The sequence below is a fragment of the Ruegeria atlantica genome (assembly GCF_013032505.1).
In the GTDB taxonomy this organism is placed as follows: Bacteria; Pseudomonadota; Alphaproteobacteria; order Rhodobacterales; family Rhodobacteraceae; genus Ruegeria; species Ruegeria atlantica_F.
This window is the reverse complement of sequence record NZ_WQCG01000006.1, coordinates 57672-169137: the sequence shown is the minus strand read 5'-3', so window position 1 is coordinate 169137 and position 111466 is coordinate 57672. Positions and strand designations below refer to the sequence as shown.

At 57.5% G+C, this 111466-nt stretch carries 117 protein-coding genes (2 of these 117 only partly in view); 67 read left to right on the top strand and 50 right to left on the bottom strand.

The window, feature by feature from the left end:
- On the bottom strand, window positions 1–747 hold the 5' portion of the coding sequence (locus GOW92_RS19590; RefSeq protein WP_170563666.1) for a TIGR00730 family Rossman fold protein. Its footprint begins 96 nt before the window's first position; the window shows 747 of its 843 coding nt (coding positions 1–747); it begins with the start codon at window positions 745–747; its stop codon lies beyond the left edge, outside the window.
- 79 nt (window positions 748–826) lie between these two features.
- Between GOW92_RS19590 and GOW92_RS19585 the strand changes: the two genes are divergently transcribed.
- The 3 genes from GOW92_RS19585 to dapD all read left to right on the top strand — a co-directional run bounded on the left by GOW92_RS19585 (window position 827) and on the right by dapD (window position 3325).
- The gene (locus tag GOW92_RS19585) at window positions 827–1744 is read left to right on the top strand and encodes a threonine/serine dehydratase (protein WP_170563663.1); all 918 of its coding nucleotides are present in this window, start codon (window positions 827–829) and stop codon (window positions 1742–1744) included.
- A 44-nt stretch (window positions 1745–1788) separates the two neighbouring features.
- The gene (locus GOW92_RS19580) at window positions 1789–2388 is read left to right on the top strand and encodes a GntR family transcriptional regulator (protein ID WP_170563660.1); all 600 of its coding nucleotides are present in this window, start codon (window positions 1789–1791) and stop codon (window positions 2386–2388) included.
- Between the two features lie 109 nt (window positions 2389–2497).
- Window positions 2498–3325: a 2,3,4,5-tetrahydropyridine-2,6-dicarboxylate N-succinyltransferase gene (gene dapD, locus GOW92_RS19575; RefSeq protein ID WP_170563657.1), complete on the top strand. Its 828-nt coding sequence runs from the start codon at window positions 2498–2500 to the stop codon at window positions 3323–3325.
- Window positions 3326–3381: 56 nt separating this feature from the next.
- On the opposite strand, the gene GOW92_RS19570 is transcribed toward dapD, so the two are convergent.
- A complete protein-coding gene (locus GOW92_RS19570) occupies window positions 3382–3717 on the bottom strand; it encodes a cupin domain-containing protein (protein WP_170417346.1) in 336 nt (111 codons plus the stop codon).
- Window positions 3718–3834: 117 nt separating this feature from the next.
- On the opposite strand from GOW92_RS19570, the gene GOW92_RS19565 reads away from it, so the two are divergent.
- Complete coding sequence (locus GOW92_RS19565) at window positions 3835–4179, top strand: hypothetical protein (protein WP_058272663.1); 345 nt, start codon at window positions 3835–3837, stop codon at window positions 4177–4179.
- Here GOW92_RS19565 and GOW92_RS19560 read toward each other — a convergent pair.
- Window positions 4176–5234: a transporter substrate-binding domain-containing protein gene (locus GOW92_RS19560; RefSeq protein WP_170563654.1), complete on the bottom strand. Its 1059-nt coding sequence runs from the start codon at window positions 5232–5234 to the stop codon at window positions 4176–4178. The two genes, GOW92_RS19565 and GOW92_RS19560, sit on opposite strands and share 4 nt — an antisense overlap.
- A gap of 209 nt (window positions 5235–5443) precedes the next feature.
- Between GOW92_RS19560 and dapE the strand changes: the two genes are divergently transcribed.
- From dapE to rnr, 3 genes are read left to right on the top strand one after another with little or no spacing between them, the layout of a single operon-like run.
- Window positions 5444–6583, top strand: a complete 1140-nt coding sequence (dapE, locus tag GOW92_RS19555; RefSeq protein ID WP_170563651.1) for a succinyl-diaminopimelate desuccinylase — start codon at window positions 5444–5446, stop codon at window positions 6581–6583.
- Between the two features lie 3 nt (window positions 6584–6586).
- Window positions 6587–7162 (top strand): TIGR04282 family arsenosugar biosynthesis glycosyltransferase, encoded by a 576-nt coding sequence (locus tag GOW92_RS19550; protein WP_170563648.1) that lies wholly within the window; start codon window positions 6587–6589, stop codon window positions 7160–7162.
- A gap of 46 nt (window positions 7163–7208) precedes the next feature.
- Window positions 7209–9470, top strand: a complete 2262-nt coding sequence (rnr, locus tag GOW92_RS19545) for a ribonuclease R (RefSeq protein ID WP_170563644.1) — start codon at window positions 7209–7211, stop codon at window positions 9468–9470.
- Here the strand turns inward: rnr and GOW92_RS19540 are convergent.
- Together GOW92_RS19540 and GOW92_RS19535 are read right to left on the bottom strand one after the other, a co-directional pair.
- Window positions 9461–9847: a DUF1801 domain-containing protein gene (locus GOW92_RS19540; RefSeq protein WP_170563641.1), complete on the bottom strand. Its 387-nt coding sequence runs from the start codon at window positions 9845–9847 to the stop codon at window positions 9461–9463. The genes rnr and GOW92_RS19540 overlap by 10 nt on opposite strands.
- Window positions 9834–10541, bottom strand: a complete 708-nt coding sequence (locus GOW92_RS19535; RefSeq protein ID WP_170563638.1) for a glutathione S-transferase family protein — start codon at window positions 10539–10541, stop codon at window positions 9834–9836. Before GOW92_RS19535 ends, GOW92_RS19540 begins: the two co-directional genes overlap by 14 nt.
- 83 nt (window positions 10542–10624) lie before the next feature.
- Between GOW92_RS19535 and GOW92_RS19530 the strand changes: the two genes are divergently transcribed.
- Complete coding sequence (locus GOW92_RS19530; protein WP_170563635.1) at window positions 10625–11338, top strand: helix-turn-helix transcriptional regulator; 714 nt, start codon at window positions 10625–10627, stop codon at window positions 11336–11338.
- A gap of 87 nt (window positions 11339–11425) precedes the next feature.
- Window positions 11426–12700 (top strand): lytic murein transglycosylase, encoded by a 1275-nt coding sequence (locus GOW92_RS19525; RefSeq protein WP_170563632.1) that lies wholly within the window; start codon window positions 11426–11428, stop codon window positions 12698–12700.
- Between the two features lie 394 nt (window positions 12701–13094).
- Here the strand turns inward: GOW92_RS19525 and GOW92_RS19520 are convergent, their stop codons facing one another.
- Together GOW92_RS19520 and GOW92_RS19515 are read right to left on the bottom strand one after the other, a co-directional pair.
- Window positions 13095–14492, bottom strand: coding sequence for an aspartate aminotransferase family protein (locus tag GOW92_RS19520; RefSeq protein WP_170563630.1), 1398 nt, complete (start codon window positions 14490–14492; stop codon window positions 13095–13097).
- 75 nt (window positions 14493–14567) lie between these two features.
- Window positions 14568–15251 carry a GntR family transcriptional regulator gene (locus GOW92_RS19515; RefSeq protein WP_170563627.1) on the bottom strand — a complete coding sequence of 228 codons (684 nt, stop codon included), beginning with the start codon at window positions 15249–15251 and terminating at the stop codon, window positions 14568–14570.
- Window positions 15252–15391: 140 nt separating this feature from the next.
- Between GOW92_RS19515 and GOW92_RS19510 the strand changes: the two genes are divergently transcribed.
- The 5 genes from GOW92_RS19510 to GOW92_RS19490 all read left to right on the top strand — a co-directional run bounded on the left by GOW92_RS19510 (window position 15392) and on the right by GOW92_RS19490 (window position 20686).
- Window positions 15392–16477 carry a polyamine ABC transporter substrate-binding protein gene (locus GOW92_RS19510; protein WP_170563624.1) on the top strand — a complete coding sequence of 362 codons (1086 nt, stop codon included), beginning with the start codon at window positions 15392–15394 and terminating at the stop codon, window positions 16475–16477.
- Between the two features lie 69 nt (window positions 16478–16546).
- Window positions 16547–17674 (top strand): ABC transporter ATP-binding protein, encoded by a 1128-nt coding sequence (locus tag GOW92_RS19505; RefSeq protein WP_170563621.1) that lies wholly within the window; start codon window positions 16547–16549, stop codon window positions 17672–17674.
- The gene (locus GOW92_RS19500) at window positions 17674–18564 is read left to right on the top strand and encodes an ABC transporter permease subunit (protein ID WP_170563792.1); all 891 of its coding nucleotides are present in this window, start codon (window positions 17674–17676) and stop codon (window positions 18562–18564) included. The genes GOW92_RS19505 and GOW92_RS19500 overlap by 1 nt, the downstream gene beginning before the upstream one ends.
- The gene (locus GOW92_RS19495; RefSeq protein ID WP_170563618.1) at window positions 18561–19379 is read left to right on the top strand and encodes an ABC transporter permease; all 819 of its coding nucleotides are present in this window, start codon (window positions 18561–18563) and stop codon (window positions 19377–19379) included. Before GOW92_RS19500 ends, GOW92_RS19495 begins: the two co-directional genes overlap by 4 nt.
- Entirely contained in the window at window positions 19376–20686 is a 1311-nt protein-coding gene (locus GOW92_RS19490; protein ID WP_170563615.1) for an NAD(P)/FAD-dependent oxidoreductase, read from the top strand. Before GOW92_RS19495 ends, GOW92_RS19490 begins: the two co-directional genes overlap by 4 nt.
- On the opposite strand, the gene GOW92_RS19485 is transcribed toward GOW92_RS19490, so the two are convergent.
- Genes GOW92_RS19485 through fliK form a run of 3 tightly spaced genes read right to left on the bottom strand, consistent with a single transcriptional unit; the run spans window position 20683 to window position 23477 of the window.
- The gene (locus tag GOW92_RS19485) at window positions 20683–21549 is read right to left on the bottom strand and encodes a phosphotransferase family protein (RefSeq protein ID WP_368040310.1); all 867 of its coding nucleotides are present in this window, start codon (window positions 21547–21549) and stop codon (window positions 20683–20685) included. The genes GOW92_RS19490 and GOW92_RS19485 overlap by 4 nt on opposite strands.
- Window positions 21550–21603: 54 nt before the next feature.
- Complete coding sequence (locus GOW92_RS19480; RefSeq protein WP_170563612.1) at window positions 21604–22275, bottom strand: flagellar hook capping FlgD N-terminal domain-containing protein; 672 nt, start codon at window positions 22273–22275, stop codon at window positions 21604–21606.
- On the bottom strand, window positions 22272–23477 hold the full coding sequence (gene fliK / locus GOW92_RS19475; RefSeq protein ID WP_170563609.1) for a flagellar hook-length control protein FliK: 1206 nt from the start codon (window positions 23475–23477) through the stop codon (window positions 22272–22274). The genes GOW92_RS19480 and fliK overlap by 4 nt, the downstream gene beginning before the upstream one ends.
- Window positions 23478–23588: 111 nt before the next feature.
- Between fliK and GOW92_RS19470 the strand changes: the two genes are divergently transcribed.
- From GOW92_RS19470 to GOW92_RS19445, 6 genes are all read left to right on the top strand, one after another.
- Window positions 23589–23870 carry a rod-binding protein gene (locus GOW92_RS19470; RefSeq protein ID WP_170563606.1) on the top strand — a complete coding sequence of 94 codons (282 nt, stop codon included), beginning with the start codon at window positions 23589–23591 and terminating at the stop codon, window positions 23868–23870.
- Window positions 23854–24213, top strand: coding sequence for a flagellar biosynthesis protein FlgN (locus GOW92_RS19465; RefSeq protein WP_170563603.1), 360 nt, complete (start codon window positions 23854–23856; stop codon window positions 24211–24213). Before GOW92_RS19470 ends, GOW92_RS19465 begins: the two co-directional genes overlap by 17 nt.
- Window positions 24214–24423: 210 nt before the next feature.
- Window positions 24424–25635, top strand: a complete 1212-nt coding sequence (locus GOW92_RS19460; protein ID WP_170417286.1) for a flagellin — start codon at window positions 24424–24426, stop codon at window positions 25633–25635.
- Window positions 25636–25712: 77 nt separating this feature from the next.
- Window positions 25713–26087: a flagellar biosynthesis regulator FlaF gene (gene flaF / locus GOW92_RS19455; protein ID WP_170563599.1), complete on the top strand. Its 375-nt coding sequence runs from the start codon at window positions 25713–25715 to the stop codon at window positions 26085–26087.
- On the top strand, window positions 26087–26485 hold the full coding sequence (gene flbT / locus GOW92_RS19450; protein ID WP_109310643.1) for a flagellar biosynthesis repressor FlbT: 399 nt from the start codon (window positions 26087–26089) through the stop codon (window positions 26483–26485). Before flaF ends, flbT begins: the two co-directional genes overlap by 1 nt.
- Window positions 26485–27276 (top strand): DUF1217 domain-containing protein, encoded by a 792-nt coding sequence (locus GOW92_RS19445; protein ID WP_170563596.1) that lies wholly within the window; start codon window positions 26485–26487, stop codon window positions 27274–27276. Before flbT ends, GOW92_RS19445 begins: the two co-directional genes overlap by 1 nt.
- 86 nt (window positions 27277–27362) lie before the next feature.
- Here GOW92_RS19445 and GOW92_RS19440 read toward each other — a convergent pair whose 3' ends face one another.
- The 3 genes from GOW92_RS19440 to GOW92_RS19430 form a co-directional block, all read right to left on the bottom strand.
- A complete protein-coding gene (locus GOW92_RS19440) occupies window positions 27363–28934 on the bottom strand; it encodes a DUF427 domain-containing protein (RefSeq protein ID WP_170563593.1) in 1572 nt (523 codons plus the stop codon).
- A gap of 108 nt (window positions 28935–29042) precedes the next feature.
- On the bottom strand, window positions 29043–29744 hold the full coding sequence (locus GOW92_RS19435; protein ID WP_170563590.1) for a winged helix-turn-helix domain-containing protein: 702 nt from the start codon (window positions 29742–29744) through the stop codon (window positions 29043–29045).
- The gene (locus tag GOW92_RS19430) at window positions 29716–30000 is read right to left on the bottom strand and encodes a hypothetical protein (protein WP_170417271.1); all 285 of its coding nucleotides are present in this window, start codon (window positions 29998–30000) and stop codon (window positions 29716–29718) included. The genes GOW92_RS19435 and GOW92_RS19430 overlap by 29 nt, the downstream gene beginning before the upstream one ends.
- Window positions 30001–30177: 177 nt before the next feature.
- Between GOW92_RS19430 and GOW92_RS19425 the strand changes: the two genes are divergently transcribed.
- The 4 genes from GOW92_RS19425 (at window position 30178) to GOW92_RS19410 (ending at window position 34115) form a co-directional block, all read left to right on the top strand.
- On the top strand, window positions 30178–30651 hold the full coding sequence (locus GOW92_RS19425) for a hypothetical protein (RefSeq protein ID WP_170563587.1): 474 nt from the start codon (window positions 30178–30180) through the stop codon (window positions 30649–30651).
- Between the two features lie 111 nt (window positions 30652–30762).
- On the top strand, window positions 30763–31380 hold the full coding sequence (locus GOW92_RS19420) for a ribonuclease HII (protein WP_170563584.1): 618 nt from the start codon (window positions 30763–30765) through the stop codon (window positions 31378–31380).
- Window positions 31381–31487: 107 nt separating this feature from the next.
- Entirely contained in the window at window positions 31488–32588 is a 1101-nt protein-coding gene (locus tag GOW92_RS19415) for a site-specific DNA-methyltransferase (protein WP_170563581.1), read from the top strand.
- A 144-nt stretch (window positions 32589–32732) separates the two neighbouring features.
- Window positions 32733–34115, top strand: coding sequence for an adenylate/guanylate cyclase domain-containing protein (locus GOW92_RS19410; protein WP_170563578.1), 1383 nt, complete (start codon window positions 32733–32735; stop codon window positions 34113–34115).
- An 82-nt stretch (window positions 34116–34197) separates the two neighbouring features.
- Here GOW92_RS19410 and GOW92_RS19405 read toward each other — a convergent pair whose 3' ends face one another.
- A complete protein-coding gene (locus GOW92_RS19405; RefSeq protein ID WP_170563575.1) occupies window positions 34198–35334 on the bottom strand; it encodes an alkane 1-monooxygenase in 1137 nt (378 codons plus the stop codon).
- A 59-nt stretch (window positions 35335–35393) separates the two neighbouring features.
- Window positions 35394–36449: an A/G-specific adenine glycosylase gene (gene mutY / locus GOW92_RS19400; protein ID WP_170563572.1), complete on the bottom strand. Its 1056-nt coding sequence runs from the start codon at window positions 36447–36449 to the stop codon at window positions 35394–35396.
- 81 nt (window positions 36450–36530) lie between these two features.
- Here mutY and GOW92_RS19395 point away from each other — a divergent pair, with 81 nt between their 5' ends.
- Together GOW92_RS19395 and GOW92_RS19390 are read left to right on the top strand one after the other, a co-directional pair.
- The gene (locus GOW92_RS19395) at window positions 36531–37037 is read left to right on the top strand and encodes a DUF721 domain-containing protein (RefSeq protein WP_170563569.1); all 507 of its coding nucleotides are present in this window, start codon (window positions 36531–36533) and stop codon (window positions 37035–37037) included.
- 14 nt (window positions 37038–37051) lie between these two features.
- Window positions 37052–37714 carry a DsbA family protein gene (locus GOW92_RS19390; RefSeq protein WP_170563566.1) on the top strand — a complete coding sequence of 221 codons (663 nt, stop codon included), beginning with the start codon at window positions 37052–37054 and terminating at the stop codon, window positions 37712–37714.
- Between the two features lie 33 nt (window positions 37715–37747).
- On the opposite strand, the gene lpxK is transcribed toward GOW92_RS19390, so the two are convergent.
- The 5 genes from lpxK to GOW92_RS19365 all read right to left on the bottom strand — a co-directional run bounded on the left by lpxK (window position 37748) and on the right by GOW92_RS19365 (window position 43800).
- A complete protein-coding gene (gene lpxK, locus GOW92_RS19385; protein ID WP_170563786.1) occupies window positions 37748–38749 on the bottom strand; it encodes a tetraacyldisaccharide 4'-kinase in 1002 nt (333 codons plus the stop codon).
- The gene (locus GOW92_RS19380) at window positions 38736–39971 is read right to left on the bottom strand and encodes a 3-deoxy-D-manno-octulosonic acid transferase (RefSeq protein ID WP_170563563.1); all 1236 of its coding nucleotides are present in this window, start codon (window positions 39969–39971) and stop codon (window positions 38736–38738) included. The genes lpxK and GOW92_RS19380 overlap by 14 nt, the downstream gene beginning before the upstream one ends.
- Complete coding sequence (locus tag GOW92_RS19375; RefSeq protein WP_170563560.1) at window positions 39968–40768, bottom strand: 3'(2'),5'-bisphosphate nucleotidase CysQ; 801 nt, start codon at window positions 40766–40768, stop codon at window positions 39968–39970. The genes GOW92_RS19380 and GOW92_RS19375 overlap by 4 nt, the downstream gene beginning before the upstream one ends.
- Window positions 40755–42101, bottom strand: a complete 1347-nt coding sequence (locus GOW92_RS19370; RefSeq protein ID WP_170563558.1) for a TldD/PmbA family protein — start codon at window positions 42099–42101, stop codon at window positions 40755–40757. The genes GOW92_RS19375 and GOW92_RS19370 overlap by 14 nt, the downstream gene beginning before the upstream one ends.
- Before the next feature lie 175 nt (window positions 42102–42276).
- A complete protein-coding gene (locus tag GOW92_RS19365) occupies window positions 42277–43800 on the bottom strand; it encodes a DUF2125 domain-containing protein (protein WP_170563556.1) in 1524 nt (507 codons plus the stop codon).
- A gap of 138 nt (window positions 43801–43938) precedes the next feature.
- Between GOW92_RS19365 and GOW92_RS19360 the strand changes: the two genes are divergently transcribed.
- The 3 genes from GOW92_RS19360 to GOW92_RS19350 are packed head-to-tail and all read left to right on the top strand — an operon-like array spanning window position 43939 to window position 46021.
- Window positions 43939–44682, top strand: coding sequence for an SDR family oxidoreductase (locus GOW92_RS19360; protein ID WP_170563553.1), 744 nt, complete (start codon window positions 43939–43941; stop codon window positions 44680–44682).
- On the top strand, window positions 44679–45287 hold the full coding sequence (locus GOW92_RS19355) for an enoyl-CoA hydratase/isomerase family protein (RefSeq protein WP_170563549.1): 609 nt from the start codon (window positions 44679–44681) through the stop codon (window positions 45285–45287). Before GOW92_RS19360 ends, GOW92_RS19355 begins: the two co-directional genes overlap by 4 nt.
- The gene (locus GOW92_RS19350) at window positions 45284–46021 is read left to right on the top strand and encodes a VOC family protein (RefSeq protein ID WP_170563546.1); all 738 of its coding nucleotides are present in this window, start codon (window positions 45284–45286) and stop codon (window positions 46019–46021) included. Before GOW92_RS19355 ends, GOW92_RS19350 begins: the two co-directional genes overlap by 4 nt.
- On the opposite strand, the gene GOW92_RS19345 is transcribed toward GOW92_RS19350, so the two are convergent.
- Complete coding sequence (locus GOW92_RS19345; RefSeq protein WP_170563543.1) at window positions 46022–46318, bottom strand: HNH endonuclease; 297 nt, start codon at window positions 46316–46318, stop codon at window positions 46022–46024.
- 48 nt (window positions 46319–46366) lie between these two features.
- Between GOW92_RS19345 and GOW92_RS19340 the strand changes: the two genes are divergently transcribed.
- On the top strand, window positions 46367–47551 hold the full coding sequence (locus GOW92_RS19340) for a TIGR03862 family flavoprotein (RefSeq protein WP_170563540.1): 1185 nt from the start codon (window positions 46367–46369) through the stop codon (window positions 47549–47551).
- Here GOW92_RS19340 and holA read toward each other — a convergent pair.
- The 4 genes from holA to GOW92_RS19320 all read right to left on the bottom strand — a co-directional run bounded on the left by holA (window position 47548) and on the right by GOW92_RS19320 (window position 52164).
- The gene (gene holA / locus GOW92_RS19335) at window positions 47548–48576 is read right to left on the bottom strand and encodes a DNA polymerase III subunit delta (RefSeq protein WP_170563535.1); all 1029 of its coding nucleotides are present in this window, start codon (window positions 48574–48576) and stop codon (window positions 47548–47550) included. The two genes, GOW92_RS19340 and holA, sit on opposite strands and share 4 nt — an antisense overlap.
- A complete protein-coding gene (lptE, locus tag GOW92_RS19330; protein ID WP_170563533.1) occupies window positions 48573–49064 on the bottom strand; it encodes an LPS assembly lipoprotein LptE in 492 nt (163 codons plus the stop codon). Before lptE ends, holA begins: the two co-directional genes overlap by 4 nt.
- Entirely contained in the window at window positions 49051–51603 is a 2553-nt protein-coding gene (leuS, locus tag GOW92_RS19325; protein WP_170563530.1) for a leucine--tRNA ligase, read from the bottom strand. Before leuS ends, lptE begins: the two co-directional genes overlap by 14 nt.
- Window positions 51604–51675: 72 nt before the next feature.
- The gene (locus GOW92_RS19320; protein WP_170563528.1) at window positions 51676–52164 is read right to left on the bottom strand and encodes a DUF3576 domain-containing protein; all 489 of its coding nucleotides are present in this window, start codon (window positions 52162–52164) and stop codon (window positions 51676–51678) included.
- A gap of 282 nt (window positions 52165–52446) precedes the next feature.
- Here GOW92_RS19320 and GOW92_RS19315 point away from each other — a divergent pair, with 282 nt between their 5' ends.
- Window positions 52447–53472, top strand: a complete 1026-nt coding sequence (locus GOW92_RS19315; protein ID WP_170563526.1) for a porin — start codon at window positions 52447–52449, stop codon at window positions 53470–53472.
- A 106-nt stretch (window positions 53473–53578) separates the two neighbouring features.
- Window positions 53579–54238 (top strand): YggS family pyridoxal phosphate-dependent enzyme, encoded by a 660-nt coding sequence (locus GOW92_RS19310; RefSeq protein WP_170563524.1) that lies wholly within the window; start codon window positions 53579–53581, stop codon window positions 54236–54238.
- Here GOW92_RS19310 and GOW92_RS19305 read toward each other — a convergent pair.
- On the bottom strand, window positions 54222–54722 hold the full coding sequence (locus tag GOW92_RS19305; RefSeq protein WP_170563522.1) for a L,D-transpeptidase family protein: 501 nt from the start codon (window positions 54720–54722) through the stop codon (window positions 54222–54224). The two genes, GOW92_RS19310 and GOW92_RS19305, sit on opposite strands and share 17 nt — an antisense overlap.
- Window positions 54719–55813 carry a GTP cyclohydrolase II gene (gene ribA, locus GOW92_RS19300; RefSeq protein WP_170563520.1) on the bottom strand — a complete coding sequence of 365 codons (1095 nt, stop codon included), beginning with the start codon at window positions 55811–55813 and terminating at the stop codon, window positions 54719–54721. The genes GOW92_RS19305 and ribA overlap by 4 nt, the downstream gene beginning before the upstream one ends.
- A gap of 161 nt (window positions 55814–55974) precedes the next feature.
- Here ribA and GOW92_RS19295 point away from each other — a divergent pair, with 161 nt between their 5' ends.
- The 6 genes from GOW92_RS19295 (at window position 55975) to GOW92_RS19270 (ending at window position 60046) form a co-directional block, all read left to right on the top strand.
- Window positions 55975–56661 (top strand): response regulator transcription factor, encoded by a 687-nt coding sequence (locus tag GOW92_RS19295; protein WP_170563518.1) that lies wholly within the window; start codon window positions 55975–55977, stop codon window positions 56659–56661.
- A 291-nt stretch (window positions 56662–56952) separates the two neighbouring features.
- Window positions 56953–57330 carry a hypothetical protein gene (locus tag GOW92_RS19290; protein ID WP_170563516.1) on the top strand — a complete coding sequence of 126 codons (378 nt, stop codon included), beginning with the start codon at window positions 56953–56955 and terminating at the stop codon, window positions 57328–57330.
- A gap of 82 nt (window positions 57331–57412) precedes the next feature.
- A complete protein-coding gene (locus tag GOW92_RS19285) occupies window positions 57413–58201 on the top strand; it encodes an exodeoxyribonuclease III (protein WP_170563514.1) in 789 nt (262 codons plus the stop codon).
- A gap of 76 nt (window positions 58202–58277) precedes the next feature.
- Window positions 58278–59195 (top strand): thioredoxin, encoded by a 918-nt coding sequence (gene trxA / locus GOW92_RS19280; protein ID WP_170563512.1) that lies wholly within the window; start codon window positions 58278–58280, stop codon window positions 59193–59195.
- A 27-nt stretch (window positions 59196–59222) separates the two neighbouring features.
- Window positions 59223–59864: an LON peptidase substrate-binding domain-containing protein gene (locus GOW92_RS19275; RefSeq protein WP_170563510.1), complete on the top strand. Its 642-nt coding sequence runs from the start codon at window positions 59223–59225 to the stop codon at window positions 59862–59864.
- Complete coding sequence (locus GOW92_RS19270; protein ID WP_109310669.1) at window positions 59861–60046, top strand: Trm112 family protein; 186 nt, start codon at window positions 59861–59863, stop codon at window positions 60044–60046. The genes GOW92_RS19275 and GOW92_RS19270 overlap by 4 nt, the downstream gene beginning before the upstream one ends.
- On the opposite strand, the gene GOW92_RS19265 is transcribed toward GOW92_RS19270, so the two are convergent.
- The gene (locus GOW92_RS19265; RefSeq protein WP_254453093.1) at window positions 60043–61305 is read right to left on the bottom strand and encodes an FAD-dependent monooxygenase; all 1263 of its coding nucleotides are present in this window, start codon (window positions 61303–61305) and stop codon (window positions 60043–60045) included. The two genes, GOW92_RS19270 and GOW92_RS19265, sit on opposite strands and share 4 nt — an antisense overlap.
- A gap of 54 nt (window positions 61306–61359) precedes the next feature.
- On the opposite strand from GOW92_RS19265, the gene GOW92_RS19260 reads away from it, so the two are divergent.
- From GOW92_RS19260 to GOW92_RS19245, 4 genes are all read left to right on the top strand, one after another.
- Window positions 61360–62688, top strand: coding sequence for an amidase (locus GOW92_RS19260; RefSeq protein WP_170563508.1), 1329 nt, complete (start codon window positions 61360–61362; stop codon window positions 62686–62688).
- Window positions 62689–62796: 108 nt separating this feature from the next.
- Window positions 62797–63978 carry an aminotransferase class I/II-fold pyridoxal phosphate-dependent enzyme gene (locus GOW92_RS19255; protein WP_170563506.1) on the top strand — a complete coding sequence of 394 codons (1182 nt, stop codon included), beginning with the start codon at window positions 62797–62799 and terminating at the stop codon, window positions 63976–63978.
- Window positions 63979–63992: 14 nt separating this feature from the next.
- Window positions 63993–66890, top strand: coding sequence for a DNA translocase FtsK (locus GOW92_RS19250; RefSeq protein WP_170563504.1), 2898 nt, complete (start codon window positions 63993–63995; stop codon window positions 66888–66890).
- Window positions 66891–66930: 40 nt separating this feature from the next.
- A complete protein-coding gene (locus tag GOW92_RS19245) occupies window positions 66931–67527 on the top strand; it encodes a LolA family protein (RefSeq protein WP_170563501.1) in 597 nt (198 codons plus the stop codon).
- 12 nt (window positions 67528–67539) lie between these two features.
- Here GOW92_RS19245 and GOW92_RS19240 read toward each other — a convergent pair whose 3' ends face one another.
- Together GOW92_RS19240 and GOW92_RS19235 are read right to left on the bottom strand one after the other, a co-directional pair.
- The gene (locus GOW92_RS19240; protein ID WP_170563498.1) at window positions 67540–68121 is read right to left on the bottom strand and encodes a lytic transglycosylase; all 582 of its coding nucleotides are present in this window, start codon (window positions 68119–68121) and stop codon (window positions 67540–67542) included.
- Window positions 68122–68181: 60 nt separating this feature from the next.
- The gene (locus GOW92_RS19235) at window positions 68182–69063 is read right to left on the bottom strand and encodes an AEC family transporter (protein ID WP_170563494.1); all 882 of its coding nucleotides are present in this window, start codon (window positions 69061–69063) and stop codon (window positions 68182–68184) included.
- Window positions 69064–69143: 80 nt separating this feature from the next.
- Between GOW92_RS19235 and hspQ the strand changes: the two genes are divergently transcribed.
- On the top strand, window positions 69144–69470 hold the full coding sequence (gene hspQ / locus GOW92_RS19230) for a heat shock protein HspQ (RefSeq protein ID WP_108861127.1): 327 nt from the start codon (window positions 69144–69146) through the stop codon (window positions 69468–69470).
- 34 nt (window positions 69471–69504) lie between these two features.
- On the opposite strand, the gene GOW92_RS19225 is transcribed toward hspQ, so the two are convergent.
- From GOW92_RS19225 to GOW92_RS19215, 3 genes are all read right to left on the bottom strand, one after another.
- Complete coding sequence (locus tag GOW92_RS19225; RefSeq protein ID WP_170563491.1) at window positions 69505–71082, bottom strand: gamma-glutamyltransferase family protein; 1578 nt, start codon at window positions 71080–71082, stop codon at window positions 69505–69507.
- Between the two features lie 196 nt (window positions 71083–71278).
- Window positions 71279–71740, bottom strand: coding sequence for an ATP-binding protein (locus tag GOW92_RS19220; RefSeq protein WP_254453092.1), 462 nt, complete (start codon window positions 71738–71740; stop codon window positions 71279–71281).
- A 28-nt stretch (window positions 71741–71768) separates the two neighbouring features.
- Window positions 71769–72107: an STAS domain-containing protein gene (locus GOW92_RS19215; RefSeq protein WP_170563484.1), complete on the bottom strand. Its 339-nt coding sequence runs from the start codon at window positions 72105–72107 to the stop codon at window positions 71769–71771.
- A gap of 102 nt (window positions 72108–72209) precedes the next feature.
- Between GOW92_RS19215 and GOW92_RS19210 the strand changes: the two genes are divergently transcribed.
- The gene (locus GOW92_RS19210; protein ID WP_170563481.1) at window positions 72210–73382 is read left to right on the top strand and encodes a thiolase family protein; all 1173 of its coding nucleotides are present in this window, start codon (window positions 72210–72212) and stop codon (window positions 73380–73382) included.
- Between the two features lie 53 nt (window positions 73383–73435).
- A complete protein-coding gene (locus GOW92_RS19205) occupies window positions 73436–73888 on the top strand; it encodes a GAF domain-containing protein (protein ID WP_170563478.1) in 453 nt (150 codons plus the stop codon).
- 51 nt (window positions 73889–73939) lie between these two features.
- On the opposite strand, the gene GOW92_RS19200 is transcribed toward GOW92_RS19205, so the two are convergent.
- Both GOW92_RS19200 and GOW92_RS19195 read right to left on the bottom strand, forming a co-directional pair.
- The gene (locus tag GOW92_RS19200) at window positions 73940–74329 is read right to left on the bottom strand and encodes an SHOCT domain-containing protein (RefSeq protein ID WP_170563780.1); all 390 of its coding nucleotides are present in this window, start codon (window positions 74327–74329) and stop codon (window positions 73940–73942) included.
- A gap of 112 nt (window positions 74330–74441) precedes the next feature.
- Window positions 74442–74783: a DUF1294 domain-containing protein gene (locus GOW92_RS19195; protein ID WP_368040309.1), complete on the bottom strand. Its 342-nt coding sequence runs from the start codon at window positions 74781–74783 to the stop codon at window positions 74442–74444.
- Between the two features lie 57 nt (window positions 74784–74840).
- On the opposite strand from GOW92_RS19195, the gene GOW92_RS19190 reads away from it, so the two are divergent.
- The 10 genes from GOW92_RS19190 (at window position 74841) to rarD (ending at window position 85926) form a co-directional block, all read left to right on the top strand.
- Window positions 74841–75410 carry a helix-turn-helix domain-containing protein gene (locus GOW92_RS19190; RefSeq protein ID WP_170563475.1) on the top strand — a complete coding sequence of 190 codons (570 nt, stop codon included), beginning with the start codon at window positions 74841–74843 and terminating at the stop codon, window positions 75408–75410.
- Window positions 75410–76033: a LysE family translocator gene (locus GOW92_RS19185; protein WP_170563472.1), complete on the top strand. Its 624-nt coding sequence runs from the start codon at window positions 75410–75412 to the stop codon at window positions 76031–76033. The genes GOW92_RS19190 and GOW92_RS19185 overlap by 1 nt, the downstream gene beginning before the upstream one ends.
- 4 nt (window positions 76034–76037) lie before the next feature.
- Window positions 76038–76418 (top strand): GFA family protein, encoded by a 381-nt coding sequence (locus GOW92_RS19180; protein WP_170563468.1) that lies wholly within the window; start codon window positions 76038–76040, stop codon window positions 76416–76418.
- 15 nt (window positions 76419–76433) lie between these two features.
- Entirely contained in the window at window positions 76434–78884 is a 2451-nt protein-coding gene (locus GOW92_RS19175) for a GcvT family protein (RefSeq protein ID WP_170563465.1), read from the top strand.
- Between the two features lie 18 nt (window positions 78885–78902).
- Window positions 78903–79379 (top strand): cupin domain-containing protein, encoded by a 477-nt coding sequence (locus GOW92_RS19170; RefSeq protein ID WP_170563462.1) that lies wholly within the window; start codon window positions 78903–78905, stop codon window positions 79377–79379.
- Window positions 79366–80442, top strand: a complete 1077-nt coding sequence (locus GOW92_RS19165; protein WP_254453091.1) for a zinc-binding dehydrogenase — start codon at window positions 79366–79368, stop codon at window positions 80440–80442. The genes GOW92_RS19170 and GOW92_RS19165 overlap by 14 nt, the downstream gene beginning before the upstream one ends.
- Before the next feature lie 12 nt (window positions 80443–80454).
- Window positions 80455–81348, top strand: a complete 894-nt coding sequence (locus GOW92_RS19160) for a homocysteine S-methyltransferase family protein (RefSeq protein WP_170563458.1) — start codon at window positions 80455–80457, stop codon at window positions 81346–81348.
- Window positions 81349–81358: 10 nt separating this feature from the next.
- Window positions 81359–82333 (top strand): GlxA family transcriptional regulator, encoded by a 975-nt coding sequence (locus tag GOW92_RS19155; RefSeq protein ID WP_170563455.1) that lies wholly within the window; start codon window positions 81359–81361, stop codon window positions 82331–82333.
- A gap of 88 nt (window positions 82334–82421) precedes the next feature.
- The gene (locus tag GOW92_RS19150; protein ID WP_170563452.1) at window positions 82422–84875 is read left to right on the top strand and encodes a GcvT family protein; all 2454 of its coding nucleotides are present in this window, start codon (window positions 82422–82424) and stop codon (window positions 84873–84875) included.
- A 145-nt stretch (window positions 84876–85020) separates the two neighbouring features.
- Entirely contained in the window at window positions 85021–85926 is a 906-nt protein-coding gene (gene rarD / locus GOW92_RS19145; protein ID WP_170563449.1) for an EamA family transporter RarD, read from the top strand.
- On the opposite strand, the gene GOW92_RS19140 is transcribed toward rarD, so the two are convergent.
- Both GOW92_RS19140 and GOW92_RS19135 read right to left on the bottom strand, forming a co-directional pair.
- Entirely contained in the window at window positions 85917–86627 is a 711-nt protein-coding gene (locus GOW92_RS19140) for an SGNH/GDSL hydrolase family protein (RefSeq protein WP_170563446.1), read from the bottom strand. The two genes, rarD and GOW92_RS19140, sit on opposite strands and share 10 nt — an antisense overlap.
- A 2-nt stretch (window positions 86628–86629) precedes the next feature.
- Window positions 86630–87040, bottom strand: a complete 411-nt coding sequence (locus tag GOW92_RS19135) for a nuclear transport factor 2 family protein (RefSeq protein ID WP_170563443.1) — start codon at window positions 87038–87040, stop codon at window positions 86630–86632.
- Between the two features lie 97 nt (window positions 87041–87137).
- Between GOW92_RS19135 and GOW92_RS19130 the strand changes: the two genes are divergently transcribed.
- Window positions 87138–87785, top strand: coding sequence for an RluA family pseudouridine synthase (locus GOW92_RS19130; protein ID WP_170563439.1), 648 nt, complete (start codon window positions 87138–87140; stop codon window positions 87783–87785).
- A 2-nt stretch (window positions 87786–87787) separates the two neighbouring features.
- Here the strand turns inward: GOW92_RS19130 and GOW92_RS19125 are convergent, their stop codons facing one another.
- The gene (locus tag GOW92_RS19125) at window positions 87788–87973 is read right to left on the bottom strand and encodes a hypothetical protein (RefSeq protein WP_170563436.1); all 186 of its coding nucleotides are present in this window, start codon (window positions 87971–87973) and stop codon (window positions 87788–87790) included.
- A 103-nt stretch (window positions 87974–88076) separates the two neighbouring features.
- Here GOW92_RS19125 and GOW92_RS19120 point away from each other — a divergent pair, with 103 nt between their 5' ends.
- The 4 genes from GOW92_RS19120 to GOW92_RS19105 all read left to right on the top strand — a co-directional run bounded on the left by GOW92_RS19120 (window position 88077) and on the right by GOW92_RS19105 (window position 91054).
- Window positions 88077–88766 (top strand): helix-turn-helix transcriptional regulator, encoded by a 690-nt coding sequence (locus GOW92_RS19120; RefSeq protein ID WP_170563433.1) that lies wholly within the window; start codon window positions 88077–88079, stop codon window positions 88764–88766.
- Between the two features lie 108 nt (window positions 88767–88874).
- The gene (locus GOW92_RS19115; protein WP_170563430.1) at window positions 88875–89546 is read left to right on the top strand and encodes an OmpA family protein; all 672 of its coding nucleotides are present in this window, start codon (window positions 88875–88877) and stop codon (window positions 89544–89546) included.
- A gap of 115 nt (window positions 89547–89661) precedes the next feature.
- On the top strand, window positions 89662–90204 hold the full coding sequence (locus GOW92_RS19110) for an NADPH-dependent FMN reductase (RefSeq protein ID WP_170563427.1): 543 nt from the start codon (window positions 89662–89664) through the stop codon (window positions 90202–90204).
- Between the two features lie 49 nt (window positions 90205–90253).
- Complete coding sequence (locus GOW92_RS19105; protein ID WP_170563424.1) at window positions 90254–91054, top strand: FAS1-like dehydratase domain-containing protein; 801 nt, start codon at window positions 90254–90256, stop codon at window positions 91052–91054.
- Here the strand turns inward: GOW92_RS19105 and GOW92_RS19100 are convergent.
- Entirely contained in the window at window positions 91046–92086 is a 1041-nt protein-coding gene (locus tag GOW92_RS19100; RefSeq protein ID WP_170563422.1) for an NAD(P)/FAD-dependent oxidoreductase, read from the bottom strand. The genes GOW92_RS19105 and GOW92_RS19100 overlap by 9 nt on opposite strands.
- A gap of 49 nt (window positions 92087–92135) precedes the next feature.
- Here GOW92_RS19100 and mnmD point away from each other — a divergent pair, with 49 nt between their 5' ends.
- The gene (gene mnmD / locus GOW92_RS19095; protein ID WP_170563419.1) at window positions 92136–92801 is read left to right on the top strand and encodes a tRNA (5-methylaminomethyl-2-thiouridine)(34)-methyltransferase MnmD; all 666 of its coding nucleotides are present in this window, start codon (window positions 92136–92138) and stop codon (window positions 92799–92801) included.
- Window positions 92798–93667: a DMT family transporter gene (locus GOW92_RS19090; RefSeq protein WP_368040308.1), complete on the top strand. Its 870-nt coding sequence runs from the start codon at window positions 92798–92800 to the stop codon at window positions 93665–93667. Before mnmD ends, GOW92_RS19090 begins: the two co-directional genes overlap by 4 nt.
- Here GOW92_RS19090 and GOW92_RS19085 read toward each other — a convergent pair.
- Window positions 93641–95605, bottom strand: coding sequence for a lytic transglycosylase domain-containing protein (locus tag GOW92_RS19085; RefSeq protein WP_170563417.1), 1965 nt, complete (start codon window positions 95603–95605; stop codon window positions 93641–93643). The genes GOW92_RS19090 and GOW92_RS19085 overlap by 27 nt on opposite strands.
- 133 nt (window positions 95606–95738) lie before the next feature.
- On the opposite strand from GOW92_RS19085, the gene dapA reads away from it, so the two are divergent.
- A complete protein-coding gene (gene dapA, locus GOW92_RS19080; protein ID WP_170563414.1) occupies window positions 95739–96611 on the top strand; it encodes a 4-hydroxy-tetrahydrodipicolinate synthase in 873 nt (290 codons plus the stop codon).
- 130 nt (window positions 96612–96741) lie between these two features.
- Here dapA and GOW92_RS19075 read toward each other — a convergent pair whose 3' ends face one another.
- The 7 genes from GOW92_RS19075 to GOW92_RS19045 all read right to left on the bottom strand — a co-directional run bounded on the left by GOW92_RS19075 (window position 96742) and on the right by GOW92_RS19045 (window position 106814).
- Window positions 96742–97614, bottom strand: a complete 873-nt coding sequence (locus tag GOW92_RS19075; RefSeq protein WP_170563412.1) for a dimethyl sulfoxide reductase anchor subunit family protein — start codon at window positions 97612–97614, stop codon at window positions 96742–96744.
- Window positions 97614–98363 (bottom strand): 4Fe-4S dicluster domain-containing protein, encoded by a 750-nt coding sequence (locus GOW92_RS19070; RefSeq protein ID WP_170563410.1) that lies wholly within the window; start codon window positions 98361–98363, stop codon window positions 97614–97616. Before GOW92_RS19070 ends, GOW92_RS19075 begins: the two co-directional genes overlap by 1 nt.
- Window positions 98364–98454: 91 nt before the next feature.
- A complete protein-coding gene (locus tag GOW92_RS19065; RefSeq protein WP_170563407.1) occupies window positions 98455–101274 on the bottom strand; it encodes a molybdopterin oxidoreductase family protein in 2820 nt (939 codons plus the stop codon).
- A 24-nt stretch (window positions 101275–101298) separates the two neighbouring features.
- Entirely contained in the window at window positions 101299–102312 is a 1014-nt protein-coding gene (locus GOW92_RS19060; protein ID WP_254453094.1) for a YeiH family protein, read from the bottom strand.
- Between the two features lie 120 nt (window positions 102313–102432).
- Window positions 102433–103446, bottom strand: coding sequence for a phosphate acetyltransferase (gene pta, locus GOW92_RS19055; protein ID WP_170563401.1), 1014 nt, complete (start codon window positions 103444–103446; stop codon window positions 102433–102435).
- Between the two features lie 4 nt (window positions 103447–103450).
- Complete coding sequence (gene xsc, locus GOW92_RS19050) at window positions 103451–105229, bottom strand: sulfoacetaldehyde acetyltransferase (RefSeq protein WP_170563397.1); 1779 nt, start codon at window positions 105227–105229, stop codon at window positions 103451–103453.
- 124 nt (window positions 105230–105353) lie between these two features.
- Window positions 105354–106814, bottom strand: coding sequence for a PLP-dependent aminotransferase family protein (locus GOW92_RS19045; protein WP_170563394.1), 1461 nt, complete (start codon window positions 106812–106814; stop codon window positions 105354–105356).
- Between the two features lie 134 nt (window positions 106815–106948).
- Here GOW92_RS19045 and GOW92_RS19040 point away from each other — a divergent pair, with 134 nt between their 5' ends.
- Both GOW92_RS19040 and GOW92_RS19035 read left to right on the top strand, forming a co-directional pair.
- Complete coding sequence (locus GOW92_RS19040) at window positions 106949–107257, top strand: ArsR/SmtB family transcription factor (protein WP_170563391.1); 309 nt, start codon at window positions 106949–106951, stop codon at window positions 107255–107257.
- The gene (locus GOW92_RS19035) at window positions 107250–108278 is read left to right on the top strand and encodes a permease (RefSeq protein WP_170563388.1); all 1029 of its coding nucleotides are present in this window, start codon (window positions 107250–107252) and stop codon (window positions 108276–108278) included. The genes GOW92_RS19040 and GOW92_RS19035 overlap by 8 nt, the downstream gene beginning before the upstream one ends.
- 38 nt (window positions 108279–108316) lie before the next feature.
- Here the strand turns inward: GOW92_RS19035 and GOW92_RS19030 are convergent, their stop codons facing one another.
- Window positions 108317–108706 (bottom strand): hypothetical protein, encoded by a 390-nt coding sequence (locus GOW92_RS19030; protein WP_170563385.1) that lies wholly within the window; start codon window positions 108704–108706, stop codon window positions 108317–108319.
- A 51-nt stretch (window positions 108707–108757) separates the two neighbouring features.
- A complete protein-coding gene (locus GOW92_RS19025; RefSeq protein ID WP_170563382.1) occupies window positions 108758–109522 on the bottom strand; it encodes a DUF1013 domain-containing protein in 765 nt (254 codons plus the stop codon).
- A 130-nt stretch (window positions 109523–109652) separates the two neighbouring features.
- On the opposite strand from GOW92_RS19025, the gene GOW92_RS19020 reads away from it, so the two are divergent.
- Window positions 109653–110294 carry a ribonuclease T2 family protein gene (locus GOW92_RS19020; protein WP_170563379.1) on the top strand — a complete coding sequence of 214 codons (642 nt, stop codon included), beginning with the start codon at window positions 109653–109655 and terminating at the stop codon, window positions 110292–110294.
- Here the strand turns inward: GOW92_RS19020 and GOW92_RS19015 are convergent.
- Window positions 110291–110779 carry a hypothetical protein gene (locus GOW92_RS19015; RefSeq protein WP_170563375.1) on the bottom strand — a complete coding sequence of 163 codons (489 nt, stop codon included), beginning with the start codon at window positions 110777–110779 and terminating at the stop codon, window positions 110291–110293. The two genes, GOW92_RS19020 and GOW92_RS19015, sit on opposite strands and share 4 nt — an antisense overlap.
- Before the next feature lie 198 nt (window positions 110780–110977).
- Here GOW92_RS19015 and GOW92_RS19010 point away from each other — a divergent pair, with 198 nt between their 5' ends.
- Window positions 110978–111466, top strand: partial view of a lactoylglutathione lyase family protein gene (locus GOW92_RS19010; protein ID WP_170563373.1) — the 5' portion only. Its footprint extends 9 nt past the window's final position; 489 of the gene's 498 nt are visible here — the first part of the coding sequence; it begins with the start codon at window positions 110978–110980; its stop codon lies off the right edge, out of view.

Genomic DNA, 111466 nt, shown 5'->3' with positions numbered 1-111466 from the left:
CAGATCCTCGTCCGAGATGGTGCCTGCGTCCGCCAGAGCCTCCCAGTTGATGACCTTTTCCCAGAATTCGCGGCCGAATAGCAGGAAGGGAACGCGCTCCATGCGGCCGGTTTGAATCAAGGTCAGGGATTCGAACAGCTCGTCCATAGTCCCGAACCCGCCGGGGAAGATGGTGATGGCGCGGGCACGCATCAGGAAATGCATCTTGCGGATGGCGAAGTAGTGGAAGTTGAAGCTGAGGTCAGGCGTCACATAAAGGTTCGGTGCCTGCTCGTGCGGCAGCACGATGTTCAGGCCGATGGAGCAGCCACCGGCATCCTGTGCGCCGCGATTTCCAGCCTCCATAACCCCGGGGCCGCCGCCTGTTACGATCACGTTCTCGCGGCAGCCGGTTTCATTGGATTTCTCGGTCATCAGCCGGGCAAATTCCCGCGCTTCGTCGTAATACTCAGACAGGTCGGCCAGAGTCTGGGTACGCGCGGTGTGTTTCTGCGAAGGTTCAGGGATGCGCGCGCCACCAAACATGACGATGGTCGAGGTGATCTCACGCTCGGTCATGATCATCTCGGGCTTCAGCAATTCCAGCTGCAGGCGCACGGGGCGCAGCTCATCCCGGCACAGGAAATCATCGTCCGCAAAGGCAAGGCGATAGGCGGGTGAACGCGTCTGCGGCGTGTCCGGCACCTCCCTCGCGGTCGAGCGGTCGGTCTGCGCGTCGCGGAAAGGGCTGAGGCGGTCTTCTCTCATTGGTGATGGTTCCCTGCTTGCGTGTTGATAAAACAGCTATAGGGTTCGCGGGCAGAGTGCCAGTCACGGAAGAACAAGAATGAATTGGAAGAGTGAAATTTCCGCCGCAGCCAACCGGATCGATGGCTATGCGCAGGTGACACCGGTGATTGAAAGCCGGGTACCTGGGTTGGATCATCCGGTCGAAATGAAGCTCGAGCATATGCAGCACACGGGCAGCTTCAAGGCACGCGGGGCGTTTAACACGCTGCTCAGTATGGATGTGCCAACGGCTGGCGTCGTGGCCGCTTCAGGCGGCAATCATGGCGCGGCAGCAGCGTATGCTGCGCAAACGCTGGGTTATCCGGCCAAGATTTTCGTGCCGGACCTTGCCGGACCTTCGAAAATTGCCCTGATCGAACAAGCAGGTGCAGATTTGACAGTGGTAAAGGGCGAATATGCCAACGCCCTGAGCGAGGCCAAGGCGCATGAGTCCACCACCGGTGCGATGCAAATCCACGCCTATGATGCACCCGCAACGGTGGCCGGACAGGGGACGTGCTTTGCGGAATGGGAGGCGCAGGGACTACAGGCCGACACCGTACTGATTGCCGTGGGAGGCGGCGGCCTGATCGCCGGGGCCTTGGGTTGGTTTGACGGTGCGCGCAAGGTCGTGGCGGTAGAGCCGGAAACCTCCTGTGCGCTGAATGCTGCGCTGCGGGTAGGTGAGCCGGTGGATGTTTCTGTATCCGGGATTGCCGCCAATGCGCTGGGCGCGCGTCGGATCGGAGGGATTTGTTTCGATCTTGCGCAGGGAATGACGTCTGTTCTTGTGTCAGACGTTGCGATTGCCAGTGCGCAAAAGTTGCTTTGGCAAACCCATCGCATATTGGTCGAACCGGCCGGGGCGACTGCGTTGGCGGCCTTGACCTCGGGTGCATATAAGCCTGAACCGGACGAACGCGTGGCTGTTCTGATTTGTGGTGGAAATATAGCCCCGGACCCGTTGATGGAGTAAATTATCGCCTTGTGGAAGGTGGTTAGTGATTTTATAGATAATCTATGACCACGACGATCGCTGACACAATCTACCAAAACCTGAGCCAAAAGATTATCACCGGCGAACTGTCGGCCGGTGAAAAACTGCGTCAGGATCACATCGCGCGGGCCTTTGAAACCAGCCATGTTCCGGTGCGAGAGGCTTTGCTGCGCTTGCAAGCGCACGGGTTGGCCCAAAGTGAGCCGCGCCGCGGTATGCGTGTTTCGGCGCTGGACCCGGCAGAAGTGCGCGAAGTGGTCGAAATGCGCGTCGCGCTGGAATCGCTGGCATTGCAGCATTCTGTACAGAACATGACGCCCGCTGCCCTCAAAGTGGCGGATGACGCCCGGGTCGCCTGTGATGCCGCGCAAACAATGCCCGAGTGGGAAGCCTGCAATCGCGCTTTTCACCGTTCGATCCTGACGCCCTGTGGTTTGCCTCGTCTGCTGCATGCGATCGACGACCTGCATATTGCCGGCGCGCGTCACCTGTTTGCCCACTGGCGTCCCAAGTGGGTGCATCGGGCTGATAATGATCACGCGGCGATCGTTCAGGCGCTCAAGCGCAAGGACGCATCCACGGCAACAGCCATTCTGACGCGTCATATCCGTCGCGCAAGCTGAACTCAGGCAAACCAAGCCGCAAATCATACCTTCTGCGTCGCATTGCACCACGAGGTGCAGTTGCGTATAGGCCAAACAAACGTGAACAGATTCTGCAGGGAGCCCTCCGATGTCCAACGCGCAACTGGAAACCGCTATCGAAGCCGCCTGGGAGGCGCGCGACACCATCACACCCGCCACCACCGGCGAACAACGTGAAGCGATCGAAGACACACTGAACGCGCTGGACAGCGGCACGTTGCGGGTTGCTGAAAAGCTGGAGAGCGGTGATTGGCACGTGAACCAGTGGGCCAAGAAGGCTGTTCTGCTGGGCTTCCGCATCAAGGACATGGAAATCCAGACCGGTGGTCCGCAGGAAGGCGGCTGGTGGGACAAGGTGGACAGCAAGTTCGCCGGTTGGGGTGAAAACCAATGGCGCGCCGCCGGTTTTCGCGCGGTTCCGAACTGTGTCGTCCGTAAATCGGCCTATGTCGCACCGGGCGTGGTTTTGATGCCGTCCTTCGTAAACCTCGGCGCATATGTAGACGAAGGCACCATGGTCGATACCTGGGCCACCGTTGGCTCCTGCGCGCAGATCGGAAAAAACGTGCACCTGTCGGGTGGCGTCGGTATCGGTGGTGTTCTGGAACCAATGCAGGCTGGCCCGACCATCATCGAAGACAACTGCTTTATCGGCGCACGCTCGGAAGTGGTCGAAGGCTGTATCGTCCGCGAAGGTTCGGTTCTGGGCATGGGCGTGTTCATCGGCAAGTCGACCAAGATCGTCGATCGCGAAACCGGTGAAGTTATGTATGGCGAAGTACCGCCCTATTCGGTGGTTGTCGCGGGTTCGATGCCGTCGAAGAACAACGTCAGCCTGTACTGCGCCGTGATCGTGAAGCGCGTCGATGAGAAAACGCGTTCGAAAACCGGGATCAACGAATTGCTGCGCGACTAAAGTAAGCGCAGATTTGAAACGGGGCTGTAGCGTATACCGCTGCAGCCCTTTTTTGTTTAGCCTTTGACCGGATAGCGATCAGGCTCCTCAAACACGTCGATCACCCGCGAACCCGCCTTGATTTTTCCGCCATGTTCGACACCAGACGGGATCGAGTAACTGTCGCCGGGGCGATAGGTCCTGGTTTCTCCGCCAATAGTTAGTTCAATCTCGCCTTCAACCACCGTGCCCCATTGCGCTTTGTGCGAATGCGGCGGCAGTTCGAAATCCTGCAGGAAGGTGAAGAACGCCACCAAACCCGCATCTGATCGGATGACCGCGGTTTGAACGACGTCCTCGGGGAATGGCACGTCGAGGCTTGGGAAATCTGTGATGAAATCAGGATAGGTCATAGAAACGTCCTTTGGTGTGTTGGCGATAAAAAGCTACGCCACTATGGCCATCCATTCATCGCCTTGCAATTGGCTGGCTGCTTGACCACGGACAGGTGCGCGGCTATGGCCCCCTGCATGGAAAAGCAAAAGAAACCGTCCCGTCAGCAAGTCTATACATTGCTCGTTCAGATTGGCCGCAAAGAGGGCGACGGTCTGCCCGAAGGTGCGACCGGGGCGGCGCTTATGTGTTTTGCCAGCGGTGTGGACGAGGCCGAGGCCGTGCGCGAGACAGTGGCGATTTTGAAACAAGCTGACACTGCGCCTCTGGATGTCACTGGATACGGAACCCTGGCCGAGCGTGAAGCGCAAGGTCATGATATCGACCCTGACGAACGCGCCCTGATGCAACGGGCGCTGGACGAAAACGCCGTTATCGTGGCGCAAATGACCCCGTTTTTCGGGGATGAGGAGCCGGCTTAGTTCCGCACCCCGAACCACTTGCGGTAGATCTCGTCATAGGTGCCGTCTTCGCGCAGCGCGAGCAGAGCCTGGTTTACGTCCTCGACCAAAGGTGAGCCGGTCGGGAAGGCGATCCCGTAATTCTCGCGCAGGAAAATGCCGCCTGTCATGGATGCGATCCGGCGTCCCTCATGCGCTGCATAGTAAGACAGGATCGGCGCGTCAAAGACGACGGCGTCGAGTTCCTTGTCCTGGAATGCGGCCAGCATATCGTCCAGATTTTCATAACCGGCAAATTCGATCTCGCGCCGGTTCAGGAAATTTGCTGCGGTCGAGTTCGAGATCGTTCCCACCTGTTTGCCGTACAGATCATTGACCGAGTTCACGTTGCCGCTGATGGCGTCCACGGTCATGACCGAGGTGATGCGCGCGGTGAAGACCGATACGATGAATAGCGAAGACACAACCAGAACCACGCCCAGCAAACGCCCGAACGGCGTGCGTGGCATGCGTTCTTCGAACCCGCCATTGACCACGAGATTCAAAGCCCACCAGAAAGACGGGAACCATGCTTCGTTCAGCTTGCGGTCGAAATAGGGCTGGGCGCGACGTTCAAACCCCCACATCAGCATCCCGCCGCCAAGCAGGATCGCAAAGGCCAGACCGATGGCGATGAACAGTTCAACAGACAGCAATGCGTGCAGCAGCGATGGTCTGCGCGCCGCATCCGAGGGAACCATGATCTGCAGGCCGGCTTCAAAAATGGGCTGGCTAAAGTCCATCTGCGTTTCTCGCGCGGCCGTGATCGAGATGTTCGCGACCGCCAGATCCGCAGTTCCATCCTGCACGGCACTCAGCATATCGCCGAACGCTTCGACCCTGTCGACCGAGTAGCCCCAATTCAGCGCCTCGGCCAGAGCCTGCAACAGATCCATTGAAAAACCGGTTTGGGCTCCGTCCTCGGCATAGGAAAACGGGGGGCGGGTCACGGTCGTGACCGAAAGCGTCTGCGCCTGGCTTTGCTGTGCAAGAACGGCGAAAGTCAGGCAGACCCATACGAGAAGCGCGCGTGTCATCGTCAATTCACCTGTTTCGCGGGCCTCTAACGCAGATTTGAAAGGCACGGCAAGGTGGCCGCTAGGTAAACCGCCATGTTTTATTGGGGTGTCAATTCGAGAGATGCGCGAAAAAGCGTCCGGATTCCCGTGGTCAGGGGTTGGCAATTGGCCCAATTCGTTGAATCTGTGCACGATCCTGCGCATGAACGAACCAAAAGGGCCCAGAAATGACAGATCCGGTGAAATTGACGGCGGACCTGATCCGTTGCCCATCAGTCACACCTGAGGAAGGCGGCGCGCTTGTGTTGCTGGAGCAGGTATTGTCGGCGGCAGGGTTTGATTGCACCCGTGTGGACCGGGGTGATGTTAGCAATCTATATGCGCGGTGGGGGGCGAAAGAGCATCCGCGCAGCTTTGGATTCAACGGACATACCGATGTTGTCCCGGTCGGAGATGAGGCGGCCTGGACGATGTCCCCGTTTGGTGCAGAAATCCGCGAAGGCGTGATGTACGGGCGCGGGGCCACGGACATGAAATCCGGCGTGGCAGCCTTTGCGGCTGCAGCTGTGGACTTTGTGCGCGACACACCACCGGATGGGGCGATCATTCTTGCGATCACGGGCGACGAAGAGGGTGACGCCGTGGATGGCACAACGGCACTGCTTGATTACATGTCTGAGGTCGGGGAGCGCATGTCCGTCTGTTTGGTAGGAGAGCCGACCTGTCCCAACACAATGGGCGAGATGATGAAGATCGGACGGCGCGGCTCGATGACCGCCTGGTTTACCGTGACCGGGGTACAGGGACATTCGGCTTATCCGCATCGGGCCAAGAACCCTCTGCCGGCCATGGCGCGGTTGATGCATCAATTGGCCAGCCATGAACTGGACCAGGGATCGGACCATTTCGATGCCTCAACCCTCGCTGTTGTGAACATTGACACAGGCAACCAAGCAACCAACGTTATCCCCGCGCAATGTACCGGGGCGGTGAACATTCGCTTTAACGATCTGCATTCGGGTGCCAGCCTCAGCGATTGGCTGAAGGCGGAAGCCAAGGCGGTGGCTGACGCCTACGATGTCGAGGTCGACGTCTGCATCAAGATCTCTGGTGAAAGCTTTCTCACTCCGCCGGGTCCTCTGTCTGATCTGGTCGCGAAATCGATCGAAGCCGAAACCGGTGTTCAGCCCGAAATGTCGACAACGGGTGGTACCTCGGATGCGCGGTTTGTGAAAAACCACTGCCCGGTTGTTGAGTTTGGTCTCGTCGGCCGAACAATGCATCAGGTCGATGAATGCGTCGAGGTGGCGCAGATCGAACAGCTCAAGGCGATCTACACGCGTATCCTTCGGGACTATTTCGTCTGACCCATGCAACGAACATTGGTCATCATGGTGAAAGAACCCCGCCCGGGTCGGGTCAAGACACGGCTGGGGCGCGACATCGGCATGGTTGGTGCTGCATGGTGGTTCCGCCATCAGACACGCGCGCTGATCCGGCGTTTGCGAGACCCACGCTGGCAGATTGTGCTTGCCGTTGCCCCGGATCGCGAAGGTCTGACCAGCCGCATCTGGCCCGTTGACCTGCCTCGCGCGGCTCAAGGGCATGGCGATCTGGGCGATCGTATGGGGCGTATGCTACGCGGGATGCCACATGGGCCTGTTTGTCTGATCGGTGCGGATATTCCCGGGATCACATCGCAGCATGTCGCACGGGCCTTCAAGGAATTGGGGCGGTCGCAATTCGTTTTTGGCCCTGCGCCGGACGGGGGCTATTGGCTGGTAGGTGCCCAACGATACGGGGCGTTGCCGAACAGCTTGTTTCGTAATGTGCGCTGGTCTACCGAAACCGCCCTGGCCGACACTTTGGCCTCGGTTCCGGGGTGTCGTGTCGGATTGCTGGACCATCTGCGCGACGTTGATACGGTGGCCGACCTGAGACCCTGAGCTTTTTGATCATGACGCCGTCGCATACCCGTGATAGGCCGGAAGTATGACTCGGATACCCACCAAGCAGGAGGTCCTCGATTGGATCTCGGCGAACCCCACCCTTACCTCGAAACGCGATATCGCCAAAGCCTTTGGTATCAAGGGCGCGGACCGGATCGATCTGAAACGCATTCTGAAAGAGCTAGAGGCCGAGGGGCATCTGGAAAAGCGCAAGCGCAGCTATCGCGACCCGGACCGCCTGCCACCGGTCAGCGTGCTGCAGGTGAAGGCTCCGAATGCGGATGGCGACCTGTTCGCGCGGCCTTTGGAATGGCATGGCGAAGGCGTCGAGCCCATTGTTCTGATCATCACCCGCGCCAGCGATCCTGCTTTGGGTGAGGGCGACCGTATTCTGGCCCGCCTGACCGTGGTGCATGAGGAAGACCACAATTATGAGGCACGACTGATACGCCGTATCGGAACCAACCCGCGCAAGATCGTCGGCATCTTTCGCAAAGGGGCCGAAGGCGGGCGGATCGTGCCAATCGACAAAGCCGGGCAGACCGAATGGCTGGTTGCTGACGGTGCCGTACTGGGTGCGAAGGACGGCGAGTTGGTCGAAGCCGAACAGGCCGGGCCAAAGAACCGCATGGGTTTGCCGCGTGCGCGTATCGTGGAACGGCTAGGCGATCCGTCTGCACCCAAGGCCGTTTCGCTGATAGCCATCCACCAGCATGGCATTCCGGATGATTTCCCCGACAAAGTGATTGACGAAGCTGACAAGGCCAAACCCGTCGGGCTGAAAGGCCGCGAAGATCTGCGGGACATGCCGCTGCTGACCATCGACCCGTCGGACGCGCGCGATCATGATGATGCCTGTTATGCCCATGCCGACGATGACCCCAAGAACCCAGGCGGGCATGTGATCTGGGTCGCCATTGCCGACGTCGCAGCCTATGTGCGGCCTGGCACCGCGCTGGATCGTGAGGCGCGCAAGCGTGGCAACTCCAGTTATTTCCCTGACCGGGTTGTGCCGATGCTGCCGGATCGTCTGTCGGGCGATCTGTGTTCGCTGCACGAAGGTGTCCCGCGGGCCTGTATTGCCGTGCGGATGCAAATTGATGCGGACGGAAACAAGATCGGCCATCGTTTTGTGCGGGGGCTGATGCGCTCGGCCGCGTCGCTGCACTATGCCGAGGTGCAAGACGCAATCGACGGCAATATCAACGACCGCACGGGGCCTTTGTTAGAGCCTGTTTTGAAACCGCTTTATTCCGCCTATGCCGCGCTTAAGAAAGCGCGTGCGGAACGGCAACCGCTGGAGCTGGATTTGCCCGAACGCAAGATCGTTCTCAGCGACGCGGGCGAGGTTCAAAGTGTGGCCTTCCGTGACCGGCTAGATGCGCACAAGCTGATCGAGGAGTTTATGATCCTCGCCAATGTCGCCGCTGCCGAGACCCTGATTGCCAAACGCCGCCCGTTGCTGTTCCGCGTGCACGAAGAACCCGCACCAGAGAAGCTGGAAAGCCTGCGAGAGACTGCTCAGGCTGCTGGATTGAATTTGGCTAAGGGGCAGGTCCTGCAGACCCGACACCTGAATGCGCTGTTGAACGCGGCCGCCGGGACCGAGGATGCAGAGCTGATTAACCTGACCACCCTTAGGTCAATGGCGCAGGCCTATTACAACCCCGAGAATTTTGGCCATTTCGGGTTGGCTTTGCGCAACTACGCGCATTTCACCTCTCCAATCCGCCGCTATGCCGATTTGATCGTGCACCGAGCGCTGATCACGGCGCATGGCTGGGGTGACGACGGGTTGACCGAGGATGAAATCGCGCGCCTGGATGAAACGGCAACCCATATCTCGGACACCGAACGCCGCTCAATGATGGCCGAACGGGATACGACGGATCGCTACCTTGCCGCATATCTGAGCGAGCGTGTGGGCAATGAATTCTCAGGCCGTATCAGTGGCATCGCCCGGTTCGGCGCATTTGTGAAGATGGATGAAACCGGTGCAGATGGGCTGGTCCCCGTCCGATCACTAGGGCGCGAGTTTTTCCATTTCGACCGCGAAGCGGGAACACTGATGGGATCAGACACCGGTTTGATCATCGCCATCGGCCAGCGCGTCACCGTGCGTCTGACCGAGGCGACGCCGGTCACCGGAGGGCTAGAGCTGGAGCTGCTGTCTATCGATGATCAGGCCCTACCGAGGGGGCGGGGCGGACCCGCCAAGCGGGGTACACGGCGCAAGGCGGTCAGCACCAAGCGCAAGAAGGACAAGATCAAGCGCAAGGTCGAGCGCAAACGCCGTCAAAGGTGATAAGTTAGCGCCTGAGCAATCAGCCAGCCGTGGCGGGTTTCGTCGATCTGATCCGGGTCATCAAACAAGATGGCCCGATTGCCATCGATCCGATCTTCGCCCGGAAAGGCGGTGCTGAAATCGCCCATCAGCCGGCTCTGACAATGCACGAACAACGCAAAAGACGCCGATTTGTGACCGCCCAAGCGGATTGTTGATCCCTTGGGGGCAAGATAGGCGGGTTGCCCCCAACGCAGCGCCTCATTCAATGGCTGCGCTTTGGGCAATGTCCCGGCTGTTGAAAACACCAGTTCACGCAAAGCAATCACGCCCGAACGCGTATTTTCGGGGAATGCTTCAAAGGCGGCCTGAACGGCGGGATCGTTAAATGGTGTCACGCAGCGGTATCGCCTGTTCCATTCGGTCGATGTAGTCATTGAGCAGCCTATCCTGTTTGATCCGCCGGGTCAGCGGGGTTTCCGCTGGTGTCGCGCGCATTGCGGCCAGCATTGGCCCAACGCTCATATCTGCCGAGGTCGGTTTGTCACCCAAAAGGTAGGGTGATTGCCACAGATAGGCGGATATCGCTTCAAGGTCCCGCTCTAGCCGATCCCGTCGCTCGACAGGTGAGAAACGGGCGACACCCTGGAACCCCAGGCCCTGAACAACCTTTTTCCTAATGGAGTTCGAAACAGGTGTGCGGATCAAAGCGGGAATGACCGAAAAGAAGGTGTCGCGCAGAATTGGCCAGACCTCGTCATTGGCCCATCTGTCCATCACGACCTGAAAATAGATATGTTCCTCGGCCATGCGGATCAGTGCCCGTGCCTGCGCCTTTTGTATGTCGTTGAGCCCATGGTCGAAGTCCGCGCCCTGCGCCTCAAGCCAATCGCGAATAAGGTCGCTGTCCGGGACAAGACGCTCGGGCGTACGCAAAACAGGAAGCTTTTGATGGGGCATTTTGCGGGGGTCCAGCATATCGGACCGCTGCCAGCGCTGGCCTGCGTGCTCCAGCATATATGCGGCTTTGACGCAGAAGGGGCTGGCGCTGAACAGGCCGAAAGCAGAAGGGTAGATCAAAAGGGTCAGCATCGGGGGCTCCAATATCAGGGATGCCCGAGGGATACCTTTGCCTGATGACAGTTTCTGTCATCAGGTTTAGATTAACCTCTATTATGTCCCGAACCGCCCGTCTGTTCCAATTGATGCAAGCCCTGCGCTCTGGCCCCTCGCCAAGAACGTCCCAACAACTGGCGCAGGATCTGGGCGTGTCGCCGCGCACCGTTCACCGCGATATTGAGTCGTTACGCGGGCTTGGGGCGGTGATCGACGGTGAGGCAGGTTTTGGCTTTACCCTGATCGAAGACGCAACTCTGCCACCGCTTGGGTTCACCGATGATGAGCTTGAAGCGCTGGTGTTGGGGTTGCGAGAGGTGCAGGCCATTGGCGACCCCGGTTTAGCGGATGCGGCAGGCAATGCGTTACGAAAACTTCAAGGACGCCTACCCCAGCGCCAGTCGCACCGCCTGACCCATGCCGTGTTGACAGCGACGCGATTTGATCGCCCGGCCAAGCCCACCATCACGGTCGGGGACTTGCGACAAGCCACGTGGGATGAGCGCACGATCGAGTTCGCCTACACGGACGCCAAGGGCGATGACACCCGTCGTAAGGTGAACCCACTGAGTATCGTCTATATGGATCGCTCCAACGTTCTGATTTCCTGGTGCCATCTGAGGCAGGATTTCCGCGTCTTTCGGCTGGACCGGATACGCGAAATGTCCGTGACAGATGAAAGCTTTAGGCCGAACCGTATCCCTTTGTTGCGCGAGGCCCTTGCCCAGATCCGCGCACAGCACAAAGCAAAAGATCGCGAAGGGTCAAGCTGAACGCTTTGGAAAATTCCAATTCTGCGGTATTCTGAGGTTGAGCAGAAACCAGGAAAATTCGGAATGCGTAAATGCATAGGTGGCGTAATGACCGCCGCATTATGGGCATCCATTGTGCAGGCGGAATCTATCAATACTCTGGGCGGGTCACAGGCCATACAGCTGGCGTCGGCTGGCGTGGCGATATCCATCCGGCCAGTTTTACGACCCTCAGCTAAGGAGTACCGGGTGTCGACCGAAGGAAACGCGCGGTTTCAGGCGTGGCTTGGAGCATTTCGTGAGCGGGCGTCCGAGCAGGGGATAACAGCCTCTACGCTGGACCGGTCGCTGGCGGGGTTGACCTACGATAAAGACGTAGTCCGGCGCGACCGCAATCAGGCAGAGTTTTCAAAGCCCATTTGGGAATACCTGGATTCCGCCGTTTCGGACACGCGGATCAGAAACGGCCAGACCGGGCTGGAACGTCACGGTGAAACGTTGGCCCGTATCGAAGCCAAATACGGCGTTGAAAAAGAGGTGGTAACGGCGATTTGGGGGCTTGAAACCTCGTTCGGGACCTACCGGGGCAGTGATCACACCATCCGATCACTGGCGACATTGGCTTTTGACGCAAGACGCGCGCAGTTTTTCGAAACCCAGTTGATAGCCGCATTACAGATCATTCAGGCGGGCGACGTCAGCCCTTCCAACATGACGGGCAGCTGGGCCGGGGCGATGGGGCATACCCAGTTCATGCCAACCTCGTATCTGGACCATGCGGTTGATTTCGACGGTGACGGTAAGCGCGATATCTGGTCGGATGATCCGACTGATGCGCTAGCCTCAGCCGCCGCCTATCTGGCGCGGCATGGATGGACCAAGGGGCAGCCGTGGGGGGTAGAAGTCACCTTGCCTGATGGGTTTGACTATTCCAAGGCGCGGCGCGATCACACTTTGATGCCTTCAGAGTGGATTGCTCGTGGCGTCGTAGCTGCGAATGGCGCGCCAATTTCAGATCATGGACAAGCGGCGATCCTGCTACCGGCTGGAGGGACGGGCGTTGCGCTTATGATCTTCGACAACTTTAAAGTCATCGAGAAATACAATGGTGCCGATGCCTATGTGATCGGTATCGGTCACCTCTCCGACCGTTTGGCGGGACAGGGTGCGTTCCAGACTGATTGGCCGCGCGGTGATCGGGTGTTGAGCTTTACTGAAAAAAAGGAATTGCAAAGCCGACTGACTGAAGCTGGCTTCGATACCCAAGGCATCGACGGGCGCACAGGTCCGAACACAGTTAATGCCGTGCGGGCATACCAACTGGCGCAAGGGTTGTTGCCGGATGGATATGCGAGTTTGAAATTGTTGGAAGGGTTGCGGTGATCAACGCAGGGCGTGCGCCAGCCTTTTGCGGGCTCTTACGTCGATGGCATTTTTCAGCCATCGGCTACGCAACCTCCCGACTACCGGCACTCACTACGATAGTCGGGAGGTGGACCCAGCAGTAGAGCGGGTCGCGACGCCAGTAGAGGTAATATAAACCAGCTCGCATTCGCATACTTGAATCTGAAGTACATCAAATCAAGTGATATTTGTCGCGCGTTAAGTTCTATATTTCCACGCGACACCAATTCACTTCAGCCAGTGCTCGAGTTTAGTGTATCAAAATGTAGTCAGGTATTGAGTTTACTTGAATGACGGGGATTTGGCCTAAGGAAGTAGATGGCAAAAGGGGCGCTCCTCAAAGCGCCCCTTTTCCGAAAATCTAAAGTCCAGGCTATGCAGCCGACTTCATCAGCCCCTGTTCAATGATCTCAGCCTGTGCTTCATCCAGTGATTTGTAGATCCGGACGAACATCTCGTCGATCTCTGCGGGTGTCAGGATCAGCGGGGGCGAAATGATCATACGGTCGCCCACGTGGCGCATGATCAGGTTGTTGGCAAAACACCGGTCGCGGCAGATGTAGCCGACCGTGCCGGGCTCGGACGCGAATTTGGCACGGCTGGCCTTGTCCGGCGTCAATGCGATTGATGCCATCATGCCGACGATCTTGGCCTCACCTACCAATGGATGATCGGCCAGGGCCTCCCATTTCTCTTTAAGATAGGGGGCGGCCACGTCGCGGACGTGGTCGACAATGCCTTCTTCTTCGAGGATGCGCAGGTTTTCTAATGCGACGGCCGCAGCGACCGGGTGGCCGGAATAGGTGTAGCCGTGATTGAACTCGGTACCGCCGATCACTTCGGCAATCTCGTCGGTAACTATGGAGCCGCCGATCGGCGCATAGCCTGAGCTGAGTCCCTTAGCGATGGTCATGATATCCGGTTTGATACCCACGGTTTCCGAACCGAACCAGTTGCCTGTACGACCAAAACCACAGATCACCTCGTCCGCGATCAGAAGGATATCGTATTTGTCGCAGATGCGCTGAACTTCGGGCCAATAGGTATCGGGTGCAATAATCACGCCGCCCGCACCCTGCACAGGCTCTGCGATAAAGGCCGCGACACGGTTCTCGCCCAGTTCTTGTATGGCGTCCTCCAGCTCGCGTGCACGGGCCAGACCGAACTCTTCTGGCGTCATATCGCCACCTTCGGCCCACCAATTCGGCTGATTGATGTGGTGGATATTCGGGATTGGGATACCGCCCTGCGCATGCATCCCAGCCATACCGCCCAGCGACGCCGAACCGACGGAAGACCCGTGATAGGCGTTGTGGCGACTGATTATGATGTTCTTGTCCGGTTGGCCTTTCTCAGCCCAATAAGTGCGTACCAGACGGATGTTGGTGTCGTTCGCCTCGGACCCGCCTGCGGCGAAAAACACATGGTTCAGATCGCCCGGCGCCAGCTCTGCGATCTTGGCCGCTAGTGCGATGGCAGGAACATGGGTCGTTTTGAAAAATGTGTTGTAATAGGGCAGTTCACGCATCTGGCGCGCTGCCACCTCGGCCAGTTCATCGCGACCGTAACCGATATTGACGCACCAAAGACCCGCCATAGCGTCCAGAATCTCTTCGCCTTCGCTATCTGTCAGATAAACGCCCTTGGCCCGCGTGATGACGCGCGCGCCTTCCTTGCCCAATGATCCGTTGGCTGAAAACGGGTGTATATGATGTGCCGCATCCAGCGCCTGCAATTCGGCGGTCGGCATGTGATTGGTGATGGTCGACATCAGAGAATCTCCTGCAAAAGCGGTTACCCGTTACAATATGATCAAATTTTTTGCTGTCAATCGAATCGACCTGAATCAGGCGCGGATCAATGCGTCCGACATCAATTCCATGCCCTGCTCAATGTCCTGAGCGGTAGCTTCGGCTACTTTTTCTGCATCTTGCGCCCGCAAGCTTGCGATGATGTCCTTGTGGCGATCTGGCAGGCTATGTGTTCCGAATCTTCCGCAGACAACGCGCAGCGAAGGGCCAAACCGCAGCCAAAGTCGCTCGGCCAAATCGTTGAGAATCGGAGCATCCGCATGAGCGTACAGAGCTTCATGAAACCGGTGGTTCAAACGCAAGTACCCACCGACGTCCCCGTCTGTGATGGTCTGATCCAATCGTTGATCAAGCTTCTCAAGCTGGTCGATATCAGCAGGTTTCAAATTTGCAGTTGCCCGTCTGGAAAGCTCTGATTCTATTGATATTCTCGCAAAAATCATCTGTTCGACATCTGTGCCCGACAACAAAGGAACACTGACGCGCCGATTGCCTTGAAACACCAGCGCACCGTCAGAAATCAGCCGCCGGATTGCCTCGCGGACCGGGGTCATTCCAACCCCGAGTGATTCGGTCAAACCTTGTATCGTGACGGGTTGCCCTGGGACCAGATCACCGTACATGATCTGCGATCTCAGCGTTTGGTACACCTGTTCATGCGCCGGTCTTTTTCCCTCATCCACTTTCGAGTCAGATGCCTTATTTTTGATCAAATCCAAGTGGTTTACCCTGTTTCGCGTAGTGTCGACTTGCCAGACGCCTGGCCTCGTGAAACCATACGATGGATCGAGGGAAAACGCAAAACTTGATCAAATCAAAAAAAACGGGAAAATACCCGTACATTTGCAGGGAGAGAAATATGTCAATCAAAACGCTGACGATGACAGCGATTGTCGCGCTGGGGACTTCGGCGGCATTTGCCGAAGAGGTGCGCGTCTACAACTGGTCCGATTATATCGATGAGGACTTGCTGAAAAAATTCGAAGAAGAGACGGGGCTGACCCTGATCTACGACGTATTCGACAGCAACGAAGTTCTGGAAACTAAGATGCTGGCTGGTGGGTCAGGCTATGATGTGGTTGTGCCATCGGGCACGTTCCTTCAGCGCCAGATTCAGGCCGGTGCTTTTCAGGAACTGGATGAATCTAAACTCTCGAACTCAGGAAACCTTTGGGACGTAATTCAGGAACGCACCGCCGGTTATGACCCAGATAACGCTTACTCGATCAACTACATGTGGGGAACGACCGGCCTTGGCGTCAATGTTGGCAAGGTCAAGGAAGTTCTGGGTGACGATGTTGCACTGAACAGCATGGACCTGGTACTGAAGCCAGAGAACATGGAAAAGCTGGCCGAGTGCGGCGTGCATTTCCTTGATGCACCGTCCGAGATCATTCCGATGGTTCTGCAGTACATTGGTGAAGACCCGGACAGCCATGACAAAGACGTCATTGGAAAGGCCGAAGAAATTCTGGTGGGCGTGCGTCCACATATTCAGAAGTTCCACAGCTCGGAATACATTAACGCTCTGGCGAACGGAGATATTTGCGTCGCAGTGGGTTGGTCCGGCGACATCCTTCAAGCGCGGGATCGGGCAGCCGAGGCCGACAACGGCGTAGAGATCGAGTATCACGCGTTTGCCGAAGGCTCGCTGATGTGGTTCGACCAAATGGCTATTCCGGCAGATGCGCCGAACCCGGAAGGTGCGCACAAATTCCTGAATTTCATTCTGGACGCCAATAACATGGCTGCGGCCTCGAACTATGTTTATTACGCCAACGGCAACAAAGCTTCGCAAGAGTTCCTAGAAGAAGATGTGATCGGCGACCCGGCGATCTATCCGGACGATGCGACGATGCAAAACCTCTACATCACAACGCCTTATCCGGCGAAAACACAGCGTGTAGTTACGCGCATGTGGACCAAAGTCAAGTCGGGCACCTGAGCCGATAAATCTGAGCAAGGCGGATTGCCCGCCTTGCCCTTTCAATCAGACTGTCGAACGGGGGCCGCCTTGAACACTAACGTCTTTGCGCCGTGGGATGATCCACAGGCGAAGCCATTGATCCAGTTTCAGAATGTAACCAAGCGTTTTGGTGGGTTCACGGCCATCGACAACCTGTCACTGGATATCTTTGAAAAAGAATTCTTCGCTCTGTTGGGGCCATCTGGATGTGGCAAGACGACCATGATGCGTATGCTTGCAGGGTTTGAAACCCCAACTGAGGGACATATTTTGCTGGGCGGGCAGGACATCGACCCAATCCCACCGAACAAACGGGCGGTGAACATGATGTTCCAGTCCTACGCGTTGTTTCCTCACTTAAGCATCTGGGAAAATATCGCCTTCGGTCTGCGCCGGGATAATATGCCCAAGCGGGATCTTGAGGACCGCGTGGAAGAGATGCTGCGCCTGACCCGGCTGGAGCAATTCGCCCGCCGCAAACCACATCAGATTTCGGGTGGCCAACGGCAGCGGGTGGCCCTGGCACGGTCTCTGGCCAAGGCGCCAAAGCTGCTGTTGCTGGACGAACCCTTGGGTGCGCTGGACAAAAAGCTGCGGCAGGATACCCAGTTCGAGCTGATGGACATTCAGGAAAAGACCGGCACCACCTTTGTCATCGTGACCCACGATCAGGAAGAGGCGATGACCGTCGCCAGTCGCGTTGCCGTCATGGATCAGGGCAAGCTGATGCAGGTGTCGACGCCGGACAAGATTTATGAAAACCCGAACTCGGTTTACGTCGCGGACTTTATTGGTGATGTGAACATCATCGAAGGCCGGGCGACCGCGAATGGGAACGAAACCTATCAGGTCGACTGGGCCGAAGGACAATCACCGCTGACCGCAACCTCGCCGGCTGAATTCTCGACCGGTCAAAGCTGCCATCTGGCGATCCGCCCTGAGAAAGTGACGATTTCGGCGGACCGACCGGCCGATGCGATTAATGCGGTTCAGGGCAAGGTGCATGACATCGCCTATCTGGGCAACCTGTCCACCTATTATGTCGAATTGCCAAATGGCACGATCATCAAGGCGCAATCCGCCAACACGCGCCGAATCTCGCGCCGGTCCTTTACCTGGGAAGACCCCGTCTGGCTGTCATGGACGGCAACGGCTGCGGTTCTGTTGGCGAACTGATGCGCCGCGCTGTTCTGATAGCCGTCCCTTATGTCTGGCTGCTGGCTCTGTTTCTGGTGCCGTTCTTCATCGTGTTGAAAATTTCGCTGTCGGATGTCGAACTGGCCATTCCGCCCTATACGCCGACACTGGACCTGTCGCAGGGTTGGGCAGGGATAACGGATTTCTTCAGTCAGCTGGATTTCGAGAACTTTGTCTGGCTGACAGAAGACGACCTTTATTGGAAAGCTTACCTGTCCAGCGTCAAGATCGCGTTGATTGCGACTGTTCTGACGTTGCTGGTGGGGTATCCGATTGCTTACGGCATGGCGCGAGCGCCAACTGAATGGCGTCCCACACTGATGATGCTGGTAATCCTGCCATTCTGGACCTCGTTCCTGATTCGCGTTTACGCGTGGATGGGCATCCTCAGCAATGAAGGTTACCTGAACCAGATTCTGCTGTGGTTGGGAATCATTTCGACGCCGCTGACCATTTTGAATACCAACACTGCTGTCTATATCGGAATCGTCTACACCTATTTGCCCTTCATGATCCTGCCGATCTATTCGTCGTTGGAACGCATGGATGAATCTCTGATCGAAGCAGCCGAAGATCTGGGCTGTTCCCGACTTCAGGCGTTCTGGCTTGTGACAATACCGCTGTCGCGTCCCGGCATCATAGCGGGCTGTTTTTTGGTTATGATCCCGGTGATTGGTGAGTTTGTTATCCCGTCTTTGCTGGGCGGGTCTGGTACGCTGATGATTGGCAAGGTGTTGTGGGAAGAGTTCTTCTCGAACCGCGATTGGCCGGTTGCCAGCGCCGTTGCGGTGGTTCTGCTGCTGATCCTTGTGGTCCCCATCGTGCTGTTTCAGCGAAACCAGCAGAAACAGACGGAGGCCGAGCAATGAACAGGCTAAGTTGGTTCAACGCGGTGTCTTTGACACTGGGATTTGCCTTCCTCTACATCCCGATGGTCATCCTGATTATCTACAGCTTCAACGAAAGCAAGCTAGTCACAGTCTGGGCCGGGTTCTCGACCAAATGGTATGGTGAGCTTGCCCAGAACGAGGCGTTTTTGAACGCGGCTTGGGTGACGATCCGTGTTGCGGTGTTCTCATCTACTTTGGCCACGATCCTTGGCACGGCAGCTGCTTATGTTCTGGTTCGTGGCGGGCGGTTTTTCGGCAGGACACTGTTTTCGGGTATGATCTATGCGCCGCTTGTGATGCCCGAAGTGATCACCGGCCTGTCGCTACTTCTGCTGTTTATCGGTATCGGACTTGATCGGGGCATTTTGACCATCGTTCTGGCCCACACGACCTTTTCGATGTGCTTTGTGTCGGTCGTCGTTTCCTCTCGCCTTGTGACCTTTGACAAATCGCTGGAGGAGGCCGCTTTGGATCTGGGATGTTCGCCCGCGCAGGCGTTCCGTCTTGTGACGCTGCCAATCATTGCCCCGGCGGTGATTTCGGGGTGGCTGCTGGCCTTTACCCTGTCGCTGGACGATCTGGTCATTGCGTCATTTACCTCGGGCCCGTCGGCCACGACCTTGCCGATCAAGATATTCTCGGCCGTCCGTCTGGGCGTCAGCCCTGAGATCAACGCATTGTCCACAATCATGATCGCAGTTGTCACCGTTGGCGTCATCACCGCCTCGCTGGTTACGAAACGCGCAATGGTCCGGCAAAAGCAGGATGAACTCGCCGCTGCGCGCACCGAATGAAACGTCTCTTTCCAGACTATACCTATGGACCAGGGCCACGACAGAACTGTTGGTGGGATCAGACGATTTCGGCCCCCGATTGGCCGATCCTCGCAGGTGATTTGAATGTCGACGTCGCGGTCGTCGGTAGCGGCTTTACCGGTCTTTCGGCGGCACTGCACCTAGCTGAGGCGGGCGCGAAAGTTGCCGTTCTTGAGGCTGCGACTCCTGGGTGGGGGGCTTCAGGGCGCAATGGCGGATTTTGTTGTCTCGGCGGGTCCAAGCTGAGCCACGGGTCAATGGTCCGAAGGTTTGGCATCGAAGCTACGCGGTCCTACGAACAGGCGGAAGCGGACTCTGTTCAGCTTGTCGCGGATTTGCTGGAACAGCATCGGATCGACGCAGATACCCATTCGAACGGCGAAACCCAACTGGCACATTCCGCACGCGCGATGGAAAAGCTGCGCCGTAAGGCAGAGGCTTCAGGCGTCCTGCATGAACCTGGTGACCTGCAGGGTTTGGGTCTGGGCGGCGCCTTTCATGGTGCCTATACAAATCCGGTTGGATTTGCCCTTAACCCACGAAAGTACCTGTTTGGCCTGGCAAGTGTTGCCCAAGGGCTGGGGGCGGGCTTGTTTCAGAAATCCCCGGTTGAAAGCATCAGGAAAACACCGGGCGGGTTCGACGTTGAAACCGGATCAGGTCATGTTCGTGCAAAAAATGTAATGATTTGTACCAATGGGTATTCCAGCGAGGATATGCCCCCCTGGTTGTCGGGGCGGTACATGCCCACGCAATCCACGGTTTTGGTGACCCGGCCGTTATCCGATTCCGAGCTGCAAGCGCAGGGCTGGACCTCGGAGCAGATGGGGTATGACACGCGAAATCTGCTGCACTATTTCCGCCTGATGCCTGACCGGAGGTTCCTGTTCGGCATGCGTGGGGGCCTGCGATCGTCGCCTCGGGCCGAGGCCGCCATTCGCCGGGCAGCGCTACATGACTTCCAAGGCATGTTTCCTGAATGGAATGATGTGGATGTGACCCATATGTGGTCCGGAATGGTGTGCCTGTCGCGCAAGTTGACGCCTTATGTCGGGCCGGTTCCCGATCAACCCGGAATGTTTGCCGCGTTTGCCTATCACGGGAACGGTGTCGCCATGGGCACATATTGTGGGCGCGCAATTGCTGGTTTGGTTTTGGACAAACAGTCCGAACTGCCCGTGCCAATTGCTCAGCCACCAAGGCGGTTTCCTCTTGGTTACTGGCGGCGCGCTCTGATGCCGCCGTCCTATGCGGCAATGGCGATTATTGATCGATTGTCGCTCTAAAGCGCGGCTATTTCCAGTTCGAGCGTTTGGGTGTAATCCGTGGCCCCGTTTTCGATGCGCCACAGGCAATAGGCCGCCATGCGCCAAGCATACCAAGGGCGCAATTTACGGTACCGCGTGACCGTTTCGGCATGACCGTAAGCGGCAAGAAACCGTTCTTCTTCGGCCACGCTCAGAGGTGCACCGCGGTAAAGCCGCTGCATGGCTGGGGACAGGAACATCGCGATGTCCTCGCACGGATCGCCCAAGGCAGGGCACTGCCAGTCGATAAGCGTCATACCGGTTGGCGCGACAAGGATGTTTCCGGCCACTGTATCGCCATGAATCAGGCACGTGTGTGTGGTCGCAGGCACATGGCCCGTTGGACGATGCTGCGCGAGCCGTGCACGTGTGTTAGAGGCGCACGCACTGAGAATACGCTGGGCGTGTTCAGCCAGATCACCGCTGCCATTGCACCCTTGCGGTGCTTGAACTGAAACATCAAGCTTGTGAAGTTTATGCAGCAATCCGGCCACAACCTCTGGATCGTTTTTCCACGGCGATCCCGGAGCGTGATCATAAAATACCCAATGGCCTGTATCATGTGCTCCGGTTGCACGCAGGCGTGGAACAAATCCGGTTGGTTCAAGGGCACGCAAGCATTGCGCTTCTAGTTCGGGGTCGTTGCGAAACAGCGGATTGCGCGGTGTCGCGCGGTACAGCTTCAACACTTTGTCGCCGCTGCCGCCCAGCACTTTCCAGACTTGATTTGTTCGGCCGCCATACAACGTCTGAAATTCTGCATCGGGCCGAACAAGGCCTTGCGTGCGCAGATCGTCGACCAGATCAGAAGGGGGGAGGGTTGGGCCAGACAGGAGCTTCACCAGTGCAGTTAGCGAGTCGAATTTGCAAAGGTTTGAACTGTCCTGACCGACAGATCAAGTTCCGGCTCTGACCCCAGTAACTGTCGTAGCGGTGACAACCTGCCCGCTTTCGAGCGTCAGCATGACTTGATTGTCCACAACCTGAGCTTCAACGACCTCGTCGTAAACCTCTGCCTGCTGTGTCGAAAGCAGTGCGTCGCCATCGTAACTTTCCAGCGTAGCTGAGTAAGTACCCGCCGCCAGCGGCTGCCCATCGCTTCGTTGACCAGCCCAAACTATACTCTGATCGGTTGTCGACACTGAGATGCGGTCGACAACGGCTCCTTCGCCGTCGCGGATAACCAGGGCCGCTTTGTCAGCCTCAGGTGCGGGCGTGGCAAACAGGGTCACAGGTTCGCCCTCGTATTGGAAAGCCGAGGGTGCCCGCACGTCCATGCCGATCCATTTGCCGAGCTTGTCCAGATTTGCACCACCCAGAGCCTGACCAAGTGTTGCTAACAGATCATTCGTCTGTACCTGCTGTTCAACCATCGAAAACTGCGCCAATTGCGATGCGTATTCCGACGCATCTAACGGTTTCAACGGGTCCTGATTCTGGGCCTGAACGGTAAGCATTTTCAGGAACGTCTCAAAGTCTGACGCCAGGCCAGTTTTTTTCGGCGCGTTTGCATTTCCTGTTGGGGTAGATGCTTGGGCGTTTGGTTGGGTTGGGGTAATCAAAGTCACAACCTCATGTCGATGCGGCCAACGGGGCCGGTTTTGGGAATGGGAGACGCATTTGAAGCGGTTTCGCTAAGCTGAGTTGTGTCAGCAGACGTTCGTTCCTGATGGTCGGCCTCGTGCTGCTCGGTGTCTGATGAAGTCCCAAGGTCAAATGAAAGATCGCCCAGACCAAAATTCTGGAACTCTTCCTCCAACACCGCCAAATGGCGCCGCATCATTTCAAGGGTTTCCGGGCGTTCGGCGGAAATTGTCAGATGCAACCCGTCATCGCGACCGTTTACCATGATGGAAACACGCCCCAGTTCCTCGGGGTTTAGTGCAATTTCAACCGCGCCGGACTTCGGCTGAGCATTGATGGCGGCGGAAATTTGGCCGGCAATGGCGCGTGCTGTCTCAGCTCGGGCGGTTTGTGCCATGAGCTGCAAGGGCAACGCTGCGTCCCGACCAGCCGAAACAGGCGAATCTGTCCTTAGGACGTGATTGTCCTCCACCTCAAGAAACGCGGTCGCATCAACCTGAGCACGGGGTTTTTCCGGCGCGAATAACTGCAACTGAGCAATGCTCGACATTCGTGCCGGGTTTGTGGTTCGCTGCGCCGCAGGATTGGATAGCGGCGGTTGTCGTGTTTCATGTCGGGTCGGCGCCAGATAAAGGGGCAGGTCCGCAACTTCCTTCGAGGGCGTAGCGGCAAGTGGCAATGCAGAATTCGGGGAGGCAGCCTTTGTCAGCGCTGCTTTTGGCAGAGCCTCTGGACGCAAATCGGCGCGGTTTTGAATACTTGTGGTAACCCTGCTTGGATCTTTGATGCCCCCATCAGCGCGTTCAACATCGGTGTTTGGGCCAGTCAGTTCGCTTTGATGCACTTTCGGAACGTGCACTTCTGGCGCGACAGTCTGCGACGGAGTTTGGACACGATCAAGTTTTGTGCCCAGTTCAAAACGTCCGCCTAAATAAGGGCGCAGCAGTCCCTGCTCAGGATCGGCGGGCGTTTCCAATTCTTCAACCAAGACAGTCTCATCCGTTTCAACGTCAAGATCCGGTTCCGCACTATTAAGTTCGGCCGATTCATCTTTGTTCTCACCTTTGTGGTGATTAAGCACCGCCTCAAACGCCGCGCCGCCTTCATCCCCCGGTTCAGACCTGGGTCCATTGGATTTGAATGTTTCGGACGGCGAGGATGTCATCACTGAAAGAGGGTTGGGCATTTTGCTCCGACTCCGATTGTGTGACAGGAAATCTGACTGCAGGAAGTTACGTTTATTTTAACCGCTTTCACCTTTGATCGAAAAAGTTCGATGCAATTTTCGGAGAAAGCCATGAAGGTTTCCGTGCCCCTTCCACCGTCTAAAACTCCCGCCACTTCCCAAAAATTGCAGGAAGCGGCTATCGAATTGGAGGCCGCGTTTTTGGGTGAGATGCTGAAGTCGGCCGGTTTGGGAAAAGCGCGCCAATCCTTTGGCGGAGGTGCTGGCGAAGATCAGTTCGCCTCGTTTCTGGTTCAGCATCAGGCCCGTGCGCTGGCGAAAGCCGGCGGCGTTGGCCTGGCCGAAGCACTCTTCGAATCTATGATGGAGAATTCCAATGCCAAAGATACCTGAGACCAGCCTCATAAAGTCACTTGAAGAAGTTCTTGAGCTTGAGCGAAACGCATTGGTGCGAGGCGAACTGGATCGCCTGCATCATACGGCTCCGGAAAAGGAAAAGCTGATCGGGGCGATCAATGATCTTGATGTCTTTGGAAGTGATGAACTGATCAGCCTGCAGAAAAAGGTCGAGCGGAATCAAGAATTGCTGAACAGCGCCGCCGAAGGGATTCGCGCCGTAGCCAACCGCATGGCCGAGTTGCGGCGCGTTCGGCAGGAATTCAGCACATATGGCGCAGACGGTCAGCGCAGCGAATTCGCCGTCCGTCATCAAGCCAAGCTGGAAAAGCGAGCATAGTTAAGAGTTTGATTCAAATCCGAGGTTTCTGAATTTCGCGCTTTAGCACTCCGTTAGGGGATCGACGTCAAAGGTGTTCGGGCACCTGAAAACATCAGGTGGCGCGAACAGCCCGACGGCAGATCGCACCGATCAGAAAGACGTCAAAGCCCGTATCAGTTGCGGGGTGAGCATGGGCGCAAAAGGCCCGAACGGAAAGGAAGAAAGCTAATGTCCAGCATTCTGACAAACAATGGCGCCATGGTCGCGCTGCAAACACTCAAGTCGGTCAACAAAGATCTTGGCGCAACCCGGAACGCGATCTCGACCGGTAAGGACGTTGCGACTGCGAAAGACAACTCGGCCGTCTGGGCGATTTCAAAAGTCATGGAATCGGATGTCAAAGGCTTCAACGCGATCAAGGACAGCCTGGCCCTTGGTGAATCCACCGTAGCAGTTGCGCGTAACGCGTCCGAAACGGTCACCGATTTGTTGTCCCAGATGAAAAGCAAAATCGTAGCAGCACAGGAAGACAACGTAGATCGCGACAAGATCAACGACGATGTGACCGCGTTAAAAGGCCAGATCAACTCGGTTGTGAACGCCGCGCAATTCAACGGCCTCAACCTGGTTAACGGCTCGGCGGGGTCCGCTTCGATCCTGGCGTCTCTTGACCGGGACAACTCTGGAAACGTGACCGCGTCTTCTATCACTGTTGCTGGACAGGACCTTTCTACCGGCGGGTATACGGCGGCTCAGGTCTTTGACGGGTCGACCGGGTCTTCCACCGGCAACGACCGCGTTGGTGCGACGATTGACAACGGTACAACTTCGGCAACCGCGCTGGTAACGGATGAATCCAGTGGTGCGTTTGCTGCAGGTGACAAGGTTGTGCTGGCGATCGATGATCAGGTCGTATCCTACACGGTTTCCGCAACGGATGCTGCGGCCTCCACGACCGGTGATATCGTTGCAGTTGGGTTGAAGGCGAAAATTGATGAACTTGGTATCACGGGTCTGACTGTTGATTATGACTCGGGCACTGCGGGCACCTTGTCCGTTGCCAATGCCACCGGCACGGACATTTCGTTCTCGGCTCAGTATGTGAACGCGGGTTCAGGCGGTCTTGGCGCATTGACCGGCATTGATGTTTCAACCGGTGCAGGTGCTACGGCCGCGTTGGCCACAATCGAGACGCTGATCGACACATCGATCGATGCATCGGCGGCCTTTGGTTCTTCGCAAGGTCGGATCGAAACGCAGAAAGAGTTCATTTCGAACCTGGCGGACTCGTTCAAATCCGGTATCGGGTCGTTGGTCGATGCGGATATGGAAGAAACCTCGGCACGTCTGCAGGCGCTTCAGGTTCAGCAACAACTGGCAACCCAGTCACTGTCGATCGCAAATCAGGCACCGCAGTCGATTCTGTCACTGTTCCGCTAAGTTCAGGAACATGTTCGGGGCGCGGCAACGCGCCCCGATACTGACCGCCAAGTGGCAGACTATTGGAAGGATTTTACGTGACCCCGCAAGCCATCGCACAACGAGCATATTCACAGACCGCCGCGCCAACGCGCACCCCGCGCGATACGGAATACGAAGCGATCTCGAAAATCACGCGCAGGCTCAAGGCCGCCGCGGCCCGCCAAAAATCAGATTTCGGCGCGTTTGTGCAGGCTTTGCACGAAAACCGGCGACTGTGGACCGTTCTGGCCAGTGGCGTCACGGACTCTGACAATGCGCTGCCAAATGATTTGCGTGCGCGGATATTCTATCTGGCGGAATTCACCGAACAGCACAGTAGCCAGGTATTGGCGAACAAAGCCTCGGTTGAGCCATTGTTGGAGATCAACATGGCTGTTCTGCGCGGTCTTCGCCAAATGGGGGCTACCTGATGGCAGGGTTGGTTTTGAAATTGGCGCCGAAAGAACGGGTTTTGATCAACGGTGTAGTCGTGGAAAATGGAGACCGCCGTAGTCGGTTTTCGATCATGACACCTGAGGCGAATGTACTGCGCCTGCGGGATGCGATCCACCCGGACCAGGTCAACACTCCGGTTCGACGTGTCTGCTATGCTGCTCAACTTGTGCTGTCTGGAGATATGGAACCCGATCAGGCACGCCAACAATTGTTACGCCGCGTCGAAGAGCTGAGCCAGGTCTTTACTGACGCCGACAGTCGCCGGGTTCTGTCCGAGGCAACGCAAGCGCTTCTGGATCAGCAGTTTTACAAATGCCTTAAAGCCTTGCGCGCGCTGCTGCCCCGCGAAGAGCGGCTCATGGCCTACCAGTAATGACGTTCCAGCCGGTTATACCTTCGGGCGGCATTGTCGGCTGGCGATTCCTGCAGCGGACATATGACGCGCAGATCGACAGTTTTTCTTCGTCCTCTGTCAACAAAAGGGACAGTGAGTACTTTTTGGAGAAGATCAAAAAGGTCCAGACAGCAGAGGAATTGGTGTCCGATCGCCGGTTGTTGCAAGTTGCACTCGGGGCCTTTGGGTTGGAATCCGACTTGGACAATCGCTACTTCATACAGAAGATCCTGTCCGACGGGACCAAAGCGCAGGATGCGTTGTCCAATCGTCTGTCCGACAAAAGGTACCGGCAGTTTTCCGAGGCGTTTGGGTTTGGGCCGGGCGAGGTGCGCAAAACCGGGCTGATCACCAACATGGAAGAGATTGCACGTGACAGCGTCGTGTCTCGATTTGAAATTGCTGTGGGTGAATCAGATGAAACGATGCGGATCGCTTTGTATGCGCAGCATGCTCTGGGGGAGCTGGCTCAAAAGGAAGGCAGCAAAGATACCAAGTGGTTTGATTTGATGAGTTTGCCTCCGCTGCGGCGGATGATGGAAAATGCTCTGGGGTTACCGTCCAGCTTTGGCCAGTTGAATATCGACAAGCAACTGGAAGTGTTCAAAGACAGGTTGTCAGGGCTGACCGGGTCCGATGATCTGGCCCAATTCGAGGATAAGGCCGCAATAGAGCGCCTGACAGATCAATTCCTTGCCCGTAGTCAAATCGCCCAGCTTGAAAGCGCGATTTCCCCGGCGCAGACCGCGCTGATCCTGCTTGGTGTCTAAGGCAAAAAAGTGCTTCGGACGCGCGACGACCACCAGAAGCATTGTCGGGTGGCCCTGATTGATTTGAACTGCGCGCTTTTTGTATCTTAAGCGTTCAGAACGGCATCTGCGGAAGTTCTGAGAGCATAAGACTCGACCGGTTGCGAAACATTATGCAGCTTGACGTCGCCAAGAGGCAGCGCATTGGCGCAGGCGGGCACAATATCGGCAGACACCACAATCCTGTGGTTTTTGGTTTTTCCATATTCACCCAGACGCGCAGCGATATTCGCGGCTTGTCCGATCACGGTAAAGTCCAGCCGTTCACGTGATCCGACATTGCCGTAGGTCACGCGCCCGTAGGCAACCCCGATTGAGCAATCACAATGATTGTCGGAACCTGACTGGCGCAACTCTCCCAACTTTTCTACGATGTTGATGGCGCTTCGCTGCGCGTTCTCGCGGGCGTTTTTTGAATCCTCACCCGCTGGAAACACGGCAAGGACCGCGTCACCGATGAACTTCAGGACTTCGCCGCCGTTTTCATGCACAATGCCAGAAACGGTTTCAAAAAAGTCGTTCAGTAGATTTATGTAGTCGGCGCGCCCCAGTTTCTCTTCCAAGCTGGTCGAATTGCGCAGATCACAGAACATAATGGCGGCATCAATTTCATCCCCGTCACCGCGCCGGATCTCACCCCCTAAGACGCGCGCGCCCGAGCGTTTGCCAACATAGGTTTCAAGCAGGACCTGAGCGTTCTCGCGCTGCATGAAAACCTCATAAAACCGGGCGATGACCAGCGAGCATTCGAACACCAGCCCAAGGTTTTCCGTCGTGAAACCGTCCGGGTGATCGCAGGTCAGGGTCAGAACGTTGGTACGTCCATCCGAGAACGGCAACGGCATGGCGACATAGTCGGTCGCCCCTTTTTCACGCAGGTCCTCCATGATTGGAAAGCTATTATGGGGGTTTTCCGCGTTCAGCCGCTGTCGCACGCCGCCCAGCCCGTTCGACACATGACGTAATGGGCTGTTGATATAAGCCGGGTGGTCGTGGATTTCGTAGGTCGGAACATTGGTCGAAATCTCCGCCTCGCCCTTTTCCCAGATGTAGTGCTTGCCCGCTATCAGCGGATGCAGGGACCATGTCAGGATGCTCAGGCGCTGGATGGCGATCCCATGTTCCAGCATTTTCTCGGCCAGCGCTTTGGTGAATGCCTCAGGCGTGTCATTCGCAGACGCCCCACGCATCAGCCAATCAATCAAAGGACCACTGATATTGCCGTCTTCGGGTTCCCGGAGCTGGTTATCGCCCAAATCGATCCGGGTATACGCGTTGGGCAAAAACCCGATATGCCCCTGAATGGCGGCACTTTCTGGAAGCGCCTCCTCATAGGCCCAAACGGAATTGGCCAGTCGTTCACCATCCAGGATAACGTCGTGATAGGTCGCAGTGCCCTTGAAGGGGCAAAAGGTTTGCAGTTCGGTCTCGTCGCTGAGATCCACCAGCACATCCTCGCGCGGGATGTAGATCGTCGGCGGAAGCCGCGTTTCGTACATGACTTTGGCGTTGTTGCTTTCGGCTAAAAGGTCCTGGTCCCGATAAATCGCAATTTTACCGCTTAACCGTTCGACCGAGATCCCATAGCCCTTTGGTCTTGCTGTGGCGTGGACGTTCATCATCATCCTCCCTGGCCCGGGGTCACTATAGGATGGGCCTTGTGAAGGGGATTTCCAAGGGGCGGTCTCGGCATTTTTATCGTGCGATAGCGGCGAAACCCCGTCGGATCAGACCATCTGGATTACATCCTTTTCGATGGACAGCATATAGCCTTTCTTGGCGATGTTCTTGACCAGCAGCTCGCTGACCATCTGATTGCCCAAGGCATCACGCAACCTTTTGATCCGCGTGGCGCCGGCAGCTTCGTCACAGTCGGCGGCGCTTTTGCCCGAGATCATCGCCTCGATCTGAACACCGGACAGAACCTCGTCATCCAGTCGGGACTCAGCCAGGACGGACAATGTCTCCATCGCTGCGGGCGTCAGTTTGAAATCCATATTGTTCAGGTAGACGGTGTTTTCCTCGCGACTGATCAGCAAGGATGTCACTTGAATACCAGTTCGTTCAATTTGCGCCATCCGACGGTTCAGCATCACCAGCATCACCAGAAAAACCAGCGCCGTCACAAGCATGGCGCTGGCAAAGACAAGCAATACAAATATCACCATACGATAGCTGGACAGCGTATCGGCAAAGGCGGTGCCGGACTGGGCCAAAATCTCCAACAGGCGAATTTCAGTCTGCGAGGTCAGATCGCTTTCGACAAACAGCCGTTCAACGCGCGCGTTAAATGCGTTGGCGTCAGGCAGGGTCCAGAACAAAAAGATGGCGGCAGTGACGAGAATCAGGATGATCGCCGCAATACCCGCACCGACCAGTCTTGTTCCTGACCGTCTGGCTTCAGTAACGGAGATAGAATTGTCCGGCATTGGCCTTCCTTTTATCCAATCCTTCCGGCCCAAAGACAGACATGACGTTCAATAAGGTCCAGCCCGAAGCACTAAGGCGTTGCGAGACTTCTTGTTGGGCCTGGCCTTTGTCACAGGCCGAAACCTGCATCACGCCATAATGCAGCCGCAGGGGGTTGTCCTGCTTGGCCTTGTAGTCCGCATAGCACTCTGCCGACGCGGCGGTACCAAGCGATATCAGGGCCGCAACGGCCAGAGAAGAGAGGATCGGTTTCATAGGCTGCATCCTGCGCATGGGTTTGCACGATATTCAATAACCTAAGGGGTTTGAGGGGCGTGATATCGGATAACAACCGCTCGTTATTGCTTGTCTGAAGGGTGCGGACCCAGTGTTGGGGCATCACGTTTGCGGTCTGTGCCGGATCGCCCCGAAACACTAGGAAGGACACGCATCATGCACCGGAAGTTCATCGCTATTATCGTCGCTACTGCTGTTGCCATCACCGGCGTCTCAGCCTCGCAGGCACGGGCTGCGGATGCCAAGGACATCCTTGGCGGGCTTGCCGCTATTGCGATCATAGGGGCAGGGGTCCACTACTATAACCAGGAAAAACGCAAGAACCGAACCCGGACAACGCGTCATCAGACCTACACGCCCCAACCTTATGTAGCGCAGCCCAGCTACCCGGTACGCCCCCTGCCGCAGCATGTGGCGCGGTATGATCTGCCGCAGCAATGTCTGCGCACATTCAATACGTATTCGAACAACCATCCGCTTCTGGCACCGAATTGCCTAAAGAAGCACTACAAACATGCCAATAGCCTGCCGCAAGAGTGCAAGGTCGGTTTCTGGAACGGCAATAAGGTGAAGCGGGCATACGAACCCGCATGCCTGCGCCAGAAAGGATACCGCGTCGTTTACAAGTAATCACTTTCGAGCAGGAGCGGAGCCATAGAAGCACCGCGCGGGAGAGGGTGGCGCAAGCCGCCCTCTCTTTTTTGTCTTGCGGCGGGGCGCGAAACGCGGTTTTCGGTTGATATGACAACACCAGATTATTCGATTGAACAGGCGGCATTGGCGCAAGGATATGTACGCATTGCCGGTGTGGATGAGGTGGGCCGGGGACCATTGGCCGGGCCAGTGGTTGCGGCTGCCGTGATTTTGAACCCCGAAGATATTCCCGAGGGGCTGAACGACTCCAAGAAGCTGACGGCCAAACGGCGCGTTGCAATGGACGCTGCCGTTCGCGACCGTGCGGAATTCGCCATTGCCGATGCTTCGGTTGCCGAGATTGACGAACACAACATCTTGCGTGCCTCGCATCTGGCGATGGAACGAGCGGTTGCGGCCCTTGATCCTCCGCCGGACTATCTGCTGATTGACGGAAACATGATCCCTCGCGGTTTGACGATCCCGGCGCAGGCGGTTGTCAAAGGGGATGCGCATTCGGTGTCGATTGCGGCGGCTTCTATCATTGCCAAAAACTGGCGCGATCAACTGATGGTGGATTTGGCGCAACAGCATCCCGGCTATGGATGGGAGAAGAACGCGGGCTATCCGTCAAAACAACACAGGGAAGCTCTGCAAAATCTTGGTGTGACCCCACATCATAGGCGTTCATTCAAGCCGGTACACAATATCTTGTATCAAGAGTAAATCGTAAGCTGCTGATTCAAAAAAGAAATTGACGGCGAATCGACTTTGACTCATCCTTGTCTCAACCAAATGAGCGCAAAAGCGCCGTGGATACTTGAGGCAGTAGAATGACAACAACCACTAAAAAGGGCGCAAAAGCGCTCCCTTTAAACACGATTCTATCTGGCGACTGCATCGATGTGATGAACAGTCTACCCGAGGCGTCGGTTGACCTGATTTTCGCAGATCCGCCATATAATCTTCAACTCAAAGGCCAGTTGCATCGCCCCGATAACAGCCAGGTAGACGCAGTTGACGATCACTGGGATCAGTTTTCAAGCTTTGCTGTCTATGACAAATTTACCCGTGAATGGCTGAAGGCGGCGCATCGTCTATTGAGACCCAATGGTGCGATTTGGGTTATCGGGTCTTACCACAACATCTTCCGCGTGGGTTCGGCCCTGCAGGACGCGGGCTATTGGATTTTGAACGATGTTGTCTGGCGCAAATCGAACCCGATGCCGAATTTCCGTGGCAAGCGTTTCACCAATGCGCATGAGACAATGATTTGGGCCTCCAAGCGTGAGGGTGCTAAGTACACGTTCAACTACGAAGCGCTGAAGGCGCTGAACGAAGGCGTACAGATGCGCAGCGACTGGGTTCTGCCGATCTGCACCGGGCACGAGCGTCTCAAGGATGAAAACGGGGACAAAGCACACCCGACGCAAAAGCCGGAATCGCTGCTGCACCGTGTCCTGATTGGTTCGACCAACCCCGGTGATGTTGTTCTGGACCCGTTTTTTGGTACGGGCACAACCGGTGCTGTCGCCAAGATGCTGGGTCGCGAATTCATCGGGATCGAACGCGAGGAGAGCTACCGCAAGGTTGCCGAGAAACGCATTTCCAAAGTCCGCAAGTTCGACCGCGAAGCGCTGGAGGTAAGCGCCAGCAAACGCGCCGAGCCACGCGTCCCCTTCGGCCAACTGGTCGAACGCGGTATGTTGCGTCCGGGTGAAGAGCTTTATTCCATGAATCAGCGTCACAAGGCCAAAGTGCGTGCGGACGGAACGCTGGTGGGTAACAACGTCAAAGGCTCGATCCATCAAGTGGGCGCGCAATTGGAAAACGCGCCCTCATGCAATGGCTGGACCTACTGGTGCTTCAAACGCGATGGCAAAACAGTGCCGATCGACGTTCTGCGCCAACAGATCCGGGCCGAAATGAACTAATTTAACGAACACCGCCGGTGCCTGTGGCCTGACACAAGGCACTAAGCCTTGCCCCGCCGATCTCGGCGGGGTCTTTTGTTTTATTCGTCCCCCGGTTCCGATATGAGATTTCTTACACTGTTGAGCACGTGAGGAGCCTTGGCCATGTCGGATGTAACAGCCAGCGAGTCCCGATTTGGGCGGTTCTTTGTGACCAAGCCGGATGAGTATGATCTGGACAACAAATACACTGAGGCAGCGCTGGAGCGGCATAAGCGCGAAGGGTTGGAGCTGGCCGTTCGTGCCCGCTGGGTGGCGATGGGGCTGACCGGCATTCTGTTGATCTACCTGAACACCAATTGGGATGTTCTGTGGTATCACTTCATTCTGTTGTTGATCTGCGCCAATGGTTGGCTGATCCGGCGTGCCGGGCGTGTTGGGCAGTCACGTGTCGAATTGTTGCTGATTTTTGTCGATCTGTTGATCATGACACTGGGGATGATTGTGCCCAATCCGTTCAGCGATGATGTGCGACCGCTGGCTATGCAATTTCGGTTCGACAACTTCCAGTATTTTTTCATCATTCTTGCGGCAGGAACCTTGGCCTATTCGTGGCGCACGGTCGTGGCTATTGGGACATGGACCGCGATGATGTGGACAGTGGGTTGGATCATCGCCTGGTGGGTGGCTACGCCAATTCCGGGCATCAGTGAGCGCGTGGCCGAGGCATTGGCAGGGTATCCCGATGTAGCAGTTCTGTTGGATCCCAACAGTTTTATGGTTCCTCAACGTATACAGCAGGTGATCGTGTTTCTGATGGTTGCGGTCACGCTTGGTATTTCCATGCGGCGGCTCAACCGGTTGTTGATGACGAATGCAGGGCTTGAAAGGGAACGCGCAAACCTGTCGCGATACTTCTCGCCAAATGTCGTGGACGAGCTCAGCCAGAATGATGAACCGCTCAAGCAGGTTCGCAAAGAAGACATCGCCGTTTTGTTCATAGACATCGTTGGGTTTACCAAATTCGCGGCCGGGCGCGACCCGTATGACGTCATCGAATTGCTGCGCGGTTTTCACGCCCGAATGGAAACGGAAGTCTTCCGTCACCATGGCACGTTGGACAAATATCTTGGGGACGGTCTGATGGCCACCTTCGGAACGCCGGTGCCAACCCCACTGGATGCCAGCAACGCGGTGGCTTGCGCGCTGGATATGGTGGACGTGATTGATCGCTGGAATCTGGAGCGGCGGCGGGCAGGCGAGCCGGAAATCCGCGTGGGAATAGGGGTTCACTACGGGTCAGTGGTATTGGGAGATATTGGGGCGAACCGATTGGAATTTGCAGTCATCGGGGATGCGGTGAATGTCTCTGCCAAACTTGAGGCGTTGACCCGCGATCTTGACGTTCGCGTAGTGCTGAGCGATGCGGTGCGGGCGAAAGTAATTCTGGAAGGTAACAACGCACCCGACCTCATGGCCGGTTTTGCGAGGCATGAAAACCAGCCTGTCCGCGGGGTACAGGGCGCTATGGACATTTGGGTCCATTAGGTCCAGCGGCTCCCGCCGATCTGTCACGCATCGAAGATGCATGGCATCCCGTTGGGCCGTGCAGCGCACAAGCGCGCTGCGGTCAGGATCGCGGCAGTGGGTTTAAAGACCTGTTGTAGGGTTTCCAGTCGGTGACTTCGGGATAATATTGTCGCCGCCACGCACGTACGCGGGGGTTCATGACACGACGCCACAGTGGTGGGATCATCGCAGCGACAGTCATCACAGGGTAGCCATAGGGAAGTTGCGGGGCCGCGTCCTCCGAGTGATGCTGCAGCAACGGAAAGCGCCGGTTTGGTTTGTAGTGGTGGTCAGAATGGCGTTGCAAGTTGATCAGTAGCCAGTTCGACGCTTTTTGCGAAGCGTTCCATGAATGGCGCGGCTGGACGTGTTCGTATTTTCCCTCGCCCAGGTGTTTGCGCGTCAGGCCGTAATGTTCGACGTAATTCACCAGTTCCAGTTGCCATATGGCGACGCCTGCCTGCACCAGGAACAGGGCAACGCCCGACCATCCCCCGAGCACGAAAGCCAACGCCAGCATACCCGCCTGAAGCGCCCAATAGCGCCAGAACGGGTTCGCCAGGTCGGTCCAAGGGCGTTGCTTGCGCGCCAGCTTGTCCCGTTCCGCGCGGAACGCGGACACGAGGCATTGCCACAGCACCCGAGGGTAAAACCGGTGGAATCCTTCATTGTACCGCGCTGTGACCGGATCGCGTGGGGTCCCGACGTATCGGTGGTGGACCAGCAGGTGTTCTGACCGGAAGTGGGAATACAGCACCATGGCCAGAAGAATATCACCCAGCCATCGTTCCAATCGCCCTTTCTGGTGCATCAGTTCATGACTGTAGTTGATCCCGATGGTGCCGGAGATCACGCCCATACCGAAGAACAAGCCAATTTTGCCCAGAACGGACAGGTGATCGGTGTGTGTTGCGTACCAGATCAGTCCAAACAGAGTCAGAAACTGAATCGGAGCCCATGCCTTGGTCAGCAGAACGTACCATTTCAGGCCGCTGTCTGGTGTGTCAGGGTCGACATTCTCAAGGTTTAGGCCCGTCAGCTGGTCCAGAACCGCGAATACCCACCAGGTCGAAAGTGGCACCAGCAAGACCCACCAGCCACCGGCAAACGCGGTAAGCCAGATAATGGGGATCAACAGGAGGGAAACCCAGTACGGCAACGCTGCTTGCCAACGTGACAGACTTTCTGATGCGATCATCGCTTCGCTCCGAGAAACTGCTGGCAGACTAGCCTCACCCGACAAGGCCGCACAATGGGTTACGTAGAGCGCCAAAGATCATAAGCCTTTCGCATGACCGTAGGCAGGTCACTGGGTCGGAACGCGTGCTTGTCCATGATAATCAGGTCATCCTGCGGCCTGTCGGCTGGCAGCGTGGCTGTCCAGATGCGCAGGATCAGGTGGAAATGCGTAAAGGTATGACGCACTTCGCTTGGTAACACCTGCCAGTCGCTTGGAAATGGCGGGACCTCAGCCGGCGCGTCTGTCCATTCCGAACCGGGCCAGCCCAGCATCCCGCCCAGCAGCCCTTTGTCGGGGCGGCGTTCCAGCAGCAAGGCTCCGTTATCGCCTTGGGCAATATAGACATGGCCATATCGGGTTGGCTTGGGCTTTTTAGGTGATTTGCGCGGCAGTTCGGCCTGCGTTCCTGCCACGCGGGAAGCGCAGGGGTCACGGACGGGGCAGATCCCACAGGCCGGAGATTTTGGTGTGCAGATTGTGGCTCCTAAATCCATGACCGCCTGTGCGTAGTCTCCGGGTCGGGTGACAGGCGTCAGCACTGTGGCTTTGCTTTTCAGCAGTGGCTTCGACCCGGGCAGCGGGTCGTGGATGTCGTATAGGCGGGCCATCACCCGTTCGACATTGCCGTCCAACACGGTTTCAGGGCGATCAAAAGCGATGGCTGAGATCGCGGCGGCGGTATACGGGCCGATACCGGGCAATTTAAGCAGCGCATCATAGGTATCAGGAAACTGACTGTTATAGTCGTCAGCTACGACCCTTGCGCATTTCAGAAGGTTGCGGGCGCGCGCATAATATCCAAGGCCGGCCCATTCTCCCATGACCTGATCATCCGGGGCGGCTGCCAGGGCCTGAACTGTCGGCCACCGGTTTGTGAACCGCATAAAATAGTCGCGTACCGCTGCAACGGTGGTCTGCTGCAGCATGACCTCGGACAACCAAACGCGGTAGGGGTCAGGCATCACGCCTGCAGCCCGATCGGCGGGGGCCACACGCCATGGCATCGCGCGCGCATGGCGGTCGTACCAGTCCAGCAGCGCACTGCTCACATCAAATTCACCAGAGTCACGCAAGTTTTATCTATCTCCCTGTCGGGTTTCGCTGGCGCCCGTTGCCCCGCCCTTTACAATAGCGGCGCAGGAGTTGGAAACCAGATGCAGCGCAGACGTTCTTCGACCCGCGGGTTTAAACGCACCGCGACATTGCTGAACGACCAGATCAGGCGCGCCGGTGAAAGCCGGGGCTTTGCCGTGTCACGCCTGTTGACCCATTGGTCCGAAATCGTTGGACAGGATATGGCTGCCATCGCGCGGCCGGTGAACGTGGGCTATGGTAAGGGCGGAATCGGTGCAACGCTGACGGTGCTGACAACTGGCCCGCAGGCCCCGATGCTGGAAATGCAAAAGGAACAGCTGCGCGGAAAGGTGAATGCGGTCTACGGCTACAATGCGATCAGCCGGGTACGCATCACTCAGACCGCTCCGACGGGATTTGCCGAGGGGCAGGCCAGTTTCGACCACAAGCCGAAACAAGCAAAACCCAAGATCGAACCGGAAATCGCAGCCGAGGCGGACCGGGCAGCGCAAGATGTCACAGATGGTGATTTGCGCGCAGCCCTTGAACGTCTGGGCCGTAACGTTTTATCCAAGCAAAAACGCTGAGAAAGGGCTGAGAAATGAGCCGTATTGCAACCGGAATTTGTGCGGCCGTCGCCGTGGCCGCTGGCGGTTATTGGCTGTCGCTGTCAAATTCCAATCCAGTAAATCCGTTGATCAGCAGCGCCGAGGCGCAAGAGGCCGATTTGGACACGTCCACCATCGTCGAAATGACGTTGGGCGCCGAAGACGCGCCGGTCGAGATCATCGAATATGCCTCCTACACCTGTCCTCATTGTGCGAATTTCCACAATGGTGCGTTCAAAGAGCTCAAGAAAGACTTCATCGACACCGGCAAGGTGAAGTTCATCTATCGTGAGGTCTATTTTGACCGCTATGGCCTGTGGGCGTCGATGGTTGCGCGTTGCGGCGGTCCCGAAAAGTTCTTTGGCATCTCGGACCTGATTTATGAAGGTCAGTCCGAATGGACCAAAGCCGGCGGCCCCGCCGAAATCGTCGACGAGCTGCGCAAAATCGGCCGTCTGGCGGGCATCGACAATGACCAGCTTGAAGCGTGCCTGCAGGACGGTACCCGCGCGCAGACGCTGGTGGCGTGGTATCAGGAAAATGCCGAACGCGACGGCGTTCAGGCCACCCCGTCCTTTGTCGTGAACGGCAAGAAGGTCGACAATCAATCCTACGAGGGCTTCAAAAAGCTGATCGAAGAAGAACTTGGCAGCTGATTGCTGTCGGCCGGCCCGCCAAGGGCCGGTCACCTACTTTGGCGATGGAGCAATTTGCAGCAGCATCTGCTTCACCTTCTCGGCCTCGGCAACTTTCAACCGAACAGGTAGCGTAATGACCTTGCTGCGAAACGCGGCAGGCAGGCGTACGGCGTCTTTTTCCGTGGTTACCATCTGTGCGCCCAGCAATCTTGCCTCGTTTTCAAGGCGGGTCATCAGAGCAGGCGTTAGCGGCTGGTGATCGTCCAGCGCCTCTGCCCGAAGTAGCGTCGCGCCTTGTTGGCGCAGCGTGGCAAAGAACTTTTCCGGATGGCCGATGCCCGCAAAGGCAAGAACCATAGTATCGCTCCAATCCATGCCGGTTTGCAGCGGCTCAACCGCGCCTGTGGCATGCGGAACAGTCAGTCTTTGTCCCCAACGATCGGCGAATTCCGACTGGGCATCCGCGTCGCCGAGGGACAACATCAGATCAGCGCGCTGTAATCCGACTTCCACCGGTTCTCTTAATGGGCCAGCCGGCAAGCATAGCCCATTTCCGAAACCGCGTGCCGCATCCACCACGATGACCGAGAAATCCTTAGCTACCGAGGGGTTCTGAAACCCGTCATCCAACACGATGACTGTGGCACCTGCTGCTGCAGCTGCCTGGGCTCCTGCAGCGCGGTCCTTGGCAACCCAAACATCGGCAAAAGCCGCCAGCAACAGCGGCTCATCCCCGACCTGCGCTGCGGTGTGCTTACCGGGGTCAACACGTACTGGCCCTTCGAGCGAACCACCGTGCCCGCGGGTGACCACATGCGTTTCATGCCAGGCATCGCGCAATTGCTCGATCATCCAGATCACGGTCGGCGTCTTGCCGGTTCCTCCAGCATTTAAATTGCCGATGCAAATGACGGGGACTCCAGGCTTTAAACCAGTCCCGGAAGCGATCCGGCGGGCCGTTGCCTTGGCATATAGCCGACCAAGCGGCGCCAGAAGCCGCGCGCGCAAGTCCAGCCGATCTGGCGCGGTATTCCAGAAATCAGGTGCTCGCATCATCCGCACTCCGCTGGTCCAGATAGTCCTGTATCAAGTCGATCAAGTGATCCGCTTGTGGTGCACCTTCGGTTACTATTCGCCAACCCGCCAGTGCCATATTGGCAGCTTGATCCGGCGCCAACAGCTCGACCACTGCATCGCCCAGCTCGGTGGCGGATCTGACAGTGCGCGCGGCCCCGGCCCGGTCAAGCTGATCGTAAAGCTGTTGTTGGCTGTGCACAAACGGGCCGTGGATCACAGCTGATCCCAGCGCCGTGGCGATCAGCGGGTCTGCGCCTCCGGCACCGCGTTCCAGTGAGCTGCCCATGAAGGTCACCGGCGATACACGGTGCCACAGACCCAGATCCTCGGGCACGGCGGACAGGATCACTTGTGTCATGTCCTCGATCGTTCCGCTTTCGTCCCAGTTGGTACATCGCAGATCCATTGCCTCAAGCCGCCGGTGCAGCGGCCCGGCTTCTGTAATGTCGGCCACTTGCAGGACCAAAGCCAAACGCGGAAGCATGCGCATTGCCTGCCTATGGGCGCTGAGGACCGAGATAAATTCCTTGTCCTGTACCCATGCCGCCAACCAGACCGGCCGACCGGACAGCGAATGATTCACTTCGATCAGCTCGTCCTCGGGCCACGGGCGCGGGTTTGGGCTGACATGAAGGGGGGGCGCCTCTTTCACCTTGTTCGAAGCAATGCCTAGTCGCCGAACCTGACGGGCGGTGTCCGGTGTCGTGCACAAGATCGTCTGAAAACAGTCAATCGTGTATCGGGTTATGTCAGGCAGCCAACGGCCGCCTCGCGCGACTTTCACGTCCGCTTCTGCTTCGATCAACATCAGGGGAATCCCACGTTCATCGGCGCGCGTAATCACGTTTGGCATCAGGCCGCCTCCAACCCAAATGCCAATTTCTGGCCGCCAATGATCCAGAAACGCGCGCGCAGCACCGGTTTGTTCAGAGGGCAGGTTGACCAGAGGGTATCCACCGCTGGCCCATCGCGTCAGATCCGCATCGGGCGGCGCGGTCAGCACCACCGACAGGTTTGGTCGGGCTTGCTGCAGCCGCTGGCAAAAATCAATAATGGCACGGTGACGTTCCCATGCATTGATATGCAGCCACAGTACCTCACCTTCAGGCCGCGCAATCTCGCCGCTGCTGGTGGTATTCTGCATACCCCAGGACAGCACGCGATACGCGGCAAGGCTTAACGAGCGTGGCTTGCTCATGGTGCGATTCCAGGGCTTTCCGGTTCGAGTTGTTCCGACAGTAGTCCATAAACACCTGAACCCGCAGCGATCACTCCGTTCAAACGCGGAAGTGCGTTGTTGAATCGCAGGGGCTGGCCCGCCCGGTCCGAGCACATGCCACTGGCTTCGCGAATTATCAGATCACCCGCGGCGATGTCCCATTCCCAGCTGGGCCTAAGCGTCATCATCCCGTCAAATCGCCCCTGCGCGACTAGCGCCATGCGATATGCCAGCGACGGCCTGTAGTTCCGTTTGAACTCGGGCACCTGTCCCTGACGCCAGTGCCGGGGTTGCAGGTTCGGTTTCGCGGCCAGAACCTCGGCGCTGTCCAGCGCGCAACGCTCGCTGACATTGATCGTTTCTTGGTTCAGCGTGGCACCCTGACCTTTAGCCGCCGCATAAAGCAGGTCGCGTAACGGCAGGTAAATCACAGCTGCTGTGACCACGCCCTGCTCGGCGACGGCCAGTGAATGAGCCCAGGTCCGCGAACCCTCGGCAAAGCTGCGGGTCCCATCAATCGGGTCAATGATAAAAACGCGGTCTTTCGACAGCCTGTCCGGTGAATCCTCGGTCTCTTCGCTAAGCCAGCCATACCCCGGACGTGCCGCAGGCAACATTTGTTCAAGCATCGCATTGACGGCAAGATCGGCTTCAGTCACGGGACCGGCGCCGTCGGGTTTATCCCAGCGTTCCGCAGTGGCCCCCGAAAACCGTGTGGCGATCTTTCCGGCCTCTAATGCGGCGTCAATCAGCAGTTGCAGGTCAGTTGCCGGCAAGTGTCATTCCTTCGATCAGGATCGATGGCACCACGCGGGACAAATACGTGCGAGCGTCATTTGCCGGAATTATCCGTTTCAGCATGTTGCGCAGATTGCCTGCGATTGTGCATTCGTTGACCGGGTGGGTAATCTCACCGTTTTCGACCCAAAAGCCCGATGCCCCGCGCGAGTAATCACCGGTGTTGGGGTTGATTGTCGAACCGATCATCGAGGTCACCAGCAGTCCGGTCCCCATATCGCGTACCAAATCGTCGCGGCTGTGCTGGCCCGGGGTCAGGCTGAGGTTCCAGTTGCTTGGTGACGGAGGACCAGACACGCCGCGGGCCGCATTACCGGTTGAGTTCATGCCCAGTTTCCGCGCGCTGGACAAATCCAGCGTCCACCCGGTTAGAACCCCGTCTTCAATGATTGCCCTTTGTTGTGTCGGCAAACCTTCGGCGTCAAACGGGCGCGAACCCGAGATTCGCGGACGGTGCGGGTCTTCGAGCAGCGACAGATGTTCTGGCAGTACCTGCTCTCCCAGACTGTCCTTAAGCCAAGACGCGCCACGGGCAATTGCTGCGCCGTTGCTGGCGGCCAGCAAATGACCGATCAGCGAAGATGAAATCCGCTCGTCAAACAGAACCGGGAATGTACCTGTCGCAGGTTTTTGTGCCCCAATTAGCGCAACGGCGCGTTCGCCTGCTGTGCGGCCAATTTCACCGGGGCTACGCAAGTCGTTTTGAAACGTTCGGCTGTCGCCGTCATAATCACGCTCCATCCCCGTGCCTTCGCCAGAGATGGCCACGCAAGAGGTCGAGCGGCTGCTGCGGGAATATCCCCCGGAAAAGCCATTTGTGGCAGCCAGATGCACGCGGTGAGTGCCATATCCGGCCGCCGCGTCTGATACTTGGGACACGCCATCTATGGCCAAAGCAGCGGCTTCGGCGGACAGTGCATCCTGCAAAAGCGCTTCTGCCGAGGGCTCGGGGGTTGGGTCGAATTGTTCCAGCGCCGAGATATCCCAGTCTTTTGCTAGCTGGTCGGGCGCGGCGAGACCTGTGAAGGGATCTTCCGGTGCTTCGCTGGCCATCGCTACCGCGCGTTCCGCCATTGCCTTCAATGTTTCGGGACGGCTGTCCGAACTTGAAACGATTGCCTGTCGCTTGCCCAGAAAAACACGCAGCCCCAGGTCAGCACCTTCGGATCGTTCGGCGTTTTCCAAGGCGCCATTGCGCACCTCTACCGAAACCGAAGAGCCGTCCAGAACGATAGCATCCGCCGCTTCGGCCCCGGCCTTGCGAGCCGCGTCCAGCAGGTTATGGCTGATTTCTTCGGGTGTGCGGGTCATGAGGCCTCCGGTCTGTGTGCATTCGACCTAGCCTTGGACTGCCGGTCTCGCAAGGCCTGCAGCTATTTTAGGTTGAGCAATTTGAGTTGAAAGGACGATCGGCTTGATCCACCCGGTGCCGGAATTTGTATCAAGCGCCGGTTTGGGAAGGCGGCGATGCCGCCTTCCCAAAGTGTTACTTGATACGTTGGCCGTTCGCCAGAATCTGACCATCTGCGGTGAACTCGATTTCCGAATTCAGTGTGTCGGGCTCGTCACCCGGCACAGCCATCAGACCCATCATCATCCGCGCGCCCATTGCGTCGCTTTCTGACACCAGCCCCATCCCGATCAGCTTGTCGATCAGCGCGTTGGCACCATTCAGCTTCAGCTTGGCAACGCCGGTCGGCGTGGGCATCCCGTCGAATTCCGAGGTGTTGGAGTTATCGAAGGTGAAATCGCCTTCGCCGGTCAGCTTGGCGCCGACCAGAGATACCAGCAACTCGTTGATTTTCAGCGAATGCAACTCACCCGGTGCTATGTCAGATGCATCCAGTTCTTCAACCGCGGCCGGATCAAAAATGTTCATCAGAACCTTGGCGGTTCCGGTCGTGTCCAGCGCAATTGTCGCCGGATCGCGCGGCAGGGCGCCTGCCGGGTCGAACATGCTCCACAAAATATCCGACATGGTGAAGTCGGTCAGGTTCATCGCGAAACCAAACGGCTGGATTTCCTCGGATTCCTGTACCGGAATTTCAAACTTGAACCCGGCATTCTCCATCGCGATTTCGATTGGGAAAGGCAGATCGGCTGTCGTCACAGCAACTTTTGCGCTGTTCTGCTCGATGTCATAGGCAAGGCGTTCGGCGTCGATGCTGGCGCCAAATTTGCCACCCTGGGACTCGCTTCCGACCGAGAATGATTCACCTTCGCTTGTGCCCGCGATGGCGTTCTGGCCGGATCCGTAGGTGAACAGACCCGAGAACGAGAAGCCCGCCTTATAAAAGGCCTGCGGATCCGAGATGTCGAAGCCAGACGGGATAACATTTGTGCCTTCAAACGCCAGCTGGCTCATCGAACCGTCAATCTTGGCCGCATCGCCAGTGTCCGGGTCCTTGAATGCCATATCATAGGTCATACCGCCCGCGGTGAACTTCTGATCGATGTCACGGTTTTCGCCGATTTTCATCAGCGAGCTGCCCGCAAGCTCAGTCATGCTCAGGTTAAGGGCCAGCGCTTCAGCGGGCATCGTTTCGCCGTCCACGGTAACATCGTCCAGCTTGATCCCCAGAGCGTCGGCGGAATAATCGTAAGTCATCTCATCCTTAGAGCCCGAAACGACCATGGTCATCCCGCTCTGAGAATAATCGATATTGACCGAAAACTTTTCGCCTTCCCCCTCTCCGGATATGGTCATCGGGAAATTCTCGGGGAAACCAATACTGACTGTACCGTCGCCGTTTTCAGTCAGGGTCATTTCTGGAATGACCATCTGAAAAGCTGCCTCTTCTTCCGGCAAGTCCATCAACATGGCCATGTTGGCAATCGTTGTGACATTTCCAGCAACGGATTCGTCGCCTGAAACGGTATAACCCATCTGACCCAGATAGGTTTTCCAGTCATTCCAGACATCCTGCGAAGTCAGGTCGGCAAGTGCGCCTTGTGTGATAACGGCATAAGCCAATACAGCACCGCAACTGCGGCGAAGGAAAACGGACATTACAGTACCCTTCTAGATAATTTTGCCGGCATCGTCGTGCTTGTGACGTCGGGCGTCAAGGGGCAAGGGCTGGACCCTTTCCCCCTTCGCGCGGTAAGCATTCACACAAATTCAAACCGTTGGAGGTATAGGAACCAAATGCAGGGGAAAACCGTACTGATAACCGGGGCAAGCCGCGGCATCGGAGCAGAGGCAGGGCGCCTTTTTGCCGCAGCAGGTGCAAACGTGGCGCTGGTCGCGCGTAGCCGCGATCAGATCGCCGCATTGGCATCTGCGCTGGGCGAAAACGCAATCGCACTGGAATGTGACGTCAGTGATTTTGCGCAGGTCGAACAGGCCGTTGCTGATTGCGTCGACCGCTTTGGTGGTTTGGATGTTCTGATTGGGAATGCTGGTGTCATTGACCCGATCTTCCATCTCTCAAATGCGGATGTCGCGGCCTGGGACAAGGCGATCGACATAAACCTCAAGGGTGTGTTCTACGGAATGCGCGCAGCCCTGCCCATCATGCGCGCAGCAGGCGGGGGCACCGTGCTGACCGTATCATCAGGCGCGGCCTCGAACCCGGTCGAGGCATGGAGCCACTATTGTGCCTCCAAGGCCGGTGCAAAAATGCTGACGGAATGCCTCCATCTTGAGGAATCGTTGCACGGAATCCGCGCCATGGGTCTGTCCCCGGGCACCGTGGCGACGGATATGCAGCGGGTCATCAAGACAAGCGGTATCAACGCCGTCAGCCAGTTGGACTGGAGCGATCATATTCCTGCCGATTGGCCAGCCAAGGCGCTGCTGTGGATGTGCACGGAGGATGCCGATGAATTTTTGGGCTCCGAAATCTCGCTGCGGCGCGAAGATATTCGACAAAGGGTTGGGTTGACGTGATCGAACTGAACAAAGAAGACGGGTTGTGGATCGTCACCCTAAACAACCCCGGCAAAGCTAACGCGTTGACCGGGGCGATGTTGACCGAATTGGCCGAGATTGCCGAAGCCGCTACCGAGGCGCGCGCGTTTATCCTGACCGGAGCGGGCAGCGTGTTCAGCGCCGGGGCCGATCTGGCCGAGGCGCGCGCCGGGCTTGCAACCTCGGACGTATGGGAGCGTTTGTCGGGTGCGATCGCTGCCCTGCCATGCCTGACCGTTGCCGCTTTGAATGGCACTTTGGCCGGCGGCGCGAACGGGATGGTGCTCGCATGTGACATTCGAATTGCGGTCCCGTCCGCCAAGTTTTTTTACCCTGTGATGAAGCTGGGCTTTCTGCCGCAACCGTCCGATCCTGTGCGCATGTCGGCGCTGATAGGGCCGTCACGCACCAAGTTGGTCCTGATGGCCGGGCAAAAGATCACCGCCGATGAGGCCTATGCCTTTGGCCTGGTGGATCGGGTGGTGGCACCGGACAAACTTATGCAAACTGCGCGCGAGCTGGTCGCTGACAGCGTCGCCGCCGATCCAAGGATCGCGGCAGGAATCGCCGGGCTGTGCGCATGAGGCTATCTGGTTTGCGACTGCGCGTCGCTGATCCCGAAAAGTTGAGTGATTTCTATTCGAATGTCCTTGGTATGTCAGTTCGGGACCAGGGTGTGTGCCTGCGCATGGGTTATCCCGGGCAAGACGCCGATTTGTTGCTGATGCCCGGCGGCGGGGGCTACACCCATGACACAGGCCAACGCTATTGGAAAATCGGCATAACCGTACCGGATGTCGATCTGGCCGCAGCATTCCTGCGTGAAAAGGGAATAGAGGTTTCGGTCCCGAAGCAGTTTCTGGACATCGGGTATATGTGCCATCTCAAAGACTCCGAAGGATTTGTAATCGAACTGCTTCAGCATGATTTCGAAGGCAACCGGCCCCCAAACGCAGCAGATCCGAGCGATCCGTTTGCGCAGGCTTGTATCGGCCAGATCACCCTGCGAACCGGAAATATAGCAGCAGAGGATGCATTTTGCCGCGCCAACGGTATGCGTTTGCTTTCGGTGCAAGACATTGATCAATACGGCTTTGATCTGCATTTTTACGCGTTTACCGACGATGTTCCGCCACACGCTGACTTGTGGGCAGTGGAAAACCGCGAATGGCTATGGAAACGCCCCTACACAACGTTGGAGTTCCAACACGTCGAAGGCGTCAGGTTCGCCAATGTGCCCGATTATCGCGGTTTGGAGTTTCAGGGGCTTGCCGCGCCGACGCGGGACGCGTTTGGCGACCCGGTTAATCCCGGCTGATCAACGCCCGCGCCGCTTGCCCGGAACCTTCGACCGAAACCCGGGCGGGCGTTTGCGGACCCAATTCAGGAATTTTTCCAGCCGAGGGTGGGCGCGCAGTGCCTCCACAGTGTTGAATTCACGAGCCAATTCAGCCTCTGTCAGGGTCGCGTGCACCTCTTTATGGCAGATCTGGTGCAGCAGGACGGTGGGTCCGCCCTTGCCCCCTTTGAGTTTTGGGATCAGATGGTGCAGGCTTCCGCCCCCATCCGGGATCGGACGGCGGCAGAGCGGGCAGATCGGATCGCTGTTCGTCATCACACAGGTAAGGTTGCGCCGCGTGGCGCGAAAGGCAAGAGGGCAGGGATGGCACAGGCACTGGTGATCGGCGGAGGACCCGCAGGCCTGATAGCAGCTGAAGAACTGGCCAAAGCTGGGCATTCCGTTGTGGTGGCAGATGCCAAACCTTCGGTAGCGCGGAAATTCCTGATGGCCGGGAAATCCGGGCTGAACCTGACCAAGGACGAGCCGTTTGAGACTTTGCTGAAGTCCTATGGTGCGGCCGCCGACTGGTTACGACCAATGATTGCCGAATTCGATGCCTCAGAGGTGCAAACATGGGCGCGGGGGCTGGGGCAAGAACTGTTCACAGGCTCGACCGGGCGGGTGTTTCCAGTGTCGATGAAAGCCTCTCCGCTGTTGCGGGCGTGGTTGGCGCGGCTTGCAGATGCGGGTGTGCAGGTCAGAACACGCTGGCGCTGGGTCGGTTGGGACGGTGCCCAATCCGTTTTCGATACGGACGAAGGCAGGCAAAGCCTGAGCCCCGATGTGACGGTTCTGGCGATGGGCGGGGCAAGCTGGTCACGGTTGGGCTCAGACGGCGTCTGGGCGGATGTGCTGCAAGATAATGGCGTGCCCCTCGCACAATTTGCACCTGCAAACTCGGCCATTTCCGTCGACTGGAGCCCTCATATGCAGCCGCATTTCGGCGCGGCTTTGAAATCGGTGCAGTGGATGGCGGGAGAGTTCGAAAGTCGCGGCGAGGCTGTTATTTCCGCAACCGGGCTGGAGGGCGGTGGATTATATTCGCTGACCCCGGCCCTGCGTGCAGGGGCGGACCTTTTTGTCGATCTTGTGCCTGATGTCACGGCAACGACTCTGCAGGACCGACTGGCGGCAAAGAGCTCGAAAACCACCGTTTCGCAGTGGTTGAAAAAGTCGCTTAAACTGCAGCCGCAAAAGATCGCCCTGTTTCATGAGATGTCAAAACGCTGTGCATTGCCGAAGGGACAAGAGGCAAATGCGCTGAAGCAACTGCCAATCTACGGTGCGGGTTTGCGCCCGATGGATGAGGCTATTTCTACGGCCGGGGGCATACAAAGCGGCGCATTTAATGAAGGGCTCATGCTGACAAAACGTCCCGGAGTGTTCTGCGCGGGTGAAATGCTGGATTGGGAGGCCCCGACCGGGGGCTATCTGCTGACGGCCTGCCTGGCGACCGGCCGCTGGGCCGGGCGCGCGGCTGCCGATTGGCTGGATCAAAGCAATTAGCGGGTGCGCGCCAGCATTGCCAAACGGATCATGGCGCGTTCGACCAACGCCATGGCCGGTGCCGTTTGCCCCGCAGAACGCAGCGAAAGGTCCGTATCAGTGAGAACGGTCAATGCGGTCTGCAATTTTTGCGCACCCCACCCCTGAGCTTGGCGCAAAATGCGGTCGCGACGCTTTCCATAAACCGGGGGGCGCAGCTTGCCGATGCCCTGCGCTGCTCCGCCCGGGTCGGATGCACACGCATATAAGGTGCGGAAATGCCGCGTCGCACCGATGCACAGGCTGACCGCATTGGTTCCCTGCGATTGCAGCCGACGAATCAACGGGCCTATTTCACCGGCACGGCCTTCGGCAACCACGTTCAGGACATCGTCCAGTGCTGCCTCGGTCGAGCGGGGCGCGCAGGCTTCGACGTCTTCTATGGTCAAATCGGAACTGTCGCCGCGCTTGTAAAGCGACAGTTTTTCAATCGTTTGTGCAAAGTCACCGGGGCTGATGCCCGATGCCAGCTCGGCAATAGCTGACATCGAATCGTTGGGAATTTTCCTCAAACCGGCCTCAGACAGAACTCGTTCTACCTCAGCCCGCGATGGAGGGTCGTCATAGATGCCGACTGCATAGGCCGAGCGGTGTGCTTCGAACGCTTTGCGGATTTTAGAACTGGCCTTTAGCTGTCCGGCGGTGACGATGATCTGGGCGTCCCCGGGCGTCCAATCTTCCAGTGCCCCAAGGATTGCGGGGGCTGCCGCGTCGGTTGTGTCTTCGACGAACACAGCGCGAGGACCGGGAAAGAACCCGACCGCTTTGACCGCATCCAGCAACAAGGCCGGATCGCTTCGCAGATCGCTTCCAGGCAGGCGGGTCAGCCGCATCTCTTCTTCGGCATTGGCTCCCAGAAGCGCCGCCAGAACCTGCTGACGCTTCAGTGCCACCCGCATTGCATCCGCACCGTAGATCAACAGCCCGGTCTTGTCCGCGTCGGGTTTCGAGAAGTACCCCTCGGCCTCGCGCGGGTTTAGCTTCATGTGGACAGGCCTGGTGCGGCGTAAAGGCGGCTGATGATCTGATCAGACAGAATCACCATCAGGCGTTGCGTAGCATCCCGCTCATCAGCCAAGGTGGACACGGTGGAACCAGCGGCTGAATACCCCACGAAGTCCGTCACTGTACCCGAAGCAACTACTTGCCCAGTCGCATTCGACCGAAGCGAATAACTGGCCGTTCCGTTGATGGTAAGACGGTTGGTTTCGTTCGTGGTGGTGATCGACGCCGCCACGGTCTGAGTCACGACGGATACATCCAGACTGTACTCACTGCCGGACGTCGCGCTGCGGCCAAGCTTTTGCTCCAGATCTTCGACCAGAAGAAAGCTGCCGACTGTGCTGGGCGCGGACACTTCCACCCGACCGAAAAGAGCCGAGCCAGAACCTCCCGGAGCGTACACGGGTTCAAAACCGCAAGCGGCAAGCGCCAGCGGCATTAACAACAAGGTTCTGCGATTAAACGACGACATTCACAATCCGGCCCGGTACAACGATCACTTTCTTGGGTGCAGCGCCATCCAGCGCCTTTTGCACAGCTTCGGTGCTCAGCGCGATTTTTTCAACCTCGTCCTTGGGCATGTCCTTGCCCACGCTGATTTCCGCACGGCGCTTGCCGTTAATCTGGATCGGCAGGGTGACGGTGTCGTCAACCAGCATGGCTTCGTCCGCAACCGGCCATGGTGCCGTGGCAACCAGTCCTTCGCCACCCAGCAGCAGCCAAAGTTCCTCGGACAGGTGCGGGGTCATCGGCGACATCAGCTGTGCCAGTGTTTTGGCGGCTTCGCGCTTGGCTGCGGTGCCTGCCTTGGATTTGGCCAGTGTGTTGGTGAACGCATAGAGCTTGGCAATCGAGGCGTTGAAGCCGAACGATTCGACCCCGCCTGTGACGTCCTGGATGGCTTTGTGCATCTCGCGCAGGAGGGTTTCATCCTCGGCATTGGCCGGAACGTTGGATTCGGCGATTTCCGATGCGATTCGATGCACACGGCTAAGGTGCTTGAATGCAGCCTCGGCCCCTGAAGCTGTCCATTCTACGTCCCGTTCGGGCGGCGAATCGGACAATACGAACCAGCGCGCAGTATCCGCGCCGAAGGCCGAAATGATGCTGACTGGATCCACGACGTTTTTCTTGGACTTCGACATCTTTGCCGAGGGGATGATCTCGACCTCGGTGCCGTCAGCCAGTTTGCCGTCGGTCACATCTTCGGGCAGGTGATAGACCGGACGGCCATTGGCATCGCGGGTCTGGTAGATCTCATGTGTCACCATGCCTTGGGTGAACAGCGCATTGAACGGCTCAATGGCTTTTTTCGGCAAATGGCCGGTGATGTTCATCGCACGAGCGAAGAATCGCGAATAAAGCAAGTGCAGAATCGCGTGCTCAATTCCGCCGATATACTGGTCGACGTTCATCCAGTATTCAGCTTCAGCCAGATTAGTGGGCGTTTCGGCATGCGGCGCAGTGAAACGCGCAAAATACCAGGACGAATCGACGAATGTGTCCATCGTGTCGGTTTCGCGCTTGGCAGGCGCGCCGCACGACGGACATGGGGTATCCCGCCAATTGGGATGGCGGTCCAGTGGGTTGCCGGGGATCGAGAAGTCGATGGGTTTGCCGTTGCCATCGTCATAGGGCAATTGAATCGGCAGGTTCTCTTTCTTCTCGGGCACCGTCCCGCATTTTTCGCAGTGCACGACGGGAATCGGGCAACCCCAGTAGCGCTGGCGGCTCAAGCCCCAGTCGCGCAGGCGGAATTTGGTAACGCCTTCGCCCCAACCGGCCTTTTCAGCGAAATCGACGGTGGCATTGATCGCCTCGTCACCTGTGGCCTCTGTCAGACCAGCAAAATGGTTCACCCAGCGGACTTTTTCAGTTTTGGGCGGTACAAAGGCGATCTTGTCGACTGGTGTGTCATCATCCAGGGCAAAGAAGGTATCGACCACCGGCAGGCCGTATTTGCGGCAAAAGTCGAGGTCGCGCTGATCATGCGCCGGGCAGGCAAAGATCGCGCCGGTGCCGTAATCCATCAGGATGAAATTTGCGATCCAGACCGGCAGTTCCCAGTTCGGGTCCAGCGGGTGTTTGACCTTGATGCCAGTGTCATAACCCAGCTTTTCGGCGGTCTCGATGGCCTCTTCCGTGGTTCCTCCCTTGCGGCATTCGGAAACGAATTCAGCAACTTCCGGGTTTTCGGCCTCAAGTTTCTTGGCAATCGGATGATCTGGCGAAATGCCGACAAAGGACGCGCCCAACAGTGTATCGGGGCGTGTCGTATAGACGGTGATCGGCTCGTCGCCATCGGTGCGTTCGAACCCGAATTGCAGACCACGTGATTTTCCGATCCAGTTTTCCTGCATCAGACGCACTTTGGCTGGCCAATTGTCCAGCGTATCCAGCGCGTCGAGCAATTCCTCGGAATAGTCGGAGATCTTAAAGAACCACTGGGTCAGCTCGCGGCGCTCAACCAACGCGCCCGAGCGCCAGCCGCGGCCGTTTTCTACCTGTTCATTTGCCAGAACGGTCATGTCGACCGGGTCCCAGTTCACCACAGCGTTTTTGCGATAAACCAATCCGGCATCGAGCATATCCAGGAACAAAGCCTGCTGTTGGCCATAATATTCAGGGTCACAGGTGGCGAATTCGCGGGACCAGTCAATGGACAGACCCAACGGCTTCATCTGTCCGCGCATGTCGGCGATATTGCTGTACGTCCAGTCTTTGGGGTGTCCGCCAATGGCCATAGCAGCGTTTTCTGCTGGCATCCCAAAGGCATCCCAGCCCATCGGGTGCAGCACGTTATGGCCGGTTGCCAGCTTGTGCCGAGCAATGACATCACCCATCGTATAGTTGCGCACATGTCCCATATGGATGCGGCCAGACGGATAGGGGAACATCTCAAGCACATAGTATTTCGGCTTGTCCGCCTTGTGGTTGGCGGTGAAGATCCCGGCCTTGTCCCAGGCCTCTTGCCATTTTGCTTCGATTTCGGTGGCCGAGTAGCGCGACATTGTGCGGTCCTTCGTGAATGAAAACGCCGGGCGTGAACCCGGCGTGGTAATATTGCGATTTTTAGCGGGTGGCTAGAGTTTGTTGTCCGCAATGCGCAACTGACGTGCGCGGTTTAGGATCGCATCCTCGACCGCCCGCGCCGTTGCAGCGCTGACTGGAGAGCCACCGCTGCTCTGCAGCGCAACTGACAGCGAGCGCGCGGCAAGGGCCGGATCGCTAATATGTACGGTTGCGCGGTAAGAGCGTCCGCCACCCGGCGGTGTGCCGTAACCTGTTACGATCACGCCGGTAAATGGGTCGACTTCCTGAATTGGCAGGAAATTCAGAACATCCAGCGAGGCGGCCCACAGATACCGATTCACATTGACGATCTGTTCGGCATTGCCGCGATCGAACACATCCCAGATAGATGTGCGGTTCGGATCGTTCAGCTCTCGTTCTTCTGTGCGCGTGCTATCCGTATACAGTAATGCGGGATTCGGAGCTGTACTTTGATTCTGTCCGCAGGCCGACACGGCAGCAGTCATTAAGATCAAACCGAAAATCGTCTGCGGGCGCATTGTCGACTGGTCCTGTTCCACTTGGTCTACTTTGTTAGGTGTTACTCCTAGACAAGGTCCAGTTCAGCAACAACCCTATTCTTATTACACATGTCAGTGTGGGCAGCAGTTTAGCCCCCAAATATCGACTGTGGCATCCTTGCACCAATTTGGGGTCAATGCGGCCATCACATTTAAGGCAAGCTTGCGCTTTGGGGGTAATCCGAGCGAAACGGTTCCCGTGCTGAGACATGTGCTGAGGCATATGTCGAGTAGAAAAACTTTGAAACCGAGGGAAACAAGATGAAAAAAGTTCTCTTCGCATCGACCGCTCTGATTGCAACCGCAAGCGTTGCAGCGGCCGACGTTAAATTCAGCGGCTACGGTCGTTTTGGTATTGGCTACCTTGAAGACCGTACCGGTACTGTTAACAACTTCACCACAGATGCAAACGGCGACATCGTCGCTGATGGCACCGCGACCGTCGACACCGACAACACCATCCTGGTCTCGCGCTTCCGTCTGAACATCGACGGCACCGCAGAAACCGATGGCGGCGTTGAGTTCTCGGCTCGTGTTCGTCTGCAGGCTGACGAAAATGCCGGCAACGGCGAAGCCGGCTCGGCTGGCCTGAACGGCGCACGTTTCTCGGTCATCTACGGTGGTCTGCGTGTTGACGCCGGCAACGTTGCTGGTTCGTTCGACAACCTGGCAAACTACTACGGTAACGAGCCTGGTCTGGAAAGCTTCATCGGCCAGTACTCGGGCGTTGACTATAGCTTCCTGGCTTACTCGTCGACCGGTTCGGGTTCGAACGCTGTGTTCTTCCAGTACGCAGTTGGCGACTTCGCTTTCGGCGCGTCCTACGACCAGGCAACCATCGCATTTGATAGCGTGCCTCAGGATGCAGACCGTTGGGATATCAGCGTAACCTACAACTTCAACAACATCACCGCTGCACTGGCCTATGGTCAGACCAAGGCGAACGTGAACAGCAGCAGCGAAAAGCAGTCGCTGACCGTTCTGACCCTGGGCGCAGAATTCGGTGACTTCTCGGGTACACTGTTCGTAGCTGACGATGACGTTGTAAACGACGATCGCAACGGCACCGCATACGGTCTGTCGCTGGCCTATAACCTGGGCGCGGCAACCACTCTGACCGCCGCTTACGGTGACGGTTCGGCGGATGACGACCTGCAGCAGTATGGTATCGGCGTTAAGTACGACCTGGGCGGCGGCGCATCGCTGCGCGGTGGTCTGGGCCAACAGAAGCGTGGCGACGGCGACAGCCAAGTACGTGCTGACTTCGGTGCTCAGTTCAACTTCTAAGTTGATCTGAACCACAAAGTTTAAGGGCAGGTCTTCGGACCTGCCCTTTTCTTTTGCGCGGACTTGGTGTTTTTCTGCCCTCAAAGCAGAGAGAGAGAGGAATTCCATGTCGCTGCACGACATCACTGCCCGCATTATCAAGGCCGAATCCGCTGCTGGACGGCTTCCAGGGTCGACAAAACTGATCGCGGTTTCAAAGGTGCAACCGAATGAGCGTGTTGAGGCTGTGCTGAGCGAGGGCCACCGTTGTTTCGGAGAAAACCGTGTGCAGGAAGCGGCTGGCAAGTGGCCGGACTTTAAGGTGCAGTTCGAAGGGGTTGACCTGCATTTGATCGGGCCGCTGCAAACCAACAAGGCCCGGCAGGCGATGGAGCTGTTTGACGCGATTCATTCTGTGGATCGGCCCAAGCTGGCCAAAACACTTGCGCGGTTGGCGCAAGAGCTTGGCCACTGCCCGGATGTTTTCATCCAGGTCAACACCGGAGAAGAAGAGCAGAAAGCGGGGATCATGCCGGTTGATGCAGATGCCTTCATCGCCGAGTGTCGGGATCTGGACTTGCCGGTTCAGGGGTTGATGGCAATCCCGCCGGTTGAAGAAGAACCTTCGTTGCATTTTGCGTTGCTGGCTAAAATCGCCAAGCGCAATGGGTTGCAGGGCTTGTCGATGGGGATGAGCAGTGATTTCGAACAGGCGATCGCATTGGGTGCCACCCATGTTCGCGTGGGGTCCGCCATCTTTGGCGAGCGGGTCAAGCCTGCGGGATAATCAAACGCGAACCGGGGGAGACCCTGCGCGCGATCCAATGCAGATGGTCGCGGCGAAACGCGACGCAGCCTTCGGTCGGATAGCCGGGGCGTCTCCACTGGTGGAGGAAAATGGCGGACCCGCGACCCGCTACAGAGTTAGGCCAGTTCCAGTCGGTTATCAGAACAAGATCATACAACGGATCCGCGCGCCGCAGCTTTTCGTGGCTGTGCCCATAGGGCGCGCTGACCAACTGATTGTATCGACTGTCTTCGCTGTCATCCGACCATAGATCGCCTGGGCCGATGGGAATAGCCCAGGAGCTGGGTGCAGCCAGCCTGTCAGGCCGAAATAGCATGCCGACAATACTGTGCACACCGATTGGCGTTGCCCCGTCGCCTTCGCGCTTATCACGCGTCAGGCCGCCTTTACCAATCGAGCATGGAAAAAGGCGCCCGGCAAAACGCAGGCCGCGTGGCGTCAGAACTAAATCGTCTGGCGTCACAGCAGATGGCCTGATTTCGCGGCTTTGGTCGCCAGATATCCTCGGTTATGAGCGGTTTCACCCACTTTCAGGGGGACCCTTTCGGTCACCGCGATGCCCGTCTTTTCCATCATCGCGATTTTCGCCGGGTTGTTCGTCAGCAAGCGGACCGAGGAAAAACCAAGCTCTTTCAGGATGTCCGAGCCCAGTCGAAAATCACGTTCATCATCTTCGAATCCCAGGCGGTGATTTGCCTCGACCGTGTCAAAGCCCTGATCCTGAAGGAAATAAGCCCGCATTTTGTTGGCAAGGCCGATGCCGCGTCCTTCCTGATTGAGGTACAGCAACACGCCCGCGCCCTCGGACCCCATTTGGGCAAGCGCCCCACGCAGCTGCGGCCCGCAATCGCATTTCAAGCTGCCCATCAGATCGCCAGTGAAACAGGCCGAATGCAACCGGGCCAAAACTGGCTTGCTTCGGTCCGGACGGCCTATTTCCACGGCGTAATGTTCTTCTCCGCCATCTTCAGGGCGGAAAACATGCAGGCGACCGGCCTCGGACACTTCCATCGGTAGGCGTGCGGCGGCAATGGCGTGCAGCGCGCTGCGGTCCGCCAGATGCGGCGCGGCGCGGGTGTGGTCGATACAAGTCAGCCCGTGTGTCGCTGCGAAAGTGTGACCGTCCTCGATGGGAACAACCACAGCAGCAGGCAAAAGGCGCGCGGATTTCGTCAATGCGATGGCAATGCGATGCAGGTTGGCATTGCCCTGACGCTCGGACATCAACGGACCTTTCATGGGGGTATTCAGATCATCTGAGGGGTCAGCAACCGCCTGTACCCAAGCGAGGTCGGTGTCCGGCGGGATAATCACCCGTGCAAGATCGCCATCATAGGCGCGTGCTTTAAGCGTTTCAGCGCGTCTTACGGTGACTGCGACAACAGGCTGACCTTCGAAGTTTCGCAAATCTGCCAGCCGCTGGGCGCTCAATGTCTCAGACGCAATCGCTATGACGCTGAACCCGCTGTCATCGGTCAAAACAACCGGAACGCCCATCCGCAAGTCCGCACGTGCCCGCGCCAGCAATTCCGAGATATCGGGGATAAGACTCATCTGTGTTACCCTATAACGTGTTGGCCTTCGTCTAACCCGAATGGATGGAAAAGTGAAACAATTCCTCTGCGTCAGACACGAGGGCGTGAGACCATTGCAGTAAATCTTGTTGATTGCATCTTCCGCACGCAAATGGTGGAAAAGGCTTAGGAGGACCGGACATGGCTCAGCTCAAGAAAATCCTGCTGGTGGATGACGATGAAGACCTGCGCGAGGCGCTCAGCGAGCAACTTGTGATGACCGAGGACTTCGACGTGTTCGAAGCCCATGACGGTCAATCCGCGATGGAGCGCGCACGCGAGGCTATTTATGACCTGGTCATTCTGGACGTTGGTCTGCCGGACACCGACGGTCGTGAGCTGTGCCGCCTGATGCGCAAACAAGGCGTCAAAAGCCCGATCCTGATGCTGACAGGCCATGACAGCGACGCGGATACCATTCTTGGTCTGGACGCAGGCGCTAATGATTATGTCTCTAAGCCGTTTAAATTCCCGGTCCTGCTGGCTCGTATCCGCGCACAGCTGCGTCAGCATGAGCAATCAGAGGACGCGGTCTTTGTGCTGGGGCCGTATACCTTCAAGCCTGCGATGAAGATGTTGATCACCGAAGAGGATCGCAAGATCCGTCTGACCGAGAAAGAGACCAACATTCTCAAGTTCCTGTATCGCTCGGCAGATGGTGTGGTTGCCCGCGATGTGCTGCTGCACGAGGTCTGGGGCTATAACGCTGGTGTCACCACACATACGCTTGAAACCCACATCTATCGTTTGCGCCAAAAGATCGAACCCGACCCATCGAACGCGCGCCTTTTGGTCACAGAATCGGGCGGATATCGCTTGGTTTCGTAACTCCGGGTGGATTGACGTGGATCAAAGTGATACTCTGGATGTGTAATTAGATTACTCCCAACCCGCGCATGTCCGGGTTATGACATGCACCTCCCTGTTGGACTGCCGGGCCTTATGGCCCGGCTTTTTTTGTCCCCCAAGCGAACTTCTACGACTCTTGGAGCATCCATTCTTGACGGTTTTGATGCTAGCTGAGAGTGTGTCGTTTGATTAAGGCTCATGTTTAAGTTGAAGGGGTGATAGCTTTTGGCGGGAACAAGTACGAAGCCACTCCCGGCTCTGGAAAACGGGATGTCATGGTGGGTAGTTGAAAGTAAGCGTCTCAATCTAAGTACGGAGACAACGTTTCGGGTTTTCGAAGCGGTAATTGCAAATTCCAAAGAACAAGCAATTCATCATGCGAAAATCTCGGATTCGCGACTTAACACTGCATTGATGAACGCAGCGATACGCAGAGGGGACATCGAAGGCCAAGATGAATGGCAACCAATCAGTCAACTGGTCGAACGCCTGTCAATTCTTCCAGTTCTGACCCAAGAAGAAATAGCCGCATTTGACCCGGTGTTGCTTGGCATGCTGCTTGAACATGAATTCTTCATTGACGAGTTCTCTGAAGACCCTGAAATGGCAGTCGGTGGGGGAATATATGACTATGAGCCACCTAATTAGGTCGCTCATACATTGTATTTCCGATGGCCCATCCTCTCCGACCACGCTAACCTCCGCCCAACCCGCGACAGAGGAATCCCCCATGCCTTTCACCCTTGCCACCTGGAACATCAACTCGGTCCGCCTGCGCGAGCCTATCGTGCTGAAATTGCTGCAGGAAGAGGCCCCGGATGTCCTGTGTTTGCAGGAGTGCAAGTCGCCGGTCGAGAAAATCCCGACCGAAGGGTTTGCAGAACTGGGATACACCCACATGGTTGCAAGGGGCCAGAAGGGGTACAACGGCGTCGCCATCCTGTCGCGCCTGCCGATGGAAGAGGTCGGCGATAAGGATTTCGCGGGGCTCGGGCACGCGCGCCACATTGCGGGGCGATTGGAAAATGGTGTCACCATTCACAATTTCTATGTCCCCGCCGGTGGCGACATCCCGGACCGTGAAAAGAACGAGAAGTTCGGGCAGAAGCTCGACTACCTCACGGATATGCGCGATTGGTTCCATGCCGAAAAGCCCGAAAAGTCCATTCTGGTTGGCGATCTGAACATCGCACCGCGCGAGGACGACGTCTGGTCGCATAAGCAACTTCTCAAGGTTGTCTCACACACGCCGATCGAGGTTGAGGCGCTGGCCGAAACGCAGGACGCAGGCGGCTGGATTGACATCACCCGTCAGGATATCCCCGAAGGGCAACTGTACAGTTGGTGGTCCTACCGCGCCCGCGATTGGGACGCGGCGGATAAGGGTCGGCGTCTGGATCATGTCTGGGCCACGCCGGATATTTCCAACGCGGGCCACTCAAGCCGCGTTCTGCGTGATGCGCGTGGGTGGGAAAAACCCAGTGACCACGCACCGGTCTTTGCGACATTCGACCTTTGACTCTGCAACTCTCCCCTTGGTTTCTGTCCCTCGCAGTTGCATATAGGGGCCAAATTCGAACGAAAGAGTGAACGCCATGGACCTTCTGAACGCCGCAGCCGGACCTGACACCACAGATCTGATCAAGGACGGATCCGAGGCCACCTTTATGGCCGATGTCGTTGAGGCCTCACAGGAAACCCCGGTCATCGTGGATTTCTGGGCCCCCTGGTGCGGTCCGTGCAAAACGCTTGGGCCGTTGCTGGAGGAAGCCGTGACCGCCGCCAAAGGGGCGGTAAAGATGGTCAAGATCAATGTGGACGAGGCGCAGATGATTGCCTCGCAAATGCGAATCCAGTCGGTCCCGACCGTCTACGCCTTCTTCAAGGGGCAGCCGGTCGATGGGTTTCAGGGGGCCGTGCCGGGGTCCGAGATCAAGGCGTTTGTGGACCGGGTGATTGAGGCCGCAGGTGGTGAAAGCCCCGGCGGTCAGTTGGATGACGCAGTTCTGGCCGCTGAAGAAATGCTGGCCGAAGGTGCAGCCGTCGATGCCGCGCAGACCTTTTCCGCCATTTTGGGGGAAGACCCGAACCACGCTGCAGCCTATGGCGGCCTGGTTCGTGCCCATATTGCAGCCGGTGATCTGGAGCAGGCCGAGGCTATCCTGAACGGCGCACCGGCCGAGATTTCGACCTCGGCCGAGGTTGAGGCTGCCCATGCCCAGCTGGAGCTGGCGAAACAGGCTGCCGATGCTGGTCCCGTGGGTGAACTGAAAGCGGCGGTTGAGGCGGATGCGGACAACTATCAGGCCCGGTTCGACCTTGCACAGGCGCTGCATGCCAATGGCGAGGTAGAAGAAGCGGTCGCGCAATTGCTGGAGTTGTTCCGCCGCGACCGTGAGTGGAATGATGGCGCGGCCAAGGCGCAGCTTTTCACAATTTTCGACGCGCTCAAGCCCAATGATCCGATTGTTCTGAACGGGCGGCGCAAACTCAGTTCGATGATATTTGCCTAAATCCCGATCAGAGCTACACTCGGATATATGATGCATCCCGCTGATCTGCCGGAGACGATATCCGTTTTCCCATTGCCCGGGGCGCTGTTGCTGCCCCGGTCTCGCTTGCCGCTGCATATTTTTGAGCCGCGTTATCTGCAAATGCTGGACGACGCGCTTAAAACGCCTGAACGCCTGATTGGCATGGCCCAGCCGAACCCCTGTCAGTCCAACGAAAGCAAGCTGCACCAAATCGGTTGTGCCGGACGTGTGACACAGTTTTCTGAAACCGAAGATGGTCGCTACCTGATTACTCTGTCCGGCATCTCGCGATTTCGGATCAAGTCCGAGCTGGATGCGTTTACGCCTTATCGCCGTTGTGCTGTTTCATGGGACGGGTTCGACCGCGATCTTGGCAAGGCCGAAGCGGACAACGCGTTCGATCGCTCACGGTTTTTGAATCTGCTTGAACGGTTTTTTTCGTCGCGCCAGCTGTCGACCGATTGGGAAACCTTAAAAGACGCCGATGATGAGTTGTTGGTGAATTCACTGTCGATGCTGCTGGATTTCGATCCCGAAGAAAAACAGGCTCTGCTTGAAGCACCTTGCCTTCGTACGCGCCGCGAGACATTGGTGACTTTGATTGAATTCGCCATGCGCGGCGGATCGAGCGAGGAAAAACTGCAATGACCGAAGCCGAACACCCTTTTGACCGCCACATGCTTGAGGCGCTGATTTGCCCGCAGACACACACCACGCTGCACTATGATGCCGAAAAGCAGGAATTGGTGTCCAAGGCTGCCAACCTGGCCTTTCCAATCCGCAACGGTATCCCGGTTATGCTGGTGGATGAAGCGCGCGAGCTGGATTAAATCGCGCGCCCTTGCAGAAGTTTCGGCAGATCTCCGGTCAGCCCGGCGGCCTCACGTACAAAGCCGCGACGTAGTCCGGGGACCGAGCCGACGATCTCCATCCCGATGTCGCGCCCGAAGCGCAGAATGGGGTTGTCGTTGGAAAACAGCTTGTTGAACACATCTGTCGCCATGGCAAGCGCCGCAGTGTCGAACCGACGCCATTCCTGGTAACGTTCCAAAACCAATATCGAACCGATATCTTCGCCACGTCGTCTGGCCAGTGTCAGAACTTCCGCCAATGCACCCACGTCGCGAAGACCTGCGTTCAAGCCCTGACCTGCAATTGGATGCATGCCGTGGGCGGCGTCCCCGACCAAAGCCAGGCGGTCACCGATAAAGGAATTGGCGATGGTCAGGTTTAGCGGATAGGTGAATCGGTCGCCCTGAAGGCGGATGTCACCCAGAAAATCACCAAAGCGCGGGCGCAATACCTGCAGATAATCCGCCTCGGGCATGGCGTTGATGCGTTTGGCCATCTCAGAGCGTTCGCTCCATACGATCGAACTGCGGTTACCGGTCAGCGGTAGAATTGCCAAAGGCCCCGGCGGCATGAAGAACTGATGCGCGATACCGTTATGGGGCAGGTCATGCTCGATGGCACAGACCAGCGCTGTTTGCCCATAGTCCCAACCTGTGCGCTTGATTCCGGCGCGCGTGGCTGTGCCACTGCGGCGTCCGTCGCAGCCCACCAGAAATCCCCCGGTCAGGGTTGTGCTATCATCCAGCATCAGCGTTACGCCGGTATCATCAGACGCCTGCGCGACAACGGTTTTGCCGCTGATCTGTGTGATGCTGTCCTGCTCGGCCATGGCATCCAGAAAGGCGCGGCGCAGGTGGCGATCTTCGACCATGTAACCCATTGGGCCTTCTTCGATCTCGGTATGGTCGAAATGCAGGAAAAACGGCGAAGGGCCAACTCCGGAATGGCCATCGGTGACCTTGATTTCAAGCATCGGCTGGGCATGTTCCGCTACCCTGTCCCAAACACCGATCGCATCCAAAAGCCGCCGCGAGGCCAGCGCCAACGCATAGGCGCGCCCGTCAAAGGCCGCGTTTTTTCGGGCTGTTTCGGCCAAGGCGTCGACGACGGTGACGGAATGACCCGTCTGAGCCAGCGCCAAGGCAAGGGCCGGGCCGTTTAGGCCGCCGCCAACGATCAGGATATCCGAGCTATGTTCCATGACCTGCAATATGCGCGCCCTTTCGGGATTGTCCATGTGCGGTCCTGTCGCTACCGTCCCTCAAGGCGATTTTTCCATAAGGGGGCGTGGATGCAGGACTGGCTGACTATGACGGCGTGTGATCTGGGCCGGGGTATCGGTATGGGGCAGATCGATCCGGTTGAATTGACCGAGACCTATCTGGCTGCCATCGATGCGCACCCGCATATGGAAAGAATCTATGCCCGCGTTACTCATGATCGTGCGCGGGCTGAAGCGCGGGCGGCGCAGGAGCGCGCTAATTTGGGCCTGCGGCGGTCCTTGCTTGACGGTGTGCCGATCAGCTGGAAAGACCTGTTCGACACCGCCGGAACGGCGACCGAGGCCGGCTCGGCCTTGCTTAAGGGCCGCGTGCCTGAGGCGGACGCTGTCGTTGTACAAAACGCCACGGCGATGGGCACGGTCTGTCTGGGTAAGACGCATATGAGCGAGCTTGCGTTCTCAGGCCTCGGCCTGAATCCGGTTACCGGGACGCCTCCAAGCATCGACGACGTAGAGGCGGTTTCTGGCGGCTCTTCTTCGGGTGCGGCTGCATCGGTGGCCTGGGGTCTTGCCGCCTGTGGGATCGGTTCGGACACGGGGGGATCGGTGCGCATCCCCGCGGCCTGGAACAATCTGGTCGGCCTGAAAACCACCGCCGGACGGGTCAGCCTTGAAGGTACAGTGCCCCTGTGCCTGCGGTTTGATACAGTTGGTCCGCTGGCGCGCTCGGTCGAAGACGCAGCCCAAATGCTGGCTTTGCTGGAGGGGCGCTCTCCACCGGATCTTCGCGGCGCCAGCCTCAAAGGTCGTCGCTTTGCCAATCTTCAGACTGTGGCGCAAGACGATTTGCGGGATGAGCCGCGCAAGGCGTTTGAAGAGGCGTTGGAAAAACTCACCGAGGCCGGTGCCGAGATCGTATCGCTGGACGTCCCCGAATTGAAGGAAGCGATGGCGCTGTCCGGCATTCTGTACACGACCGAGGCCTATGGGTTGTGGCGCGATGTGATCGAAGCCAATCCCGATGCCATGTATCCCGAGATTCTGGAACGGTTTCGGTCGGGTCGAAACGCGACGGGTGCCGATTACATCGCTGCCTGGTCCAGGCTAAAAGCCTGTAGGGCTGCATGGGATGCGGCAACATCGGGTTTTGCCGCGGTGCTTGCGCCCACAGCGCCCATTCTGCCGCCGAATCTGGATCGGTTGATGAATGACCATGAATACTATGTCACGGAAAACCTGCTGGCTCTTCGCAACACACGTATCGGGAATCTGATGGGGCTGGCTGCGCTGACGCTGCCGACCGGAGCTTCCGGGTGTGGCGTGATGATAATGGGATATCCGGGGTCAGAAGAAGCCTTGCTAAGGCTGGGATCAGCGGCTGAGATGGCGTTGGCCTGAATGCCACAATCCCCTGATTCGCCACCTCTTTGTCTGGACGAAACCGGGTGCGACCTGTAACCTGTCTGTAAAACGGGGCGAAATGATCCCGGTATTGAGGCAGTAGTTATGAATTTCCCCGAACGGTTTTCGGACCTACCGGAATATGCATTCCCGCGTCTGCGCACCCTGTTGGATCACCACCAGCCGGGTGGTGAAGTGATTCACATGACCATCGGCGCGCCTATGCATGATTTCCCGTCATGGGTCACCGATGTGATCACAGAAAACGCGGCCGGGTTTCAGGGATACCCGCCCAATGAAGGCTCGCCCGAATTGCGCTCGGCGATTACCGGCTGGATTGATCGCCGCTATGGCGTTTCGATGGACCCCGACACCAATGTGATGGCGTTGAACGGCACACGTGAAGGCCTGTACAACGCGGCGATGGCACTGTGTCCCGAGCAGAAGAATGGCGAAAAGCCTGCCATTCTGTGCCCGAACCCGTTCTATCAGGTTTACATGGTAGCCTCTCTGTCGGTGCGGGCCGAGCCGGTTTTTGTGCCTGCAACAGCCGCCACCGGTCACTTGCCGGACTATGCCAGCCTGCCCAAGGATGTGCTGAACCGTACTGTTGCGGCCTATATCTGTTCGCCTGCAAACCCTCAGGGCGCGGTCGCCTCGCGCGAATATTGGGTCGAACTTATCCAACTGGCCGAGACCTATGATTTCCGCATCTTTGCGGACGAATGTTATTCAGAGATATACCGCGACGCGGCACCAACAGGTGTTCTGACTGTGGCGCAGGAACTTGGAGCGGATCCGGAACGGATCACCTTGTTCAACTCTCTTTCCAAGCGGTCAAATCTAGCGGGTCTGCGCTCAGGCCTGATTGCAGGCGGTCCTGAAACGATCAAGCGGGTCAAGCAGTTGCGCAACTATGCAGGTGCACCTTTGCCACTGCCATTGCAGGCTGCTGCTGCCAAGGTTTGGGCGGATGAGGCGCATGTCGTCGAAAACCGCGCGTTGTATCAGGAAAAGTACACTATCGCGGACGAAGTCTTCGCCGGCATCCAGGGCTATATGCCACCCGAAGCCGGTTTTTTCCTGTGGCTGCCAGTCGAAAATGGCGAGGAAACCGCACTAAGGCTGTGGCAGGAAACCGGTGTTCGGGTTCTGCCTGGTGCATATCTTTCTCAAGGTGATCCGGGGCAAAACCCGGGCGAACAATTTATCCGGGTCGCAATGGTGGCCCCAAAAACAGAGTTGCGGCAGGGGCTGATTACGCTCCGCGACTGCATCTATTCGTGAGGTACGAGGGCAAAATGGCATCATATAATGCGCGCAACCGCGATCCATTGCTGGACAGCACGACTCAGGCCGCCATCGAACGGCGCAGCAAGGAACTGATCGGGATCGCTCTGATCCTGCTAGGGCTGGCTTCAGCCGCGATGATCTGGTCCTACACGCCGGATGATCCGAACTGGATGGTGTCGACAGACGCGCCGGTGCAGAATTGGATGGGGCGGATCGGGGCGTCGATCGCTGCGCCGCTGTTCATGATCGTCGGATGGGGCAGTTGGAGCATCGCGTTGGTGCTGATTGGCTGGGGCATTCGCTTTGCCGGGCATTTCGGTGAGGAACGCGCAGTGGCCTGCCTTATCTTTGCTCCGATCTGGATTGCCATCGTTTCCGTTTATGCCGCGACTTTGGTGCCGGGTGAGGCATGGCGCACGACCCACAGCTTTGGTCTGGGGGGCTTGTTTGGTGATACCGTAATGGGTGCATTGCTGACACTGCTGCCGATTTCGTCACATTTCATGGTCAAACTGATGTCGCTGGCGATGGCTGCTGGCATGTTGGCATTAGGGACATTTGTTCTTGGGTTCACAAAGGCCGATGTGCGCAAGGGTCTGCGCGCCTTCCTGCTGGGTCTCGTGATGTCCTATGATATGCTGATGAATCTCTTGGGTCGCAGTGCATCGGTCACCGCGCAGGCCGCCCGCGATCGCCGGGCGCAGTGGGACGAGCGTAAAGCCGCCCGCGCCGAGGCCGCCGAGTCCGTGTTTGACGATGATATGGCCTATGCCGATCCGATGTTCGAAGAGCCGGATTTCGAAGAACCCGAGCCCGCCAAACCAGGCCTTCTGGCACGGATGCCCAGCTTGATCCGCCGTCCGGATCCGATGCCGGAGCCGGAACTGGTCGACCGAGACCCGGTTGCCGGATTTGATGAAATGCCTGGTGAAGATCGCATCAAGTCCAAGATTTCCGCAGCCGTGCGCAGCCGTAAGGTGGCCACCGGTGAGATGGCACCTGAACACGATCCAACCCTACCTTTGACCAAAGGGCGTGGCCGGGGGCCGGACCCGCTGATCCTGAACGCCAGAGGCGGGGAAGAGCTTCCGCCCGAGCCGCCGATGACCTTGGACGGACTGCCACCCGAGCCGATGCTGACAGCAGAGCCGGAACCCGAGTGGCGGCAAGAACCTTTACATCAGGACTTTGCGCCCGAGCCCGCATTTGAGGATGAGGCCGTATTTGAAGATACACCCGGGCCGGAACAGGTTCCGCGTCCTGCGATGAAAATTCCAGTGGCCGAACCGCGCAAGCCCGTCGTGGCGCAGCCTGTGCGCCGCACGCCGGCACCTTCGCGCCGCGCGCAGGCCGAAGCGCAACCCGCGTTGTCCTTCGAAGACCGTCATTCGGACTTTGAGCTGCCACCGCTTAGCTTGTTGTCCAACCCCGCTAGCATTCAGCGCCACCACCTCAGCGATGAGGCATTGGAAGAAAACGCACGCATGCTGGAAAACGTTCTGGATGACTATGGCGTCAAGGGTGAGATCGTCAGCGTTCGCCCTGGTCCGGTTGTTACCATGTACGAACTGGAGCCCGCTCCGGGCCTGAAGGCCAGCCGCGTGATCGGTCTGGCCGACGATATCGCACGTTCGATGTCGGCGCTGTCGGCTCGCGTTTCGACTCTTCCGGGACGCTCGGTGATCGGGATCGAATTGCCCAATGAAAACCGCGAGATGGTGGTGCTGCGTGAAATCCTTGCAAGCCGGGACTTTGGCGATGGGAACCACGCGTTGCCGCTGGCCCTAGGCAAAGATATCGGTGGCGAATCCGTCGTGGCGAACCTGGCCAAAATGCCTCACCTGCTGATCGCAGGGACCACTGGGTCCGGTAAGTCGGTGGCAATCAACACCATGATCCTGTCGCTGCTTTATAAGCTGACGCCGGATGAATGTCGCCTGATCATGATCGACCCCAAGATGCTGGAACTGTCTGTCTATGATGGCATTCCGCATCTGCTTTCGCCCGTTGTGACCGACCCGAAAAAAGCGGTTGTCGCCCTGAAGTGGGTCGTGGGTGAGATGGAGGACCGTTATCGCAAGATGTCCAAGATGGGCGTCCGCAACATCGCGGGCTACAACGGCCGCGTTAAGGACGCGTTGGCCAAGGGCGAGATGTTCAGCCGCACAGTGCAGACCGGGTTCGACGATGAAACCGGCGAGCCAACGTTCGAGACGGAAGAGTTCGCGCCCGAAGCGATGCCCTATATCGTCGTCATCGTTGATGAGATGGCTGACCTGATGATGGTTGCCGGCAAAGAGATCGAGGCTTGCATCCAGCGTCTGGCGCAGATGGCGCGGGCCTCGGGTATTCACCTGATCATGGCCACGCAGCGTCCGTCGGTTGACGTCATCACCGGTACGATCAAGGCGAACTTCCCGACCCGGATTTCGTTCCAGGTGACGTCGAAAGTCGACAGCCGCACAATTCTTGGCGAGATGGGCGCCGAGCAACTGCTGGGGCAGGGCGACATGCTGTATATGGCCGGTGGCGCCAAGATTACCCGTTGCCACGGGCCGTTTGTCTCGGACGAAGAGGTCGAGGAAATCGTCAACCACCTGAAACAGTTCGGTCCCCCGGATTACATGAGCGGAGTGGTCGATGGCCCGGCTGAGGAAAAGGCCGACAATATCGATGCGGTTCTGGGCCTGAACACGGGGGGCAACACCAACGGCGAAGACGCGCTGTACGATCAGGCGGTGGCGATTGTGATCAAGGATCGCAAATGCTCGACCTCGTACATTCAGCGGAAACTTGCCATTGGTTACAACAAAGCTGCGCGGCTTGTTGAGCAAATGGAAGATGAAGGCGTTGTTTCGTCGGCAAATCATGTCGGGAAACGCGAAATCCTCGTCCCTGAGCAATAGGATATTTAATAACAAGGGCAGAGCGCTTATCTGAGGAGTTATGAAACAGATTGCCTTTGCCCTTGCTTTGACACTCGCCGCGCCTGCGGCCTGGGCGGCTGATAAGCTGCCGTTGTCCCAAATCTCAAACTACCTGAACGGCCTCAAAACCGTTGAGACCACGTTCACGCAAGTTAATGATGACGGCTCGTTGAGCACCGGAAAGCTGTGGATGGAACGGCCCGGGAAAATGCGGTTTGAATACGACCCACCCAACAGCGCCGTAGTACTGGCACGCGCCGGTACGGTTCAGATATTTGATCCGAAATCTAACCAACCCCCCGAACAGTATCCGTTGAAACGCACGCCCTTGTCGCTGGTGCTGGCGCGCAACGTCAACTTGGGGCAGGCGAATATGGTGGTCGCCCACGACTTTGATGGAACGGCTACCGTTGTCACGGCTCGGGACCCAAAAAACCCTGAATCGGGCCGGATTGAGCTGATGTTCACAGGGGACCCGATTGAGCTGCGCAAATGGGTTATTCACGATAACGCTGGCAGTCAGACGACCGTTCTGCTGGGCCAGTTGAATACCGGTGGAAATCTCAGCAACGATCTGTTTTCAAGATCAAATAGAAGCGGGTCAGGCAATCGCTGACCCGCAATCTTGTCAGTAGCGGCAGTTCGCCAGCTGCGCCTGATAGAGCTTGGCGCGTGCATCCACATCATTGGCGACGTTCAACAGCCAGGATTTGCTGTTATAGCTGCCGCGGGCAAAACCACTGTGTCCCTCGTGATAGGCCAGATACTGGTTGCGTGTATCACTGGGGTGAATGCCGTTCCGCTGATGGGTTTTGTTCATATACCAGCCGATGAAATCTGACGCATCGCGAATGCGGTCCCGTTTGGCGCGGCGCTTGCCGGTTTCCTTGCGGTATTCATCCCACGTGCCGTCCAATGCCTGGCTGAAGCCATAGGCGCTGCTCTGACGGCCCATCGGGATAACGCCCAGAACGTATTGGTGGGGCGTGCGTGCATCGTGCTTATAGCGGCTTTCCTGATAGATCGTCGCCATTTGGACGTGAATCGGGACGCCCCATTTCCGCTCGGTGCTTTTAAACGCCTTGATAAAGTCGGGCCGTTCGCGCGCAATGCTGCACGCATCGTTCAGTCTGCTCGGTGGCTGTTTGGACCCGCCACCACAGGATGCCAAAAGCAGCACCCCAAGGAGTACGAAGAAAATTCTGCTCATGTGCCTCGTGCCTTTTTTCTTTATTCTAGCGCAGATTGAGAGTTTAGGAAATCACAATCGTTATAGAACAATCGCTAGAATTAAGGGCAAAGCGCCCACGGACAGCACCGTTGACACCATGACCATCCCGGCAACAGCGTCTGAATCTGCGTCAAATCGCTCGGCCAGAAGGTAGGATGTCACTGCGACCGGGGTACACATCTGCAAAACCAGTACTCCGAAGGCGATGGAATCCAGATCAAAGACGCGCGCGATTGCCCAGCCCAGCCCAAAGCAGACAAGCAGTTTTAGGCCTGATAGCCAGATCGCCTGACCCAATTTGCGGGTTGTCAGCCTTGCGATCGCGACACCTACTGTTATCAGCATCATCGGGACTGCCATCTGGCCCAGCAACTCTAGCGTGTTGGTCAGGAACAAAGGCGTTTCCCAATCCTGCCACAAAAACAAGGCCCCAAGCAGGGTTGCCCAGACCATGGGTTCACGCGCAGCTTTACCGAATGCACCCTGCCCAGCGACAAGGTAGATGCCATAGGTGAAGGAAAACAAAGCGGTGATGGCCAGGAAAATGACTGCAAATCCCAAACCAGCCTGACCAAACGCAAAAATGCATAGCGGCAGGCCCAGATTGCCAGTGTTTCCGAAAATTAGCGGCGAAAGATAGGTACGGCGGTCCAGGCCAGAAAGCCGAACGAAAACGCCAAATGCTAGGGCCAGCCCAACATGACCCGCAACTGCGGCCAGCGTGAAACGCGTCAACTCTCCTGCCGGAATCTCTGTCTGCATCAGCGCAACAAAGATCAGGCTGGGCACAGCAAGCGTCACGGCAAGGCGCGTTACAAACTCCAAACGATACTCAAAACCCAGTTTGACCCATGTAAATCCGATGCCCGCCAGCAGGAAGACCGGTGCAACAATTTCGAACACTGTCAGTAAGATGTTCACAGACTGTTTCCTTTAATTTCCGATCAATGATTGGCATTTCGGCGCGGAAAGAGGTAGTAAGATCTCTGGGGGCTGAAAAAATGCTGAAGACAAATGCCAAGTACCGCCTGGGACAGGTGGTCCGCCATAAAAAGCATCCCTTCCGAGGGGTGATTTTTGACGTGGACCCGGAATTTTCCAATACGGAAGAGTGGTATCAGGCCATTCCCGAGGACAGCCGCCCCATCAAGGATCAACCGTTTTATCATCTGCTCGCAGAAAACGATCAATCCTTCTATGTGGCTTATGTTTCAGAACAAAATCTGGTTGCGGACCAATCCGGGGAACCGGTTGAGCATCCTGATATTCCTGACATGTTCGGTCCTTTCGAGAATGGCGCGTACCCGCTGCACTTTAATTTGAACTAAGAAATTTGGTGCGCCAATTCGCCCGCCCCGGTGGTCAGTAACCTAATGCACAACCGTCTTTTCTGGGGTCGCTTGCGCCCTCTAGAACGCCGTCTGTGCGGATTCGGATAGCTTGCGCGCCGCCAAGGGGCGTTTCTGGAACCTGAACGTTGTGTCCTAATTCGCGCAATTGTTGAGATGTGTTAGGCGAAATTCCGCGCTCAAGTTTCAAAACGCCGCCATCCGCGAAGGCGCGCGGGGCGTCGATGCTGGCCTGAAGACCCAATCCATGATCGGTGAGGTTGGACAATAGGCGTGCGTGGCCAGTTGGTTGAAAAGCTCCGCCCATCACGCCAAACGGCATTAGTACCCGGCCATCCTGTTTAAGCATTCCGGGAATGATCGTGTGCATTGGGCGCTTGCCCGGGCCAAATTCGTTTGGATGATCAGCCTGCAGGTTGAAACCAGAGCCTCGGTTCTGCAGCAAAATCCCATATTTTTCTGATGCGATACCGGACCCGAAGCTGTGAAATATGGAATAGATCAGCGAAACCGCCATCCGATCCCGGTCAACAACCGTGATATAGACTGTGTCTTTGTGAATGGCCTCGGTTAACGGGGCTGCCGCTGGCATGGCGCGCTTGGGGTCAATCAACGCAGCCAGCTTATCGGCCACCGTCTGGTCAAGGAACCGTTCAGCGTGGGTTGTGTGATCTGGATCCGCAATGAACCGATTGCGCGCGTCATAGGCGAGTTTCGAAGCCTCGGCCTCAAGATGTATGAGTTCGGGGCCAAACGGATCAAGGCCCGCCAGGTCAAAGTTCTTCAGGATATTCAGAAGCAGGATCGCCGTCGCACCCTGTCCGTTTGGCGGATGTTCGACCAGATCAATGCCCTTGTAGCTTCCGCTTACGGGCCGGGTGTCTGTGCATTGCGTGGCCAGAAAATCCTGGGCCGTGTGAACTCCGCCCAATGCCGTCAGGGCGTCGATCATGTCCTGCGCAATTTCACCGGAATAAAAGGCATCACGGCCATTGCGTGCAATCTGGCGCAGGACTTCGGCCTGCCCCGGCGCGCGAAAGTTCTGGCCTACATTTGGCGCTTTGCCGTCAGTCAGGTAATGCTTGCGTGCAGCCCCCTGCAGCGTGTCAGCCCCCGTTTTCCAATCATAGGCGACCCGGGGTGCGACCGGGACACCGGCCTCTGCATAGTGAATGGCAGGTGCCAGTATCTCATCCAGCCCAAGCCTGCCCTCGGTTTCTGCCAGATGGCAAAAGGCATCAATCGCACCGGGAATGGTCACCGCATCGGGTGTATTCAACGGCACTGTATCCAGCCCCTCGGCTCGCAACTTGTCCGCATTGACCGCCGCCGGTGCGCGTCCGGACCCGTTCAGAGCGCGTATCTGATCTTCACCTGCACGGTTGAATAGAACAAAGCAATCGCCACCGATGCCTGTCATCTGCGGCTCGCAAATGCCCAGCAGCACAGCGCCTGCGATGGCAGCGTCCATGGCATTGCCGCCTTGCTGCAGGATATTTACGGCAACCTGCGCCGCCAGAGGATGCGATGTGGCGCACATTCCCTCGGTTGCCAGAACTTCGGACCGACCTGGAGTGTGAAAATCCCGCATAGCTTTGCCTTCCCCTTTTGAACACGCCGAACGTAAAGCGCGGTCAGGGATTGTCTAGTCACATCAGCGGGAAGGGAGATCCTCGGCGCCGTTCACTGGGTGGGGGCTGTGACACTAGGCGCCGAGGGAAGCTATCTGAGCTACAGATATCTGTTTGCCCTTTGTTTGCGGCGCGCCGATGGTGCGATCGGGGCCTTTATGTGGCCTTTTTGGGTCCGGCGGAGGGGTTTGGGAAGTCAAACCGCAGCGACAACCAGTTGCAGCCATTGCGATGCTCATAGCGAATGTCGCTGGTCAGTTCATGGATCAGGAACCAGCCAAACCCGCCTTCGGGTAACTCATCGAGCGTAGAACCCAAAGGCGCAGGCACACCATCCGGCACGCGAAAGCCGGGCAACGGATTCCCTGTGTCAGAGATCAGAATGTCCAGCCAGTTTTGATGTAACCGACAATGCACCCTGACCTTGGCCGGAGTGACGCCCGCATAGGCATGCTCGATCACATTGTTGATCGCCTCGGCCAGCGCAATTTTCACGTCGCTCGCCTTGTGTGAAGGTAGGCCCTGCACCTCAAGTCCTTTGCTAAGCTGGGCGATGCCTGCACTGGCTTCGGTTTCGGTGGCAGCAAAGCTCAGATCCAAGCAGTTCCCGTTCCCCATGGACATCGCACCTATTCAATCCGTGACTTCATTCCGCCGACCGTGCAATGGCGTCGTCCAGAGTCTGGTAAAGATTGAAAACCGTATCCATACGGGTTAGCCGAAATACCTTTTCGACAAAAGGGTGTAGCCCTGCCAGATCCAGCCTGCGGTCGCTGCCCAGTTGTTTCATTGAAGCAACGATGGCCCCAAGGCCGCTTGAATCGATAAATTCGACCCCCGTCAGGTCCAGGACGACGCGCGGCGCGCCACCGTCGGCCTCATTGCGCATGTCTTCCTTGAACTGAATGGCCATTGCGGCATCGATACGGTCAGAATGCACCGTTATGATCTGCGTTGTGTCTGTTGTTTTACTGGTCAGGGCCATGCGCGCGGGCTCTCTAAACTAAAAATTACTCGTAGAAATACGCTAGACGGGAATTCTTACCATTCGGTATCCATCCCAGTAGAAAAACGGAGGAGCATCCAAATGAAACACGTCGTTATCGCTGGCGCAGCACGGACCCCGATGGGTGGGTTTCAGGGGATGTTCGATACAGTGACAGCAGCCGATCTGGGCGGTGTTGCGATCAAGGCCGCGCTACAGGGTGCAGGGACAGAGACCGTTGACGAAGTTCTGATGGGGTGCGTCTTGCCTGCCGGGCAGGGCCAGGCACCCGCTCGCCAGGCCGGTTTCGCAGCAGGGCTGGGCGAAGACGTTCCTGCCACGACGCTCAACAAAATGTGCGGCTCGGGTATGAAAGCGGCCATGATGGCCTACGATCAGATTGCATTGGGGCACGCGGACACAATGATCGCAGGCGGGATGGAGAGTATGACGAACGCGCCATACCTTCTGCCCAAAATGCGCGAGGGCGCGCGGTTGGGTCATGCGCAGGCAATGGATCATATGTTTCTGGACGGGCTCGAGGACGCCTATGACAAAGGTCGCCTGATGGGCACATTCGCTGAAGACTGCGCCGAGGCCTATCAGTTCACGCGCGAGGCGCAGGATGAATACGCGCTGCGTTCTTTGTCGAATGCACTGGCCGCACAGGAAAATGGTGCATTTGCGGATGAAATCACGCCCGTCTCGGTCCGCACTCGCAAGGGCGAAGTCACCCAGTCCGCGGATGAGCAGCCGCTTTCCGCGCGGCCCGAAAAAATCCCAACGCTCAAGCCAGCCTTTCGAAAGGATGGTACCGTCACGGCTGCAAACTCTTCTTCGATTTCAGATGGTGCTGCCGCGTTGGTGCTGGCATCGGAGGACGCGGCAAAGGTGCAGGGCCTGAGCGTCCGCGCGCGTATTGTCGGCCACGCCAGCCACGCGCAGGCACCAGGGCTGTTTACGACCGCGCCAGTTCCGGCCGCGCAAAAGTTGCTGACCAATATCGGTTGGTCGAAAGAAGATGTTGACTTGTGGGAGGTCAACGAAGCGTTTGCCGTCGTGCCGATGGCCTTCATGCACGAGATGGGCTTGCCCCGCGATATGGTCAATGTGAATGGTGGGGCCTGCGCTCTGGGCCACCCGATCGGTGCGTCAGGGGCGCGGATCATGGTCACGCTGCTGAATGCGTTGGAAAAGCGAAACCTGAAACGCGGCGTTGCGGCCATCTGCATCGGCGGCGGCGAAGGCACGGCGATAGCCATCGAACGCGTTTGACGCTTCCTCTTTTTCCAAATACTCCGGCGCAGACCCCTGCCACGAGTTCCGACATGACAGCCGATTACGACACACTTGCCAAAACCATCACCGCCCTGACCGAAGGCGAAACTGACAGCGTGGCTCTGATGGCTACAATTGCGTGCGAGGTGCACCATTCCGATGATCGGTTTGACTGGACAGGTTTCTACCGTGTCACTGAGCCCGGGCTTTTGAAGATCGGACCTTATCAGGGTGGGCACGGTTGTCTGGTTATCCCGTTCGACCGCGGTGTCTGTGGCGCTGCGGCCCGAACGGGAATGGTACAATTGGTGCCGGATGTGGAAGCATTTCCGGGCCATATCGCCTGCGCGTCTTCGACCCGGTCCGAATTGGTGCTACCCGTGCTCAATGCCGCCGGTGACGTCATTGCTGTGTTCGATATCGACAGCGACCAACCCGATGCATTCAATGAACAAGACGCAAACCAACTGGGCAAAATTCTGTCCAGCGTATTCGCCAAATAGCCAAGGCCGAGGGCGTAACCCCCGGCCTCGTCTATCTCATGATGTCAACGATCAGGTGTTCAGAAGCTTGGCTTTCTGCGCGGCAAATTCCTCGTCCGTCAGAACGCCTTTTTCCTTGAGCGTTGCAAGCCGTTCCAGCTCATCCGCGGCAGACACGGTCGCGACTGAGCGGATATAGTCCTTTTGCGCCTGTTCGATCTGGCTCATGGCTTCGGCATTGTGCTGGTGCATTTTGTCGCCGCGGACAATCAGGTAGGCCAGAACACCCATCCAAGGAATCAGGATGACAAAGGCAATCCAGACTGCCTTTCCACCGCCACTTAGGTCCTTGGATCGGAAGACATCGGCCACAACCGAAATCATCACCCAGAACCAGGCCACCATCAGGAACAGCCAGAAGATTGACCAGACTATGTCGAAGAAACCGATGCCGTTGTCCATTTGTCATCCAACCCTTTGCGAATGCGTAAGAATATTCATATTCAGATAGCATTGGACTGTAGCAGACAGTTTGCCGGTTGGTTAGTGTCAATTCTCCGTTGGTTTTACTACGCTACGCCAGGCTGGGTAATTCAATGACAGTTAGAAGATAGGCCAGCACAGCTTGAATGCCGAATATCCCGAAGATGTAGTATGAAAACAGGCGCTTGCGGGTTTTGTGTCTGAATATCCAACGACCCAGCAATGCGCCTGGACTGCCGCCCAGCGCCGCTAACCACAATAGGTTTCGTTCAGGAGTACGCTTTTTTCGCCGCCTTGCCTGCAGTTTATCCCAGCCAAAGGCCAGCAAAGTCAGCGCGTTGATGGTCCACAAGTAAATCACCATAATCCACATGGTGGACGGATACCCAAACAATGTTTTGCGTCCAAGTGAAAAATATCTTGGTTTTTTCACGGAATCAGCGCATCGTGAAAAACGAGGATAAAATTTCACCAAGCCCCGGAGCGTTCAGTGAACAGCCAAGCCCCGCACAGCGCCACACTCGGAGCCGATCTTCGGGCTCTGCGAAAGGCGCGTGGGTTGACGCTGACCGAGATCGCTGCACGTCTGGGTCGTTCTGTTGGTTGGCTTAGCCAAGTCGAGCGCGACAAGTCCGACCCCTCAATTTCCGACCTGCGCCAGATTGCCGAATGTCTGGGCGTGCCGATGTCGATGCTGTTCGCGCATTCTTCCGCTCCGGCAGATGAGCAGGGGTATGTGGTGCGCGCCGGAACGCGCCGCCCGATGGGGTCCGGTGAGGAAGGGTTGATCGAAGAACTGCTGTCGCCCGATCTGACCGATGATTTCGAAATGGTGCATTCCACGTTCAAGCCCCGATCGAAAATGCAAACTCCGGCCAACCGACCAACGCAGGAGGTAGGGTACATCGTGTCAGGGCGGTTGGAACTGACGATCAGTGGGCGCCAGTTTTCGGTTGGCCCCGGCGACAGCTTTCGGATCAAACATGAACCCTATCAATGGTCGAACCCCTATGATGAGCCCGCAGTGGCCATCTGGGTTATCGCTCCGCCGGTGTACTGATGAGCTTTGAAGCCTGGACCATATTCGCGCTGTTTTGGGTGGTGTTCGTCACCACTCCGGGGCCGAACGCGGTCAATTGCATTTCCAACGGGATGAGCCTGCCGTTTCCGAAAGCGATGCTGGGAGTGCTGGCGATTCTAACGCAGGCCAGCACGTTTCTTGTCCTGTCAGCGCTGGGTGTGACCGCGCTGATCGCAGCATCCCCAACCGGGTTTTTTATCGCCAAACTGGTAGGGGCAGGGTTCCTGATCTGGGTTGGGGTTCGCGGCTGGATGAATGCCACGCGCCCGGCCCCGGCAAGTGAGCGACCCGCGCGCCATGTGTATCTGCACGCACTGGCGGTCGCTACGATCAATCCTAAAAGCGTAGCAGGTTACCTCGCCGCTTTTTCCCAGTTTGTGCAGCCTGATGTTCCGATCTGGCAGCAGATGGTCGTCATCATGCCTACGGCGCTGATCATCACCACGCTTAGCTACACCGGGTTCACCGTGTTGGGCGCGCTGATGGGCAAGGCTGCGCTTGGAGCGGTTTTCAACACTTGGGTGCGTCGTGTCATGGCCGCCTGTTTCATCATCTATGGCGTTTTGCTGGGTGCCAGCTCCACGCCCGCAGCTAGGGGGTAATCAGATGCACAAAGGTTCTTGCCTCTGCGGCGCAGTCGCGTTCACGATTGACGGAGAGTTGTCGCCGCCTTCGGCCTGCCACTGTGGCCAGTGCCGAAAACAGTCCGGCCATATCTGGTCTTCGACCTGGACGCATCAGGACAACCTGAGCTTCACCGCAAGCGATACGCTGACTTGGTTCCGCGCCTCGGACACCGCCCGCCGCGGGTTCTGCCGGTCATGCGGTTCGTTCCTCTTTTGGCAGCACAATGACGAGGACACGATTTCAATTTCCATGGGTGCGCTCAGCGAGCCCACGGGTCTAACGCTCTCGAAGCATATCTTTGTCGCCGACAAGGGCGATTACTACGACATCACGGACGATCTGCCCCAACGGGCACAGTAACAAGGATCAATACCAATGAGCGATTTTCCGACAAAAGCCCGCGTGGTTGTAATCGGTGGCGGTGTGGTGGGGGCTTCCTCGCTGTACCATCTGGCCAAGAAAGGCTGGACTGATTGTGTTCTGCTGGAAAAGAACGAACTGACGGCAGGCTCGACCTGGCACGCGGCGGGTAACGTTCCGACGTTCTCGAATTCATGGGCGATCATGAATATGCAGCGGTACTCGACCGAGCTGTATTCGCGTTTGGGCGAAGAGGTTGACTACCCGATGAACTACCATGTTTCGGGCTCAATCCGTTTGGCGCACAGCAAAGAGCGGATGCAGGAGTTCGAACACGCGATGGCGATGGGACGCTACCAGGGCATCCCGATGGAGATGTGGACACCGGAAGAAGCTAAAGAGCGCTATCCATTCCTAGAAACGCACGATCTTGAAGGCGTACTGTACGACCCGACAGATGGCGACATTGATCCGGCGCAGCTGACACAGGCGTTGGCCAAGGGTGCCCGTGACATGGGTCAGAAGATCATCCGCTTCTGCCCGGCGACCGGCGTCACCCAGCACGACGACGGTACCTGGACTGTCCACACTGACAAGGGTGACATCGATTGTGATTACGTCGTGAACGCGGCCGGCTACTACGCACAGCGCGTGGGGGAGTGGTTCAAGCCCTTCGGCGGTCGTACCGTTCCCGCAATGGTCATGAGCCACCAGTACCTGCTGACAGACGAAGTGCCTGAAGTCGAGGAATGGTCCAAAGCGAACGGAGGCAAGAAGCTGCCGTTGCTGCGCGATGTGGATATCTCGTACTACCTGCGGCAGGAAAAGAACGGCTTTAACCTTGGTCCTTATGAGCCCAACTGCAAGGGCCACTGGATGACCGAAGACGATGCAATGCCCGAGGATTTCTCGTTCCAGCTGTGGAATGACGATCTGGACCGCATCGAGGACATCGTCACTGACGCGATGGAGCGGGTGCCGTTGATGGCGACCTCCGGCGTTGGCCGTGTGATCAACGGCCCGATCCCCTATGCGCCGGACGGGCTGCCGCTGATCGGCCCAATGCCCGGTGTGAAAAACGCGTTCGAGGCACACACATTCACCTTTGGCATCGCTCAGGGCGGTGGTGCAGGTAAGGTGCTGGCCGAATGGATCGTCGATGGCGCGACCGAGTGGGATATGTGGGCCGTCGATCCGCGCCGCTACACCGACTACACAGATCAGGACTACTGCAACCAAAAAGGTCTGGAGGTTTATGGCAACGAATACGCCATGCACTTCCCCCATCACGAATGGCCAGCAGCGCGCGACAAGAAACTGTCGCCGGTGCATGACAAGGTCAAGGCGCTGGGCGGCGTGATGGGTGCCTATAACGGATGGGAGCGGGCTAACTGGTTCGCGAAGCCGGGCGATGACACATCGCTTGATGCCACCCATACCTGGGGTCGGTCCGGCCCGTGGGAGCAGCGGATCCAAGAGGAATGCGAGGCCGTGCGGGATGGTTGTGGAGTGCTGGATCTGCCAGGCTTCTCGCGCTTCATGGTCAAGGGAGAGGGCGCCGCTGAGGCGCTGCGCGGCCTCGCAACCGGTGGGTTGCCAAAGGTCGGCCGGATGAACCTCATCTATATCTCTGATGACCGTGGTCGCATACTGACCGAGATGTCCTGTATCCGTATAGGTGAGGATGAGTTCATCATGATCACCGCCGCAACTGCACAGTGGCATGATCGGGACATCCTGATGAACGCAATGCCTGCGAGTGTTTCGATTGAAGACGTTACCACGACACGGGATACATTGATCGTCACTGGTCCGAAGTCGCGCGAGATACTGTCGACTATGACGGATGCGGATCTGACCTCGGGGTGGCTGACTCATCAGTCTGCAACTGTTGCAGGCCAGCCCGCCTATCTGATCCGCGTCTCCTTCGCGGGTGAGCTGGGATGGGAAGTCCACGCTCTGAACGAGCATATGCCCGCGATCTATGACGCGATCATCGATGCCGGTGCCACGCCGTTCGGGATGTACGCTCTGAACTCGCTGCGGATCGAAAAGGGTTACCGTGCCTGGAAGGGCGATCTGTCGACCGACTACTCGCTGTTGGAAGGCGGTCTTGGGCGGTTCGTCAAGCTGGACAAGCCGCAGGACTTCCCGGGCAAGGCTGCGATCCTGAACGAAAAGCAGCAGGGCGTGAAGAAGTCGTTTGTCACGCTGACCGTGGATGCGGGCGATTGCGACGCGCCGTATATGTCCTGCATCTGGCAGGGCGATCAGATCGTGGGCGAGACCACGTCAGGCGCATGGGGATACCGCGTTGGCAAATCCATAGCGCTGGGCATGATCAAGGCCGAGCTTGCCAACCCCGGCACTGAGCTTGAGGTCGAAATCTACGGCCAAAAGTGCCGCGCTGTGGTAGAGCAGGATCAGCCGCTTTGGGATCCCGAGAACGAGCGGTTGCGCGCTTAACTTCTCACGGAGACTGCCATGAGCAAACGATACGCCAAACTGGGACCCGGTGAGGGTCCCAACTATGACTGGGAAAACGACCACACCTTTGTGAAGGTTTCCGGTCAGGACACGGATGGCGCATACACGCTTATGGAAGACAATCTGAAGGCCAGCTTCGCGCTTGGCCTTCATCGCCATGACAACCATGCCGAAACCTTCTATTTTCTGGAAGGTTCAGTAGATTTCTATGTTGATGGTGACTGGCATCGGTGCCCCCCGGGTACAACCATGCATGTGCCGCCCGGTGTGCCTCATGCCTGCCGCGTGGCCGATGGTGCGCCTGGCAGAATGCTTATGATCTTTCAGCCCTCGGGGTTCGACGGATTTCTTGCCGAACTGGCGGCGATGGACGAGGCAGACTTCGCGGATGAGGCGAAGATGGCCGAGTTGAATGCACGCTATGACATCGTACCGATGGGCCCGGTTCCCGCTCATCCGGATGATCAGCAGTGAAGGGGCGCTGATGGCTGTTCCTGAGATCATGTCTGGCGTTTACTTGACCCGTCATGGCGGCCCCGAAGCGCTGGAGTGGCGCGAGGATATGCCGGTCCCAACACCCGGCCAGGGTCAGGTGCTGGTTCGGGTCGCGGCCGCGGGCGTTAACAACACTGACATCAATACACGGGTCGGTTGGTATTCTTCGGACGTCACCGGTGCCACGGATGATGTCGATCAGGATGTCGACGCCGGCGGCTGGGGTGGAGCGCTGTCTTTCCCTCGAATTCAGGGTGGTGACCTGTGCGGTTACGTCGAAGTGGCCGGTCCCGATACCGGGTTCACAGCCGGGCAACGCGTGACCTGTCCGATAAATCTACCGCGTCCACGGCCAGGCAACCCGACGGGGTTCATCGCGCTGGGGTCTGAAATCGATGGGGCCTTTGCGCAATACTGTCTGGTTGAGGCAAGTGATCTTTATGACGTCACAGCCTCCCCATTGTCGGACGTCGAAATTGCTGCAATCCCTTGTGCATTTGGCACAGCCGAGAACCTGTTGACCCGCTCAGGTGTGACTGCAGGCCATAAGGTGCTGATCACCGGCGCTTCGGGCGGCGTGGGTCTTGCCGCTGTACAGCTGGCAGCACTGCGCGGAGCGACGGTTTGGGGCGTAACGACTGCAGCCAAGGCCGAGGTGGTCAAGGCGCAAGGTGCCATTGATACCTTTGATCGCAAAGCACCATTGCCCAAAGATATCTTCGACGTCGTGATCGACGTGGTCGGAGGCCCGGCATGGCCGGATCTGGTTCTGGCGCTTAAACCCGGCGGGCACTATGCTGTTTCCGGCGCAATCGCAGGACCAATCGTCCAGGCCGACCTGCGCGAGATTTACCTTCGCGACATTACCATTCATGGCTGCACGCATCAGGCATTCGATGTATTTGGCCGCCTTGTCGAGATGATGAACGCGGGCCGCATCAGGCCTTTGGTTTCCAAGACCTATCCACTAAGAGACATCGCCAGAGCGCAAGAGGACTTCCAGTCCAAAGCGCTGCCGGGAAAACTCGTTCTGATTCCGTAGGAAGGTTGGCAAATGGCAGAAATAACGCTTCTGGATGGCTCGATTGGGCAAGAACTGGTCAAACGCAGTGGGGACAAACCCACTCCGCTGTGGTCGACGCGCGTAATGATCGACCATCCCGAATTGGTGCAAGAGGTCCACGCCGAATATTTCCGCCGTGGCGCAACGGTTGCCACGACCAATACTTACGCGGTCCATCGTTCTCGGTTGGAGCGCCTGGGTATGGAAGGCCAACTGCCCGAGCTGATCCATGCTGCGGTTACTCAGGCGAACCGGGCGCGAGGGGACAGTTCCGGTCGCATCGCTGGCGCGCTGGGCCCTTTGCTGGCGTCTTATCGTCCCGATCTGAAACCCGACGTGGAAGACGCCGCGAAAAAATTTGCCGAGTTGGTTAACCTTATGGCCAATGACGTTGACCTTTTCCTGATCGAAACCGTGTCCTCGGTGCAAGAGGCCGAAGGGGCTTTGCGTGGCACGAAGGATGCGGGCAAGCCGGTCTGGCTGGCTCTGTCGGTCATGGACGATGATGGATCGCGCCTGCGCTCTGGAGAACCGCTTGGAGATATTGCGCCCCTTGTTGAGCAATTCTCTCCTGATGCGGTTCTGATCAACTGTTCGCGCCCCGAGGCCATTCATGCTGCGCTTGAGGTCATAGCCACGCTAGGCCGGCCATTTGGGGCTTATGCCAATGGGTTTACTGGAATTACCCAGGAATTCCTGAAGGACGCCCCAACAGTGGATGCTTTGGAACAACGCCACGATCTGGGGCCCGATGAATACGCCGGTCACGCCATGGGATGGGTAGAACAAGGGGCAACGATTGTTGGTGGATGCTGCGAAGTCGGTCCGGACCACATCGAGGTTCTTGCCGGCCGCTTGCGGTCCGCCGGGCACCAGATTGTCTGAAAGGAAAGTGATGCCATCGACGTCCAACATCCCGGTTGTTACGGCTCAGCGGCATTTCGACATTGTCGTAGCGCCAGGCTTTGTGCTGCTGGAACTGGCGTCTTTGGTTGAGGTACTGCGACTGGCGAACCGCGTTTGCCCAAACCCTCCGTTCACCTACACCTATCGCTCGCATAAGGGTGGTCCGATTACCAGCAGCAGCGAAGCGACGATCCAGACCGAGTGCATTCCGCCCCAGCCCAACGCGGACTATCTTTTTGTCATCGGCAATTCCGACCCTGATCATCCGGACCTCTCTATGGGGCGCGTCGTATCCGACTACACGTACCGCGGCGCGCAGGTCTTTCTACTGTCCGAGGCGGCAAGCCGCTATATTGACGAGCAGGGGACCGAGGATATGTCGACCCATTGGGAAAACGCGTCCTTTCTGCGCGAACGCCGCGCTCAATTCGAAGCCAAACTGTCGATTGCAACGGAACAGGGCGCCGTTGTGACCTGCGCCGGGATGGAGGCGACAACCGATGTCGCGCTGGCGGTGATCGGGCGCCACATATCTGGGCCAACCAGAATGACCGTGGCCGATATTATGCTGCACGAGAACATCCGGGACTTTTCCTCGCTTCAGCCCTTTTCTGGTTCAAAAACCACGGCAACCGGTGACGCCAAGCTGGATCAGTGCATCAAGGTGATGCAGGCCAATATCGAAGACCCGCTGCCGATACGGGAAATCGTCGAAGCACTAAAGCTTTCGAACCGTTCTCTGGAGCGGAAGTTCAAGAACTATTTCGGAACCACACCAAACGGCTTTTACCGCGAGATGAGGCTGGCCAAGGCCAATAACCTCCTGCTGAACACTACGATGAGCGTGCGCGAAATCGGACTGGCCTGCGGGTTTCCCAACGGGTTTTCGTCGGTCTACAAAAGCTTTTTTGGGGTGACGCCCTTCGTGTTGAGACGCGAAAAGCGGCAAGTTAAACATGGTTGATTTTTGCAAATGCGCTGACGTTTTTCGTGCATTCTGCGTCGCTCTTCCGTGTATTTTGGCTGGAAACTCATAAAGCGGAATCATGAGAATGGCTGATCTTCCTACTAAGGCCCGTGTTGTCATCATCGGTGGCGGAGTCATCGGATGTTCGGTGGCGTACCACCTGACCAAAAAGGGCTGGAAAGACGTAGTGCTGCTGGAACGTAAGCAACTGACCAGCGGTACCACCTGGCACGCGGCGGGCTTGATCGCGCAGCTGCGCGCAACGGCGAACATGACCAAACTGGCGAAGTACAGTCAGGAGCTTTATGGCTCGCTTGAGGAAGAAACCGGTGTGGCAACGGGATTTAAGCGTTGTGGGTCGATCACTGTTGCGTTGACTGAAGAGCGCAAAGAAGAGCTCTACCGTCAGGCGGCCATGGCACGGGCCTTTGGTGTCGAGGTCGAAGAAATCGAAAATGAGCGCATTCAGGAACTGTATCCGCACATCAACCTACAAGGTGTGACGGGTGCTGTTTACCTGCCGCTGGACGGTCAGGGTGATCCGGCCAACATTGCATTGGCGCTGGCAAAAGGGGCCCGACAACGTGGCGGTATCGTCAAGGAACGCGTGAAGGTCACCGACATCGTCAAACAGGGCCGCAAGGTGAGCGGTGTTGACTGGGTCGCGGATGACGGCAGCGCCTCGGGCCATATCGAATGTGACATGGTCGTGAATTGCGCGGGTATGTGGGGGCATGAGGTCGGCAAGATGGCTGGCGTCAACGTTCCGTTGCACGCGTGCGAACACTTCTACATTGTCACAGAAGGCATCGACGGCTTGACCCAATTGCCGGTTCTGCGAGTTCCGGATGAGTGCGCATATTACAAAGAAGATGCTGGCAAGATTCTGTTGGGTGCATTTGAACCGAACGCCAAGCCGTGGGCGATGAACGGCATCCCCGACACGTTTGAGTTCGACCAACTGCCCGAGGATTTCGACCATTTCGAGCCAATCCTCGAAGCCGCGTGTGAACGTATGCCTATGTTAGCCGAGGCTGGCATCCACACCTTCTTCAATGGACCGGAATCGTTTACCCCTGATGATGCCTATCATTTGGGTCTTGCGCCTGAGATGGACAACGTCTGGATCGCAGCGGGTTTCAACTCGATCGGTATTCAGTCCGCTGGCGGTGCTGGTATGGCGCTGGCCGAATGGATGGACAGTGGTGAAAAACCGTTCGATCTGGGCGACGTGGACATCGGTCGGATGCAACCGTTCCAGGGCAACAAACAGTATTTGTTTGAGCGTTCGAAAGAGACGCTGGGTCTGCTGTACGCCGACCACTTCCCCTATCGCCAAAAGGCCACCGCGCGTGGCGTGCGCCGGACGCCGTTCCATCATCACCTGTTGGAACAGGGCGCGGTCATGGGCGAACTGGCGGGCTGGGAACGTGCCAACTGGTTCGCGAATGAAGGGCAGGAGCGGGAATACCAGTACAGCTGGAAGCGCCAGAACTGGTTCGAGAACTCGGCGGCTGAACACAAGGCTGTTCGCGAAAATGTCGGTATGTACGACATGTCATCTTTCGGCAAAATCCGTGTCGAAGGCCCCGATGCCGAGGCGTTCATGAACTATGTCGGCGGCGGCGACTACTCGGTGCCGAACGGCAAGATCGTTTACACACAATTCCTCAACCGCTCAGGCGGGATCGAGGCGGATGTAACGGTCACGCGCCTGACTGAGACTGCCTATCTGGTGGTGACCCCGGCCGCGACCCGTCTGGCGGATCAGACGTGGATGCAGCGCAATGCGGGCAACTTCAATGTCGTCATCACCGATGTCACGGCGGGCGAGGGCGTTCTGGCCATCATGGGCCCAAATGCGCGCACCTTGCTTGAAAAGGTCTCACCGAACGATTTCACCAACGCGACCAACCCTTTTGGCACCGCACAGGAAATCGAGATCGGCATGGGCCTGGCCCGCGCCCATCGGGTTACTTATGTCGGTGAGCTGGGTTGGGAAATCTATGTCTCGTCGGACATGGCGGGACATGTGTTCGAAACCCTGCACGAGGCCGGGCAGGACATGGGATTGAAACTGTGCGGCATGCACATGATGGACAGTGCCCGGATCGAAAAAGGTTTCCGCCACTTCGGCCATGACATCACCTGCGAGGACCACGTCGTCGATGCAGGGCTTGGGTTTGCGGTCAAGGTCGATAAGGGCAGCGACTTTATCGGTCGCGAAGCGGTGATTGCGCGCAAGGAAAGTGGACCGCACAACCGCCTTGTCCAGTTCAAACTGACCGACCCGGAACCGCTGCTGTTCCACAATGAGCCGATCATTCGTGATGGCGAGTATGTGGGATACCTCTCCTCGGGCAACTATGGCCACACGTTGGGCGGCGCAATCGGTCTGGGTTACGTGCCTTGCGAAGGCGAAAAGGCAGCCGACGTTCTGGCTTCGGCCTATGAGATCGACGTGTGTGGTGTGAAGGTGAAAGCCGAAGCATCACTCAAGCCGATGTACGATCCAAAATCAGAGCGCGTCAAAGTATAAAACCCTATGAACGGAAAGAGGGGCGCTTCGGCGCCCTTTTTTTGTGAACGTATCAATTTTGTTGATGTGAGTGTTCACGGTTTTCATAGTTTTCAAACCCTCCGGAACAACCTTATAGAAAAACGGTATCAGCCGGAGTTCCATGATGGCGAAAGCCGCGACGTCACCCCAGAATGAGGACACGCCAAAGGGTCTTGCCCTTGCAGTTACCGCTTACACACTTTGGGGTTTCTTGCCGCTTTACATGAAAGCTCTGGCGCATATCGGACCAGTTGAGATCGTGGCCCACCGGATTGTTTGGTCGGTTCCTGTGGCCGGGCTGTTGCTGGTGGCGCTGGGGCGGACCAAGGATCTGAAAGCTGCGCTACAGAATCCGAAAATGCTGGGTATGGCCTGCCTGACTGCGGCTTTGATCTCGGTGAACTGGGCCATTTACGTGTGGGCCATAGCCAGCGGCAATGCGCTGGACGCAGCGCTGGGTTACTATATCAACCCATTGTTCAGCATTGCGCTGGGTGCGGTCCTGCTGCGCGAGCCTTTGAACCGCACGCAGATGGTGGCGGTTGGTTTGGCCGCATTGGGCGTTTTGGTGTTGGTTGTCGAAGCCGGACGGCTTCCATGGGCTGCGCTTGCCCTGACCGTTAGTTGGGGGTTTTACGCGTTCTTCAAACGCTCGTTGCCCATAGGTCCCAATCAGGGATTTCTGCTTGAGGTCCTGATCCTGTTGATCCCCGCCTTGGTTTACATCACCTGGTTGGGGGCAAAAGGAACTGGTCACTTCGGCGCTGCCGCCGGGGACACCATGCTGCTTGCTTGCGCTGGTATCGTCACGGCTGTTCCTTTGCTGGTCTATGCCAACGGGGCGAAACTGGTTCGGCTGTCCACAATGGGGATCCTGCAATATATCGCTCCGACGATGATCTTCATCACCGCTATCACCGTGTTTGGCGAACAGATCGACCGGGGGCGCATGATCGCCTTTCCGCTGATCTGGGCGGCGCTGGTGGTTTACACGATCCCGATGATCCGTCAGATGCGGGCTCAGAGCTGACGCAGCAGGTCGGCGGCGGCCTCCGCCCACAAGCGATAGGCTTTCGGGCTTGGGTGATATCCGTCCGGAGCAGCAAGCGCCGGGTCATCCGGAAACTCCAACGGCAGGTGGCGGGCTTGCGCGAATGCCGACGCGGCGGTTTGTAATCCCTGATCCAGCCGGGCAGCCTGACGGCCCAGCACCCACGCGAGTGGCTGAGGCAATGCCGGAAATCGGTTCATTTGCGGTACCGCAGTCAAGACGATGCGGCGCACACCCAGATTGTCCGTCAGATGGTTCAGCAGTTGGATCTGTAAAGCTGTGAACCTTTGCCGGGAAACACCACGCGTGACGTCGTTTACACCCAAGGCTGTCACGGCAGCATCAAAACGGCCTTCAAGTCGGTTCAGTCGGTCCAGCGTATCCTGTGTTGTATGGCCTGTCGTTGCTTCAAGTTGCCATTCCACGCTGTAGTGGCGTGCCAATTGTTGAACCAAAAATCCCGAAAGCGCCTGTTGTTGTCGGCCAGCACCAACGCCGGCTGCCGAGCTATCGCCTGCGATTAGCAACCGCAACCGGGGGCCGCGCCCTTCGCGCCCTTGTCGAGGGCCCGAGGGTTCTGGAAGTTGTTGCGCGTTTCGGCGCACGGAAACCGCCTGGGCTGCCAGAACCGGCAGCAGCGGCACGCGCAAGATCTGATCCGCGGCAATCCGGCTGGGCATGTTCAACTGAGCGCGTTTTTGTATTCGAGGAATCTGGGGTCTGTCATCACACGGGCCATCATGGCCTCGCGTAGGGCACCAATGGTTTTGTAGGGCCGCATGACAACTTCGAAGTTCTGGATCAGACCGTCGTCATTCAGAGTGATCAGGTCGACGCCAACCGCATCTAAATCTCCGACCTTGCACTGAAACTCCAGCGCCCAGTCTTTGCCTTCACCCATGATCCGGCGATAGCGAAAATCGGAAAACACCTGTCCCACATGGCCCAGAACGGCCGCCACCGGCTCGCGCCCGGTCCAGGTGCTGTAGTAGGTGGGCGGCGAAAACTGTACGTCTTCGGCCAGCAATTCGTGGATCAGGCTTTCATCGCCCTTGGCGACAACGTCTTGCATGCGCGCGATTGTGGGGTGCATGGGTTCTCCTCCGCTTTGGGTCCGAGATTTGCTGAACCGTTTCGTTCAGGCAAGCCCGACGTTGCGGGAACCAAATCCGTGCGTTAGGCAGGCGCGCATGAGCGAAACCTATAATCCCCCGAAAACGCCTTTGGATGTGCTGCATGAAGATGTGCAGCTTATCGTCGTCAATAAGCCCTCGGGTCTGTTGTCAGTACCGGGACGTGGTGCGCATCTGGCCGATTGCCTGCTGACCCGTGTACAGGCGGCTTTTCCGCAGGCTTTGTTAGTGCACCGGCTGGATCGGGATACGTCAGGTGTCATGGTGTTTGCCCAGTCGCCGCACGCACAGCGCCATCTGAGCATGCAATTCGAGAAACGCCAGACCCGAAAAACTTATGTTGCGCGCGTTTGGGGTCGGATCGAGCAAAAGACCGGAACCGTTGATCTACCGTTGATTGTAGATTGGCCAAACCGACCGCTTCAGATGGTCTGTCATGAGACTGGCAAGCCTGCTGTCACTGACTGGCGATTTGTAAAGTACGAGGGCGAGACGACGCGCGTCCGGTTGTTCCCTAAAACGGGCAGATCGCATCAGTTGCGCGTTCATATGCAAGCATTGGGTCATCCCATTCTGGGCGATCCGTTCTACGCCGACGGACCTGCGCGCGATTTCCCGCGTCTGATGCTGCACTCTGAGGAATTGCGCCTGAAAAACCCCGAGGGCGGAGTTTCGATGAAATTCCGCGCCCCGGCTGATTTTTGACCTCAGGCCGTGCTCGTCCACAGAATCTTGAGGTTGCCCAGTGAAAACCGTCTGGTCCGTTTGCGGGGCGCGCAGGGCTGACGGGCGGCCATGATTTCGCGTTCAATCTCGAAGGCGCGCAAGGTGTGATCCTGTGCCCAGCGGTCCAGTTTCAATGTCATCATCACGTGATTGTCGAGGTATGGCATGGTCGACCTCCTTTGGTTCGTTTCCCAAAGATCGCAGATCACTCCTGACACCACCCTGTCAGTGGGGTGTGCTAGGATGTCAGCAGACCGCCCGGAGAACTTTATGCGCCGCTCGACCCGCCTTTTTGAAATCATCCAGATCCTGCGTTCGGCCGAAATGCCTGTGACGGCTGAGGCGCTTGCAGAAAAACTGGAAGTGTCTGCGCGCACCGTCTATCGCGACATTGCAGCGTTGCAGGCGCAACGCACCCCGATCGAGGGTGAGGCTGGCGTGGGGTATCTGATGCGGCGTGGGTACGACCTGCCTCCTTTGAATTTCGATTCGGAAGAGGTCGAGGCACTGTGGGTTGGTCTGTCGATGCTGGCGCGCACGGGGGACAGTACCCTGCAACAGGCGGCGGACCGGGTATGTCGCAAGATCGACGCTTTGCGCGCGCCTGCGGATTGGCTGCAGGTCGCCCCATGGGGCGCACCGATGGATGATCCTGCCAAAGGGTGCGTGCCCGTCGTGAACTATCGCGAGGCCATTCGCGCAGAACGCAAAATTCGCATCACCTATGTGAGTGCCGAAGGCGAACGGACGGAACGGATCGTCAGGCCTGTTGCCCTGATCTATCACATCGAATGCACGATGCTTGCAGCGTGGTGCGAGATGAGGAATGGGTTTCGCCATTTTCGCACAGATCGCATTTGGGCCTGCGAGCTGACAGACGATCATTTCTGCGGACAAGGAGAGCCCCTGCGGGCGATCTGGCAGGATCAAAACCAATGGGATCCTGCCGAACGGCGGTAATTTGCCGACTTCACCCGATTGTTGCTTGAGCCTATGTTGAGGTGACGCGATATACTGCGCCAAACAAAGCGGGTCCGGTGAACGGACCCCAGAGCAGAAGGTGAATTCATGACGATTTCCAAGAGTGTTCTTGCCGCTGGGCTGTGTTCGGCCCTGTTTTTGGGCGCCTGTACGGACCCCGGTACGCTGAACTTGCCCTCAGACCCGAACCAAAACACGAAGCAGGGCGCGATCCTTGGCGGTCTGATTGGTGCAGGTGTCGGCGCTATTGCCAATGGATCTGATCCACTTTTGGGGGCCGTGGCCGGCGGAGCAATCGGTGCAGCAGGAGGCGGCCTGATAGGCAACCAACTGGATAAACAAGCAGCGGAACTGCGTCAGCAACTTGCCAACCAAGGCATCATCGTTACCAACGCGGGCGACCGGCTTATTGTGACCGTACCGAATGATATCACCTTCGACACCGACAGTTCGACCGTGCGTCCGGCATTAAGGGCCGATCTGGTCCGGGTGGGGCAGAATTTGGTGAACTACCCCAACTCGAACGTGCAGGTCATCGGCAATACCGACAGTGACGGCGATGCTGCGTATAATCAGGGCCTGTCCGAACGCCGTGCGCGGTCTGTCGCGGATATTCTTCAGGCAAATGGCGTAAGCGGTGCACGTATCTCAACCATCGGTCAGGGCGAAAACCGCCCCATTGCGTCGAACCTGACGCCCGAAGGGAAGGCGCAGAACCGCCGGGTTGATATCGAGATCATCCCCAACGGAAACACTTAACGACATGGGCACTTTCGGGTGCCCATTTTTCGCACATTGACTGCGCGTCATCCGGTCTTTGGTGCACGCGAAAGTTACGCTAGCTATTGGGAAACACCTGAACCGGAGTTTCCCAATGTCTGACCCGATCCTTCTGAGCCTGTCCGGCTCATTGCGCCAAAGCGCGACCAACCGCAAATTGCTGCGCGAAGCGGCCCGGCTGTTCGAGCCGGGGACACATATCGAAGCCGATCTGAACCTGCCGCTTTACGATGGTGATCTTGAGGATGGCGAGGGCATTCCTGCCGCAGTGCAAACCTTGTCCGATCAGATCGCGCAGGCTGATGCAGTGATCATTTCGACCCCGGAATACAACAAAGGCCCGTCGGGAGTTCTGAAAAACGCTTTGGACTGGGTCAGTCGAACCGACGGTCGCCCATGGGCCGACAAGCCGGTTGCCGTGATGTCCGCCGCCGCAGGGCGTGCGGGTGGCGAGCGGGCGCAGATGGTTCTGCGCGGCTATATGGTTCCCTTCCAACCGCGCATCCTGCAGGGGCCAGAGATTCATCTCGCCAGCAGTTCGAACGAGTTTGACGAGCACGGCAAATTGCTGAGCGACCGTTACGAAAGTTCTTTGCGGACACTCATGCAGAAACTGCGTGCTGAGGCTGGGTTCTAAGATCGAGAGGCTGCTTGCCGGGTCTGGTCCGTCTGCATAGTCTGCCGCCATGACTGACGAAATACAGACCGATGTGATGGACCCGGCCCGAGCCTCTGCGCTATTGGTAGCGCTTGGCTCCCATAAGAAATTCGAAGCGGGCGATCACCTGCCGCCATTCTTTCACCAACTGTATTTCTGGTCGCCGCAACCGCCTGCTGCCTTAGGACGAGACGGGCACCCAAAGGTTGGTGACAGTCTGATCCCAGATATGGGCCTGCCGCGCAGAATGTGGGCTGGCGGCCGTCTGCAATTTCACATGCCGTTGGTCGCGGGCGCAAAAGCCACGCGCCAGTCTGTGTGCCAAAGCGCGACGACAAAAGTTGGCCGGACCGGTCCGTTGGGGTTTGTCACCTTGCGGCACGACATTTCTCAGGACGGTCAATTGTGTCTGAGCGAATGGCAGGATCTGGTTTATCGGCAGGACCCATCGGACACGGATATCCAAGCCAAACCGCCTGTGGCACGCACCGATGAAACCGACCGTCGCGAGATTAAATTCAACAGTACATTGCTTTTTCGATACTCAGCGCTGACCTTCAATGGGCATCGTATCCACTATGATCTGGATTACGCACGTGATGTCGAGGGGTATGACGGTTTAGTTGTTCACGGCCCATTACTGGCACAACTCTTGATGCTATTTGCCGAAGAACTAATGGGTTCTTTGGCCGAGTTTTCGTTTCGCGCTTCGTCGCCGGTGATGCATTTTGAGACGGCAATACTGTGCCGGAACGGCCATGCGATGTGGGTGCGCGGGCCAGATGGGCGGCAATGCATGTCCGCCGAAGCTGTTCCGCGATCAGAGTGAGGCCTCGGGCCGAAAATCGCTCGGGATTGTATCCTGATCTTCAAGAATAAGACTCGCCATGACCTCGGCCACTTTCGGTGCCATGCCAAAACCGATTTTGAAGCCACCATTGGCGATGAAATGCCCTTTGTGAAGAGGGTGCGCGCCCAGCATCGGAGCGCGGCTTTTGCCGCGGGGCCGAACGCCCGCCCAACGTTCTATGACTTCGGCGCCATGCAGGACAGGAACAGCTCGCATCGCCCGGTCCAAAACGTCGTCCAGGGCTGCATCTGTGCTGGTCGGGTCGTTATATTCACGCTCGGACGTAGAACCGATCGCCAATGTCCCATCCGCATGCGGCACGAAGTGGATCGCGTCCGCAAATAGCTGCGGAACCTCTCCTGCATCAAACCGCAGCAATGCGGCTTGCCCCTTGACGCCGTTGCCAACGGTTTTGCCATAAGCTTCGGTCAGTTCCTGCAGGCCGGCAAGGCCGGTGGCATGGACAACCTGCCCGCGGTCCGGTGCGTCTGCCACGACCTCGACCCCCATCACCGCCAGTGCGGCAACCAATGCAGCACAGGCCCGGCGGGGATGCATGCGTGCGCTGAGGGTATCATGGATGACAAAGCCCGTAGGGCTGGGTGGGCACCATGAACCGATTGCGGCTGTTTCAACAACGTTCCATTCGGCGCGGGCTTGCCACAGTTCCGCTGCTGTGATGGCGCGCGCATGGGCAAGTTCCAGCGTTCGGGTGTCGATGATAGGTTGCAACCGTCCCAACCGCGCATATCCGGGTGAGACGCCGCCTGTGGCCTCGACCTGTTTCCAGAATGGTTCGGCCATGATCAGGCTGTCGAACTGAAACGCCTTCTTGGCATTCCAGTTTTCAGGCACATGCGGTGCCAGAGCGCCAACCAGACCGCCGCTGGATCCGGCTCCGGGACCAAAAGGGTCGACGATCTGCACCTTTGCGCCACGCCGCGCGCAGGTCCAGGCGATAGACAGGCCGAAAATTCCTGCACCGCGCACCGTCACATCGACCATTGCCATTCCCCTTTACCTTGTTCAGTGTCGCGCCGCTTAGCTACAGGATTCCCCGATGGCAGACCAGCGCGCCGAACTGACATGGACTGAGGATCAGATCCCCGTCTCGGATCGTTTCGACGACCCGTATTATTCGTTGCAGAACGGGCTGGAAGAGACGCGTCACGTGTTTCTGGCTGGCAATGACCTGCCCGCGCGCTTCGCGTCGGGATTTCACATCGCCGAACTTGGCTTTGGGACCGGGCTGAACATGCTGACCGTCTGGTCCGAATGGGAACGATCAGGCCAAACGACGCCTCTGACTTTTACCAGTTTCGAAGCCTACCCGATGGAGCCCGCCGACATGTCCCGCGCTCATACTGCATTCCCTTCTGTTGCGCCGTGGTCGGAACGTTTTCTAGCGCATTGGCAGGGTGGCACGTGCGATCTGGGTACCTTGCGGCTTGAGGTTGTTGAAGGCGATGCGCGCCAAACCCTGCAAGCATGGGACGGTGCTGCTGATGCGTGGTTTTTAGATGGGTTCTCTCCGGCCAAGAATCCGGAACTATGGAATGCAGATCTAATGCAACAGGTAGCCGACCACACGGTCGCTGGTGGTACGGCGGCGACATACACCGCCGCCGGATTCGTGCGGCGGGGGCTTGTGGATGCTGGGTTCACCGTCACCCGCTCGCAAGGTTATGGCCGCAAGCGCCACATGACACGGGCGATCAAATCGTGACGCAGCAGAACAATACGCGCGCCGGGATTGCGTTGATGATCGGGGCGACCATCGTCTTTGCACTGCAGGACGGTATCTCGCGCCATCTGGCAGGAACCTACAACACCTACATGGTCGTGATGATCCGGTATTGGTTCTTTGCCGCCTTTGTCATCGCTTTGGCCGCACGCGCGCCCGGCGGATTGAAGGCCACCACGCAAACAAGTCAGCTAAAGCTGCAGGTATTTCGAGGCGTGCTGCTGGCGGCCGAAATTTGCGTTGCGGTGTTCAGCTTCACGGTTCTGGGTCTGATCGATGCGATGGCAGTGTTTATCTGCTATCCGTTGCTGGTCGCCGCACTCAGTGGGCCGGTTCTGGGCGAACAGGTTGGCTGGAGGCGCTGGGCCGCGATCGGCGTTGGGTGCATCGGCGTTCTTATCATTCTGCAGCCCGGTGTGGGGGTGTTTAATCCTTGGGCTGTTGTTCCACTGATTTCTGCCCTGATGTTTGCGATCTATGGTCTGCTGACCCGGTATGTTTCGCGCCGTGACAGTTCAGCCACCAGCTTTTTCTGGACAGGTGTCAGCGGTGCCGTTGTCATGACCCTGGTCGGGATGTGGTTCTGGGAGCCTATGGTCCAAACGGATTGGGTCTGGATGGCGTTGTTATGCGTGAGCGGCGTTCTGGGGCACTGGTTGCTAATCAAGTGCTATGAAATGGCAGAGGCTAGCGCAGTGCAACCCTTCGCATATTTCCATCTCGTCTGGAGCGCGATTCTGGGGATCTCGATCTTTGGCGAAACGCTGCGCCCCGAAGTGGTCATAGGCGCAGCGCTGGTTGTCGCCGCCGGGTTGTTCACCCTATGGCGCGAAAGACGCCAGAGTTGATCCGACCAGTTCCTGCGAAAACGGAATTGGCAGGGCAGGTTGGCCAAGCCGGGCGCGATAGACGGGCAGGCTTTCTGCCACCCGCATAACGTAGTTGCGGGTCTCGCTGAACGGGATCGTCTCAATCCAGTCGACGACATCGATTTCGCCTGCGCGCGGATCGCCATAGCGATCCATCCACGAAATCGGCCGACGTGGACCCGCGTTATATCCTGCGGCCATCATCACGATGTTTCCGTTAAAATCTGCAGCCAGACTGGACAGGTAGTTCGCACCCAGCTTCGCGTTGTATTGCCAATCCGAGGTCAACTTGATCGTCTTATGACCACTGAGGATTCCCAGTTCTTTTGCCACCAGCTTGGCAGTAGCAGGCATAACCTGCATCAGCCCGCGCGCGCCGGCACCGCTGATCACAACCGGATCGAACTCGCTCTCCCGCCGGGCAATGGCAAGCGTCATTTCCTTGGCCATGGGCAACCCCATGTCGGCGACCGGGTGTACAGGGTAATATGCGGCCGGTAGAACCAAGCCGACCGTTGCCGCACGTTTGGCGATCATCACGGCAAGATGAGGCTGCTTCAACTCGATTACCAGATCACCCAACTGATTTGCCTGAACCGGGTCCAGCCCTTCAACCAAATGGGTCAGGAAACGCTCGGCCAGGTTGTCTTCATCTGCCTTTAACAACAAAAGCCCTGCTTCCAATACGCTGGAATCAGAAAACTCAGCCTGTTTCCAGTGTGGCGCGCGACGGGGGTTAGACAGTTCACTATCGAAAGGACGCCCGATTTGCTCTGCCGCCAGTAGTCCGTAGAACGAGGTCTGGTAATCCGCACCCATCGCATAGGCTTCATAGGCCTTTTCGGCATCCCCTTGCGCCGCATAGGCGCGACCCAGCCAATACCCGCCGCGCCCCTTCGAGATCGGCGATTTCACCGCTTCCGAGAAATTTTGGAAATGCCGGACCGCTGTGGCCGGGTCGTTCAGCTTTCGCAGGGCCAGAAACCCGGATAGCCACTCCAAATCCGCATATCCATAACCCATTTCAGGCGTCATATGATGATTGGCGGCAATCTGGTAGGCGCGGTTCTGGTCCCCATTCCGCATCTCAAGCCGGGCTAACCGGCGACGGCCTTCTGCCCATTTGTCAGGTTCACCCAACGCATCAGGACCGGTTGAGCGTGCCAGCATGAGATCAATCGCGCTGTCGTCCAGTTCTTTCTTATCGCGCCAGACGAACCTGTCGAAGGCCAGCCCCGGAGAGTCGAGCAGCGATTTCGGGACTGCCGCCACTTTGGTGTCTACGCCGGGTTGCCGTTTCTGAAGGCTGATCCGCGCCTCTGCCAGTTTTCGTTGATCGGTGCTGACCAAAGGAAGCATCTGACCGGCGCTGACAAGGTGATTGTCCCACAGCATCCGATCCAGACGCGCAGCGTGATGGGGTTTCAGCAATTTGCCAAAGTTTTCGAGATAGTCCTTTTGCAGACCCGCGCCCATCGGCATCGTCCGCCACGCGGTGACGATATCGGCCTCGGCGTCGCCCGGCCGCCCTTTTGCCTTCAATGCAACCGCATAGTTTAAAGCACCTTCTGCGGATTGCGGTGGTTGTTCGGCATAGAACGAAAGGACACGGTCCGGATCTGCGCCGGTGAAGGCGGGCTCACTTTTGCGCCTTAGCCAGGCCAAACCGGGCCAATCTGGACGACGATCCAAAAACACCAAAACATCGCCCGAGCTGCCAAACCCTTGGCGTAGCCAGTGCCAGACTATGATGTCCCTGGAAACCGAACCGCGCGCACCTGACACACGCAGGGCTTCGTTCCAATCCCCCTTGCGCATTTCATTCATACCGGCCCGCAGATCACCCGCGGCATCGGCCCGAACATGTGTGCCCGAAATCAGAATCACGACCGTCAAAAACGCCAGAAAGCGTGTCATCCCTTGCATTCCCCAACCAACCAAGGATACAGCCATTCAGGATAAAGCTTGCGTCGCCGGGTTCAACTCAAGAACGTCAGAATTCTGGCAAACCGAGGCGTAAAAAATACAAACTGCACCTAAGGAGCGTGTCATGTTCAAAGGCTCTATGCCAGCCCTCGTCACCCCGTTCGAAAACGGCGAGTTGGACCTGAAGACGCTCAAACACTTGGTGGAATGGCAGATTCAGGAAGGTTCCACCGGGTTGGTTCCCGTCGGCACCACCGGAGAAAGCCCAACGCTGAGCCACGAAGAGCACGAGACCGTTGTCGAAGAGGTTGTCAAAACCACGGCTGGTCGCGTTCCCGTTATTGCAGGTGCAGGGTCAAACAACACCGTTGAGGCCATTCGGTTCGTGCGATTCGCGCAGAAGGTAGGTGCCGACGCTGCTCTGGTCGTGACGCCTTATTATAACAAGCCCACGCAAAAGGGCCTGCTGATGCATTTCCGCGCGCTGCATGATTGCGCGGATATTCCGATCATCATCTACAATATTCCCGGTCGATCGATCATCGACATGACGCCCGAAACCATGGGCGAACTGGCGAAATTGCCGCGTATTGTTGGTGTAAAGGACGCGACCGGCGATCTGGCACGTGTCAGCCAGCAGCGTGCCTCCTGCGGCCCGGACTTCTGTCAGTTGTCTGGCGAGGACGCGACTGCGCTAGGGTTCAACGCCCACGGTGGTGTTGGCTGCATCTCAGTCACGGCCAATGTCGCGCCCAGACTGTGTGCTGAATTCCAGCAGGCCACGCTGAACGGCGACTACGCCAAAGCGTTGGAGTATCAGGACCGCCTGATGCCGCTGCACGAAGCGATCTTTATCGAGCCCGGCCTCGTGGGTGCAAAATACGCGCTCAGCAAATTGGGCCGTTGCAGCGAAGAGGTCCGCTCGCCCTTATCCGGGCTGGAAAGCAGTACCAAATCCGCGATCGACGCGGCGATGGAACATGCAGGCCTGATCTAAGACGAATTCAAAATAACAAAAGGCGGCCTCGAACCTCGAGAGCCGCCTTTTTTTGTGCCTGATCCAGACTTCCTCTGGCCCAAAACATCCCAGGGGGAGTCGCAGCTTGCCGCGACAGGGGCAGAGCCCCCTATCGTTTTCCGTAATACAGTCCGACCACGTGTTCGGCTTGTGCGAAGAACAGCCAGCGCGATGTGGCAACGCCTGCAAGGTGCGATACCACGGCCAACAGCGCAATGAAGTGGCCGAATGGTAGCAGCAGCAGGACAACCGGCAGGACAAACGCCAACACAAACGAGATGATGCGCAGCTTTTCGGCATGCTTGCGGCCAACGACGTGAACGAATTCGCGTAGCAGATAGTTGGTGCCAGTATGAGGAGGTTCAAACGCACGTACTGCACCTCTGTCGCCCAGTCCGGTGGCTGTGCCCAGATTGGTGCCGGACTCCTCCAGCGCTTTATCGCCCTTTTTCCAATACAGGATCTGCACCAACGCCGCGATCAGCAGCAGCGGCAGCGCTATTCGGACTTGTCCGGCCAGGAGGGCACCGCCCGCAAGGCTGAAGCTGAGGAACATGGCCGGAGTCAGGTTCATGTTCCAGCGGGGAATAGTTTTGAGCTGCGTGTAGATCATCGACGTTGTGAACACGGTTGCCAGAGAAAACAGGGCGCCGATCCAGCCAAGAAGGCTCCAGCGTTGGCCCAGAAAGATAACGCCAATCGCATAAAGCCCCATGACAATCAGGGCGATGACGGCACACCAGCCTTCACGGCTGAGCCAGCTTGTTTTCCATTGCGTGAACGCCTTCCAGGCCCGTTCTGGGTGTCCGAGGTGGAAGGTGGAAGCCATCAGACCACCTACGGCCAGGGCGTATGCGATGGCAAAAAAGACAAATGCCACCCATCCGGACACATCCGGCAGCCCAAGACCCAGAAAGAACAGCAGGCCAAAGCCAAGACCCGACAGGGTGGTGAAGATAATAACAGAGGGTGCTGGATGCATCAGAGCTTCTCCAAGGTCTTGTCCAGCCAGCTAAGGAACCCTTTGGGTTCTTCAGCGACCGGTGCCAGCAGCGGAGCCAGGATGTCGATTTGGTCTTCGACCTTATCCTTGGGCCGTGGTGGCAGGTATTTGTTGACGGGTTTGGTGCCCATTTCAGGCATCAGGTCCATGCCCCCGCGTTCTGCGACCAGCTTGCTGACATCGCTGTCCGGGTCTCCCAGGTCGCCAAAGTGACGTGCCCCGGCGGGGCAGGTGCGAACACAGGACGGAACACGGTCTACTTCGGGAAGGTTCTCGTTGTAGATACGGTCTACACAAAGGGTGCATTTCTTCATCACCCCTTCGGCCTGATCCAGTTCCCGCGCGCCATAGGGGCAGGACCACGCGCAGAGGCCACAGCCGATGCAGTCGCTCTCATTGACCAGAACGATGCCATCCTCGACCCGCTTGTAGCTAGCGCCTGTAGGGCAGACGGTGACGCATGGTGCGTCCTCGCAATGCAGGCAGGATTTGGGGAAGTGGATCAGCTGGGCGTGACCTTCGGCCGGCTGCACCTCGTAAGAGTGCACGCGGTTCAGGAAGGTGCCCGACGGGTTGGCCCCGTACGCGTCCTGATCCGAGAGTGGCGCGCCGTAGTTTTCGGTGTTCCAACCTTTGCATGAGATGACGCAGGCGTGACAGCCAACGCAAGTGTCCAGGTCGATGACCAGACCCATCTTGCGATCAGTGGATGTGGGGAGCTGGGTCATGATTACCTTGCCTCCGCGTTTGTGGTGAGGGCGGGTTGGGGTGCTGCCCCGGACCCCGAGATATTTTTAGCCAGATGAAGTGTGGATCGGATCATTTGCCCACCTTCCATGCTAAGTCTTTTGGTCCAGTTCCGACCGGAGATTCGATCGGTGGGAATTCCGGCTGGCTTTGTGCATCCGTAGGTGCGTCTGCTTTTTCGATCTTCACTTTGAGGTCGAACCATGCGGCCTGACCGGTGATCGGATCGGAATTCGCCCACCGCAGGCCGTCACCTTTAGGCGGCAACAACTCGTGGATCAAATGGTTGAGCAAGAAGCCTTTGGTGGCTTCGGGCGCGTCGTCCTGCAAAGCCCAGGCACCTTTGCGTTTGCCGATCGCATTCCACGTCCAGACAGTGTTTTCGTTCAGCGCCGCCATTTCCATGACCGGCACCGTGATCTCACCATGCGGAGAAGTCACTTTTGCCCAGTCGCCATCCTGCAGCCCATGCTCGCGCATCAGCTTGGTCGGGACGTAGAGCGGGTTGCGGCCGTGCAGCTGACGTAGCCACGCGTTCTGAGTACCCCAGCTGTGATACATCGCCATGGGGCGCTGTGTCAGAGCATTGACTGTGAAACCTTCGTTCCCGGTCTGGTCGGTTTCGTACCAGATGGGCATCGGGTCCAGGGTTTCCTTGATCCGCTCGCGCAGGTGCTCGGGCGGCTGACGCTCTCCATGGCCCTCGGCGGCGAGTTGGAATTTACGCATCGGTTCGGAATACAGTTGGAATAGATATGGCTGCGGGCTGTCATAGATGCCCATGCCGACCGCCCAATCCTGATAGGCTGTGTTCCATGGCTTGTAGTAATCCGCCCCTTCCGGGATGTGTGCCACGTAAAAACCGCCGTTTTCGATATAACGGTTCAACTGATCAGGGTTGACCTCGCCACGGCCTTCCTTGTCGCCATTCTTGCCGCGGAAACCGGCCAGCGGACCGATGCCGGGCTTACGCTCGTGATTGACGATGTAGTCGGCGTAATCCACCCATTTGGCGGAGCCGTCTTCGTTGGTGAAGCCCGGCAGGCTTAGGCGATTGGCCAGTTCGATCAACGCCGACTGGAAGCCTTTGACATTCCGGTCGGGTTCAATCACCGGCCAGCGGATTGCGTCGGCTGCTGCATCCGCTTCGCAGATCGGGCGATCGAGAAGCGAGATACAATCGTGACGCTCAAGATACGTGGTATCGGGTAGGATCAGGTCGGCATAGGCAACCATTTCCGACGAATAAGCATCGGAATAGATGATGCGCGGGATCACATAGTCGCCGTTCTCATCCTTGTCCGTCAGCATCTCCATGACACCCTTGGTGTTCATGGTCGAGTTCCAGGACATGTTGGCCATATACATGAAAAGCGTGTCGATCTTATAGGGATCGCCCGCATGGGCGTTCGAGATCACCATATGCATCAGTCCGTGGCTGGACATCGGGTTTTCCCAGGTGAACGCCTTGTCGATCCGCGCCGGGCTGCCGTCTGCTTTCAGCGCCAGATCATCCGGTCCTTGAACAAAACCCAGATGCGGGCCGTCCAGCGGCGTGTTCGGGGTCACCTTGCAGTGAGGTTTCGGGTGCGCCTCGACCGGCTTGGGATAGGGAGGTTTAAAACGGAAGCCGCCCGGAACCTCGACCGTGCCGAGGATGATCTGCAGCACGTGCAGCGCGCGGCAGGTCTGGAAACCGTTGGCGTGGGCCGAAACACCGCGCATGGAGTGCATCGCCACAGGGCGGCCGATCATCTTGGTGTGCTTTTCGCCGCGGAAATCAGTCCATTCGCGATCCAGCTCGAACGCTTCGTCAAAGGCAACACGGGCCAGTTCTCCCGCGATGGCACGGATGCGGGTGGCGGGGATGCCGCACTGCTCGGCCACGGCCTCGGGCGCGTACTCGTCGCTGAGGTAGCGCTCGGCCATCAGGTGGAAAACGGGGCGGTGTGTGACGCCGTCTTTCTCGTAGGTCGCTGACAGGTCAGGGCGGACGCCCGGTTTGTCGAACGCCGTCAACTCGCCCGAGTTACGGTCGACAACCAACGGCTTGCCGTCTTCATCGCGTAAGAACAGACCCTTGGTCGGACCCTCCGAGGCATCAATCAGAACCGGCGCGTTGGTATAGCGGCTGAGATAATCCAGATCGATCTTGCCAGCTTTCATCAGCACGTGGATCATTGACAGGATGAATAGGCCGTCGGTGCCGGGAGTGATCCCGACCCAGTCATCAGCAACGGCGTTATAGCCGGAACGGATGGGGTTGACGCCGATAACCCGTGCGCCACGTGCCTTGATCTTACCGATGCCCATCTTGATCGGGTTGCTGTCGTGGTCTTCGGCCACACCGAACAGCATGAACAGCTTGGTGTGATCCCAATCCGGCTGTCCGAACTCCCAGAAGGCGCCGCCCATCGTGTAGATGCCGCCCGCCGCCATGTTCACGGAACAGAAGCCACCATGCGCCGCATAGTTACAAGTGCCAAAGTTTTGCGCCCAGAAGCTGGTAAAGCTTTGGCTTTGGTCCCGGCCAGTGAAAAACGCCAGTCTCTCGGGGTTGTCCTCGCGGACCGGCTTGAGCCAGCCAACGGCGATGTCCAACGCCTCGTCCCAACTGATTTCTTCGAACTGGCCCGAGCCACGCGGACCGACGCGTTTCAGCGGCGCTCGTAGGCGTGACGGAGCATTGACCTGCATGATCCCTGCTGATCCCTTGGCGCACAAAACGCCCTTGTTCACCGGGTGATCGCGGTTGCCTTCGATATAGGCAACCTTGCCATCTTTCATGTGCACATTGATCCCGCAGCGGCAGGCGCACATGTAGCACGTCGTTTTACGAACCTCGTCCGATACCTCGGGCGATGTTTCGATTTGGGGTTGCTGGAATGTCATCTGGCCTCCCTGGTTGAGCTTTTGTCAGGACAATATTTTTATCCCTGCGAGGATTAGTCCTGCGATGAACACAGTTTCGAGCACGATCAGAGCGATTGCAGCGCCGCCGACCGAAAGAATTTGCCTGAGATTGGTCTTCATACCAACCGCAGCGATCGCGGTTAGCAACAGCCAGCGCGAAAATTGACCCAGAAATTCACCAACCTGCACGGGAATGAACCCCGCCGAGTTGAGGCCGGCCAGAATGAGAAACGCGATGACGAAACCGGGCAGGATCGGTGGGCGTTTCCCGTTTTTGGGCAGTTCCGCGAAATTGCGAATCATGATGGACGCAATCAGTACGATCGGAGCAAGCATCGCCACCCGAATGAGTTTGACCAGCGTGGCGGTTTCACCGGCGGCATCAGAGATTGAGAACCCGGCCCCGACGACCTGAGCAACATCGTGAATGGTTCCACCAAGGAACACACCAGCCTCAAGCGGGTTAAGACCAAGCCGGTTGACGATGATCGGGTACACGATCATTGCGATGGTCGACAAAACCGTGACGCCCAGAACCGTGAAGATAAGCCTTTCTTCGGATCGTTCGTCGCGTGGAAGAATAGCGCTGATCGCCATGGCGGCCGATGCACCGCAGATTGCAACCGATCCAGCAGTCAAAAGGGCGAAGCGCCACTTGTGACCAAACAGCGGCGCGACAAGAAAACCGAACAGGATGGTCGCGATCAGCCCGCCGATGACAAGAGCAATCAGCTGGGGTCCAAGGCCTATCATCAGTACCATAGAAACACGAACACCCAGCAGGGCGACACCAACCCTGAGCAGGGTCTTTGATGTGAAAGCAATGCCTGCCACAGCCTTGCCCTCTTCGGCCAGAAACCCGACTGCGATACCCAGCAGCAACGCCAACAGCATAGCTGGCGTCGCGTAGTGATCCGCCAGGAATTGCGCCGTCACAGCTACGATGATCGAAACCGCTATGCCCGGAAAAAGGGTTCGGATCGTCTCAGCCGAGACGACGTCCAATGGGTTGCGCATTTTTGGTTTAGCCAGCATCTGTCCGACGTTCTTTCTTTTGTCTTTCGCGTCATTTTCGGTTCGGTTGCCTGGCATAAGCAAGATGGACTATGGACCAGCGCTTTGCTTGGATTGTTATCCCTATGACTTGGTTTGGTTGTGATCAGCCTGCACTGCGGTTACCGCGATCATGTGCAGAACATCTTCGGCGGAACATCCGCGAGAAAGGTCATTGGCCGGTTTCGCCAGCCCCTGCAGAACCGGGCCTATTGCCTCGGCACCACCAATACGCTGAGCGATCTTGTAGCCAAGATTGCCCGCGTCGAGGTTAGGAAACACAAAGACATTCGCTTCGCCCCGCAAAGGTGACTCTTTTGCTTTCTTCGCGGCCACCTCGGGGACGAATGCGGCGTCGAATTGCAATTCACCGTCGATCAGTAAATCGGGATCGGCAGCTTTTGCGATCCGTGTGGCCTCGCTGACTTTCGTGACCTTCGGGTGATTGGCGCTGCCGCCCGTTGAAAAGGACAGCATCGCAACGCGGGGCGTCTCGGCGGTAAGGGCCTTGTAGGATGCGGCGGACGCGCGAGCGATTTCGGCAAGTTCCTGTTCGTTCGGGTCAACGACCAGGCCGCAATCGGCAAAAATGTGGGCACCACGGACAGTGTGATGATCGCGGCAATAGAGCATCAGAAAGAAGCTGGAAACCATGGCCGCGTCAGGCGCTTTGCCGATGATCTGCAATGCGGCGCGCACAGTGGCCGATGTGGTTTCAACAGCCCCGCCGACGGTTCCGTCGGCAATACCGGTGTGAACCAGCATCGCCGCATAGTTCAGGCGGTGTTTGACTTCTTCGGCTGCCTTTTCAGGCGTCATGCCTTTGTGCTTGCGCCGCTCATAAAGTTCAGCTGCAAACGCTTCTGCGTGGGGAGAGCCGGACGGATCGTGAATTTCGATGCCGTCGACATCCTGACCAGCCTGTTCGGCCAGCAGGGCAGTTACTTTGGCTTTGTCACCGACCAGAATGATGCGCGCGACACCTTCCTTGCGGGCTTTCAAAGCACCTTCAACAACACGTGGATCATCGCCCTCAGCAAGGGCGATGATCTTGTCGGAGCTGCTGGCAGCTCCGAGAATTGTGCGCAGTGGCTTCACGCGCTTATGCTCCGGCCTGAGGCGTCATGTCTGCGTCAGAAACGCCGGCAACGGCGACAGGCTTCTTCATGGCGTCACGACGGAAGGGCTCACCCAGTTCCTGGTTGATCAGAGCTTCGATCAACGTGGTGGTGCCGTTCTTCTGGTCCTCGATCGCCTGGTTCAGCGCCGCGGTCAGCTCGTCCTGCGTGCGTGCAACCACGCCTTTCAGGCCACATGCTTTGGCGATACCAGCATAGGAAACCTGAGTGTCCAGCTCGGTGCCAACAAAGTTGTCGTCGAACCACAGAGTCGAGTTACGCTTTTCGGCACCCCACTGGTAGTTGCGGAAGACGATCTGGGTCACAGCAGGCCATTCCGAACGGCCAATTGCGGTCAGTTCGTTCACGGCGATACCAAATGCGCCGTCACCTGCGAAACCAACAACCGGAACCTCCGGCTGGCCGATTTTCGCGCCAACGATGGCAGGCAGACCGTAACCACAGGGGCCGAACAGGCCAGGTGCCAGGTACTTGCGGCCCTCTTCGAAGGACGGGTACGCGTTGCCGATGGCGCAGTTGTTGCCGATGTCGGACGAGATGATCGCCTCTTTCGGCAGTGCGGCCTGAATTGCGCGCCATGCCATGCGGGGGCTCATCCAGTCAGGCTTGGCTGCACGTGCACGCTCGTTCCAGGTGGTGCCTGGATCGTCGTCCTCGTGAGTCATCGAGGTCAGTTCCTGCGCCCATGCAGATTTCTTCTGGGCGATGCGGTCCTTACGCTCCTGACGGCCTTCGTCACCTGCGGTATCGCTCAGGCGGGACAGGATGCCGTTGGCAACTTTGGCGGCGTCGCCAATGATGCCGACGCTGACATCTTTGGTCAGGCCGATGCGGTCAGGGTTGATGTCGACCTGAATGATCTTCGCATTTGCGGGCCAGTAGTTGATGCCATAGCCGGGCAGGGTCGAGAACGGGTTCAGACGGGTGCCCAGAGCCAGAACAACGTCCGCTTCCGAGATCAGTTCCATACCGGCTTTCGAGCCGTTATAGCCAAGTGGGCCAGCAAACAGCGGGTGCGAACCGGGGAAGGCGTCGTTGTGCTGGTAGCCAACGCAGACCGGTGCGTCCAGACGCTCGGCCAGAGCTTTCGACGCTTCGATACCACCTTCGGCCAGAACAACGCCGGCGCCGTTCAGGATGACAGGGTTCTTTGCGTTCGACAGCATCTCAGCCGCCGCAGCAACTGCATCTTCGCCGCCGGAAGGACGTTCGAATTCAACGATCTTGGGCAGTTCGATGTCGACAACCTGGGTCCACATGTCACGCGGGATGTTCAGCTGAGCTGGTGCGCTGGCGCGCTTGGCGTTCATGATCACGCGGTTCAGAACTTCGGCAACGCGCGACGGATCACGGACTTCTTCCTGGTAGGCAACGCAGTCTGCGAACATACGCATCTGCTCCATCTCCTGGAAGCCGCCCTGACCGATGGTCTTGTTGGCCGCCTGCGGAGTGACCAGCAGAACCGGAGTGTGGTTCCAGTATGCGGTTTTCACAGCGGTCACAAAGTTGGTGATGCCGGGGCCGTTTTGCGCGATCATCATCGACATTTTGCCGGTGGCGCGGGTGTAACCGTCAGCCATCATGCCGCCAGAGCCTTCGTGGGCGCAGTCCCAGAAATTGATTCCCGCCTTCGGGAACAGGTCCGAAATCGGCATCATGGCCGAACCGATGATACCGAACGCATGTTCGATACCGTGCATTTGCAGAACCTTAACAAAGGCCTCTTCAGTGGTCATTTTCATCTGAGTGTTCTCCGCACAATTGAAGAAAGGTTCGGGCACAGCACCCGCCTTTGATACGGTTTTGGCGCATGGGGCGAAGCGGCGTTAGGGCCAGAACGTTAACCGGGATATGTCCAGAGGCGTGTTAGGCTGACCGAATGGCATCCGCGATCAATTTCACACCGGGCGCGATACGATCCCGGCCGATGGACGAGTATCCAAGGCGATAAAAATTGCGCGGCCGGTGCGGTCCGTTGAAGAACGGAGCGCCTGGCTCGATATGCACGCCCTGGCTTTGCAGCTTTTGGGCAAGTTTGGTTGTGTCCACCCGCTCAGGCGCGGACATCCAAAGTGACGAGCCGCCCATGATTCCGCGCCCGGCAACTGTAAGCCCGTACTGTTCGACAGCTGTATCCAACGCTTCGCGCCGCCGCGCCAGGGTTTTGGACATACGCCGAATCTGAGCGTCGTAATGGCCCAACGACAGAAAATAGGCCGCAGTGCGCTGGATATGACCCGGCGGATGGCGCAACACCAAGGAACGCAGGGCGCGGGCTTCGCGGATAAAGGGCTCGGACCCGACAATGTAGCCAAGGCGCAATCCGGGAAACAATGACTTTGAGAAGCTGCCCACGTAAATCACCCGCCCGTCGCGATCCATCGACTTGAGGGCCGGTGAAGGGGATCCCAGAAAGGCCATTTCAAACTCGTAATCGTCCTCGACCACCATAGCATCCAGTTCACGGGCGCGTTTCAGCAGCTCGTAGCGGCGTTCAACGGGCATGGTTGCCGTTGTCGGGCTTTGATGGCTGGGGGTGGTGAAAATTACGTCTGTTTCGTCAGGTAGCGCATCCGGGGTCAGACCGTCGCTGTCGACGGCCAGCGGCGACACCTTGCAATCGGAGTGATTCAACAGATCCCGCAGCGCATAGTAACAGGGGTCTTCAATCACAGCTGTGCGGTTGCGGTTCAAAAGAATGCGTGAGGCCAGCCAGAGCGCGTTTTGCGCGCCCATTGTGATCAGGATCTCTTCGGGGCGGGCAGCGATTCCACGTCGTGGCAACGTGTGACGGGCGATGAATTCGATCAGCAGCGGATCATCCTGATCCATGTAGTCCCCGGTCAGTGAGGCAAAATCTTTATGACCCAGTGCCCGAACCGCACAGAGACGCCAGTTTGCATGGTCGAACAGTTTCCGATCTGCCTGACCATAGATGAACGGGTACTTGTATTCGCGCCAGTTGCTGGGCTTTGGAAGCACGTCCCCATCCGAGAATCTGCGCGCAAGCGCCGCGCTCCAGTCGACGTTTTCATCGCGCTTCTGAACGGGCGAATATTTCGGGGGTACGGGCGCGTTTTGCGACACGAAATACCCCGACCGGCCTTTGGCCGTAAGGTAGTCATTAGCCAGCAGTTCCGTGTAGGCCAGTGTTACCGTAATCCGGCTAACACCCAGATGCGCCGCCAGTTTTCGCGACGAGGGCAGCTTTTCGCCAACATGGAACCTGCCAGACAGGATGCCTTCGGCAATCATCTGCTGGATCTGCGCCTGCAGCGTGCCTTGTCCGTTCAGTTCCAGAAAGAATGTGTCGACCGATATTCCCATAGCGCCTTATAGGGTGGACTTAAGGTGAGGGCAATCTGGACTTAATTTCGTTTCGAGAATTCGTGAACAAGGCAGTTGACTAAAAAGAACGACTAACCTAAATAACTAGAAATCTAGTTTAATGGAGAAAGCAGATGTGGGAAACAGCTGCAGCAGGATTTTCGGCCATGGGCTCTGAAGCGCGGCTAAAGGTTCTGAAGACCCTGGTCAGGGCTGGTGAAGCGGGCCTGACCGTCGGAGAAATTCAAAATCGCACAGGAATCGCGCCTTCGACATTGGCCCACCACCTTCGGTTCCTCGCGGCGGGTGGAGTTGTCGAGCAAGAGAAAGTCGGGCGCGTCACTATCAACCGAGCAAATTACAATGAATTGAGAAACCTCGCGCAGTTCATCCTTAGCGAATGCTGTGCAGACGAAGTGGGAAAGGCCGCGAACGATGGCTGAATTGACACAAAACCCAAAGGCACCGGTGAAGGTTGCCGTTGATTGGATCAAAACCCCCTGGGCAGTGATCGTGGTCATTCTGGCGCTTGTCGCCATTCTGGACCCTGGCAACTGGGGCGAGGTCGTAACCTTTGCAGGCAAAGCTCTTGCTCACACTGGCCAGTATATTCTGTTCGCCGTCTTGCTGCTGTCCTACCTCAAGGCAACGGGTGCCGAAGTAATGGTGGCCCGCGCATTCGAAGGGCGTGAGACACGCATGATCTTTCTTGCGGCGCTGTTTGGCGGGCTCGCCCCCTTCTGTTCCTGCGAGGTCATTCCATTCATTGCTGGATTGCTGGCCCTTGGCGCACCGCTGTCTGCCGTCATGGCATTCTGGCTCAGCTCACCCCTGATTGACCCACCCACCTTGTTGATCACTGCAGGTGCACTAGGCTGGCCATTTGCGATCGGTAAAGCCGTCGCAGCGGTTGCATTGGGTCTGTTTGGCGGGTTTGTCGTCCGTGCCCTGATGCGCAGCGGGGCCTTTGCCCAGCCGCTGCGTGAATACAAGCCAACTGGATGCGGTTGCGGCCCCAAACAGGACGACAAACCGATCTGGAAGTTTTGGCAGGAGCCCGAGCGCCGTCAGCGGTTCCGTTCCGAATTCGTTCACAACGGCTTGTTCCTGCTGAAATGGCTGGCGTTGGCCTATGTGCTTGAGGCGCTGTTGGTTAGCTACGTTCCCGCTGATCTGATCGCGCGTGTGGTCGGTGGCGAGGGGGTCGTTCCCATTGTCATCGCAGCCCTGGTCGGGATGCCTGCCTACCTGAACTCCTACGTTGCACCGCCTCTGTTGGCAGGGTTGACGGAACAGGGGATGAGCGCAGGGGCTGCCATGTCCTTTATGGTCGCAGGTGCTGTCAGTTCAATCCCGGCGATGGCTGCTGTCTGGTCGCTGGTCAAACCACGGGTCTTTGCGACCTATCTGGGGTTGGGCATTACCGGCGCAATCGTCGCAGGTATCCTGTTCCAGATGGTCTGAAATGAAAACCGCCCTGCGTTGCTGCAGGGCGGTTTTTCTTAACCGGTTTCGCAATAGCGCGGTAGTTTGAACCGATACCGGGCCTCACCACTATCCACAAACACACGCTTTTCTATGCAAGCCGTAGTGCCAACGGTTTGTGAGATCGGAGCGTCAGTCGAAGTGACCGAGGTCGCAGATCCATCCGGCAGCCGGACCGATGCGATCACGCCGTTTTTGAGGTCGCCGTTGATGGGTGTCGCAGACAGGACGTTGACGGTCATGAAGGCCTCATGCTCGTGCTCACCGCTGTCGTTGAAAATCAGCAAACCAGCGGCAACCGCAACAAGACCAATGCCGCCGGCCAAGGGCAAACCCCAGGTTTTCATGAACGCATAGATCGAAACGGCGCGATGCGGTCCAAACAGTTTGGAAAGAACTTTCAGCATGGCTTTCTCGTGAAAAAAGCCCCGGTCTATTCGGCCGGGGCTAACTGTTCCTTAGGGGCGCAGATCGTCTTCTTCTTCGTCGTCAGCACCGCCTTTGGGCAGGTTGAAGAAGCTGTCCGCATCGATGATCGCTTCTTCTTCTTCTTTTTCTTCCGCAGGATCATCCGACAGAGAGAAGGTTTCCAGACCTTCGATGGCGGTCGGAATCTTCGGCGCGGCGTCCATTTCCAGCGATTGTTCGGTCGAGACCAGCTTGCGGCGCTCGTCATCGCTCATCACGCCACCCTCGGCAGCTTTTTTCGCTGCTGCCTTCTGCACGATCGCGTCCAGCTCGGACTGTTTGCACAGCCCCAGGGCAACGGGGTCAATCGGCTGCATGTTGGAAATGTTCCAGTGGGTCCGTTCACGGATCGACTGGATGGTCGGTTTGGTGGTGCCCACCAGCTTGGCGATCTGACCGTCGCTGAGTTCTGGGTGGAACTTGACCAGCCACAGGATCGAGTTCGGGCGGTCCTGTCGTTTGGACAACGGGGTATAGCGCGGGCCGCGACGCTTTTCTTCGCCCGACGCAGCCGGGTTGAACTTGAGCTTCAGTTTGTGCAGCGGGTTGTTCTGCGCCGTATCGATCTCGTCCTGCGTCAGCTGGTTGTTGGCGATCGGGTCGAAGCCTTTTACGCCAGCAGCCACATCACCGTCTGCGATGCCCTGCACCTCAAGCTCGTGCATGCCCACGAAATCCGCGATCTGCTTGAAGCTGATCGTGGTGTTGTCCACCAGCCATACGGCTGTTGCCTTGGCCATAAGCGGTTTTGCCATCAGCCCGTCTCCTATAAATACATCTGTCCCGTCGCCGGAATTCGGCGGCCCCGAGGTTTTGGGGCAGGTTTCCGTTGTCGGGGAACTTGGGCTGTATATAGTCGCGCCAAGGCAAGAAGGGAAGAGGCGAATGCGCTGGGTTGTTTTGGGGCTGTTTTCGTGGGTGTTTGGCGCAATGGCGGCGCTGGGAGATGGCGAAAAATCGGGTGAGTTCGATTACTATGTCCTGTCGCTCAGCTGGTCGCCGAATTGGTGCGCCCGGGAAGGTGATGCGCGTGGATCGGACCAATGCGACACGCGGCACGACCACGGTTGGATTTTGCACGGTCTGTGGCCTCAATACCATCAGGGCTGGCCAGCGTTCTGCCGTACGCCTGAAGCTCCGCCTTCTCGGGCCATGACCCGCGAAATGACCGATATTCAGGGCAGTTCCGGTTTGGCATGGCATCAATGGAAAAAGCACGGGACCTGCTCGGGCCTCAGTGCGCCCGACTATTATGCACTGTCCCGGCAGGCGTATGAGGGGGTTGAGCGTCCCCAGGTGTTCCGCAAGCTGGATGCTTCGGTCAAATTGCCCGCTTCGGTCGTCGAAGAGGCGTTTTTGAAAGCGAACCCGGGTCTTGAGCGCGACATGATTACGGTGACCTGCAAGCAGGGCTATATCGAAGAGGTTCGCCTGTGCTTGTCGCGCGACCTTGAACCTGTTCCCTGTGGTCGTGACGTGATCCGCGATTGTACGGCCAAAGACGCGTTGTTCGATCCGATTCGTTAGAGTTTCCTGTTCTGGCACTCTCGCGCATATTCCAGCGCTTTGGCCGTGCCTTTCAGATCAATCGCCATCACCGTCTCACCCGCAGGGTTGTAAACCGTCATGGTCTTGTTCTGGGCAATTGCGTTGACGAAGCTGCGGTCGGTGAAAAACACAGTCGCGCCAGGCACGTCACGCTGATTGAAGCCGATGGCCGTGGCGTCATAGCTTTTGCCGTCAAGGTCGAAACGGATCGGATAACTTTCACCTTGCTTAATATCGCCCCACGCCTTGTTGTAGACGGCGAAATACCCGCGATTATCCAATGCATCATAGCCCAACCGCACGACCGAGAGATCCTGATAAATCGTTTGAATCAGACAGCCATTTCCGAGCGCTGGGTCCATCATAATGTTCCAGCCCTCGACAAAGCCTTTGTCGATCAGTTCCTGCGAAAATGCGGCGGTGGCTGTGAAGGCGGTAAGCGCGAAGGCAAAAAGGCGTTTCATAACAGTTTCCAATATCAAATGGATAAGGTCGCCGCCATAGTACACGCCGCGTGAAGGAGGCAAAGGCCATTCTTGATTGATGCGGCCGCGAACAAAGACCTATGTGCATAGTGGAACCCGGCTATGCCTCGCAGGGCAAACGCTTGAAACTCGGCTGTGGCACAATAGTTTTCGCTCCATAAAACTAAGGAGCGTGCCATGCCGCAACATCCAAGAACATTTTCTCACATCGGATTGTCCGTCCCAAACGTTGACGAGGCCGTAAAATTCTACTCCGAAGTCCTTGGTTTTTACGTAATCATGCCACCAACAGACGTGGTAGAGGATGACACGGATATCGGTGTCATGTGCACTGATGTGTTTGGCCCGGAATGGAAAAAACTGCGTATTGCGCATCTTGCGACCGCTGATCGCATTGGTTTTGAGATTTTCGAGTTTCACGGGAATTATGTGCCTGAAAACAATATCGATTTTCGCCAGAACGGTACGTTTCATTTTTGTGTCCAGGACCCGGATGTCGAAGGCCTGGTAGAAAAAATCGTGGCGGCCGGCGGCAAACAACGGATGCCGATCCGATACTATTATCCCGGTGAGAAACCCTACCGTATGGTCTACGTCGAAGACCCATTTGGTATCGTCTTTGAGATATACAGCCATTCCTATGAATTGACGTATTCGTCGGGTGCA

Bases quoted from the DNA above. Each gene is read 5' to 3' on its own strand.
- GOW92_RS19585 (WP_170563663.1), top strand. From the start codon at position 827: ATGAATTGGAAGAGTGAAATTTCCGCCGCAGCCAACCGGATCGATGGC.
- GOW92_RS19580 (WP_170563660.1), top strand. From the start codon at position 1,789: ATGACCACGACGATCGCTGACACAATCTACCAAAACCTGAGCCAAAAG.
- dapD (WP_170563657.1), top strand. From the start codon at position 2,498: ATGTCCAACGCGCAACTGGAAACCGCTATCGAAGCCGCCTGGGAGGCG.
- GOW92_RS19570 (WP_170417346.1), bottom strand. From the start codon at position 3,717: ATGACCTATCCTGATTTCATCACAGATTTCCCAAGCCTCGACGTGCCA.
- GOW92_RS19565 (WP_058272663.1), top strand. From the start codon at position 3,835: ATGGAAAAGCAAAAGAAACCGTCCCGTCAGCAAGTCTATACATTGCTC.
- GOW92_RS19560 (WP_170563654.1), bottom strand. From the start codon at position 5,234: ATGACACGCGCGCTTCTCGTATGGGTCTGCCTGACTTTCGCCGTTCTT.
- dapE (WP_170563651.1), top strand. From the start codon at position 5,444: ATGACAGATCCGGTGAAATTGACGGCGGACCTGATCCGTTGCCCATCA.
- GOW92_RS19550 (WP_170563648.1), top strand. From the start codon at position 6,587: ATGCAACGAACATTGGTCATCATGGTGAAAGAACCCCGCCCGGGTCGG.
- rnr (WP_170563644.1), top strand. From the start codon at position 7,209: ATGACTCGGATACCCACCAAGCAGGAGGTCCTCGATTGGATCTCGGCG.
- GOW92_RS19535 (WP_170563638.1), bottom strand. From the start codon at position 10,541: ATGCTGACCCTTTTGATCTACCCTTCTGCTTTCGGCCTGTTCAGCGCC.
- GOW92_RS19530 (WP_170563635.1), top strand. From the start codon at position 10,625: ATGTCCCGAACCGCCCGTCTGTTCCAATTGATGCAAGCCCTGCGCTCT.
- GOW92_RS19525 (WP_170563632.1), top strand. From the start codon at position 11,426: ATGACCGCCGCATTATGGGCATCCATTGTGCAGGCGGAATCTATCAAT.
- GOW92_RS19520 (WP_170563630.1), bottom strand. From the start codon at position 14,492: ATGTCGACCATCACCAATCACATGCCGACCGCCGAATTGCAGGCGCTG.
- GOW92_RS19510 (WP_170563624.1), top strand. From the start codon at position 15,392: ATGTCAATCAAAACGCTGACGATGACAGCGATTGTCGCGCTGGGGACT.
- GOW92_RS19500 (WP_170563792.1), top strand. From the start codon at position 17,674: ATGCGCCGCGCTGTTCTGATAGCCGTCCCTTATGTCTGGCTGCTGGCT.
- GOW92_RS19495 (WP_170563618.1), top strand. From the start codon at position 18,561: ATGAACAGGCTAAGTTGGTTCAACGCGGTGTCTTTGACACTGGGATTT.
- GOW92_RS19490 (WP_170563615.1), top strand. From the start codon at position 19,376: ATGAAACGTCTCTTTCCAGACTATACCTATGGACCAGGGCCACGACAG.
- fliK (WP_170563609.1), bottom strand. From the start codon at position 23,477: ATGCCCAACCCTCTTTCAGTGATGACATCCTCGCCGTCCGAAACATTC.
- GOW92_RS19470 (WP_170563606.1), top strand. From the start codon at position 23,589: ATGAAGGTTTCCGTGCCCCTTCCACCGTCTAAAACTCCCGCCACTTCC.
- GOW92_RS19465 (WP_170563603.1), top strand. From the start codon at position 23,854: ATGCCAAAGATACCTGAGACCAGCCTCATAAAGTCACTTGAAGAAGTT.
- GOW92_RS19460 (WP_170417286.1), top strand. From the start codon at position 24,424: ATGTCCAGCATTCTGACAAACAATGGCGCCATGGTCGCGCTGCAAACA.
- flbT (WP_109310643.1), top strand. From the start codon at position 26,087: ATGGCAGGGTTGGTTTTGAAATTGGCGCCGAAAGAACGGGTTTTGATC.
- GOW92_RS19445 (WP_170563596.1), top strand. From the start codon at position 26,485: ATGACGTTCCAGCCGGTTATACCTTCGGGCGGCATTGTCGGCTGGCGA.
- GOW92_RS19440 (WP_170563593.1), bottom strand. From the start codon at position 28,934: ATGAACGTCCACGCCACAGCAAGACCAAAGGGCTATGGGATCTCGGTC.
- GOW92_RS19435 (WP_170563590.1), bottom strand. From the start codon at position 29,744: ATGCCGGACAATTCTATCTCCGTTACTGAAGCCAGACGGTCAGGAACA.
- GOW92_RS19430 (WP_170417271.1), bottom strand. From the start codon at position 30,000: ATGAAACCGATCCTCTCTTCTCTGGCCGTTGCGGCCCTGATATCGCTT.
- GOW92_RS19425 (WP_170563587.1), top strand. From the start codon at position 30,178: ATGCACCGGAAGTTCATCGCTATTATCGTCGCTACTGCTGTTGCCATC.
- GOW92_RS19420 (WP_170563584.1), top strand. From the start codon at position 30,763: ATGACAACACCAGATTATTCGATTGAACAGGCGGCATTGGCGCAAGGA.
- GOW92_RS19415 (WP_170563581.1), top strand. From the start codon at position 31,488: ATGACAACAACCACTAAAAAGGGCGCAAAAGCGCTCCCTTTAAACACG.
- GOW92_RS19410 (WP_170563578.1), top strand. From the start codon at position 32,733: ATGTCGGATGTAACAGCCAGCGAGTCCCGATTTGGGCGGTTCTTTGTG.
- GOW92_RS19405 (WP_170563575.1), bottom strand. From the start codon at position 35,334: ATGATCGCATCAGAAAGTCTGTCACGTTGGCAAGCAGCGTTGCCGTAC.
- GOW92_RS19395 (WP_170563569.1), top strand. From the start codon at position 36,531: ATGCAGCGCAGACGTTCTTCGACCCGCGGGTTTAAACGCACCGCGACA.
- GOW92_RS19390 (WP_170563566.1), top strand. From the start codon at position 37,052: ATGAGCCGTATTGCAACCGGAATTTGTGCGGCCGTCGCCGTGGCCGCT.
- lpxK (WP_170563786.1), bottom strand. From the start codon at position 38,749: ATGCGAGCACCTGATTTCTGGAATACCGCGCCAGATCGGCTGGACTTG.
- GOW92_RS19380 (WP_170563563.1), bottom strand. From the start codon at position 39,971: ATGAGCAAGCCACGCTCGTTAAGCCTTGCCGCGTATCGCGTGCTGTCC.
- GOW92_RS19370 (WP_170563558.1), bottom strand. From the start codon at position 42,101: ATGACCCGCACACCCGAAGAAATCAGCCATAACCTGCTGGACGCGGCT.
- GOW92_RS19365 (WP_170563556.1), bottom strand. From the start codon at position 43,800: ATGTCCGTTTTCCTTCGCCGCAGTTGCGGTGCTGTATTGGCTTATGCC.
- GOW92_RS19360 (WP_170563553.1), top strand. From the start codon at position 43,939: ATGCAGGGGAAAACCGTACTGATAACCGGGGCAAGCCGCGGCATCGGA.
- GOW92_RS19350 (WP_170563546.1), top strand. From the start codon at position 45,284: ATGAGGCTATCTGGTTTGCGACTGCGCGTCGCTGATCCCGAAAAGTTG.
- GOW92_RS19345 (WP_170563543.1), bottom strand. From the start codon at position 46,318: ATGACGAACAGCGATCCGATCTGCCCGCTCTGCCGCCGTCCGATCCCG.
- GOW92_RS19340 (WP_170563540.1), top strand. From the start codon at position 46,367: ATGGCACAGGCACTGGTGATCGGCGGAGGACCCGCAGGCCTGATAGCA.
- holA (WP_170563535.1), bottom strand. From the start codon at position 48,576: ATGAAGCTAAACCCGCGCGAGGCCGAGGGGTACTTCTCGAAACCCGAC.
- lptE (WP_170563533.1), bottom strand. From the start codon at position 49,064: ATGTCGTCGTTTAATCGCAGAACCTTGTTGTTAATGCCGCTGGCGCTT.
- leuS (WP_170563530.1), bottom strand. From the start codon at position 51,603: ATGTCGCGCTACTCGGCCACCGAAATCGAAGCAAAATGGCAAGAGGCC.
- GOW92_RS19320 (WP_170563528.1), bottom strand. From the start codon at position 52,164: ATGCGCCCGCAGACGATTTTCGGTTTGATCTTAATGACTGCTGCCGTG.
- GOW92_RS19315 (WP_170563526.1), top strand. From the start codon at position 52,447: ATGAAAAAAGTTCTCTTCGCATCGACCGCTCTGATTGCAACCGCAAGC.
- GOW92_RS19310 (WP_170563524.1), top strand. From the start codon at position 53,579: ATGTCGCTGCACGACATCACTGCCCGCATTATCAAGGCCGAATCCGCT.
- ribA (WP_170563520.1), bottom strand. From the start codon at position 55,813: ATGAGTCTTATCCCCGATATCTCGGAATTGCTGGCGCGGGCACGTGCG.
- GOW92_RS19295 (WP_170563518.1), top strand. From the start codon at position 55,975: ATGGCTCAGCTCAAGAAAATCCTGCTGGTGGATGACGATGAAGACCTG.
- GOW92_RS19290 (WP_170563516.1), top strand. From the start codon at position 56,953: ATGTCATGGTGGGTAGTTGAAAGTAAGCGTCTCAATCTAAGTACGGAG.
- GOW92_RS19285 (WP_170563514.1), top strand. From the start codon at position 57,413: ATGCCTTTCACCCTTGCCACCTGGAACATCAACTCGGTCCGCCTGCGC.
- trxA (WP_170563512.1), top strand. From the start codon at position 58,278: ATGGACCTTCTGAACGCCGCAGCCGGACCTGACACCACAGATCTGATC.
- GOW92_RS19275 (WP_170563510.1), top strand. From the start codon at position 59,223: ATGATGCATCCCGCTGATCTGCCGGAGACGATATCCGTTTTCCCATTG.
- GOW92_RS19270 (WP_109310669.1), top strand. From the start codon at position 59,861: ATGACCGAAGCCGAACACCCTTTTGACCGCCACATGCTTGAGGCGCTG.
- GOW92_RS19265 (WP_254453093.1), bottom strand. From the start codon at position 61,305: ATGGACAATCCCGAAAGGGCGCGCATATTGCAGGTCATGGAACATAGC.
- GOW92_RS19260 (WP_170563508.1), top strand. From the start codon at position 61,360: ATGCAGGACTGGCTGACTATGACGGCGTGTGATCTGGGCCGGGGTATC.
- GOW92_RS19255 (WP_170563506.1), top strand. From the start codon at position 62,797: ATGAATTTCCCCGAACGGTTTTCGGACCTACCGGAATATGCATTCCCG.
- GOW92_RS19250 (WP_170563504.1), top strand. From the start codon at position 63,993: ATGGCATCATATAATGCGCGCAACCGCGATCCATTGCTGGACAGCACG.
- GOW92_RS19245 (WP_170563501.1), top strand. From the start codon at position 66,931: ATGAAACAGATTGCCTTTGCCCTTGCTTTGACACTCGCCGCGCCTGCG.
- GOW92_RS19240 (WP_170563498.1), bottom strand. From the start codon at position 68,121: ATGAGCAGAATTTTCTTCGTACTCCTTGGGGTGCTGCTTTTGGCATCC.
- hspQ (WP_108861127.1), top strand. From the start codon at position 69,144: ATGCTGAAGACAAATGCCAAGTACCGCCTGGGACAGGTGGTCCGCCAT.
- GOW92_RS19225 (WP_170563491.1), bottom strand. From the start codon at position 71,082: ATGCGGGATTTTCACACTCCAGGTCGGTCCGAAGTTCTGGCAACCGAG.
- GOW92_RS19220 (WP_254453092.1), bottom strand. From the start codon at position 71,740: ATGGGGAACGGGAACTGCTTGGATCTGAGCTTTGCTGCCACCGAAACC.
- GOW92_RS19215 (WP_170563484.1), bottom strand. From the start codon at position 72,107: ATGGCCCTGACCAGTAAAACAACAGACACAACGCAGATCATAACGGTG.
- GOW92_RS19210 (WP_170563481.1), top strand. From the start codon at position 72,210: ATGAAACACGTCGTTATCGCTGGCGCAGCACGGACCCCGATGGGTGGG.
- GOW92_RS19205 (WP_170563478.1), top strand. From the start codon at position 73,436: ATGACAGCCGATTACGACACACTTGCCAAAACCATCACCGCCCTGACC.
- GOW92_RS19200 (WP_170563780.1), bottom strand. From the start codon at position 74,329: ATGGACAACGGCATCGGTTTCTTCGACATAGTCTGGTCAATCTTCTGG.
- GOW92_RS19185 (WP_170563472.1), top strand. From the start codon at position 75,410: ATGAGCTTTGAAGCCTGGACCATATTCGCGCTGTTTTGGGTGGTGTTC.
- GOW92_RS19180 (WP_170563468.1), top strand. From the start codon at position 76,038: ATGCACAAAGGTTCTTGCCTCTGCGGCGCAGTCGCGTTCACGATTGAC.
- GOW92_RS19175 (WP_170563465.1), top strand. From the start codon at position 76,434: ATGAGCGATTTTCCGACAAAAGCCCGCGTGGTTGTAATCGGTGGCGGT.
- GOW92_RS19170 (WP_170563462.1), top strand. From the start codon at position 78,903: ATGAGCAAACGATACGCCAAACTGGGACCCGGTGAGGGTCCCAACTAT.
- GOW92_RS19165 (WP_254453091.1), top strand. From the start codon at position 79,366: ATGATCAGCAGTGAAGGGGCGCTGATGGCTGTTCCTGAGATCATGTCT.
- GOW92_RS19160 (WP_170563458.1), top strand. From the start codon at position 80,455: ATGGCAGAAATAACGCTTCTGGATGGCTCGATTGGGCAAGAACTGGTC.
- GOW92_RS19155 (WP_170563455.1), top strand. From the start codon at position 81,359: ATGCCATCGACGTCCAACATCCCGGTTGTTACGGCTCAGCGGCATTTC.
- GOW92_RS19150 (WP_170563452.1), top strand. From the start codon at position 82,422: ATGGCTGATCTTCCTACTAAGGCCCGTGTTGTCATCATCGGTGGCGGA.
- rarD (WP_170563449.1), top strand. From the start codon at position 85,021: ATGGCGAAAGCCGCGACGTCACCCCAGAATGAGGACACGCCAAAGGGT.
- GOW92_RS19140 (WP_170563446.1), bottom strand. From the start codon at position 86,627: ATGCCCAGCCGGATTGCCGCGGATCAGATCTTGCGCGTGCCGCTGCTG.
- GOW92_RS19135 (WP_170563443.1), bottom strand. From the start codon at position 87,040: ATGCACCCCACAATCGCGCGCATGCAAGACGTTGTCGCCAAGGGCGAT.
- GOW92_RS19130 (WP_170563439.1), top strand. From the start codon at position 87,138: ATGAGCGAAACCTATAATCCCCCGAAAACGCCTTTGGATGTGCTGCAT.
- GOW92_RS19125 (WP_170563436.1), bottom strand. From the start codon at position 87,973: ATGCCATACCTCGACAATCACGTGATGATGACATTGAAACTGGACCGC.
- GOW92_RS19120 (WP_170563433.1), top strand. From the start codon at position 88,077: ATGCGCCGCTCGACCCGCCTTTTTGAAATCATCCAGATCCTGCGTTCG.
- GOW92_RS19115 (WP_170563430.1), top strand. From the start codon at position 88,875: ATGACGATTTCCAAGAGTGTTCTTGCCGCTGGGCTGTGTTCGGCCCTG.
- GOW92_RS19110 (WP_170563427.1), top strand. From the start codon at position 89,662: ATGTCTGACCCGATCCTTCTGAGCCTGTCCGGCTCATTGCGCCAAAGC.
- GOW92_RS19105 (WP_170563424.1), top strand. From the start codon at position 90,254: ATGACTGACGAAATACAGACCGATGTGATGGACCCGGCCCGAGCCTCT.
- GOW92_RS19100 (WP_170563422.1), bottom strand. From the start codon at position 92,086: ATGGCAATGGTCGATGTGACGGTGCGCGGTGCAGGAATTTTCGGCCTG.
- mnmD (WP_170563419.1), top strand. From the start codon at position 92,136: ATGGCAGACCAGCGCGCCGAACTGACATGGACTGAGGATCAGATCCCC.
- GOW92_RS19085 (WP_170563417.1), bottom strand. From the start codon at position 95,605: ATGACACGCTTTCTGGCGTTTTTGACGGTCGTGATTCTGATTTCGGGC.
- dapA (WP_170563414.1), top strand. From the start codon at position 95,739: ATGTTCAAAGGCTCTATGCCAGCCCTCGTCACCCCGTTCGAAAACGGC.
- GOW92_RS19075 (WP_170563412.1), bottom strand. From the start codon at position 97,614: ATGCATCCAGCACCCTCTGTTATTATCTTCACCACCCTGTCGGGTCTT.
- GOW92_RS19070 (WP_170563410.1), bottom strand. From the start codon at position 98,363: ATGACCCAGCTCCCCACATCCACTGATCGCAAGATGGGTCTGGTCATC.
- GOW92_RS19065 (WP_170563407.1), bottom strand. From the start codon at position 101,274: ATGACATTCCAGCAACCCCAAATCGAAACATCGCCCGAGGTATCGGAC.
- GOW92_RS19060 (WP_254453094.1), bottom strand. From the start codon at position 102,312: ATGCGCAACCCATTGGACGTCGTCTCGGCTGAGACGATCCGAACCCTT.
- xsc (WP_170563397.1), bottom strand. From the start codon at position 105,229: ATGAAAATGACCACTGAAGAGGCCTTTGTTAAGGTTCTGCAAATGCAC.
- GOW92_RS19045 (WP_170563394.1), bottom strand. From the start codon at position 106,814: ATGGGAATATCGGTCGACACATTCTTTCTGGAACTGAACGGACAAGGC.
- GOW92_RS19040 (WP_170563391.1), top strand. From the start codon at position 106,949: ATGTGGGAAACAGCTGCAGCAGGATTTTCGGCCATGGGCTCTGAAGCG.
- GOW92_RS19035 (WP_170563388.1), top strand. From the start codon at position 107,250: ATGGCTGAATTGACACAAAACCCAAAGGCACCGGTGAAGGTTGCCGTT.
- GOW92_RS19030 (WP_170563385.1), bottom strand. From the start codon at position 108,706: ATGCTGAAAGTTCTTTCCAAACTGTTTGGACCGCATCGCGCCGTTTCG.
- GOW92_RS19025 (WP_170563382.1), bottom strand. From the start codon at position 109,522: ATGGCAAAACCGCTTATGGCCAAGGCAACAGCCGTATGGCTGGTGGAC.
- GOW92_RS19020 (WP_170563379.1), top strand. From the start codon at position 109,653: ATGCGCTGGGTTGTTTTGGGGCTGTTTTCGTGGGTGTTTGGCGCAATG.
- GOW92_RS19015 (WP_170563375.1), bottom strand. From the start codon at position 110,779: ATGAAACGCCTTTTTGCCTTCGCGCTTACCGCCTTCACAGCCACCGCC.